109 protein-coding genes, 1 pseudogene and 1 other annotated feature (2 of these 111 cut by a window edge) are annotated in these 115,343 nt (G+C 45.1%); of the genes and pseudogenes, 87 read left to right on the top strand and 23 right to left on the bottom strand.

The annotated features are described in order from the left end of the window. The 6 genes from miaB to ACXHJ1_RS21635 form a co-directional block, all read left to right on the top strand. A protein-coding gene (miaB, locus tag ACXHJ1_RS21660) for a tRNA (N6-isopentenyl adenosine(37)-C2)-methylthiotransferase MiaB (protein WP_019687016.1) crosses the window boundary here: on the top strand, positions 1-677 show its 3' portion. The gene continues 877 nt to the left of window position 1, outside the view; 677 of the gene's 1,554 nt are visible here — the last part of the coding sequence; its start codon lies off the left edge, out of view; it ends in the stop codon at positions 675-677. Positions 678-760: 83 nt separating this feature from the next. Then, positions 761-1,213 carry a RicAFT regulatory complex protein RicA family protein gene (locus ACXHJ1_RS21655; RefSeq protein ID WP_016821012.1) on the top strand — a complete coding sequence of 151 codons (453 nt, stop codon included), beginning with the start codon at positions 761-763 and terminating at the stop codon, positions 1,211-1,213. Positions 1,214-1,335: 122 nt separating this feature from the next. Continuing rightward, a complete protein-coding gene (locus ACXHJ1_RS21650) occupies positions 1,336-1,758 on the top strand; it encodes a PaaI family thioesterase (RefSeq protein WP_457905219.1) in 423 nt (140 codons plus the stop codon). A gap of 65 nt (positions 1,759-1,823) precedes the next feature. Then, positions 1,824-2,612: an NUDIX domain-containing protein gene (locus tag ACXHJ1_RS21645; RefSeq protein WP_013370763.1), complete on the top strand. Its 789-nt coding sequence runs from the start codon at positions 1,824-1,826 to the stop codon at positions 2,610-2,612. A gap of 67 nt (positions 2,613-2,679) precedes the next feature. Beyond that, on the top strand, positions 2,680-3,246 hold the full coding sequence (locus ACXHJ1_RS21640) for a cysteine hydrolase family protein (RefSeq protein ID WP_107734214.1): 567 nt from the start codon (positions 2,680-2,682) through the stop codon (positions 3,244-3,246). A 126-nt stretch (positions 3,247-3,372) separates the two neighbouring features. Then, a complete protein-coding gene (locus ACXHJ1_RS21635) occupies positions 3,373-4,836 on the top strand; it encodes a nicotinate phosphoribosyltransferase (protein ID WP_016821015.1) in 1,464 nt (487 codons plus the stop codon). Between the two features lie 64 nt (positions 4,837-4,900). On the opposite strand, the gene ACXHJ1_RS21630 is transcribed toward ACXHJ1_RS21635, so the two are convergent. Beyond that, positions 4,901-5,416 carry a MogA/MoaB family molybdenum cofactor biosynthesis protein gene (locus ACXHJ1_RS21630; RefSeq protein ID WP_290403363.1) on the bottom strand — a complete coding sequence of 172 codons (516 nt, stop codon included), beginning with the start codon at positions 5,414-5,416 and terminating at the stop codon, positions 4,901-4,903. Between the two features lie 264 nt (positions 5,417-5,680). On the opposite strand from ACXHJ1_RS21630, the gene ACXHJ1_RS21625 reads away from it, so the two are divergent. From ACXHJ1_RS21625 to ACXHJ1_RS21615, 3 genes are all read left to right on the top strand, one after another. Next, positions 5,681-6,010, top strand: a complete 330-nt coding sequence (locus tag ACXHJ1_RS21625) for a four-helix bundle copper-binding protein (protein WP_016821017.1) — start codon at positions 5,681-5,683, stop codon at positions 6,008-6,010. 77 nt (positions 6,011-6,087) lie between these two features. Next, positions 6,088-6,346, top strand: a binding site (T-box leader). A gap of 59 nt (positions 6,347-6,405) precedes the next feature. Continuing rightward, positions 6,406-8,130 carry an arginine--tRNA ligase gene (gene argS, locus ACXHJ1_RS21620; RefSeq protein WP_107734213.1) on the top strand — a complete coding sequence of 575 codons (1,725 nt, stop codon included), beginning with the start codon at positions 6,406-6,408 and terminating at the stop codon, positions 8,128-8,130. Positions 8,131-8,406: 276 nt separating this feature from the next. Further along, complete coding sequence (locus ACXHJ1_RS21615; RefSeq protein WP_107734212.1) at positions 8,407-9,375, top strand: S-layer homology domain-containing protein; 969 nt, start codon at positions 8,407-8,409, stop codon at positions 9,373-9,375. 112 nt (positions 9,376-9,487) lie between these two features. Here ACXHJ1_RS21615 and ACXHJ1_RS21610 read toward each other — a convergent pair whose 3' ends face one another. Both ACXHJ1_RS21610 and ACXHJ1_RS21605 read right to left on the bottom strand, forming a co-directional pair. Beyond that, entirely contained in the window at positions 9,488-11,578 is a 2,091-nt protein-coding gene (locus tag ACXHJ1_RS21610) for an ABC transporter ATP-binding protein (protein ID WP_430212144.1), read from the bottom strand. Further along, positions 11,578-13,335, bottom strand: coding sequence for an ABC transporter ATP-binding protein (locus tag ACXHJ1_RS21605; protein WP_025364676.1), 1,758 nt, complete (start codon positions 13,333-13,335; stop codon positions 11,578-11,580). The genes ACXHJ1_RS21610 and ACXHJ1_RS21605 overlap by 1 nt, the downstream gene beginning before the upstream one ends. Positions 13,336-13,385: 50 nt before the next feature. Here ACXHJ1_RS21605 and ACXHJ1_RS21600 point away from each other — a divergent pair, with 50 nt between their 5' ends. Further along, positions 13,386-13,586, top strand: coding sequence for a hypothetical protein (locus tag ACXHJ1_RS21600; protein ID WP_225164874.1), 201 nt, complete (start codon positions 13,386-13,388; stop codon positions 13,584-13,586). 334 nt (positions 13,587-13,920) lie between these two features. Next, the gene (locus tag ACXHJ1_RS21595) at positions 13,921-14,223 is read left to right on the top strand and encodes a HesB/YadR/YfhF family protein (RefSeq protein WP_016821022.1); all 303 of its coding nucleotides are present in this window, start codon (positions 13,921-13,923) and stop codon (positions 14,221-14,223) included. 133 nt (positions 14,224-14,356) lie between these two features. Here the strand turns inward: ACXHJ1_RS21595 and ACXHJ1_RS21590 are convergent, their stop codons facing one another. The 3 genes from ACXHJ1_RS21590 to ACXHJ1_RS21580 all read right to left on the bottom strand — a co-directional run bounded on the left by ACXHJ1_RS21590 (position 14,357) and on the right by ACXHJ1_RS21580 (position 16,446). Further along, a complete protein-coding gene (locus ACXHJ1_RS21590) occupies positions 14,357-14,869 on the bottom strand; it encodes an ADP-heptose synthase (RefSeq protein ID WP_457905218.1) in 513 nt (170 codons plus the stop codon). Between the two features lie 139 nt (positions 14,870-15,008). Beyond that, positions 15,009-15,452 carry a DUF441 domain-containing protein gene (locus ACXHJ1_RS21585; protein WP_013370775.1) on the bottom strand — a complete coding sequence of 148 codons (444 nt, stop codon included), beginning with the start codon at positions 15,450-15,452 and terminating at the stop codon, positions 15,009-15,011. A 22-nt stretch (positions 15,453-15,474) separates the two neighbouring features. After that, positions 15,475-16,446 (bottom strand): YpdA family putative bacillithiol disulfide reductase, encoded by a 972-nt coding sequence (locus ACXHJ1_RS21580; protein ID WP_457905217.1) that lies wholly within the window; start codon positions 16,444-16,446, stop codon positions 15,475-15,477. A 260-nt stretch (positions 16,447-16,706) separates the two neighbouring features. On the opposite strand from ACXHJ1_RS21580, the gene ACXHJ1_RS21575 reads away from it, so the two are divergent. The 3 genes from ACXHJ1_RS21575 to ACXHJ1_RS21565 all read left to right on the top strand — a co-directional run bounded on the left by ACXHJ1_RS21575 (position 16,707) and on the right by ACXHJ1_RS21565 (position 19,294). Next, positions 16,707-17,303, top strand: coding sequence for a DUF2087 domain-containing protein (locus ACXHJ1_RS21575; protein WP_013370777.1), 597 nt, complete (start codon positions 16,707-16,709; stop codon positions 17,301-17,303). A gap of 472 nt (positions 17,304-17,775) precedes the next feature. Further along, a complete protein-coding gene (rsgA, locus tag ACXHJ1_RS21570; protein ID WP_457905216.1) occupies positions 17,776-18,873 on the top strand; it encodes a ribosome small subunit-dependent GTPase A in 1,098 nt (365 codons plus the stop codon). Between the two features lie 82 nt (positions 18,874-18,955). After that, the gene (locus ACXHJ1_RS21565; RefSeq protein WP_457905215.1) at positions 18,956-19,294 is read left to right on the top strand and encodes a L,D-transpeptidase; all 339 of its coding nucleotides are present in this window, start codon (positions 18,956-18,958) and stop codon (positions 19,292-19,294) included. A 31-nt stretch (positions 19,295-19,325) separates the two neighbouring features. Here ACXHJ1_RS21565 and ACXHJ1_RS21560 read toward each other — a convergent pair whose 3' ends face one another. Further along, entirely contained in the window at positions 19,326-20,348 is a 1,023-nt protein-coding gene (locus tag ACXHJ1_RS21560; protein ID WP_258957356.1) for a flagellar motor protein MotB, read from the bottom strand. 215 nt (positions 20,349-20,563) lie between these two features. Between ACXHJ1_RS21560 and ACXHJ1_RS21555 the strand changes: the two genes are divergently transcribed. Further along, positions 20,564-20,713, top strand: a complete 150-nt coding sequence (locus ACXHJ1_RS21555; protein ID WP_016821028.1) for a hypothetical protein — start codon at positions 20,564-20,566, stop codon at positions 20,711-20,713. Positions 20,714-20,841: 128 nt separating this feature from the next. Here ACXHJ1_RS21555 and ACXHJ1_RS21550 read toward each other — a convergent pair whose 3' ends face one another. Continuing rightward, positions 20,842-21,081: a hypothetical protein gene (locus ACXHJ1_RS21550; protein ID WP_013370782.1), complete on the bottom strand. Its 240-nt coding sequence runs from the start codon at positions 21,079-21,081 to the stop codon at positions 20,842-20,844. 389 nt (positions 21,082-21,470) lie between these two features. Between ACXHJ1_RS21550 and ACXHJ1_RS21545 the strand changes: the two genes are divergently transcribed. The 13 genes from ACXHJ1_RS21545 to ACXHJ1_RS21485 all read left to right on the top strand — a co-directional run bounded on the left by ACXHJ1_RS21545 (position 21,471) and on the right by ACXHJ1_RS21485 (position 36,287). Next, on the top strand, positions 21,471-21,791 hold the full coding sequence (locus tag ACXHJ1_RS21545; protein ID WP_013370783.1) for a hypothetical protein: 321 nt from the start codon (positions 21,471-21,473) through the stop codon (positions 21,789-21,791). Between the two features lie 67 nt (positions 21,792-21,858). Continuing rightward, on the top strand, positions 21,859-25,854 hold the full coding sequence (essC, locus tag ACXHJ1_RS21540; protein WP_457905214.1) for a type VII secretion protein EssC: 3,996 nt from the start codon (positions 21,859-21,861) through the stop codon (positions 25,852-25,854). A 16-nt stretch (positions 25,855-25,870) separates the two neighbouring features. After that, a complete protein-coding gene (locus tag ACXHJ1_RS21535; RefSeq protein ID WP_016821030.1) occupies positions 25,871-26,713 on the top strand; it encodes a hypothetical protein in 843 nt (280 codons plus the stop codon). Positions 26,714-26,718: 5 nt separating this feature from the next. Further along, entirely contained in the window at positions 26,719-27,255 is a 537-nt protein-coding gene (locus ACXHJ1_RS21530; RefSeq protein ID WP_457905213.1) for a WXG100 family type VII secretion target, read from the top strand. Positions 27,256-27,512: 257 nt separating this feature from the next. Next, positions 27,513-27,788: a WXG100 family type VII secretion target gene (locus tag ACXHJ1_RS21525; RefSeq protein ID WP_007430133.1), complete on the top strand. Its 276-nt coding sequence runs from the start codon at positions 27,513-27,515 to the stop codon at positions 27,786-27,788. 202 nt (positions 27,789-27,990) lie between these two features. After that, positions 27,991-30,036 carry a hypothetical protein gene (locus ACXHJ1_RS21520; RefSeq protein WP_457905212.1) on the top strand — a complete coding sequence of 682 codons (2,046 nt, stop codon included), beginning with the start codon at positions 27,991-27,993 and terminating at the stop codon, positions 30,034-30,036. Between the two features lie 85 nt (positions 30,037-30,121). Next, positions 30,122-30,874: a vWA domain-containing protein gene (locus ACXHJ1_RS21515; protein WP_013370788.1), complete on the top strand. Its 753-nt coding sequence runs from the start codon at positions 30,122-30,124 to the stop codon at positions 30,872-30,874. A gap of 12 nt (positions 30,875-30,886) precedes the next feature. Further along, positions 30,887-31,723 carry a hypothetical protein gene (locus ACXHJ1_RS21510; protein WP_107734207.1) on the top strand — a complete coding sequence of 279 codons (837 nt, stop codon included), beginning with the start codon at positions 30,887-30,889 and terminating at the stop codon, positions 31,721-31,723. A gap of 265 nt (positions 31,724-31,988) precedes the next feature. Further along, the gene (locus ACXHJ1_RS21505; protein ID WP_017427968.1) at positions 31,989-32,798 is read left to right on the top strand and encodes an SDR family oxidoreductase; all 810 of its coding nucleotides are present in this window, start codon (positions 31,989-31,991) and stop codon (positions 32,796-32,798) included. A 406-nt stretch (positions 32,799-33,204) separates the two neighbouring features. After that, entirely contained in the window at positions 33,205-33,738 is a 534-nt protein-coding gene (locus ACXHJ1_RS21500; protein WP_457905211.1) for a PadR family transcriptional regulator, read from the top strand. A 5-nt stretch (positions 33,739-33,743) separates the two neighbouring features. After that, positions 33,744-34,235 carry an MFS transporter gene (locus tag ACXHJ1_RS21495; protein WP_457905210.1) on the top strand — a complete coding sequence of 164 codons (492 nt, stop codon included), beginning with the start codon at positions 33,744-33,746 and terminating at the stop codon, positions 34,233-34,235. A gap of 230 nt (positions 34,236-34,465) precedes the next feature. Beyond that, positions 34,466-35,125: an MFS transporter gene (locus ACXHJ1_RS21490; RefSeq protein WP_457905209.1), complete on the top strand. Its 660-nt coding sequence runs from the start codon at positions 34,466-34,468 to the stop codon at positions 35,123-35,125. A gap of 787 nt (positions 35,126-35,912) precedes the next feature. Then, positions 35,913-36,287 (top strand): DnaJ family domain-containing protein, encoded by a 375-nt coding sequence (locus ACXHJ1_RS21485; protein ID WP_025364688.1) that lies wholly within the window; start codon positions 35,913-35,915, stop codon positions 36,285-36,287. A gap of 64 nt (positions 36,288-36,351) precedes the next feature. On the opposite strand, the gene gluQRS is transcribed toward ACXHJ1_RS21485, so the two are convergent. After that, positions 36,352-37,347 (bottom strand): tRNA glutamyl-Q(34) synthetase GluQRS, encoded by a 996-nt coding sequence (gene gluQRS, locus ACXHJ1_RS21480; protein ID WP_457905208.1) that lies wholly within the window; start codon positions 37,345-37,347, stop codon positions 36,352-36,354. 342 nt (positions 37,348-37,689) lie between these two features. Here gluQRS and hrpB point away from each other — a divergent pair, with 342 nt between their 5' ends. The 5 genes from hrpB to ACXHJ1_RS21455 all read left to right on the top strand — a co-directional run bounded on the left by hrpB (position 37,690) and on the right by ACXHJ1_RS21455 (position 44,069). Further along, on the top strand, positions 37,690-40,218 hold the full coding sequence (hrpB, locus tag ACXHJ1_RS21475) for an ATP-dependent helicase HrpB (RefSeq protein ID WP_457905207.1): 2,529 nt from the start codon (positions 37,690-37,692) through the stop codon (positions 40,216-40,218). Positions 40,219-40,337: 119 nt separating this feature from the next. Continuing rightward, positions 40,338-40,922, top strand: a complete 585-nt coding sequence (locus ACXHJ1_RS21470; RefSeq protein ID WP_017428324.1) for a general stress protein — start codon at positions 40,338-40,340, stop codon at positions 40,920-40,922. 269 nt (positions 40,923-41,191) lie between these two features. After that, a complete protein-coding gene (locus tag ACXHJ1_RS21465; RefSeq protein ID WP_457905206.1) occupies positions 41,192-42,364 on the top strand; it encodes an acyltransferase in 1,173 nt (390 codons plus the stop codon). 318 nt (positions 42,365-42,682) lie between these two features. After that, a complete protein-coding gene (locus ACXHJ1_RS21460; RefSeq protein ID WP_013310011.1) occupies positions 42,683-43,045 on the top strand; it encodes a helix-turn-helix transcriptional regulator in 363 nt (120 codons plus the stop codon). Between the two features lie 19 nt (positions 43,046-43,064). Next, a complete protein-coding gene (locus ACXHJ1_RS21455; RefSeq protein WP_193190043.1) occupies positions 43,065-44,069 on the top strand; it encodes a Gfo/Idh/MocA family protein in 1,005 nt (334 codons plus the stop codon). Positions 44,070-44,184: 115 nt separating this feature from the next. Here ACXHJ1_RS21455 and ACXHJ1_RS21450 read toward each other — a convergent pair whose 3' ends face one another. Next, positions 44,185-44,754 carry a TraR/DksA C4-type zinc finger protein gene (locus tag ACXHJ1_RS21450; protein ID WP_457905205.1) on the bottom strand — a complete coding sequence of 190 codons (570 nt, stop codon included), beginning with the start codon at positions 44,752-44,754 and terminating at the stop codon, positions 44,185-44,187. A 142-nt stretch (positions 44,755-44,896) separates the two neighbouring features. Here ACXHJ1_RS21450 and ACXHJ1_RS21445 point away from each other — a divergent pair, with 142 nt between their 5' ends. The 6 genes from ACXHJ1_RS21445 (at position 44,897) to ACXHJ1_RS21420 (ending at position 47,810) form a co-directional block, all read left to right on the top strand. Beyond that, complete coding sequence (locus tag ACXHJ1_RS21445; RefSeq protein WP_016821045.1) at positions 44,897-45,274, top strand: DivIVA domain-containing protein; 378 nt, start codon at positions 44,897-44,899, stop codon at positions 45,272-45,274. Between the two features lie 97 nt (positions 45,275-45,371). After that, positions 45,372-45,806, top strand: a complete 435-nt coding sequence (locus ACXHJ1_RS21440) for an Rrf2 family transcriptional regulator (protein ID WP_013310015.1) — start codon at positions 45,372-45,374, stop codon at positions 45,804-45,806. A 24-nt stretch (positions 45,807-45,830) separates the two neighbouring features. Continuing rightward, positions 45,831-46,331: a metallophosphoesterase family protein gene (locus tag ACXHJ1_RS21435; RefSeq protein ID WP_457905204.1), complete on the top strand. Its 501-nt coding sequence runs from the start codon at positions 45,831-45,833 to the stop codon at positions 46,329-46,331. 35 nt (positions 46,332-46,366) lie between these two features. Next, complete coding sequence (locus ACXHJ1_RS21430; protein WP_017428329.1) at positions 46,367-46,693, top strand: (2Fe-2S) ferredoxin domain-containing protein; 327 nt, start codon at positions 46,367-46,369, stop codon at positions 46,691-46,693. A 129-nt stretch (positions 46,694-46,822) separates the two neighbouring features. Next, positions 46,823-47,101, top strand: a complete 279-nt coding sequence (locus tag ACXHJ1_RS21425) for a hypothetical protein (RefSeq protein WP_025364693.1) — start codon at positions 46,823-46,825, stop codon at positions 47,099-47,101. A gap of 106 nt (positions 47,102-47,207) precedes the next feature. Then, on the top strand, positions 47,208-47,810 hold the full coding sequence (locus ACXHJ1_RS21420; RefSeq protein WP_016821049.1) for a nitroreductase family protein: 603 nt from the start codon (positions 47,208-47,210) through the stop codon (positions 47,808-47,810). A gap of 389 nt (positions 47,811-48,199) precedes the next feature. On the opposite strand, the gene ACXHJ1_RS21415 is transcribed toward ACXHJ1_RS21420, so the two are convergent. After that, positions 48,200-48,871 (bottom strand): TetR/AcrR family transcriptional regulator, encoded by a 672-nt coding sequence (locus tag ACXHJ1_RS21415; RefSeq protein ID WP_243208200.1) that lies wholly within the window; start codon positions 48,869-48,871, stop codon positions 48,200-48,202. Between the two features lie 179 nt (positions 48,872-49,050). Between ACXHJ1_RS21415 and ACXHJ1_RS21410 the strand changes: the two genes are divergently transcribed. The 3 genes from ACXHJ1_RS21410 (at position 49,051) to ACXHJ1_RS21400 (ending at position 52,375) form a co-directional block, all read left to right on the top strand. Then, entirely contained in the window at positions 49,051-50,016 is a 966-nt protein-coding gene (locus tag ACXHJ1_RS21410; protein WP_330721395.1) for an aldo/keto reductase, read from the top strand. A gap of 49 nt (positions 50,017-50,065) precedes the next feature. Continuing rightward, positions 50,066-51,046, top strand: a complete 981-nt coding sequence (locus ACXHJ1_RS21405; RefSeq protein WP_107734197.1) for an aldo/keto reductase — start codon at positions 50,066-50,068, stop codon at positions 51,044-51,046. A 405-nt stretch (positions 51,047-51,451) separates the two neighbouring features. After that, the gene (locus ACXHJ1_RS21400; protein WP_457905203.1) at positions 51,452-52,375 is read left to right on the top strand and encodes an NAD(P)/FAD-dependent oxidoreductase; all 924 of its coding nucleotides are present in this window, start codon (positions 51,452-51,454) and stop codon (positions 52,373-52,375) included. 10 nt (positions 52,376-52,385) lie between these two features. On the opposite strand, the gene ACXHJ1_RS21395 is transcribed toward ACXHJ1_RS21400, so the two are convergent. Continuing rightward, entirely contained in the window at positions 52,386-52,715 is a 330-nt protein-coding gene (locus ACXHJ1_RS21395) for a hypothetical protein (protein WP_250247184.1), read from the bottom strand. Positions 52,716-52,858: 143 nt separating this feature from the next. Next, positions 52,859-53,179, bottom strand: a complete 321-nt coding sequence (locus ACXHJ1_RS21390; RefSeq protein WP_014599691.1) for a winged helix-turn-helix transcriptional regulator — start codon at positions 53,177-53,179, stop codon at positions 52,859-52,861. Between the two features lie 291 nt (positions 53,180-53,470). Between ACXHJ1_RS21390 and zwf the strand changes: the two genes are divergently transcribed. The 8 genes from zwf to ACXHJ1_RS21350 all read left to right on the top strand — a co-directional run bounded on the left by zwf (position 53,471) and on the right by ACXHJ1_RS21350 (position 61,357). Next, entirely contained in the window at positions 53,471-54,973 is a 1,503-nt protein-coding gene (gene zwf, locus ACXHJ1_RS21385; protein ID WP_016821052.1) for a glucose-6-phosphate dehydrogenase, read from the top strand. A 57-nt stretch (positions 54,974-55,030) separates the two neighbouring features. After that, on the top strand, positions 55,031-55,924 hold the full coding sequence (gene gnd / locus ACXHJ1_RS21380) for a phosphogluconate dehydrogenase (NAD(+)-dependent, decarboxylating) (RefSeq protein WP_016821053.1): 894 nt from the start codon (positions 55,031-55,033) through the stop codon (positions 55,922-55,924). 157 nt (positions 55,925-56,081) lie between these two features. Then, positions 56,082-56,756, top strand: a complete 675-nt coding sequence (locus ACXHJ1_RS21375) for an SOS response-associated peptidase (protein WP_017428335.1) — start codon at positions 56,082-56,084, stop codon at positions 56,754-56,756. A 384-nt stretch (positions 56,757-57,140) separates the two neighbouring features. Then, on the top strand, positions 57,141-58,349 hold the full coding sequence (locus ACXHJ1_RS21370) for an MFS transporter (RefSeq protein WP_017428336.1): 1,209 nt from the start codon (positions 57,141-57,143) through the stop codon (positions 58,347-58,349). Between the two features lie 55 nt (positions 58,350-58,404). Beyond that, positions 58,405-58,851, top strand: a complete 447-nt coding sequence (locus ACXHJ1_RS21365; RefSeq protein WP_019687051.1) for an OsmC family protein — start codon at positions 58,405-58,407, stop codon at positions 58,849-58,851. A gap of 69 nt (positions 58,852-58,920) precedes the next feature. Further along, entirely contained in the window at positions 58,921-60,006 is a 1,086-nt protein-coding gene (locus ACXHJ1_RS21360; RefSeq protein WP_457905202.1) for a lactonase family protein, read from the top strand. Positions 60,007-60,517: 511 nt separating this feature from the next. Continuing rightward, positions 60,518-60,673: a hypothetical protein gene (locus ACXHJ1_RS21355; protein WP_013370850.1), complete on the top strand. Its 156-nt coding sequence runs from the start codon at positions 60,518-60,520 to the stop codon at positions 60,671-60,673. A gap of 174 nt (positions 60,674-60,847) precedes the next feature. Further along, positions 60,848-61,357 carry a hypothetical protein gene (locus tag ACXHJ1_RS21350; RefSeq protein WP_019687054.1) on the top strand — a complete coding sequence of 170 codons (510 nt, stop codon included), beginning with the start codon at positions 60,848-60,850 and terminating at the stop codon, positions 61,355-61,357. Positions 61,358-61,497: 140 nt separating this feature from the next. Here ACXHJ1_RS21350 and ACXHJ1_RS21345 read toward each other — a convergent pair whose 3' ends face one another. Then, on the bottom strand, positions 61,498-62,124 hold the full coding sequence (locus ACXHJ1_RS21345) for an FMN-dependent NADH-azoreductase (protein WP_031463358.1): 627 nt from the start codon (positions 62,122-62,124) through the stop codon (positions 61,498-61,500). A gap of 239 nt (positions 62,125-62,363) precedes the next feature. Between ACXHJ1_RS21345 and murI the strand changes: the two genes are divergently transcribed. The 6 genes from murI to ACXHJ1_RS21315 all read left to right on the top strand — a co-directional run bounded on the left by murI (position 62,364) and on the right by ACXHJ1_RS21315 (position 67,879). Next, positions 62,364-63,218, top strand: coding sequence for a glutamate racemase (murI, locus tag ACXHJ1_RS21340; RefSeq protein WP_045243833.1), 855 nt, complete (start codon positions 62,364-62,366; stop codon positions 63,216-63,218). A gap of 160 nt (positions 63,219-63,378) precedes the next feature. Further along, on the top strand, positions 63,379-64,173 hold the full coding sequence (locus tag ACXHJ1_RS21335; RefSeq protein WP_457905201.1) for an aminoglycoside phosphotransferase family protein: 795 nt from the start codon (positions 63,379-63,381) through the stop codon (positions 64,171-64,173). A gap of 14 nt (positions 64,174-64,187) precedes the next feature. After that, positions 64,188-64,613, top strand: a complete 426-nt coding sequence (fosB, locus tag ACXHJ1_RS21330; protein WP_457905200.1) for a metallothiol transferase FosB — start codon at positions 64,188-64,190, stop codon at positions 64,611-64,613. Positions 64,614-64,677: 64 nt separating this feature from the next. Next, on the top strand, positions 64,678-66,072 hold the full coding sequence (locus ACXHJ1_RS21325) for an MATE family efflux transporter (RefSeq protein WP_019687056.1): 1,395 nt from the start codon (positions 64,678-64,680) through the stop codon (positions 66,070-66,072). Between the two features lie 193 nt (positions 66,073-66,265). Further along, complete coding sequence (locus tag ACXHJ1_RS21320; RefSeq protein WP_457905199.1) at positions 66,266-67,246, top strand: S8 family peptidase; 981 nt, start codon at positions 66,266-66,268, stop codon at positions 67,244-67,246. Between the two features lie 147 nt (positions 67,247-67,393). Continuing rightward, positions 67,394-67,879 carry a tetratricopeptide repeat protein gene (locus tag ACXHJ1_RS21315; protein WP_031463360.1) on the top strand — a complete coding sequence of 162 codons (486 nt, stop codon included), beginning with the start codon at positions 67,394-67,396 and terminating at the stop codon, positions 67,877-67,879. Positions 67,880-68,035: 156 nt separating this feature from the next. Here ACXHJ1_RS21315 and budA read toward each other — a convergent pair whose 3' ends face one another. Beyond that, complete coding sequence (gene budA / locus ACXHJ1_RS21310; RefSeq protein ID WP_016821069.1) at positions 68,036-68,782, bottom strand: acetolactate decarboxylase; 747 nt, start codon at positions 68,780-68,782, stop codon at positions 68,036-68,038. A 163-nt stretch (positions 68,783-68,945) separates the two neighbouring features. Further along, complete coding sequence (gene alsS / locus ACXHJ1_RS21305) at positions 68,946-70,655, bottom strand: acetolactate synthase AlsS (RefSeq protein WP_026065499.1); 1,710 nt, start codon at positions 70,653-70,655, stop codon at positions 68,946-68,948. A 515-nt stretch (positions 70,656-71,170) separates the two neighbouring features. Between alsS and uxaC the strand changes: the two genes are divergently transcribed. The 3 genes from uxaC (at position 71,171) to ACXHJ1_RS21290 (ending at position 75,237) form a co-directional block, all read left to right on the top strand. Continuing rightward, a complete protein-coding gene (gene uxaC / locus ACXHJ1_RS21300; RefSeq protein ID WP_457905198.1) occupies positions 71,171-72,595 on the top strand; it encodes a glucuronate isomerase in 1,425 nt (474 codons plus the stop codon). A gap of 150 nt (positions 72,596-72,745) precedes the next feature. Further along, a complete protein-coding gene (locus tag ACXHJ1_RS21295; RefSeq protein WP_016821072.1) occupies positions 72,746-74,146 on the top strand; it encodes an MFS transporter in 1,401 nt (466 codons plus the stop codon). An 86-nt stretch (positions 74,147-74,232) separates the two neighbouring features. Beyond that, positions 74,233-75,237: a LacI family DNA-binding transcriptional regulator gene (locus tag ACXHJ1_RS21290; RefSeq protein WP_457905197.1), complete on the top strand. Its 1,005-nt coding sequence runs from the start codon at positions 74,233-74,235 to the stop codon at positions 75,235-75,237. Between the two features lie 100 nt (positions 75,238-75,337). On the opposite strand, the gene poxB is transcribed toward ACXHJ1_RS21290, so the two are convergent. After that, positions 75,338-77,062 (bottom strand): ubiquinone-dependent pyruvate dehydrogenase, encoded by a 1,725-nt coding sequence (poxB, locus tag ACXHJ1_RS21285; protein WP_457905196.1) that lies wholly within the window; start codon positions 77,060-77,062, stop codon positions 75,338-75,340. A 314-nt stretch (positions 77,063-77,376) separates the two neighbouring features. Between poxB and ACXHJ1_RS21280 the strand changes: the two genes are divergently transcribed. From ACXHJ1_RS21280 to ACXHJ1_RS21265, 4 genes are all read left to right on the top strand, one after another. After that, positions 77,377-78,870, top strand: coding sequence for a tagaturonate reductase (locus ACXHJ1_RS21280; protein ID WP_167438441.1), 1,494 nt, complete (start codon positions 77,377-77,379; stop codon positions 78,868-78,870). A 17-nt stretch (positions 78,871-78,887) separates the two neighbouring features. After that, on the top strand, positions 78,888-80,387 hold the full coding sequence (locus ACXHJ1_RS21275; RefSeq protein ID WP_457905195.1) for a UxaA family hydrolase: 1,500 nt from the start codon (positions 78,888-78,890) through the stop codon (positions 80,385-80,387). A gap of 123 nt (positions 80,388-80,510) precedes the next feature. Further along, entirely contained in the window at positions 80,511-80,957 is a 447-nt protein-coding gene (locus tag ACXHJ1_RS21270) for an acetyltransferase (protein WP_031463366.1), read from the top strand. Between the two features lie 177 nt (positions 80,958-81,134). Beyond that, positions 81,135-81,992, top strand: a complete 858-nt coding sequence (locus ACXHJ1_RS21265) for a DNA-binding protein (protein WP_016821078.1) — start codon at positions 81,135-81,137, stop codon at positions 81,990-81,992. Positions 81,993-82,160: 168 nt separating this feature from the next. Here ACXHJ1_RS21265 and ACXHJ1_RS21260 read toward each other — a convergent pair whose 3' ends face one another. Continuing rightward, positions 82,161-83,051, bottom strand: coding sequence for a hypothetical protein (locus tag ACXHJ1_RS21260; protein WP_016821079.1), 891 nt, complete (start codon positions 83,049-83,051; stop codon positions 82,161-82,163). Positions 83,052-83,305: 254 nt separating this feature from the next. Here ACXHJ1_RS21260 and ACXHJ1_RS21255 point away from each other — a divergent pair, with 254 nt between their 5' ends. The 6 genes from ACXHJ1_RS21255 to ACXHJ1_RS21230 all read left to right on the top strand — a co-directional run bounded on the left by ACXHJ1_RS21255 (position 83,306) and on the right by ACXHJ1_RS21230 (position 90,548). Then, on the top strand, positions 83,306-84,268 hold the full coding sequence (locus tag ACXHJ1_RS21255; protein WP_016821080.1) for an ABC transporter permease: 963 nt from the start codon (positions 83,306-83,308) through the stop codon (positions 84,266-84,268). 14 nt (positions 84,269-84,282) lie between these two features. Then, positions 84,283-85,170, top strand: coding sequence for a carbohydrate ABC transporter permease (locus ACXHJ1_RS21250; RefSeq protein WP_457905194.1), 888 nt, complete (start codon positions 84,283-84,285; stop codon positions 85,168-85,170). Between the two features lie 26 nt (positions 85,171-85,196). Next, the gene (locus ACXHJ1_RS21245; RefSeq protein WP_457906193.1) at positions 85,197-86,843 is read left to right on the top strand and encodes an extracellular solute-binding protein; all 1,647 of its coding nucleotides are present in this window, start codon (positions 85,197-85,199) and stop codon (positions 86,841-86,843) included. A gap of 44 nt (positions 86,844-86,887) precedes the next feature. Continuing rightward, complete coding sequence (locus ACXHJ1_RS21240) at positions 86,888-88,810, top strand: sensor histidine kinase (RefSeq protein ID WP_457905193.1); 1,923 nt, start codon at positions 86,888-86,890, stop codon at positions 88,808-88,810. Further along, positions 88,800-89,600 (top strand): response regulator transcription factor, encoded by an 801-nt coding sequence (locus ACXHJ1_RS21235; protein WP_457905192.1) that lies wholly within the window; start codon positions 88,800-88,802, stop codon positions 89,598-89,600. Before ACXHJ1_RS21240 ends, ACXHJ1_RS21235 begins: the two co-directional genes overlap by 11 nt. Before the next feature lie 135 nt (positions 89,601-89,735). Further along, positions 89,736-90,548: a DUF3891 family protein gene (locus ACXHJ1_RS21230; RefSeq protein WP_457905191.1), complete on the top strand. Its 813-nt coding sequence runs from the start codon at positions 89,736-89,738 to the stop codon at positions 90,546-90,548. A gap of 128 nt (positions 90,549-90,676) precedes the next feature. Here the strand turns inward: ACXHJ1_RS21230 and ACXHJ1_RS21225 are convergent, their stop codons facing one another. Beyond that, entirely contained in the window at positions 90,677-90,814 is a 138-nt protein-coding gene (locus tag ACXHJ1_RS21225) for a hypothetical protein (protein ID WP_013370876.1), read from the bottom strand. A gap of 255 nt (positions 90,815-91,069) precedes the next feature. On the opposite strand from ACXHJ1_RS21225, the gene ACXHJ1_RS21220 reads away from it, so the two are divergent. From ACXHJ1_RS21220 to ACXHJ1_RS21195, 6 genes and pseudogenes are all read left to right on the top strand, one after another. Then, positions 91,070-92,215: a glucose-1-phosphate adenylyltransferase gene (locus tag ACXHJ1_RS21220; protein WP_457905190.1), complete on the top strand. Its 1,146-nt coding sequence runs from the start codon at positions 91,070-91,072 to the stop codon at positions 92,213-92,215. Positions 92,216-92,238: 23 nt separating this feature from the next. Then, a complete protein-coding gene (gene glgD, locus ACXHJ1_RS21215; RefSeq protein WP_016821087.1) occupies positions 92,239-93,342 on the top strand; it encodes a glucose-1-phosphate adenylyltransferase subunit GlgD in 1,104 nt (367 codons plus the stop codon). Positions 93,343-93,388: 46 nt separating this feature from the next. Next, a complete protein-coding gene (locus ACXHJ1_RS21210; protein WP_016821088.1) occupies positions 93,389-95,842 on the top strand; it encodes a glycogen/starch/alpha-glucan phosphorylase in 2,454 nt (817 codons plus the stop codon). Between the two features lie 134 nt (positions 95,843-95,976). Next, positions 95,977-96,585: a DUF2062 domain-containing protein gene (locus ACXHJ1_RS21205; RefSeq protein WP_016821089.1), complete on the top strand. Its 609-nt coding sequence runs from the start codon at positions 95,977-95,979 to the stop codon at positions 96,583-96,585. A gap of 203 nt (positions 96,586-96,788) precedes the next feature. Continuing rightward, positions 96,789-97,100: pseudogene (locus ACXHJ1_RS21200) on the top strand (transposase); the annotation flags it as partial. Between the two features lie 347 nt (positions 97,101-97,447). Then, entirely contained in the window at positions 97,448-98,248 is an 801-nt protein-coding gene (locus ACXHJ1_RS21195; protein WP_457906192.1) for an HAD family hydrolase, read from the top strand. A 197-nt stretch (positions 98,249-98,445) separates the two neighbouring features. On the opposite strand, the gene ACXHJ1_RS21190 is transcribed toward ACXHJ1_RS21195, so the two are convergent. Continuing rightward, positions 98,446-99,336, bottom strand: a complete 891-nt coding sequence (locus tag ACXHJ1_RS21190) for a helix-turn-helix domain-containing protein (protein ID WP_457905189.1) — start codon at positions 99,334-99,336, stop codon at positions 98,446-98,448. Positions 99,337-99,456: 120 nt separating this feature from the next. Here ACXHJ1_RS21190 and ACXHJ1_RS21185 point away from each other — a divergent pair, with 120 nt between their 5' ends. The 5 genes from ACXHJ1_RS21185 (at position 99,457) to ACXHJ1_RS21165 (ending at position 106,385) form a co-directional block, all read left to right on the top strand. Then, complete coding sequence (locus ACXHJ1_RS21185; protein ID WP_457905188.1) at positions 99,457-99,837, top strand: MATE family efflux transporter; 381 nt, start codon at positions 99,457-99,459, stop codon at positions 99,835-99,837. After that, a complete protein-coding gene (locus ACXHJ1_RS21180) occupies positions 99,821-100,834 on the top strand; it encodes an MATE family efflux transporter (protein WP_457905187.1) in 1,014 nt (337 codons plus the stop codon). The genes ACXHJ1_RS21185 and ACXHJ1_RS21180 overlap by 17 nt, the downstream gene beginning before the upstream one ends. A gap of 69 nt (positions 100,835-100,903) precedes the next feature. Continuing rightward, entirely contained in the window at positions 100,904-101,533 is a 630-nt protein-coding gene (locus ACXHJ1_RS21175) for a sugar O-acetyltransferase (protein ID WP_017428360.1), read from the top strand. Between the two features lie 930 nt (positions 101,534-102,463). Continuing rightward, the gene (locus ACXHJ1_RS21170) at positions 102,464-105,139 is read left to right on the top strand and encodes a YhgE/Pip family protein (RefSeq protein ID WP_457905186.1); all 2,676 of its coding nucleotides are present in this window, start codon (positions 102,464-102,466) and stop codon (positions 105,137-105,139) included. Between the two features lie 271 nt (positions 105,140-105,410). Further along, a complete protein-coding gene (locus tag ACXHJ1_RS21165; protein WP_016821099.1) occupies positions 105,411-106,385 on the top strand; it encodes an aldo/keto reductase in 975 nt (324 codons plus the stop codon). A 67-nt stretch (positions 106,386-106,452) separates the two neighbouring features. Here ACXHJ1_RS21165 and ACXHJ1_RS21160 read toward each other — a convergent pair whose 3' ends face one another. Then, positions 106,453-107,433 (bottom strand): DMT family transporter, encoded by a 981-nt coding sequence (locus tag ACXHJ1_RS21160; protein WP_457905185.1) that lies wholly within the window; start codon positions 107,431-107,433, stop codon positions 106,453-106,455. A gap of 183 nt (positions 107,434-107,616) precedes the next feature. Between ACXHJ1_RS21160 and ACXHJ1_RS21155 the strand changes: the two genes are divergently transcribed. Continuing rightward, the gene (locus ACXHJ1_RS21155; RefSeq protein ID WP_107734174.1) at positions 107,617-108,813 is read left to right on the top strand and encodes a GTP-binding protein; all 1,197 of its coding nucleotides are present in this window, start codon (positions 107,617-107,619) and stop codon (positions 108,811-108,813) included. Here ACXHJ1_RS21155 and ACXHJ1_RS21150 read toward each other — a convergent pair. Beyond that, positions 108,810-109,676 (bottom strand): LysR family transcriptional regulator, encoded by an 867-nt coding sequence (locus tag ACXHJ1_RS21150; protein WP_107734173.1) that lies wholly within the window; start codon positions 109,674-109,676, stop codon positions 108,810-108,812. The genes ACXHJ1_RS21155 and ACXHJ1_RS21150 overlap by 4 nt on opposite strands. A 131-nt stretch (positions 109,677-109,807) precedes the next feature. Between ACXHJ1_RS21150 and ACXHJ1_RS21145 the strand changes: the two genes are divergently transcribed. Then, complete coding sequence (locus ACXHJ1_RS21145) at positions 109,808-110,137, top strand: antibiotic biosynthesis monooxygenase family protein (RefSeq protein ID WP_107734172.1); 330 nt, start codon at positions 109,808-109,810, stop codon at positions 110,135-110,137. Positions 110,138-110,257: 120 nt separating this feature from the next. Here ACXHJ1_RS21145 and ACXHJ1_RS21140 read toward each other — a convergent pair whose 3' ends face one another. Next, positions 110,258-111,127 carry a DUF421 domain-containing protein gene (locus ACXHJ1_RS21140; RefSeq protein ID WP_107734171.1) on the bottom strand — a complete coding sequence of 290 codons (870 nt, stop codon included), beginning with the start codon at positions 111,125-111,127 and terminating at the stop codon, positions 110,258-110,260. 270 nt (positions 111,128-111,397) lie between these two features. Here ACXHJ1_RS21140 and ACXHJ1_RS21135 point away from each other — a divergent pair, with 270 nt between their 5' ends. The 5 genes from ACXHJ1_RS21135 to ACXHJ1_RS21115 form a co-directional block, all read left to right on the top strand. Then, the gene (locus ACXHJ1_RS21135) at positions 111,398-111,667 is read left to right on the top strand and encodes a glutaredoxin family protein (RefSeq protein WP_457905184.1); all 270 of its coding nucleotides are present in this window, start codon (positions 111,398-111,400) and stop codon (positions 111,665-111,667) included. 29 nt (positions 111,668-111,696) lie between these two features. Next, on the top strand, positions 111,697-113,037 hold the full coding sequence (locus ACXHJ1_RS21130; protein WP_457905183.1) for an LLM class flavin-dependent oxidoreductase: 1,341 nt from the start codon (positions 111,697-111,699) through the stop codon (positions 113,035-113,037). A 17-nt stretch (positions 113,038-113,054) separates the two neighbouring features. Next, entirely contained in the window at positions 113,055-113,585 is a 531-nt protein-coding gene (gene ssuE / locus ACXHJ1_RS21125; RefSeq protein WP_016821107.1) for an NADPH-dependent FMN reductase, read from the top strand. A 107-nt stretch (positions 113,586-113,692) separates the two neighbouring features. After that, positions 113,693-114,583, top strand: a complete 891-nt coding sequence (locus ACXHJ1_RS21120; protein ID WP_019687079.1) for a LysR family transcriptional regulator — start codon at positions 113,693-113,695, stop codon at positions 114,581-114,583. 160 nt (positions 114,584-114,743) lie between these two features. Further along, positions 114,744-115,343, top strand: partial view of a transporter substrate-binding domain-containing protein gene (locus tag ACXHJ1_RS21115; protein WP_126665648.1) — the 5' portion only. It continues 252 nt past the right edge of the window; only the first 600 of its 852 coding nucleotides appear in the window; the start codon lies at positions 114,744-114,746; its stop codon lies off the right edge, out of view.

Raw genomic sequence — 115,343 nt, 5'->3', positions numbered from 1 at the left:
ATGATATGCGCAAAATCAATATTCCGCGTGTACGTTTTACGACCTCTCATCCGCGTGACTTTGACGACCATTTGGTTGAAGTCCTTGGTAAGGGTGGCAATCTGGTGGAGCATATTCATTTGCCTGTACAATCCGGTAATACGGATATATTGAAGAAAATGAACCGAAAATATACTCGTGAGCGTGTTCTGGAACTGGCCGCGAAGATAAAAGCAGCTGTTCCGCATGCTTCTCTGACAACGGATATTATCGTCGGTTTCCCGGGTGAAACAGACGAACAGTTCGAAGATACTCTATCTTTGGTGCGTGAAGTGGGCTATGACTTTGCCTACACATTTATTTATTCACCACGTGAAGGCACACCAGCGGCTTCGATGGAAGATAATGTGCCTATGTCGGTAAAAAAAGAGCGTCTCCGGCGTCTGAACATTGCTGTGAATCAAAACAGCCTTCGCTTTAATAGTCGATTGCGTGGCGAAGTGGTGGAAGTGCTGGTGGAAGGCGAGAGCAAAAATGACAGCAACGTGCTTGCTGGTCGGACTCGTTCCAATAAGCTGGTTCATTTTGAAGGATCGAAGGATCTGATTGGTTCCTTTGTCCAAGTTAAAATTACAGAACCTATGACCTTCTACATTAAAGGTGACTTGGTTCAAACGCCAGTAGCGGTTAACGGATAAAAAGAACAGTCTAGCGGGCTGCATGCGGTTTGAATAAAAGGCTGCGTGCAAGACCATCTAAGTGAGAAAAGGAGCGATGGACAATGACAGAGGAGCGGTTGCAACAAACAGAACTTCAATCGGCGGCGCGCCAGCATGATCATTTGGTCAATCGCGATATGATATTGGCAAAGGCCAAAGAGTTGGCGGGTATTCTGGGCAGCAGTGAGGAAGTACAGGTGTTCCGGAAAGCAGAAGAAAAGATTCAGGATCATGAGCGCATCCAGCAACTGATTGCAACGATGAAGAAGAAGCAAAAGGAAATTGTAGCATTTGAATCTTTAAAGAATCAAAAAATGATTGCTAAAATAGAGGCTGAACTTCAGGAGCTACAGGAAGAGCTTGACGGTATTCCAATTGTAACAGAGTTTCAGCAGAGCCAGGTGGAAATTAATGAGCTACTGCAAATGGTGATCACGGCCATCCGTGATACGGTTGCTGAAAAGGTGAACGTAGAAGAGGGGAAGGTCACTTCCTCCTCTAATTGCAGTGACTAGAATAAGATTTGTGGTGTGGAGGCTTAGCTTCCACGCCTTTTTTTCGGAAGCAATTAGTCATCGTATATGTTCATGGGACATCAAGAGAATTGCGACAGCATAGAAGGGATGGAAGAGAGGGAATGGATAAGTTGCGTAAGATGCTAGAGGGTGAAGATAATACCTTTTGGGAGTATTTAGGATGTGAGCTGATCACAGCTGACGCTAACGAGGCACATATCGCTTTGGAGGCCAAACAACATCATACCAATATGATGGGGATTGTACATGGGGGGGTGCTCACTTCATTGATGGATCAGGCGATGGGGATGGTCAGTATGGCTTCACGAAATATGGATCCATGTGTAACAACGAACCTGAATGTTCATTTCTTGTCAGCCATGGGACAAGGACGACTGGAGGTTAAAGCACGGATTATTCATCAGGGAGGCCGCACTATAACCACCGAGGCAGAAGTAAGGGATAGCGAAGGTACACTCGGTTGTACAGCTACAGCAACGTTCCGAGTGTTGCGTCAACAAGCAAGTGACTCAGGTAAGGCCTAACGCTTGACAAAAATTTTTATTATGTCATAATGAATTTATCAAAACGATATAATATGGTGATGCCAATGGATAGCAATCGTATAAACGAAGAGGCGCAGAAGGCGTCTTATAACATTAAGAAATACCGTACCCCGGATGGTGCTCCGGCGGATATCGTAATGTTTACTTTAACGAAGCGTGAGCGCAAGACGGTAACAAAGACATTGCCGATTCGTGAGCTGAAAGTGATGCTCATCAAGCGCCGGAGTTGGCCGTTTGCGGGACGCTGGGCGTTGCCTGGAGGGTTTTGTCAAGAAGATGAATCCATATATGGAGCGGCCAAGCGGGAACTGTTAGAGGAAACCGGTGTAGACGGCGGGCATCTGGAGTATTTGGGCGTATATAGTGGACCAGGCCGTGATCCGCGCGGGTGGATCATATCGCATGCTTTTTTTGCGTTGGTAGAGGAATGGATGCTAGAGCAGCGGCAAGCGGCTGATGATGCTTCTGAGGTCGGGTTATTTACGATCAGAGAAGCGTTGGAGGAATTGGAGCTGGCGTTCGATCACCGGGATATCATAGTCGATGCTTATCGCAAGATTCAGTTGCAGATGCTTCAGACAACGATAGCCAAGCAGTTTTTACCGCCACATTTTACACTGGGTGAATTGTATCAGGTGATTCAGAGCGTCGTACCGGATTTCGAAGAGCCGAATTTTATTCGCAAAATAACATCGACTCGTAGCAGACAAGGAATACTGGAAGAGGTTCGGGATGAGAATGGTAAACCGCTGAGTTCCAATCAATATTCACAAAGACCGGCCCAGTTATATCGCTTTAGTGATAGGGTACCGCGTTTATCTATCTATACGTAACGTTTATTGGGATAGGTTACGCATAGAGCGTGCAATCTCACTTTGATGATAAGGAGCTGACTGTACGATGAAGGCACTGATTGTTATTGATTACACGAAGGATTTTGTGGATGGTAGTCTGCCTGTGGGGCTACCTGCGATTGAGCTGGATGAACGGATCACAGCCATCACGCAGGCCTATGTAGAGCAAGGGGACTTTGTTGTCATGGCTGTTGATTTACATGAGGAGAATGACCCTTATCACCCGGAGAGTAAGCTGTTTCCTCCACATAATATACGTGGAACCGATGGACGACAATTGTATGGGAAGCTCCATAGCCTTTATAAGCAACAAAGTGATCGTATCTACTGGTTGGATAAAACACGATACAGTGCTTTTGCTGGTACAGATCTGGAACTCAGGTTGCGCGAACGCGGGATTCTGGAAGTACATCTGATTGGTGTGTGTACAGATATTTGTGTGCTGCATACGGCTGTAGATGCTTATAACAAAGGTTTTGCTATTACCGTATATAAGGACGCTGTGGCGAGCTTTAATCAGGCGGGACATGACTGGGCTTTGGGCCATTTTGAGGGAAGTCTTGGAGCCACGGTGTGGTCGGCTGAAGATACGCTTTTGCGCCAGAAGAAGTAAAATAACTGAATGATTGTGCACCAATGTCCGATAACAAAATGGAGTCGGATATTGCTGAATCTGGGCAGACAAGACGGTATGCCGTCACCAAGCCAGGGACCAGGGACAGTCAGAGAGGATGATACGATGAAGTCAACGAGCCTCGCATTACATACAGATAAATATCAGATTAATATGATGTACGCCCATTGGGTGAACGGAAGTCACCAACGTAAAGCTGTGTTCGAGGCGTATTTTCGTAAGCTCCCTTTCGGTAATGGATATGCCGTGTTCGCTGGTCTGGAACGCATTGTGAATTACATCTCAAATTTGCGGTTTACAGAAGAGGACATTCGCTATCTGTCAGAGCAGGAGGAAAAGTACGATCCCATGTTCATGGAGGCATTGCGCCAGTTTAAGTTTGGCGGAACGGTCCATTCGATGAAAGAAGGGGCGCTTGTTTTTCCAAATGAGCCTCTGGTCCGTGTTGAAGGAACAATTATGGAAACGCAGCTTGTCGAGACGGCGTTGTTGAATTTTATGAATTACCAGACACTCATTGCGACAAAAGCATCGCGTATCAAGCAGGTGGCCAGTGACGATACACTGCTCGAATTTGGTACACGGCGTGCGCAGGAGGCAGATGCAGCGATTTGGGGAGCGCGTGCAGCTTATGTTGCAGGTTTCGATGCGACTTCTAATATGCTGGCAGGCGAACATTTTGGGATTCCGACAAAAGGAACACATGCCCATTCATGGGTACAAACCTTTATGACGGAGCAAGAGGCGTTCGACGTGTACGCGAAGGTTTTGCCAGATCAGGTTACATTGCTGGTAGATACCTTTGACACGCTGGAGAGCGGTGTTCCTCATGCGATTCGGACAGCAAAGATGCTGGAGAGTCAAGGCAAGCGTATGAATGCCATCCGTTTGGATAGCGGTGATTTGGCTTATCTATCTATTCAGGCCCGGGAAATGCTGGATGCCGAAGGTTTGGATTACGTACAAATTGTTGCTTCCAACGATTTGGATGAAAATACGATTTTCAATCTAAAAGCCCAAGGTGCACGTATTGATGTATGGGGTGTAGGAACACAGCTGATTACGGCTTCAGATCAACCTTCATTAGGCGGAGTGTACAAGCTGGTTGAGCGGGAAGTAGACGGTGAAATGCTGCCGACGATTAAGATCTCGGGTAACCCGGAAAAAGTATCTACACCAGGCAAAAAGGATGTATACCGCATTGTGGATAAGAAGAAAGGGAGAGCTGTAGCTGATTACATTTCTTTCCCGGATGAAGAACGTCCGCGCAATGGTAAGCGCCTGAAGCTGTTTAACCCTTTGCATCCATATATGAAGAAGTATGTTGAAAATTACGAAGCTGTACCGATGCTTGAACCTATTTTTATAAATGGACAGAAGGTATACGAGCTTCCCGAACTGGATGAAATTCGTGCCTATCATGCTTCACAGTTGAAACTGTTTTGGCCAGAATATTTGCGGAAGCTGAATCCTGAAATTTATCGCGTAAATCTTAGCGAGAAGGTATGGGAGCTGAAGCAAAGGCTGATTGATAGCTACATGCAGCCCGAAGTTGAAGAAAAAGAATAATGTGAAAAGGCACCTCATTCATATGGGGTGCCTTTTTGTGTCGGCGCATGTGTGGAATAGGAGCTTATTTATAAATTTCTCTCATCACATGTCGCAGTTCAGGGACAATAATGCGTTCCATTGCCAAACGAACGGCTCCGCGGGAGCCAGGCATAGAAAACACAGCTGTCTGGCCCACAGTACCCGCTACAGCCCGGCTTAATATAGCTGCTGATCCAATGTCCTCAGCAAAGCTTAAGTAACGGAAGATTTCACCAAAGCCAGGTAGTTCCTTATCCAGTAAAGAGGAGATGGCTTCATATGTAGTATCACGCGGAGAAATGCCAGTACCACCTGTTAAAAGTACAGCCTCGACGTCCTTATGTGCTGCAGCTTCGGTTACCAACTGCCGGATACCCTCATAGTCGTCTTTGACGATAACATATCGAACAACCTTATACCCATTCGTTTCTAGTAGTTCCTTGAGCAGTCGTCCCCCAGTATCGGTTTCCATGGTTCGTGTATCAGAGACGGTCACGACCATGCAGTTAACCTGCTGCGGAGACTCCCGTCGGTGCTCCTCTACAGATGTTATGTTCATTACAATCTTCACTCCTTGATTCATGGTTAAGCATATTCTTTTTTTACAATAGAGGAATGACCGACTGGATGCAAGTCAGAAACGAGGGATAAAAAGTTATGTGATTAATATCCTTGCGCTTGCACCTTGGAATATAGTACACTTCCTTACATAAGTCGGGATTTTCTGGGTTTATTTTGTTGAAAGCGCGAACATCAATTGATTAATTTCAAGGCTCAGCGGGTAATAGTACAGCAGGATCAACAACTGGGAGGTAATTGTATTATGAATCATTCATACCAAAAATGCGTGGATGCTTGCCTGGAATGTATGAACGCTTGCAATGTATGCTATGTAGCAAGTTTGAAGGAATATGATTTAGCTATGCTGCGTGAATGTATTCGAGTGAGTAGGGAATGCGCAGAGATATGTGGGTTTGCTGCTCAAATGTTGCAGCGCGGAACGGATTTTGCCGAGGAAATCTGTGAGCTATGCGCCAAAGCCTGTGAGGTATGTGCTGCTGAATGCAGCAAGCATTCCCATAATCATTGCAAACATTGTGCAGAGGCCTGCCGTCATTGTGTTGAGGCTTGTCGCCAATTGGTGGCAGTGTAATTACATATACAGAACTAGTCCCTGAAGAGGGAATAAAAGGTTGCTTTCTACTAAATAGGTTTGTATAATGGTGGGAATTAACGTCAAGGAACGGGAGAGTAGCAACGGAACCGTATCATTACAGCGAGCCGGAAGAGGTGGAAGCCGGTATGAAATCCGATGTGAAGCGCACCCGGGAGACGGTTGATCCAACGATAAGAACTTCTAGTAGATCAACCCGGCTGACACCGTTATTTGTCAATGGAGTGAAATCGCGATTTGTGTAAGCTAGCTTTATCTACACAACCGATTTACGAAGAGTGGTACCGCGGGGATATCGAAGTTCTCGTCTCTTGATTATATCAAGAGACGAGGGCTTTTTTTGTTAGATCCTATAAAAAGAAGGAGAGAGGAACATGTTGTTGATGATTGCTACCCAAGCTATTTTAGCTCATACGGGCTTGGAGGAGAAAGAAGTTTTATCTTTATTCGAGGTGCCTCCGCAGCCTGAATGGGGAGATGTGGCGTTTCCCTGTTTTGTGCTGGCTAAGAAATTTCGAAAGTCTCCACAGCATATTGCAATGGAATTGGCAGAGCTAGTAAGCCATGAAGCGGGTCTAACCGCTACAGCATCGGGTGCCTATGTAAATATTACATTGGATCGATCTGTTCATATTCCACCTATGCTAGCTGAATTGAGCAAGACTGAGTTTCTCAAGCCCAATATTGGGCATGGACAGCGAGTAGTAATTGATATGTCCTCGCCCAATATTGCCAAACCATTTGGTATCGGTCATCTTCGTTCTACTGTTATCGGTGCCGCCTTGTATCGCATACTTAGTGAAACCGGATATGTACCGATTAGTGTGAATCATCTAGGGGATTGGGGGACACAATTTGGCAAGCAAATTGCGGCCTATAAAAGATGGGGCAATGAAGAGCAGCTACAACAGGATCCGATCGGGGAATCATTGAAGTTATATGTCCGTTTTCATCAGGAGGCTGAGCATGACCCGTCTTTGGAGGATGAAGGCCGCGAGTGGTTCCGACGTTTGGAGCACGGGGATACTGAGGCTCAACAACTATGGGAGTTTTTTGTTGAAGTCAGTCTGGGTGAATTTGATCGTATGTACCAACGTCTTAACATTTCGTTTGACCATGTGTTGGGGGAAAGCTTTTACAATGATAAGATGCAGGCAGTTGTTGCCCAATTAAGAGCAAAAGGACTGCTGGAGGAAAGTGATGGGGCACTTGTGGTTCGTCTGGAAGACGAGCAGCTGCCACCATGTCTTATTTTGAAAAAGGATGGGACCACCATTTATCCCACCCGTGACCTGGCAACAGCGATTTATCGTCATGAAGTGATGAAGGCTGATCGGCTGCTGTATGTCGTTGGCGGGGAACAGAAGTTACATTTCCAACAGGTATTTGCGGTGCTCAAGCATGCAGGGGAGGCATGGGCAGAGCAATGTGAGCATGTACCGTTTGGTTTAATGCGGTTTGCAGGCAAAAAAATGTCCACAAGACGCGGCAAGGTGGTGAGACTGGAGGAAGTGCTGGATGAAGCTGTAGCGCGTGCTCAAGCCATTATTACGGAGAAGAATCCCAATTTGCTGGAACAAGAGGCAATAGCAGAAGATGTCGGCATCGGAGCGATTATTTTTGGCGATTTAAAAAATAACCGTCTGAATGAAGTGGATTTTTCGTTGGAGGAGGCATTGACCTTCGAAGGTGAGACTGGCCCTTATGTGCAGTATACCCATGCGCGTATACGCAGCCTTCTGGAGAAAGCTCGCGCTCGCGCTGAGGTTGATTCTAATTCCAGTGACAACGTCCTTGGTCAAGAAGGGCATTCTCCTGAATGGAATATCGTTTCGGATGAAATGCTGGGTGACGCAGGCTGGGCCTTGCTTAAGCAGTTGGATCGCTATCACGGGCAGCTGATACGTGCTGCTCAGCAACTGGAACCTTCGGTTATTGCTAGATTTGCATTGGATACAGCACAGGCGTTCAACCGTTTTTATGCTAAGGAAAGGATTGTCGATGGTGGACAGTGGCGCATTCAGTTGGCGGAACAGACTGCAGATATGCTGGCAAGTACACTGCGACTTCTTGGACTGAAAGCCCCTAACCGGATGTAAGCTACCACAAGTGGGTATTTTTGTTAGGTGCACTGCTGCTTTTGCTAGCTAAAATTACTGCGAATTAGCTCTTTTCTCTAAAAGGCGCTGCAAAAGGAAAACTATCATAGACACTTTTGGGTTTGCATGGAGATGGTGAGCAGAAAAGAGCAAGACGGGTTACACTAATCGCAGGGTATTCCAATGTTTTGCAACCAATTTGTGCATATTTGAAACATTTGATGGTTTTATTGCGTCCGTAAGTATAGAAGCAAAGTAAACATGGAGGTGTATCTCATGATCAAAAATAAAAGCGTGGCAGCTGCGCTGCTTGTCGTCTGTTCATTGGCTGTGGCTACGTCGGCTTCTGCCTTTCGTGATATAAAGGGAGCTGAGCAGGAGAAGATCGTAAGTTCACTTCAGAACAAAGGAATTATTCAAGGGATAACCAAGGATAAGTTTGCACCGGATCAAACGCTCACGTATGCACAAGGAGTACACTTGGTTGTTCGGGCGATGGATCTTCAGGTTATGCCTGATTTTACAACGGGCTCCTTTGCAAACATTCCGACTTCCGCATGGTATGCCGATTCCTATCGGATTGCAGTCCAGCACCAAATCCCTCTGTCACCGGATATTGATCCAAGTACCCGCATGACTAGGGAGCAATTCGCGAATATTCTGTATAAAGCAGTGAGTGCAACGGGGGAATATCCAACGGTCCGTATGCTTATTAACATAGCAGATGGCAAAAAATTAGACCAAGAGTCGAACGAAGCAGTTCAATTTCTTTTGTTGACCAAAATTGCAACATTGGATGAAAAGAGTAACTTTAACCCGGATCGTAAAGTAACGCGGATGGAGGCAGCTGAAATGGTCTATCATGCATCCGAGTTTGTACAAAATCATAAACCGGTGCAAGCCACTCCGGAAAATCCAGCTGAGCCTGTAGACCCGGCTCAACAAACCAATATTAGTATGAGCATAGAGAAGGCGAATGACCAGCAGAACAAAGTGACCATCACTCGTCTGCAGGCACCTAATCCGGGTTATGGCATTGAAGTGGATCACATCGACTACGTAGATGAAACGAATGCAGTCATTTACTACAAGCTGACGAGTCCAAAACCGGGTGAAATGAACATTCAAGTCATTACGGATACCCATACCAGTACATTGGTAGACAGTAAGTATAAGGTTACGCTCAAAGCAGTCGATGGAACAGTGCTTCCTCCCACAGGTACAGGCACGTCTGTAGCTAAATAAAACGACAAGATATGTCATATATAAAATAAAGCCAGCGAGTCCCCAATATGAATGGAGACCGCTGGCTTTTTCATGCTAAATATTAATTGTTAGCCCCAGGCTCTAGTATTATTTAAGCTTTAAATGCGACTTTACCTGTAAGCAAGTCATTTTGCGCAGAAGGTGTAGCTGAGGAAGATGCAGATTCTGCTGCAACCGTTCCTGACTGAAGCTGATACATTTGGAAGTAACGTCCACCCTGGGCCATAAGCTCGTCATGGCTACCCCGTTCAACAATTTCACCCCGATGCAGCACCAAAATTTGGTCTGCACTACGAATGGTGGACAAACGGTGGGCAATGATAAAGGTCGTACGTCCCTTTTTGAGCACTTCAAGAGCAGATTGGATGAGCGCTTCCGTTTCGGTATCAATATTGGCGGTAGCTTCATCCAGAATTAAAATGGCCGGATCAAAGGCTAACGCGCGAGCGAAAGAAATAAGCTGACGTTGCCCGGCGGATAAGGTGCTGCCTTTTTCAATAACAGGCTCATCAAATCCTTGGGGCAAATGGGCTAGCAGTTTGTCGGCTCCAACGTCATGCAGCGCTTTATTCACCTGCTCTCTCGTAATTCTACTATCTCCGAGACTGACATTAGAGGCTACCGTACCTGTGAACAAATATGGGTCTTGAAGCACAATACCCATATGATGGCGAAGCCATTGCTTAGGAATACTTTTGACAGGCGTTCCGTCAATGGTGATCGTTCCTTTTTGCGGATCATAGAACCGGAATAGCAGGTTGATAATCGAGCTCTTACCTGATCCGGTATGCCCGACAAGAGCAACCGTTTGGCCGGGCTGTGCTGTAAAGGAAATATGCTTAAGCACATCATCCTTTTTGTAGGCAAAGGAAACATCATTAAATTCTACCTGGCCTTTGTAACGCGGCATCGTACCATCTGTCACCGGCTCTCCAGTTTCGTCCATCAATTCAAATACGCGTCCTGAGGATACGATGGAAGTATCCAGTACGGCGAGCTGGTTGACCATCCCCGTTATAGGTTGGAACAATCGACCCAGCACATCGACGAAGGCATACAATACCCCTAGTGATATCGCACTACCTGTAGTGCCAAGCGCCGCAGATCCAAAATACCACAACACGACAGCGAAGGCGAGGTTTCTCAACACGTTGACCAAATTGTGCGAAGTAAAAGCGTTCAAATTCAGCATTTTATTCTGATGCTTCATATAGTCATCATTTAACTCTTCAAACTCTTGCTGTGTTTGTTTCTGATGCCGGAATACACGAATAATGGACATCCCCTGAATGGATTCATTAATAATCGCATTAATCTCGCTGAGCCTGGATCGGATGATCGTGTTATAGCGGGTTGCAACCTTGCGGTACAATACAATCCATAAGATCAGCAACGGTACAATAAATAGAGAGATAAGACCCAGTCTGAAATCCAGTAGAAAGAGTGCCACATATACCCCTGCCATCGTTACAATCCCTGAAGTGAAGTTTGAGAGTACAGCCACAAACAAATCTTTGACTGCCTCCGTGTCATTCGTAACACGGGATACGACCTTGCCTGCGGGTAAGTTATCAAAAAAGTAAACTGGCAAGCGCTGAATGTGTGCATAGAGATCAAGCCGAAGCTTCTGAATGACTTTGTTCGCCGAGGATTGCAGCCAGTATGTTTTGCCGAACTCGGCAAAAATCGAAACGACTAAAAAGAAGCAATACCACCCAATCAGCTGAAAAATGCCGGGCATTTCCGGTTTGTAAAAGCTATACAGCTCATCAGCCGTTAGAGCCTTAGCTTTATAACGAAAGGTGTCGGAGCCGCGTGTCACGGTCAGCGTACCGTTCGTAAAGGATCGGTTACCATCCGCTACCTGGACGGAACCATCGACAAATACAAAAGATCTGCCGACTTGTAAAATCCTCGCTTCGCGCCCTTTGGTCTCCCCGGCCTCAAAGCGATCTTCACGTTTAAAATGGGTTCCAGCATAACTTATAGTGCCGTCCACACTAGTCGTTTCATAAAATGGTTTTTCAATAGCGAGCATGTGGTCGTCAATCATCGTTTTGGCGATGAAGGGACCGGCCAGCTCAGCGGCTACTCCAATAGCCAGGGCGATGAGAGCGGCAATAAAACCCGCTTTGCTCGTCAGTGCATACTGGAACAGCCTTTTGCCGATATTGGGTTTCATTAGGATACCTCCCCTGAGGTCAGATCAGATTCCACTTGTTGCCGTTCATATTGTTGTCGGTACCATCCGTCAGCTTGAAGCAGCTCATTGTGGGTTCCTTCCTCAATAATACGTCCTTGCTCCAGCACGACGATCCGATCTGCATGCTCTACAGCCGATAGACGGTGGGTGGAGATCAAGGTTGTTTTACCCGAGCGTTTATGACGGATATTGTCAATAATACGTGCTTCCGTGCGGGCATCTACTGCTGATAGTGCATCGTCGAGTACTAGAATATCCGGATCACCGATAAAGGCGCGCGCAAGCGAAACACGCTGCTTCTGACCGCCGGACAGGGCGATGCCTTTTTCTCCGACGAGTGTATCCAGCCCATCGGACAGGGTTCCCAAATCCTGATCAAAGGCGGCCGTACGGATCGCTTCCATGATGTAATCATCATCGGCCCCAGGCTTTCCGAACTGAATGTTCTCGCGCACCGATTTGGAGAACAAAATTTGTTCTTGCGGCACGTAGCCAATCCAGCTGTGTAATTGTTCCGCTGCAATGTCCTCCAGCCGAGTGCCGGAGATTAAAATATCACCACTGCCAGTCGGATATTCATGCAATAGCTGTTTGAGCAAAGTGGATTTTCCACTGCCTGTTCGACCGACGACACCTAGTGTTTCTCCACGTTTGAGCTCCAGATTCACATGTGACAGATTGTCAACCGTGGAGGTAGGATAACGAAAAGTCACGTCTTTCATAGTGATGGATTCGGGATGATCCACTGGAACAGGTTGGGCTACATCCTGAACGTCTGGCTGGACATCGAGAGTTTCATTGACCCGGTCCAGGGAAGCGCTACCGCGCTGCATAATGTTAATCAGTTCGCCAATGGCAAACATCGGCCAAATCATCATTCCTAGATACATGTTAAAGGATACCAGTTCGCCTAGCGTGATATCGTTATGAAATACCAGATAAATACCATACCCGAGTCCGATAACGTAACTAAGTCCTACACATAAACGGATTGTTGGTTCAAAGAGAGCATCCATTCGGGCCACTGCCAAGTTTTTACGAAACACATCCTCAGTAATATCGGCAAAACGTTTTTCGTCCATTCGTTCTTGCACATAAGCCCGAATGACACGGATACCAGCCACCGACTCCAGCACCTGATCGTTCATATCGCCAAATGCATCTTGTGCCAGTGTGTAACGCTCATGTACGGCTTTACCGTAAATACTCATGGCCAGCGCAATAAAAGGAAGGGGCAGAATGGCCGCCAGTGTTAGCTTCCAGCTAATCAGGGTGCCCATGGCAACCAATACAACGGTAAGGTAGACAGTGGAGTCCGTTAATGTCAACATACCGAAGCCTGCTGTACTTGCGACAGACCGAAGATCGTTCGTGGCACGAGCCATCAGATCGCCTGTACGATTGCGTTCAAAAAATGGAGGGGTCATCCGCAGCAGATGATTCATAAAACGTGTGCGCAATAGGCGCTCCACCAGATTAGCACCACCAAACAGCTTGTGCATCCATATGTACGTAATGTAGTAGATGACGGCAAGAATGCCTATGATGTACAAAATATAACGCCAAAGCGAGGACCAGGAAATCGAACCGCGTACAATCTCATCAATGGCGCTGCCTAGCAGCCGAGGTGGAGCAAGCTCCAAAACGCCAACCGCAATCAGCAAAAACAATCCAATGGCGTATCGGCTTCGTTCTCTTTTAAAAAACCAGCCTAAATTTTTGAGTACTGAGAACAAGAGGAATCCCATCCTTTCATGTTAAGTTCATTCGAGAGTTGTGTACCATTTTGAAGAAACAACAGCGGCTTGCTGCCACAAGTACGATTCGGCAACAGGCGCAAAAAAGGCATACCGTCCGCAGACGATATGCCTTAAATCTCAATATCATATGGCGTGCAGGTATTTTCAGCACACTCACCACTGAAAAACTGCTCAAACGCAGGCAGCCACTCGTATTAAACCATACAACAGAAATGGCCCAATTCTAAAGGATGCGACAGGGGAGATGCTCCGGTATGAAGTTGTTTTGTTTGTAGATGTGGGTGAAATACAATCATAAATTTTAGCACCGGAAACACTCCTTTCTTCCTCAAAATGGGGTTATTCTTACATGAGTTATCGTTCAAATTGGTAATAAATTTCAAAATGGATCTCGTATGGTTGAATCTTAACACCCTTTTTTACGAATTGTCAAACCTTTTTCAAAAAAATGTATATGACTTGTCCAGGAAGCCGCATGGGGAGAGACGGTTGGTCGTTATTCCAAAAGATGCTATGATATAGTTAACAGGATGTCATTGTACAAGGAGATGAGCATAACGCATGAGCATACAGGTAACTGAACCTGCGGCACAGTGGTACATTAAGGAGCTCGGTTTGAATCGTGGAGATTCCATCCGTTTTTTTGTTCGCTATAGTTCCGGCGGTGGGTTGCATCCAGGCTTTTCTCTGGGAATTGCCGTAGAGCCTCCGCAGCACCCTGCATTACAGCATGAAGCGGCTGGCATTACGTTTTATATGGAGGACCAGGATTACTGGTATCTGAAGGGCCACCATCTGGAAGTTAAGTATTTGGAGGAACATGACGACATTATTTACACCTATGAAAAGGATGAACAAGCTTAATGCCTCCACGTTAAAAATAGTATGCTAGTAATGGTTTATGGACATGAAAAGCGGCGGAGTATCGTGTGGCAGGGGATGAACCTGCACATGATACTCCGCCGCTTTATTGTGGTTAGGGCAGGATGCCGTATTGTTAAGGGTTGTTAAACATCGGACCATCGACTGCAAAATCAAAATCATCAATATCGTACACATGTACAGGTACGGAAGCTTCGATAATGCGGTGAATCCAGTCCAGTTGATCAGTCAGGATGGGTAATGTTTCACGCTGAGCTGTCAACACCAGTTCGGTTTCAATCGGATCAAAATATTCTCCGTAATGCGCCGTATCAACAGCATTAATGACAATGAGTGATGTATTGGCATCGAATAGGATTGGCAAGCTTTTCGCCCAAGGCATCTGAAGGGCACGCCGAATTTTTTTCTGATTCAACGGTTCTTCAAAATAACTGATCAGCTCACTTACTTTTCGCTTCACATGTTGATCGTCCATAGGGTTATCCATGAGAGGCTCTGTACTGTCCTGGAATTCGTACAGCTCTAGCAGTGATGTGTAAGGCACTATATATTCCACAGGGGCGGGAGATGTAAGCAGCTGGCCATATATAGCCACCATTACAGCTTCCGTTACAAATTGTCGAGACATCGGTCAAGCCTCCTGCATTTACCAAATTATGCGATTTGAGTATAACACAAAGCGGGACTGAATTCAGCCAGATATGCAGATTGCCATCATTCATTTGTATATTTGTTGAACGGCTCTTTTCAATCCTGTGTCTAGAAATTTAGGAGCGACCGATTAATAAGGAGAGCAGCCCGGCAGCAATCAGAGGTCCAACAGGAACCCCTTTAAAGAAGGCAACGCCAATGACGGTCCCGATCAGTAGACCTGTCACAATAATAGGCTGTCCGGACATCAAAGTTACTCCGCGGCCGCCAAGGTAGGCTACCAGAATTCCGATACCAATCGCGAGCAGGGACTTCCAGTGCAGGAAGGACTCTGTCACCTGATTGATGCTGATTTTACCGCTGGCTAGCGGGGTCATGACCCCAATCGTCAAAATAATAATTCCGATCGTCAAGCCATACTTTTCAAGCCAGGGGAAAGCAGTATGAAAGCTGGTTACCCGCAGCAGTAGTAGTACTACCATAGCAATCGTCACGGTTGAGTTGCCACTGATAATTCCAAGGCCAGCCAGTACCAGTAGGATAAGTGAGCTGTAATCCATTCAGTTGTTCTCCTTCGATCGTTTAACTTTGGATATGTTCGGCGATTTGACGCCCGTGCCAGCGACCTGTTTCGATAAACACTTCATTGGCATTGCTGCCTGAAGCGATAACTCCGGCGACATATATACCTGGGATGTTAGTTTCCATCGTGGCAGGATTAAATTCGGGTTTGTCCAGATCTTCAGCCATGTGGACGCCGACAGACTCCAGTAGTTTTCGTTCTGGGTGAAATCCAGTCAGTGCCAGTACAAAATCATTTTCGAGCTGGAATGCTTCTGTGTTCATCGGAGTGACGATAACATGGTCTGGATGAATTTCAGTAATGCGTGCGCCTAAGTGCAGTGTGATCTTCCCTTTTTGTACCATACTGTCGAACAATGGACGAGCCCACGGTTTGATATATGGAGACAACTCATTACGACGATAAACCATATCAATCGTAGCCCCGACCCGCACCAATTCCATTGCAGCATCTACCGCAGAGTTACTACCGCCGATGACTGCGACCCGGGTTCCTGTATAGGGGTGGGCTTCGCTGAAATAGTGAGTGACTTTATCCAATTGTTCCCCGGGAATGCCCAGATAGTTCGGATGATCAAAATATCCCGTAGCCACGACGACATAGCGTGAAGAATAGCTCTTGGTTATTTCCCGTTTGCTTAGAGTATGTACGGTAAATGTACCGTCTTCCTGCCGCTGAATGGATTGAGCCTCCTCATAATGCTGAATGTCCAGGTTATAATGTGAGGCTACTTTGCGATAGTACGCAAGTGCTTCATGACGAAAAGGCTTGTCATTGGGAGTGCTGAACGGAACATCACCGATTTCCAATAGTTCAGCGGTGCTAAAAAACTGCATATTTGTTGGATACAGAAAAATGGAGTGAACGATGTTGCTTTTTTCAATAATGATCGTACGCAAACCTCTGCGGCTGCATTCGATTGCAGCGGATAGTCCGCAAGGTCCGCCACCGATAATGATTACGTCGTGCATTTGGATGAACCTCCAGTTGTATTAGTTTATTTCGTCAAACGGATCTCAGAATTGATGCAAATAGCTCAGTGTGTAAGAAGTTTTCAAATAATAATCCTACCGTAATGTGTGCACAATATCCAGCCGTTTTCAGAAAGAGATGATGGAAGAGAGAATTGACAGAAACATTTGACAAACATATAATTAGATAATTATCTATTTAGGTTAAGCGAATTTGCTTGCATAGCAAATCTGTAGTAGTGAAAAGAGGTGCAGTTACGGTGCAACTAGATAAAATGGTCAATTATCATAAAGCACTTGCGGACCCAACGCGTATGCGAATATTACTCCTTTTATCCCGTGGTGAGATGCATGGTCAAGCTTTGGCGAAAAAGCTAAATCTGTCACAGCCTACGGTTACGCATCATGCTTCCAAACTCCGAGAGGTCGGGTTGATTAAGGAACGCCGTGATAAAAACACAGTGTATTTTACACTGAACCCAGAGCTGATTCGGCAGCATGCCGAGGCGACAGTGCGTTTTATTTTTGAAAAAGGAGAGGAAGAGGAAGATATGTCCGAATTGAATGAAACGCTGGAAGCAACGGTTTTACGCAATTTTTTTGCCAAGGACGGCAAGTTGCGTCAAATTCCTGCCCAGTATAAGAAAAAATTGATCGTACTACAGATGCTCGCCGAAAAACTGGAGCCAGGGCGCATCTATCCTGAACGTGAACTAAACGAGTGGATCAAGCAATACCATGAGGATTTTGCGACGATTCGGCGTGAACTGATCATGCATCAGTTTATGTACAGGGAGCGGGAAATGTACGAATTGAACCCGCGTGAAATGTGGACACGATGGGATCAGGTACGTTAAACAAAACTTGAAATAGTTTAAAATGTTTAGAATCAGCCTTGACAGACAATTGATGGACTTGTATGATAAAGGAAATTTTAGGAGGAGGCGATGTTATATGCGTACGAACATGAGTGAATGGGTTCAGCAGCAGAATGACTTGTCTCCCGCACGGACGATGCACGGCTAAAGACTGTTAGATCTATAGTCTTAGCTCAGCAGTTGGTTGGACAGTAGAACCAACGAAATCCGCAGGGAGTGATTCCCTGCGGATTTTTTTATGGTCAAGTGTTTTGTTATCCGGTTGTTGGTTTCGAAAGTAGTCCGTGTAAGACTGCTTGCATAAGTGAACGAACGGATCACATCGCTTGAGCTGTATACCTTCCGCAGGGGTTTCCCTGCGGATTTTTTGCGTTGTTTGCTTGCGGAGAGAAAAATGTACACCTATTGAGTAACACCAAAAAAAATTAAACATGATCTCAGGAGGAAAATAATGAGTATACATGAATACGGTTGGTCTGATTACTGGAACGGTTTGTGGGACCAATGGAAGCAAAACTATGAGGAACGAGCAGGAAACACGCAGATACGCCCTGCCCGCTTGATTGCCGATTATGGACAAAAGGTGAAGCTTATTACGATGGATGGGGAACGCTGGGGAGCCGCTTCAGGTAAGCTAAGACATGCTATTGTTGACCCGGCGGAAATGCCGGCTGTAGGGGATTGGGTGGCCATCACCACGTCGGACGAAGTATCGGATGCAGTAATCCATGCTGTCTTGCCACGCAAAAGCCAAATATCTAGACAGGCCGCAGGCTTTGAGACGAAGGAGCAACTGATCGCGACCAATGTAGATACGCTTTTCCTTGTTAATGCGCTGAATCATGATTTTAATATGCGCAGATTAGAACGGTACTTAATCATGGTCTGGAATAGCGGAGTAAACCCGGTTGTCGTGTTGAGTAAGAGTGACCTTTGTGAAGATGTCGAACAGCGGGTTGCAGAAGCGGAAGGAGTTGCTCCTGGAGTACCCGTTATCGTAATTTCTGCTTTGCAGAACGAAGGCAGAGAGCAGCTGGAGGCGTTCCTTGAGCCTGGGTGTACGGTTGCTTTAACTGGCTCTTCCGGTAGTGGCAAATCCACAATAGTGAACTGGCTATCCGGGGCTGAAGTTCAATTGACACAGGATGTGAGGGAGGAAGACAGCCGAGGCAGGCATACAACCACACACCGACAGCTTTTTCCCATTGCAAAGCAAGCCGTTCTGCTCGATACACCCGGTATGCGCGAGCTTAATCTATGGGATGATTCCACGGGTGTAGCTCATACCTTTGCTGATATTATGGAAACAGCTCAGCAATGCCGTTTTGCCGATTGCAAGCACAAGGGAGAAGCTGGATGTGCGGTGGAGGAAGCTATCCAAAGAGGGGAATTATCTGAATCCAGAGTGAACAATTATCGCAAGATGCAGCGGGAACTGGAATATCAGGCACGCAAGGAAGCAGACCGACGTAGAAAAGATAGCCGTTCAAGTACAACTCCGGGCCGCAGGGATCAGCGAGGTGGTTGGCGACGTGATGTGGAGTGGTAAGGCGAGCTGTCATGAAACATCATTTGTAGAAATTTAAGAAAATCTATGTGGTAGTCGGCATATGGTGTAGAGGGGTGAACATATGCCGAACTACAGCATTGTGGTGGATTTATCGGATCGTCGTCTATATTTAAAAGATAGAAGTCAGATCGTTCTTAGTTATCCAGTCGGTATTGGGAAGGTGGCTACACAAACACCGCATGGGCAATTTACGATTATTAATAAACAGCCCAATCCGGGCGGTCCTTTCGGAGCGTTCTGGATGGGGCTATCCAAGCCGCATTATGGCATTCACGGCACCAATGAGCCATGGTCCATTGGCAAGTTGGTGTCACATGGCTGCATTCGAATGCATAATAAGGATGTACTGGAGCTTCAAGAGAAGGTAAGTATAGGGACGCCGGTCACGATACAGCCATAACAGCTAGATGATATAGGATTCCTTTGGCTGCCTAGTACGATTTGGGTTGAATTTGGACACGGGCTTCAATCCGTTTGGAGCCCTTTTTGTCGTCTGCGGATTTAACTAATGATCCCGCAAGACGCTCTCCTTTTGTACCATAAGCCTGTTTGGCGTTGATCCACATATCTTCGTTCGGCTCGAAACTTATGACCAGGGTGTAGCGGTTGGCAAGGCTCGGCTTTTTGACCCTCATGCTGAAGGAACCATCAGGCATGACCTTGGTTTGATCATCGTAGCCAAACTGCCATCGTCCCGGAAAATCAATTGTGAGCTTGACGTCCGAACCCTCGAGCAAATTGCTGCGCGCATATACGTGATAATAATTTCCTTTTTGCCTCACATCGGGCTTAATCCACACTTGAGGATTACCGTAGTCCTTTGGTTTGTTCCAGACAGGCTTAATTAGAGGGACATGGCGGTCTTGTTCAGGATCAAACTCAGCACCTATCCGAATTTCTTGCAAAAGTTGTTCGTTTTCTTCGTATTGATATACATAAGGGCCTTCTAATTTGTTGCCACCACTACCATACAGATTTCGTATTTCTTTGTCTTGGTCATCTGGACGGAACAGAACAGTCAGATCCATACTTCCCTGTATACCAGGTCGGTGTACTTGAAGTACAAAACTTCCGTCCTTTTGAATAGTTGTCTCGTCCGTATATCCGGTTAACAGAGAGTTTTTGACTGCAAGATTCCCTTTGATCCGTGCTCCAGCCGGCAGATTGGAATGCCCTGTAACCTTCACTGTATTTTTATCTATACTTACGTCACCTGATATTTCGACATAGCTGCTGCCTTGCTGGTGGACAGGTGCATCGTTGGCAGCTCGTTCATCAAGGGATGATGCAGCTTGGTTCGGATTACCTGTCACGGTATAGGCACGTGCTTCAGCTTCGTGTTGGGCCATACTTCGAGTTGAGGCTTTCTCCCTGCTGCATGCAGCCAGCATAGTTAGGATGAAGAACATACATAAAAGGTTCCAGCTTAATTTGGTCATTATGTGCTTACTCATGGTTTTTGCTCGCTCCTTGTCCGTAGCTTCCAGGCTAAACTGATAAAACTTTCGAAACTTTATGTATTTACCCTATTTAAAGGGTATGTAATCCCGCCTGCTTTATCCTAGTCAAAGCGTACGTGTTTAAACAACAGGTGGAATGGTTAAAAATGGATAGCCGGATCATCCCCTTGAAAAGCAGGGGCAGCTTGCTGTAAAGGAGCCTGAGTCATATGTCCATTGACCGTTTTATCTTAAAAAAGCTGGACAACTGCCGGGAAGAACATACACGCGCTAATTTACTAGAACTGTTTAGAATACGAATTGAGAAGGCGCAGAAAAAGGAACGAGGCGGTAAAAAAGGTTATCGCAGAATACTATAAATAGAGTCTGATCAAATGCATAGGCTGCGGTAAGTCACATGTAGCATGTTTCATAACCGCTGATTTGGAGAGGGTGCTGAAATGCCCCTCTCTTTTTTGTGTCTAATGCAAACAAAAAAAAGTCCCTCTTAATAGAGGGACAATGCCAATGAATCATTTTCACTAACGCTATGCAGGATGGCTTCACAACCGACAATCTCTATACTGATCAAAGAGTTAAGACATTTTTGAAGGGCACGCTTGCCACTGGAGATTTTGTTCTCCAAAGTATTACTTAGAAGTTTTAAGGTTTTTTGTACCGGTTGCTTATTTTCTTGATTGAAGTATACGGGAATACGTTTGTTTTGAAATGTAATTAATGTTCTCACAAAAATCACCTCACCTGAGTTATTTCATGGCTTTATTGTAGTGCCCGTTTCTTAAAATTACCTTAAAAACACCTTATAAAAACATAAAGGTCTGAAAAATTTACAAAGTGTTCACAACAATTTGGGTAACAATCGAATTTAGTTCTACCTAATCGACAAAATGACGTAAGCACGCAAATGAAATTTGTAAATCCCTATTTTTGATTCATATGACTCTACTATTAATTTTAAGTATGACTATAGTCACTGTTTTATTTTGAGTGTGGGCATTTTGTAACAAATTGACAGTCTAATAGGCGGATGCTACAGTTATGATAGCCATATTTCCGTAGAAATAGGCTTTTTGCGTGAGTATTGCTGTATAAATTAAGGATCGGGAGGGATGACAGATGATCCTGACCGTGCTTTCAGGACGACAGGAAACAGAGTGGTTTGATATTGAGGTGGCAGATGAATACTCGGTAGAACATTTAAAATTGATGCTGGGTGTGCGTATTTTTGGTGAGCCTCCGGCTGAAGGCATGCAATATATTATGGAAGCAAAGTTCCCGGAAGGGCTTTGGTTCAGAGTGGAGGATAACCAGCTACTCACAGGAGCAGGCTTACGGGAAGGCTGCACCGTGCGCATTCAGCGAGCTTTTTCGACAACTCAGGACGAGGCGCCTGTATATGGAAGGCGTTCTTTGTTTCAAACTGAAAAAAATGGGTAAATACACACATGAAATAATATGAAACCTTGGTAAAATGAAATAGTAAGCGAAAAGGGGGACTTTTGTCTTGAATGTATTATACCAGCGATCCCCGAGATTAAGACCGGCCCTCCGAGAGGAGAAGCTAGAGATTTTACGGCCTCCGGCTGAGCCGAGCAAGCCGTCTTTTTCTATTATATCTATACTTATTCCGTTAATGATGACGTTGGTGACTATAGGCTTTTATGTATATATGAGCAGAACAGGCAAGATGGGCAACAGTAACTATTTGATGTTCCAGATGGTCACGGTGGTCATGATGCTTACATCTTATACGATTCCTTTTTTCGTCTATTTAAATAATAAGAAGGAATATAAGCGCAAGTTGGAGGAACGGGACCGCATGTACCGGGAGCAGCTCCAAAAGCATCGTGAAGAACTCATAATGAAACGCGAAGAACAAGTTCGCACGCTATATGAAATTCACGGTGATCCGCAAATATGCACTCAAATCGTAAAAAACCGCAACAGTTCTCTTTGGGAACGATCACCGGAGGATGAAGATTTCTTGCAGGTACGTATAGGGACTGGACAAGTTCCCTTTCATATTAAACTGCAAATCCCACGACCTGACGGTTATGACCGAGATCCTTTGTTGGGAGCTGCAGATGAACTGGAAGAAGAATTTCGTTTGGTGGACGCTGCTTCCATTACATTGCCACTGTTTCAATCCAAAGTGATCGGATTGGTCGGCGAGCGGGAGCATACCCTGGCTGCGTTAAGAGTCATCTTGGCACAAGTAACGGTTCGTCATTCGCCAGATGAAGTGAAAATCGCCTCCTTCTATGATGAGCGAGAGGAAAGTGAATGGACTTGGATGCGCTGGCTCCCACATGTATGGGATGATGACCGAATCCAGAGAATGATGTCAGACCGCAGTAGTAGCGCCCATCAATTAGCTGACTTTCTGTTTGCTAGATTGAACCGTCGAAAAAATAATCGCAATGAACGTCAGGGCAAAGGGATGGAATCCCCGTGTTATGTGATTGTTTTATCTGACACCCAACTGATTGAGGAAGAACCTTTGTTGCCGTTGTTGCTGGAGGACGGTCGAGCCATAGATGCGTGTACAATTGTGCTGGCTTCTCGTAAAGAAGCTTTGCCAATGCAGTGTCAGCTGATCGTGGAAGCTTCCAAGGAACAGGGTGTATACGCCCTTAAATCAGAATCGGCGGAGGTTGAACAGCAAAGTTTTAAACCGGATCGTTTGTCCAAAGAGGAAGCCGATGCACTGGCGCGGTACATGGCGCCTATTCGCTTGAAGCGTTCTTCGGCTTCTGATATTCCCGCTGTTCTGCCTCTTTTTGATATGATGAGTGTAGCAAGTGTGGAAGAACTGGATGTGGCAGACCGGTGGCGACGTAACCGCCATCCTGATACATTACCTGTGCCGATGGGCGTGCGGGCAGGCGGCAAAAAGATTATGATTAACTTGCATGATAAAATAGAGCGTCAAGGGCATGGGCCCCATGGCTTGATCGCTGGTACGACAGGTTCAGGGAAAAGTGAGGTTATCCAGTCTATCGTAGCCTCGCTCGCTGCTGAGTTTCACCCACATGATCTTGCTTTTATGCTGATCGATTACAAGGGTGGAGGCATGTCCAACACGTTCGTTAACTTGCCGCATGTTGTGGGTACAATCACGAACCTGGACAATAATTTGATTGAACGTGCTAAAATATCTCTTAAAGCAGAACTGGTTCGTCGACAAAAGATATTGAACGATGCAGGCAATTTACAGCATATTGATGAATATTACAGACTACTCCGGCAGCGGCAGGAACAACCGCTGCCTCATCTGGTTATTATTATTGATGAATTTGCACAGTTAAAGCGGGATCAGCCAGAGTTTATGGACGAGCTAATCAGCATTGCCGCGATCGGGCGGACATTAGGTGTCCATCTGATTTTGGCGACTCAAAAGCCGGCAGGTGTTGTCGATGATAAGATTTGGAGTAACTCCAGGTTCCGCATCTGCTTGCGGGTGCAAAGCGAAGGTGATAGCCGTGATATGTTGAAAATACCGAATGCCGCGTGGATAACGAAGCCGGGACGAGGATATTTTCAAGTGGGTAGCGACGAAGTGTTTGAAGAAATGCAATTTGCTTGGAGCGGTGCGCCGTATATAGGCAACAGAGACATTTCTTCTGCCTTACCTGTTCATGAAGTGAGACTGAACGGCAAACGTGAAGCGCTATTGACGGGCGGAGAACGGGCAAGCTCAGGCTTAAAAGGAGAAGAAGCTCCTAAACAGCTTCAAGTATTTATTGATTATATTGCAAAAGAAGCAGCTAAGGCAGGAATCGAACGTCTTCAGGGACCGTGGCTTCCGCCGCTGCCAGAAATGTTGGATTTAACTAATCTACCGCAATGTACCGAAATAGATAGTACATCATCATCGTTGGAGCTGAAGTCTCTTATTGGGCTGGTCGATGATTTGCCGAATCAACGGCAGGAGTCGATGTATGCGTCGCTGGATCATGGTCATTGGGCTGTGTATGGCATGCCGGGCATGGGGAAAACGACCTTTTTGCATACGTTGCTGATGTCCACGGCACAGCGTTACGCTGTGAATCATTGGAACGGTTATATCATTGACATGGGTCGAACCATGCGCGACTTTGGAGAGCTTCCACAAATCGGTGCTGTTATGATGGCAGAGGAGGATGACCGGATTAAACGGTTGTTCCGCTATTTGTTCAAGATGGTGGCCCTACGCAAGGAAATGCTTTCTGAGGCTGGCGTCAAAACAATAAGTTCTTTTCGACGTTCTGCTGTTGAAGATGTGCCGCAAATTGTCGTAGTTATTGATGGATATCTTAATTTTCGTAATGCGTATCCGGATGAAAATGAACTGCTGGAATCACTCTTGCGTGAAGGAGGCAGTCTAGGCATCACCTTCATCATTACAGCGAACCGGATTACCGATGTGTTTGAGAAGTTCCGCAGTAACATACCTAATGCTGTTTCTTTCGAATTGGCTGATCCTAGTGACTACTATTATGCGGTAGGACGACCGGCCAAAACACCAGGACCTTTAATTCCAGGCCGGGCTCTGGTTAAAGGGCATGTTCCTCCGCTGGAGTTCCAGACGGCACTGCCTTCACCAGGAGAAGATGAAGCGGAACGATCAGCACAACTACGTCGCAATATCGCTGGTATTGCGCAGGGATGGAAGGGTAAGCACGCACCGGCCATTCTCCCATTGCCTGAGCGGATTCCGTTGCTGGAACTGCTTCAGCAGTGGGATCGGACGAGTGGACCATCAGGTGCGCTTCCTTACGAAGTACCTGTAGGCCTACAGAGTGACGATCTTGAGCCTTTTCTCCTAAATTTAAAAGAAGGGCCTAATTTTATCGTAGGTAGTCCAATGGAGGGTGGAAAAACCTCCTTCCTGATGAGTTGGATTATATCGCTCGCTTATTACACCTCGCCGGATCAAATGCAAGTCTATACGATCGATACACGCTATGGAGGTGGGGGACTATCCCGATTACGGCATCTTCCTCATGTCAAGGCTGCTGCCGAAAGCGAGGAAGAAATGGGACCTCTGGTACAACAGGTGCATGATATCGTTCAACAACGGAGCAAGGATGGAAATGATCCCGAACTGCTCCTGGTCATTGATGATGCGGATATGTTAAGCAAGCAACTGAACGATTTTATGATAAAGGATCAGCTTTCCGCCATTGTACGGTTGGGACGTGATCGCAATGTACATGTCGTGCTATCGGGTGTGCCATCTGATTTCCCTACCTTTGGTGTGGACTGGTTTAATGATGTCAAGGCAAGCCAAAGCGGTATGCTTTTTGGAACACTGGATTCGAATGATTTATCGTTCTTTCGTATCCCTTATTCAGAAGCGAATGCCGCTGCTGGTGGCCTAAAAGTCCTGCCTCCTGGGCAGGGATACTACGTACGACGCAAATTTACCAGGATAAAAGCGGCGATTCCCTTCTCAGAGCAAATGAGCTGTGAGGATTGGATAACGAAAATTCGTGACCGATGGCATGTTGTAGTTTGAAGGGAGGTGGCTCATAATGTTAACGTTTCAAGCTTCCAAGCAGAAGTTAATAACCCTCAAGGCAAAGGAACTGTTTTTTCTGGCAGGCGTATTGGGTTCTGACAGACTGCTTGGGGTGGAAGATCCGTTTAAGGGCTATCTAGCAGAGGAGTTGGCGGAAGAGTGGGAGCAGGTCAAAGCTGCTCTTCTGGAAAAAGGTTATCTGAAGCAGGCCGATAAGGGTAAAGAGCTGGCTATGCCTCCTACCGTTTTTTCAAGAGTTGCTATCGCGGGATTATCCAACAGGGCTTGCCGTATACGCTATGTAAGGGGAGGTAAGCAGTTTGAAGGCTATCTTCATTGCACGAATGAGCGTGTGGTGGAGCTTGTGAAATCTGTTGACGAACCCGATGAATATCGTCTGTACGATCTGGGTAATGTGGAAAAGGCTTGCGAAACATTGATTGATAAAATGGGCTGGGTTGATCGGCTTGTACCTGAATCTCCCGCGCTTATGTTTTCCAAGCAGGCCTTTAATAAAATTTACGAGCAATCTGCAGGAGAAAGTTTGTCTCAAATCAGCAGTAAGCTAACTGAGGCTAGCGGAGATGAAGAGGGAGCAATGAGACTGGCTCAGTCTTTGAGTTCCCGTGTAGCCGAGGGAGAATTGCAATTGCTGGTCTGGAACGGCAGAGAGTGGGAGTCACAACGGGCAGCTTTTGTCCTTTGTCCTGCAATGAACTGGATATTTCGGATGAGCTCTGCGGGTAACGGAGACTGGTTAATTGCAGCTATGGCTTCGAGAGATCAGTTTGTGGACTTATTATTGAATTGGTTGAAACAGTCGGCAGTGACTGAAGAAGTGACAGAAGAAGGGTGATGGATATGCGCATTCGAGTTGAACCGGATGTGCTTCGGGGGCTTAGCGGGCAGCTACAGCATGCGGCGGAGCAAATTCAACAGTTAACAGCAGGTTTGGAGCAGGCGTTACAATCGCTGTATTGGGATGTATCTGCACGTGAGGCGATCTTGAATCAGTGGATGCAAGCCAAACGAATGTCAGAACAGATTCATGCTTATCTCCATACATCAGGTACACAACTGAACCGAAAGGCAGAGCAGTTTCAGTCTGTTGACCACAACTATCAAACGATTCTGCCATTTGCCAGCCAACCATTGGGACGACCCGTCACGATGCTCGATTGGTCGAATCAACAATCACCGTCTATTCTGCCTGGGCAAGCTTCGGAAGGAAGCAGTCTAATTTCCAACCCGCAGTCTGTCGTACATGCTATTGCAGGTGTACAGCCTTCGGATGTGGGCACCTTGCATCAGGATATTCTGAAGCAGGCGTCTTCTAGCAGTCCGCAGGATTGGTATTTTACTGATCCGTCTATAGCAAGAGATCAGCCTGTCGCTTAGTTCGGATCGTTCCGGGATGATCTGGATCGGCCTGTAATCCATATGAATTTGTTATACCATTCCCGGTTTTATGGGACTAATATGGGACTTATTAGGTGGTTGTTTTATCAAGATTGTTCTGTTAGATGCTGTTTTATAGTTAAAAAGTGGGATTATTGCAATTAGGTCCTTTGCCTTTTGTATGGGATTAAATAGCCATAGTACAATTTGAACCAGCTAAACAAAAACATTTTTTATCATCAAGGAGGACGCAAAAAATGGCAGGACGCATTTTAATTACCCCAGAACAGGTTGATCAGGTAGCTAACCAATTTAAACAAAGTGGTGAGCAAAGCCAGCAGATCGTTTCCAGTTTGACTCAGTCCATCTCCGGTATGGAAGGTCAATGGGAAGGTATGACTAAACAACGCTTTTTCCAAGAGTTCCAAGAAGCAAGCAAACAAATGCAAGCTTTCGTAACGACTTTGAATAGCATTAGCCAAGAATTGACAGCTATCGCTAACAAATTCCGTACGGTTGACCAAGCGAAATAAGTTGTCGTGCCTGATCGGCATTAACTTATCATATATCACTCTATAATGAAGCAATATGTGAACCTATTCCTCACGGTTTGGCACAGATTGTATAGGAAAAACCGGGCGATCTTCGGATACCCGGTTTTCTTGCCATCCATAGACGTATATAATAAGGTGAGGAAAACTAGCATACTGAATGATATAAGGAGAGGGATGTTTCATGTCTTTTCAACCGAATCCGGGAGACGAATTGATCATAAACGGCACAGCTTATGTGGTTGGACGACATCCCGCTGCACCCGGTTTAGCCTATGCACAAGCAGGGAGGCAGGGAATTGTATACCAGCTGATTGCCAAAAACGGAGCACCGCATGAGGCGAAAGCCCTCAAAGTGTTTTTTCCGAAGTTCCGCATCCCGGCTATGGTTTATCAATCTGAGCATATGGAAACATACGGGGATATTCCCGGTTTGCAGGTATGCAAGCGTGATGTGCTCACTCCAGAAAGAAACGGAAGTCTGATCGCTGAGCAGCCTGATTTGCTGTATGCGGTGCTGATGCCATGGGTTCATGGTATGACATGGTTCGATTGTCTCACAGATCAGCGTCAGCTTGAGGCTTCCGATAGTCTGGCTTTAGCCAGAGCACTGGCAGGGATCGGTTCAGCGATGGAGCAAAAAGGATTGGCGCATTGTGATTTATCAGCGCCCAATGTTATGCTTCCGTTTTTTTCTGAAGTGGAACTGCCTGAAGGCACGTCAGCTGTGGAATTGGTAGACGTGGAGCAAATGTATAGCACCAAAATGGATCGTCCAGATGCACTATTGGCAGGATCGCCGGGGTATGCTGCACATCGTACTGTTCACAGCGGGTTATGGAGCGCGTATGCAGACCGTTTTGCAGGAGCTATCATTATTGGAGAAATGCTAGGCTGGTCTGACCGTGTGGTGGTCGATAAAGCGTGGGGCGAAAGTTATTTTGATCAGCATGAAATGCAGACGCCTTGCGAACGTTATTTTATTTTACGGAAATCGCTTGAAGCCCGCTGGGGTAGCAAGGTGGTAGAGCTATTCAGCCGTGCTTGGGATAGTCAGGATCTAAGCAGTTGTCCTACCTTTGGCGAATGGCTGGTTGTACTTAATGCGGTTACTGAGCAGGAAATTCTGGTGGAGGATACAGAAACGGAGCCAGCTGGGACAGATACAGGAGATCTGGCTGCTATGAGCGGCACTTCCAGTGAAGCGGTACCCTCGTTGGCAACACCTGCTCCGCTCAAGGCTGAACAGGCTGAAATGTTAAATCAGGCTGCCCTAGAGCAGGGAGAGCGTGGAGTAACGGACAAGCTGTTTCGACAGGCACGTGAACTGGAGCAGCAGAACAAACCTGCTGCAGCGCTGGAAGTATATCGTTCGTTGTATCACTTTGTAGAAGATGGCAGTCCTCTGCATGTAGAAGTGTCGGCTGCGATCACAGGACTGGAGGAGCAGCTGAACCCCAAGATGCCAGAGCAACCTGAGAAATCGAAAGCCTGGTATCGCTCCAAAATGTTTATCGTGACAGCATCGGCCGCAGTCGTTCTGTTGGCAGCTGGAATTCCAACTGTGAGTATTCTTGCGGATCAGTCTAATCAGCGACAAATCGAGGCTGCAAAGCAAGAAGAAGCAGTGAAGGCTGCAAAAGCAGCCGAGGAAAAGTTGGTAGCTGAGCAGGAGGCCGCTCAAAAATCGCTAACGGAGAAACAACGTCAGGAAGCTGAACAGCAGGCTAAACAACAGGCTCTTGCTGCTCAAAAGCAACAGGAAGAGCAGAAGAAACAACAAGCCCTGATCGCTCAACAGGTTAAATATGAAGCTTATCTCGCCCAAAAGGAACAAAACAAGCAGGCTGCTGCCAAGTTGGCGAAGCAAAAAGCATATGATCAACAGGAAAAGTATGAAAAATACCTGGCCTTGAAAAAGGAGCAGGAAGCTCGTGCCGCCAAGGAAGAAGCAGCTCGTAAAGCAGCAGCTGAGGCGGAACAAAAGCGAAAAGATGCTGTACAGGCACGTAACAAGGAGAATGTTCTCCAGCTTATTTCCCTCTATAACAAGGCGTATGCTTCTCAGGAAGGTGGAAGCACCGCGAAGGCCAAGAGCTTTGCCAAACGTTTTAGAGCATTATATGATAGCAATCCTTCTTATTATCGTTCAGTAGGTGAAGTGGGCTATCGGGCTTCCTCTATTTATAACTTTTTAGGAGATACGAATTTTAGACTGCCTAAAATTTGATGTTTCATATGTTTATATAATGGCGGAATGATAGATTAGGAAACAAATACAGATCGAAGGTAACTGAGGGGAGCATGTACAAACCATGAATTATACAATACAGGCTTCACAACGTACTCCCGCCCTGATCATTTACCTGATTGACATCAGCGCGTCGATGAACATGCTGATGGAAGGGCGGCGACGTATTGACGTTGTATATGAAGCTATATCGCTGGCGATCCGACAGATGGTTTTCCGATCGACCAAGGGAAATCGGTTGACTGCGCGCTATCGGATTGCAATTTTGGCTTATAGTGATGACGTATATGACCTGCTGAATGGTGTCAAGGGAATTGATGAAATCGCGGCTATTGGTTCGCTTCCTGATTTGACACCCAAACGATTCTCAGATTCAGCAAAGGCCTTCTTGCAAGCTGAACGTATTTTGCAGGCGGAATTACCAGGGATGCAGGATTGTCCTGCACCTTTGGTCTGCCATATGACAGATGGTGTTTCCACAGGCGATGATCCGGAACCGATTGCGAAGCGCATTATGAATATGAGTGTACCAGATGGCAATGTGCTGGTGGAAAATATATTTTTATCCGACAGGTTGCTGGAAACGCCTATTCAGGACCCCCGTCGCTGGAAAGGTCTGACGCATAATACGCCGTTGCAGGATGAGCATGCTGTGAAATTACGTAATATGTCTTCTGTACTTCCTGAAAGCTATCGGGAAATGCTGTTTGAGGCAGATTATCAGTTAGGTGAAGGAGCCATCATGATGCTGCCTGGAACCTGTGCGGAACTGGTGTCCATTGGTTTTCAAATGTCAGCCGCAACGCCTGTACGGTAAGGAGGTAAAAGCATGAATCCACTGCTGTCCCTGCTCCCCACGAGCAAAAAAAAGGGATTGAATGCAAGGCTGACTCAGCAATTTGCTTACATAAGCTCTCAGACAGGCGATCAGCCTCTATCATCTCATCACAGTCGTTTTATGTGTCGTTATGGCTATGGAAGGTCTGCCGAATCTGCCAGCATGGGGGAAAGCGGACAGGATTTTGCCGCAGTGCGTATTCATAAATCTGTCTGTTGTTTTGTCTTGTGTGATGGTGTCGGGCTCAGTTACCGAGGAGATTTTGCAGCCCGCTATCTGGGTTCTTCTTTACTGGATTGGATGGAACAGAGGCAGGATCTGTCTGCTGATCAATTGAGGGAGTATCTTGAACATCTGGCAGGTGCAGCTACGAAGGAACTGGATCGGCAGCCTTTGGATCACGAATCAGGCTTAATGCGTTCAGTATTGGAAGATAAACGTCGTCAGGGAAGCCAGTCCATGTATATTTGCGGTAAAATCGAACTGCCGAAACGAGGTACCCGTGGTCGTCTCCGACTTGCCTGGCAAGGGGATTCACGTTTGCGATTGTGGAACGGTACGGAAGAAATCAGCGAACTATTTGATCATACCTTCTCTACTGCGGAACGCTGGTCTACAAGCCGTGGACCGATTGGAGGGAAGCCGCATTGGTACGAAAGAAGCATACCCGCAGATATGCCAATGAGATTACAGGTATACACGGACGGTTTGTCCGATTTAGATCCTATTCGCGAGCCTGTCCCTGATGAGCAGATACAGGTATTACTTGATGCGTCTCATACCGGGGGACTTGATGATGATGCGGCATTTATTGAGCTGCAGTGGTAAATGAATAAGCCAAAGGACGTATGCATCCATATCGATGGTTGTAGAACGTCCTTTTTTGATAGATACATAGAAAACTGCGAATAGGTAAGATATTTACGGAATGTAACGAGAGGGAAGAAGAAAAGATGCACTAATGCACGAAATATTCGATCTTTTCCTGAATATCGCAAAGGAACAGCAAAAAATGCGCAAAAATGGTGATTATAAAGTATACCCTTTTGGGTAATCTTGTGATTATACAGATTATTGAAAGGGAGCGATACGTATGAGCTATACATATGCAGGAGGCGCGCGTTTTGAAGGCAAAACTGCTCTAATTACGGGTGCTGGTTCTGGTATTGGCAAGGCAACGGCCATTCAAATGGCTAGAGAAGGAGCAAATGTCGCTCTTTTTGACGTAAGTAATGATCGCATTTTGGAGACGGAAAGAGAAATTAATGCCATACGTGAAGGGTCAGCCCGGGCTTTTGACGTGGACATTGCCGATCCGGTGCGTGTGGAAAAAGCAGTGTTGGAAGCGGTTGAATTGTTTGGCGGGCTGCATATCATCTTTGCCAATGCGGGGATTAACGGGGTCGTCGGACCGATCGAGGAGCTGAGCATTGAGGATTGGCGGCAAACCTTGTCTACGAATCTGGATGGCACCTTCCTGACGGTAAAATATACAATACCGCATTTGAAAAAGAATGGCGGCGGCAGCATTATCATTACCAGCTCGATTAATGGAAATCAGCGCTTTACCAGCTTTGGGATGTCAGCCTATAGCACATCAAAGGCAGGTCAAACCGGTTTTGCAAAAATGGCAGCCCTAGAGCTGGCCAAGTTCCGTATTCGTGTCAATGTCATTTATCCAGGGGCCATTTCGACGAATATTGATGAAACCACGGAGAAATCGGAAGGGTTGAAGCAGATTACCATCCCTGTGCAATTTCCCGAGGGAGATCAGCCGTTAGCAGATGGACCGGGACAGCCCGAACAGGTTGCTGATTTGGTAACATTCTTGGCCTCTGATCATTCGCGTCACATCACTGGCGCACAAATTGTGATTGATGGGGCAGAGTCGTTATTGTTTTAGAAAATGGAGTATTCTCTGGGACAGAGAAATGTTTTGTGGTATCTTAAGTGTACTATATTGGTTACGGTGCGAATGTGAAGCTCACATAAAAAACAGATCCTTCGCACCTCGGAATTTGTAGAAATAAATTCATATTCACTTTTATCGTTAGAAGTCAATAGTGGATTCAAGCTTTTTAAGCATCGTGTTTTTCGAAAATGCAGGAATTGATACCATTAGGGTATTAATTCCTGCATTTTTGTTGTCGCACTCTATACGCGTGGGATTGGAGTCATCATATCGCTACCATTCGCGGTCGGTAGGATGCTTTGCAACATAGCTTTTAAATTTGTTATACAAATAATTCGCATTATATATCTAAAAGATATATAATTGATGTATCTAAAAGATATATTGGGGGATTGAAATGATGAACGAATTTTTTATTTTAGGTGAATTAATGGAAGAACCTCAAAGTGGTTATAGTTTACGTAATGCATTACAAGCCACTTTAGGACGTCATAGAAAAATTAGCTATGGCGTGATTTATCCCCTACTTGAAAAATTAGAGAACAAAGGTTTTGTAGAAATAACTAATGTAGGATCAGACGGGAAAAATAAAAAAGTTGCTACTATTACAGATAAAGGAAAGGAACGTTTTTTTGAACTAATAAAAATGCCTGTTCCAAGTGGGGCTCACAATGCTGATATCTATTTAATAAAGCTTGATGTGATGCAGCATCTTGCTCTAGATGAACAAATACAACTATTAGATCAATTCTATCAGGAACAAAAAGATATCGTAGAAGATACGCAAGACGCGCTACAAGAATTAGCTAAAGAAGATTCAAAAGATCACTGGTATGCAAGTAAGAGGTTTGAGTTACGACTACAGCAAGCAAATGTGGCAATTGAATGGATTGAAAAATTTAAACACGAATTAAAGAAAGGAGAGTGGTAAACAGAATGACAAAAGAAATAAAAACAGCCCTGTTAATGGCTGCGAGTCTCTTTATGGAGATTTTAGATGGAACAATTGTAACTACCGCACTACCTAAAATGGCTCAATATTTTCATACAGGTTCGGCAACAATTGCTTTACTCATCAGTGTGTATTTGATTACAGTTGCCGTTTTTATCCCTTCGAGTGGATGGATGGCTAATCGATTCGGGAAAAAGAAGATTTGGATTATTGCTGTTATTATTTTTACCCTTAGCTCATTAGGTAGTGCAGTAGCACCAAGCTTCACTTTCCTTTTAATAATGAGAATTATACAAGGAATTTCTGGTGCTTTATTGACACCTACAGCAAGACTGATTGTATTAGAAAAGACACCGCCCTCACAGCTATTGAAAATGTTTAGTTATCTCATTTGGCCTGCTCTTGTAGCACCCGCAATAGCACCATTGATTGGCGATTTATTGTTACTTACTGGAGCTGGCAGTGGATTTTTCTGATCAATGTGCCAATAGGTTTAATTATCATATTAATCGGTATAAAATTAATCGATGCTGATAAGATAAATAAAACAACAACTTTTGACTTTTTGGGATTTTTAGAAATTACCTTTTCATCCAGTATAATTCTAGTTGGAGCAGAGCTAGCCACTCACGGAAAAAATTATTGGCTTAGTGCAATAGGATTAATTGTCTTAGGCATGATACTATGATTTATAGTATTCAAGCACTTGAAAAAAGTAGACAATCCACTATTTTCACTTGATGCATTAAAAATAACTTCTTTTAGAATCTGCCAGACAAGTGGTTCTGTTTTGTGGCTATGTGTTGGGGCATTGCCATATATCCTCACGATTTTTTTACAAACGGTCTTTCATTGGTCAGCAGTAAAAGCAGGTAGTTATGTGTTATTTATTTTTATTGGAAATATTGGAATCAAACCTTTTGCCAATACAATTATTCGTAAATTAGGATATCGTGGAGCATTATTGTCATCATTTGTGATGATATTTATTACATCAATTGCTTTAGCTTTCATTCAAATTAATACTTTTCCTATTGTGATCATGTTTCTTGCATTAGTTTCAGGTGTAGGACGATCACTAGCCTTAACTGCTTACAGTGGACTGAGTTTCTCTGAAGTAGACACTAAAGATCGAAATAGTGCCAATACTTTGAATGCTGTCGTTTCAACATTAGCTCAAGGGATGGGAATATCACTTATGACAGTTGTTGTGGGTTTATTACAAATCTTCTTCCCAATTACTATCGCATATGAACTAGGTTTTGTGTTTCTTGGTCTATTGATGATATTCCCAGCAATTGAAGTACTGTTTCTACCTAAAAATATTGGTCATGCAACAATCGGCGTTGCATATGTAAAACACTGAGTATGTTCTTGTATGGTTCTAATCTTCATCTCTTATCGTCTTAGAGTGGGTTTTGTCGGGAATGTTAGTGATACCCCTCACTTCGTGTACGTACATGGATGACATGAAAAAAGAAGTCTCGTATTGTGACCCGCCCAGCAGTAAATAGTACAAATTCCTTTTTAACGGATTCCTTATTCAACAAATTCCCCCTTACTTTTGTGCAATAATTAACTAACATTGCTATGGGTGAAGTATAACTTAAGATAGGAGTTGCTTATGAGAAGTTTCATGAGTAAGTTTCTAAAGCGTTATGCATCGATTTTGCTGAGCTACGCAATAGTTATAGGATTATTTTACGCTTTGGGATATAAGATGAGCGCTATGGGCTTCTTTGCAATTTTCACAGGAATTGTGATTGGATTAATAATCAACTTTGTATTATCAAAGCGAGAGAAATAAACCCATGTATCCCTTGATTACATCCACATCAGGGGATTTTTCATGTTACTAAAAGATCGAATAGAGTTTCTGAATGGAATTTCTATATCTTTTACTGGTGAGAATGCACATAGAGAAATGAATTCAGTCATTGTCAACACTATGGATACTTTACTTGGATCAATCCAATCATTTTAGGATGTCGCTCGTCCAACATGTCATGTCTCAATATGTGCTTAGAATCGAAGAATAACCATCACTCTCCGACAGAAATACAGGACAACCTCATAATATGTAAGCTACAGTGGCAAAGGACTCCCGGTTTATTTAATATAGATTGTACATAGGACGCTTATTACAAGGAGTGATGAGAATGTTCTCTAGAATGGCAGAGCAGAAGATTGCCGAGGCGATGGCCAAAGGTGAGTTTGATCATTTGCCGGGAGAGGGCAAGCCACTGGTGATTGAGGATTTGTCACATGTTCCAGAAGAGCTGCGGATGTCGTACAAGCTGTTGAAAAATGCAGGTATTTTACCGGAAGAGCTACAGCTGCAAAAGGAATGTGTCCAGCTACGTGATTTGCTTCACGCTTGTCATGAGGCAGGAGAGCAACAGCGAATCAGTCGCAGGCTGACTGAAAAATCACTTCGTCTTCGTATGCTGCTGGAGGAAAGAGGGCTAAATATGTCGTCTGTATTTTATGAATATGAGTCTGCTGTGCGTCAGCGACTGGAGGAATAACAGCGAAAGGAGCAAAGGGCAAAATGCCCTTGTCCACACACTTTGCTTTCCGTGTTTAATCTCATTACCGTTGCAGTGCAGATAATTTCGTGAGGCATTGCTTGGTCAGGAGGACTGGCTCCCGAGGCAGCTTGTCCAAATGAAAGCCATCGATTAAATCCATAGCCTTCACAGGCTCAGGAGAATCCAGCAGTCCGGAAAAGTAGGCGAGCCAGCCAATGACGGCTTCCGGTGTAATTCCTTGCCGACGCATGGCTCGGAGTGCTACGCCACCATGTCGTTTGGCCAGTCTACGTCCATCCGGACCCAGGACAAGGGGGACGTGTGCGAAACGTGGCGGCACTAAGCCCAGTGCTTGGTATAACAATAGCTGACGGGGAGTCGAATCGAGAAGATCATATCCGCGCAGCACATCGGTCATATGCATATCCGCATCATCGACGACGACGGCAAGCTGATAGGAAAACATGCCGTCTGCCCGTTTGATGATAAAATCGCCCCCCTCCGACGCACGGAAGGATACATGACCAGCTACCTGATCATGAAAAGAAATAATATCATCTGAATGCTGCGGTACTTTAAAACGAAGTGAAGGGAGTTTATGCAGTGCTTTAGCTAGAGCTTCTGAAGAGCTAAGGTTACGACATGTCCCTGAATATGCAGGCCCTTCACCCGACAGTCCGTGCGGAGCATGGGCGGCAGCCATAATGTCTGCCCGACTGCAAAAACAAGGATACAGTAAATCTTGCCCCTGGAGTTTCTCCAATGCAGATTGGAAGCGTTCCAGTCGCTGGCTCTGAGTGTAAGGACCATAGGGACCGCCAATGTCGGGTCCTTCGTCCCAATCCAGCCCGATCCAGCGCAAATCCTCCATAATTCCTTGCGCCAATGCGCTGCGAGCTCGTGTCATATCAATATCTTCTATGCGCAAAATATAGGTTCCGCCTAGGGAACGAACATGCAGCCAGGATAATAAGGCGGTGCGAGCGTTTCCTAAGTGTATCCATCCCGATGGTGTTGGGGCGAATCGACCTCTAATGGGTTGGGTTTGTAATTCCATACGAAGTTACCTCGATTCTGTATTCCGTGTTTCTACAATCCGTCCTTTAGCAATCCATATCAACCATATTATAAAACGATCTTGCCGCGAGTGCATCCCGACAAGTATAGGAGATGGCACGGGAAAGTGTGCATACCTGCGATGACCAGACGGCAAATTTAAATATCTGTATAATAGATTTAGAAGAATCATGCACGACAGGTGAGATGAAATCCCTTTGCTGTGGACCAGCTTAACATTTTTTATTCACTTTTCAATAATTACAGATAGTGAAAAATTCACAATAGAGAAAGAATTCAAACTTAGATTCTACGCCTCAAGCGTATCATTGGAGAGATTTCATTGACAGATAAACAATTGCCTATTACGCAAGTCATCCCCGAGCTTAAGCATGCCTTGCTATCCCATTCAGCGGCGGTCCTGATTGCACAGCCGGGAGCGGGGAAAACAACAGTAACACCATTAGAACTGCTGCATGAGCCGTGGCTGGCGGAGCAAAAGATAATTATGCTGGAGCCGCGACGCTTGGCAGCACGTGCGGCAGCAGCGCAAATGGCAAGGGCGCTAGGCGAGTCAACTGGGAAGACCGTAGGTTACCGCGTTCGTATGGATACAAAGGTAGGACCAAGCACGCGGATTGAAGTGGTTACGGAGGGCGTACTGACCCGGATGTTGCAACATGATCAGGCTTTGGAGGGAGTCGGGCTGATTATTTTTGATGAGTTTCACGAACGCAGCTTGCATGCAGACTTGGGCTTGGCACTTGCCCTGCAAAGCCAGGCGCTGCTGCGACCGGATTTGAAAATATTAATCATGTCTGCCACCCTAGAGGCAGAGCCTGTATGCAGACTGCTAGGGGATGCACCCTTACTGGAGTGCCCAGGCACCGTATTTCCGGTAGAAACCTTGCATATGTCCAAGCCTTCGTCAACCTCATTAGAGTCTTTTACGGCTGAGACGGTAGAAAAGGCGCTTTATGCCCATGAAGGCGATTTACTGGTGTTTTTACCAGGGGCTAGAGAAATTCATAGAACAGAACGAGAACTGACGTCCAGAAATTTACCGGCCTCCGTCAAAATCATTCCGCTGTACGGCAGCATGAAGCTGGAGCAGCAAGATGAGGCAATACGCCCGTCGGCTCCGGACAGCCGTAAAGTGGTATTAGCCACCTCGATTGCCGAGTCCAGCTTGACCATCGCGGGGATTACGGTGGTGATCGATAGCGGACTGTCACGCGAATCGGTGTTTTCCGCGCGAACCGGCATGAGCCGTTTGACCACCGTTAAGGTGTCCAAGGCCTCCGCCGATCAGCGGCGCGGGCGGGCGGGCCGTCTCCAGCCGGGCGTATGCTACCGGCTGTGGAGCGCGCAGGAGCATGCCGCGCTCCCTGATGCCAGCCGCCCGGAGATCGCGGCAGCGGATCTGGCCCCGCTCGCGCTGGAGCTGGCGGCCTGGGGCGTGCGCGAGCCCGCCGAGCTGGCCTGGCTGGATGCCCCACCTGAGGCGGCGTACCGCCAGGCCACAGGTCTGCTGCACCAGCTCGGCTGCCTGGAAGTCGCAGCCGATGGCACAGCAGGTGGCATCACCGCGCATGGGCGCGAGGTATCCGCCTTGGGTACGCACCCGCGCTTAGGACACATGCTGCTGCGCGCAGCAGCCCTCGGCCTGGCCCCAACCGCCAGCCGTCTGGCGGCGCTGCTGCAAGAGCGGGACCCGTTCCGTGCTCATGGCGGAACGGATTTGCGCCCGCGGCTGGATGCCTTGCGCGAGGCGGCTCATGCCCGCAGCACGCACAGCCTGCTGGGAGCGGCAGACAATACGGTGATTCGTCGTATCGTGCAGGAGAGTCGGCAGCTGCTAGCCACGCTGCCGACCACAGCCGCATTGCAGGACGAGCCTGACGGCTCAGCGGCCTGCGGGCTACTGCTGGCCTTTGCGTATCCGGATCGGATCGCGCAGGGCCGAGGGGATGGCCGCTTTTTGCTTAGCGGCGGCCGGGGGGCACGACTCCGACAAGTGGAGTGGATGTCGCGTTCGTCCTATCTCGTCGCCGCCGAAGTGGACGACGAGGGAGCAGATGGCGCCATTCAGTTGGCGGCACCGATTGAATTGCAAGAGCTGATCCAGCATTGCAGTGATTTGCTGCTGGAACAAGCCAACGTATACTGGGATAGCTCCGCTTCAGCCGTGAGAGCCCGTAAGGTACTGCGGCTGGGCTCGCTTATCCTAAAGGAAGCGTCCTATGAGCGACCTCCGGCAGAGGAAATCGCGGCTGCCTTAATGCAGGGTGTCCGGGAACGTGGTCTCAAACTGCTGTCCTGGAATCGGCAAACCCTTCAGTTGCAGGCGCGTCTGATTTTTATGCACTTCTCTGCGCCCGAGGATTGGCCTGACAGCTCGGAATCCGCGCTGCTGGATTCACTGGAATCGTGGCTGCTGCCATTTGCAGTTGGTGCCAAAAATTTAGCTGATCTGCAACGACTGGACGGTAGTGAATTGCTGCTTGGCAGATTGAATTGGGAACAGCGACAGCAGCTCGAACAGGAAGCACCGACGCATATACGCGTTCCCAGTGGTTCTCGTATTCCTGTCGATTATTCTCAACCTGAGGCACCTTCGCTGGCCGTGAGACTACAAGAACTGTTCGGCATGAAGGATACGCCCCGTATTGGACGCGGACGAGTTCCGATTGTGCTGCACCTCCTGTCACCAGCCCAGCGACCTGTGCAAGTGACATCCGACCTGTCCAGCTTCTGGAGCGAGGCATATTTTGAAGTCAAAAAGGACCTAAAAGGAAGATACCCCAAGCATTATTGGCCAGATGATCCACTAGAAGCTGTGGCGACTAATAGAGCAAAGCCCAAGCGATAATCGGCAACCGAACCTGGAATAGACATCATCGCGAATTTTGTAAAATCGTTTAAACGTCAGGATAGTGGGGTAATAAAAAAACGAACCACTCAACAACAACATATTGGGAGGTAACTATCATGGCTAATAACTTAAACGATTATAATGAAAAGAAAATTGTTGGTGTTTTTGATACCGAGCAGGAAGCATCTCGTGCAATTGGACAATTGCAGAGCAAAGGAATCCCAAGCAGTGAAATTTCTGTGATCACACGTGACCGTGACGACTTAAGGACGATTAGTGAAGAGACAGGCACCAAAGCACCGGAGGGTGTGGCTACAGGAGCGGCTACTGGTGGTGTTGTAGGCGGTGTCGCTGGCTTGCTGGCAGGCATTGGTGCCTTGGCGATTCCAGGTATCGGACCTATTCTTGCAGCTGGACCTATTGCGGCTACCCTTACCGGGGCAGCTGTCGGAGCGGGAGCAGGTGGCTTGGTCGGTGGGCTGGTCGGACTAGGCATTCCAGAAGATGATGCTCGTCAATACGAGACATACGTCGATCAGGGCAAGATTTTAGTGCTGGTGGATTCCGCTGATCATCACAGGGATGTTTATGATATTTTCCGCACCAATCGTTCTCTGAATGCGGATCGTTACAGAACATATGATGATACGGTGGCAGATTCGCGGACAGGTGCGTACACAGATACTAGAAGGAACCTGTAAACACCGAACGGCTACTTGAGGACGTGATTTAACAGGCTTTTCTATCTCCTTTGTATACAGATTATTTCTACAGCAGCAGTCTCCCCGAGAGGGAAGACTGCTGCTTTTATGTGTTACCTACTTATTGAAACCACTTAAGTCAGATGATGCTTGGCTTGCATTGGCACGTTTATCCTCCTATATATTTTTATAGAATTGTCGTTATAATAGATTTGGGGATTTTACAAAAATCCTGGATTATAAATTGCTAGATGCAACAGGAGAGTGACATGAGTCAAAAAGAGAGAATTTCCGAAGTTGCTTTGCTGAGAGGACTGGCTTTTGCAGCCGTTGTTCTTCAGCATTCCGTCGCACACTATGCGGTTGCGCAGGGGGCGCGCATCCAGGACGGAGTTGTGATGACACTATTACTACTGTGTGCCAAATTTGCAGTGCCTGTGTTTGTGTTTATTACTGGAATGGTGCTATTTTACAATTATGATGGAGCCTTAAAGTATGGGACGTTTTTACGTAAACGATTCATGGACATCATTGTTCCTTATATTATATGGTCTCTTTTATACGAGTTGGGGAATCAGCTTGCGCAAGGTGGAGGGTTAATTCACCCGTTAGATTTTGTCCAGAAGCTGTTGAACGGGAAAAGCAGCTATCATCTGTGGTATATCGTTATGATTATTCAATGTTATGTGCTATTTCCCGTGTTTCGTTATGCTGTACGTCGTTTGTCTGCGCTACTGCCTTCAACATGGCGACCCACCGCATTGACTGGATTCGGCGTACTCTATATTTTGCTTATGTTCGCGGTTGGACCCGTATATCAAGTGATGGATCAGCTCCAGCTTCCCGTCATTTCTTCTTGGTTTACCATATATGCTGACCGGAATGTGATCTATTTTTTCTTTTATTTTATATTAGGAGCGGCAGCCGGAATGAACATCAAGCGTTGGAATGCTTGGGTCATCAAGGCACAGTTGGTATACTGGCCGTTGTTTATCGTGATTACAGGGTACTTGCTGTATGAGATGATTGGTCAGTTTCAGACAACACGAGGTACGGTTCTTTCCTTTAACTACTTGTCTCTGCTACGTCCGGTCATGGCTGTATATTGCATCACGTCTATTTTTGTAGCTTATCGGATAGCAACGTGGATTGCTCACAAGGGAGGGCGTGCGGCGAGGGTGCTAACGGCCATCGGAACATTGTCCTATGGAGCGTATCTGATGCATGCCTTTATGTTGCGCGCAACCTACTATTTTGATAGTGCGTTGTTTGCCGATTGGAGTCACGTTCTTCGTACACTGGCTTCATTCGTTCTTTGTATGATCTTTTCCATTGCTGGAACATGGGTGCTGGCACATTTGCCTTTGGGTAAATGGATTGTGGGGCTTCGGATTCGTCCTCGTCCGGCAGGAAGTCCGCCAGCCATACAAAAGCAAGCTTGATTTAGCGATCAAGTTACATTATTTCACAAAAAGTATCCCGAAGCCCTCAGAAGAAGGCCAAGGGATACTTTTTTAAGTGGTATTATTCTATTTCAATACATGAAAAATTCACAATAGAAAATCATAAAATCACCCCTCAGCGCTACGCACACTACTCTAGAATGCTTCATTCCATAGTTCTCGTCATCTTAACACCAGTCACAAGGGAGGGAGAATTCTCGTAAGCTCTCATATTTATGAAAGGAAATAGTCTATGGACGCAGAGTGGTTTATAATGGAAGATAAGAGACTTGAATAAGGTGTAGAGGAGGTTGTGAAATGGCGTTTATGATATCCCAGCGGGCTTTTATCAAAATTTATCTGATCACAATGGTAGAGAGGCATCGCGGATATGGATATCAGATGCTCGAATCGATGAAAGATGAGTTTAGTGGTTTCGGATATGTTCCGCCTCAAAGCGAGGTCTACCGGGCACTGCATGAACTGGTTCAGGAAGGCGTTTTTTACCGTACCAAACGATTAAAAGGAACAGACCCGCGTGTAGATTTCCAGGAGATTGTGCTCTATCATTTCACAGACGATGGAGAGGAGAAAGCTCGGCTGTACAAAAAGCAGGTCAAAGCCGACCTGGACCGTTGCTTAGGTATGCTGCATAAAGCGGAACAAGACAACTATTCCTGACGACGAAAGGATGAGAATGATGGGTAGAAAGCTGAAATGGGGAATTTTAGGCACGGCGGAGATCGCCAAAATCGCTGTAATTCCGGCGATTCAGCAATCCGAACGCGGAGAAGTACTTGGAATTGCTAGTCGTAATGCGGATAAAGCCACTGAGGCCGCCCGGGAGTTCGATATTCCGAGAAGTTATGGAAGCTATGACGAGCTGTTGGCCGATCCCGAAATCGGAGCAGTGTATATACCGTTGCCGAACCATCTGCATGAAGAATGGACCATAAAAGCAGCGGAGGCCGGCAAGCATGTTTTGTGTGAAAAACCATCTTCTCTTAGCTCGGCCGGGACAAGCCGTATGATTGAAGCATGTCGCCGTGCAGGAGTGACTTTTGCAGAAGCTTTTATGTATCGCTATCATCCCAAACATCGAAGAATTAAGGAAATCATCAATAGTGGGGAAATTGGTGACATTCGCGGCATTCATTGCACGTTTACATTTAACAATACCGATCAGGCAGATAATGTGCGCTTTAATAAAAGCATGGGCGGTGGCTCGTTGTATGATGTGGGCGTATATCCGATATCAGCCGCTCGTATGTATTTGGATCGGGAGCCGGAGGCAGTGACGGTACATGCTTTATTTTCCCCGGAGCATGACAACGTTGATATGATGGCCTCCGGTCTGCTAGAATTTCCGGGTGGAGTCAACCTTACTTTCGATTGTGGCATGTGGGCAGCCAACCGTTCCAACATGGAAATTCTCGGCAGCAAGGGTACGATTGCGATGCCCAAAATGTTCGGTTGGGAAAGAACCTCTGTCGTACCACAAATTTTCGTTCACGTTGGTTCGGTTACGCGTGAGGAACGTCTAAAGGGTTTTAATTCTTTTGAACTGCAAGCTGATGCTTTTGCCGAAGCCGTGCTTGACGGTATTCCTTTGCCATATGAGCCAGAAGATGCGGTTAGTAATATGAAAGTGATCGACGCCTGTATTGAATCAGCTCGCAGTCGTAAACGGATAGAGATTGGATAAGCAGGATTACCGTATTCCCAGAAGGCATAAAAAGGCAGCCTGTCCCAAGGACAAGCTGCTTTTTTAGATGAACCAATACATAGGTATTTTTAATGAGTCTTTGCACATTCGAGCATTACATATTTTCATCATAATCTGTAACATCACGCTTGGCGGCTGTCGCAGGCGAATTCGATGTGCCGTATTTTTCTACTGCGTCCCATGCACCCGCATCGTCAAATCGTCCTGCATTCCGTTGGCGAACCTCACCTGCACCTTTGGGCGGCGGAGTCATAACCTGTTCCTCGATTGGACGGTCATTCGATAATTTCCGTGTTGGCGTGTGCTCGACGGTATAGGCTGTATATGGAATGGCTTGTAACCGTTCAAAAGGAATTTCTTCGCCGCTCTCCACACATATTCCATACGTCCCATCTTCCATCCGTTGCAGGGCTGCATTAACCTGCTCCAGTTCGTTTTCCAGCGACTCGTTAATCGCCAGGTCACGGGATCGTTCAAAGGTTTCCGTCCCTATATCAGCAGGGTGGTTATCATAGGATGAGAGTTCCCCTGTGGAATCTGTCAGTGTTTCTCCCAATTTCGTATTTTCCTGACCATTTTGTTTAAAATGTTTTTCTAAGTCCTTTTTCTGCTCCAATAACATATGTTTCAGCTCTGCAAGCTGCGAATCGTTCAAATGGTTCATGATCATCTCTCCCCTTCATGGTGTGTATGAGTGGCGTGTATGCTCTTTTATACCCGTTCATAGACCCTAGCAATCACAGAGACTTTTATTCCCAGCCTAGAATGTGATATAAAAAGAATAGTGTGTTAAGGAGGGAAAACCGATGGATGAACATATGAAGCGTCGTCTGGATAAGCAAAAGCAGTTGTTTAAACAACTGGGCATTCAGCTGGACGCGCTCTCCATTCATGAGAAACAGTTCAAAAATAAAATGCGCGGCTATGATCCGGATGAGGTGGATGCCTTTCTGGATGAAGTAATCAAGGATTATGAACGCTTTTATGCGAATATAGCCGACCTGATGGACAAGTGGCAGGAGCAGCAGGCAACCATACGTGATTTGAAAAGTGCACCCAAGCCTGCCACCGACTTTAATGCACTTGACCGTCGTCAACTGGAGGATATCATTAAGCAGTTGGAATATAGTGTGCGCCAACTAAAAGTGCGAGTACGCCCTGAAAATGACTATTTTCCGGAGTAAGGAATAGCTAGCACTGTGTCGTTGCCTCTATTGTGGTATGATGGAAACATGCATTTTACCAAACATTTAATGAGGCACACAAATAAAGGTGGTTAACATGAGTACCCATTTTTCCGTTAGTATCCATTGTCTGCTTCTTCTGGCTGAAGGGGCACCCGAGCGAATGACTTCGTCACTTATTGCTTCCAGTATCAATACTAACCCGGTAGTTGTAAGAAGAATTATGAGCCGACTCAAGCAAGCGGGTCTGGTGGATTCGTCACCGGGAGCGCGTGGCTTTCGTCTAAGCATGTCGAGTTCAAACATCAATCTGAAAATGATCTATGAAGCGACCAAGGATGAAGGCCCGCTGTTTGCCATCCATACCGACAGCAATCATAATTGCGAGGTTGGCAGGAACATAGACGCTTTGTTGGACGGTTTATACACTGTGGCAGAGCAGAAAATCCAGGCGTTTTTCGAGACTGTTACGTTGCGAGATCTGGAGCAGGCGCTCCAGCAGCGGGTTGGGCAACAAAGTTCATCCGTGTGAAGACGCTGGTAAGGAGAAATTGATATGAAAATCATCGTACTTTCAGACACTCATATGCCACACAGAAGCAAAACACTGCCTAGTCGGCTTGTGCGGGAGTTAAAAGGCAGTGACTTCATTCTCCATGCCGGAGACTGGACGGATTGGTTCGTATATGAACGTCTAGCTGAATTTGCGCCTGTGAAGGGCATTGCCGGAAACAATGATGGAACCGACATCGTGGAGCGTCTAGGCTATCAACGAATCGTTGAAGTCCAAGGCAAGCGGATCGGCATGGTTCATGGTCACGGCTGGCGCGGCTCGACAGAGAATATCGCACTGAATACATTTAAGGGAGAAACATTGGATTGCCTGATTTATGGACATTCGCATATTCCTGTGGTCAAAAAGATAGATGATCTGCTTGTCCTTAATCCGGGGTCTCCGACGGACAAGCGCGGTGAAGACGAATACTCATTTATCGTGCTGACGATTGAAGACGGGCAGATGGAAGCACGGCTTGTTCTTTATCCAGATAAACATTGATATAAAACCAACAACTGTTGATTAAAGGGGAAGCTATGGCTATTTTTGATTTAGAACCGATGAAGCATCATGTGTTGATCTGCAATGGAGGCACATGTATGCGACATGAAGGCGAAGAAGTTACACAAGCAATTCGGGATGAAATTCGTAAACAGCATGCAGAAGCCTATATTCACACGACCAGAACTCGTTGTAATGGGCGCTGTCATGATGCTGCGGTTGTGATCGTATATCCGCAAGGGGACTGGTATGGTCAAATGACCCCCGCCTCAGGTACAGAGCTGGTGCAGAAGCTCGTAGCGGGAGAGAAGCTGGAACCTCATCTTTTTCATGAGTGTACACGTAAATCCAGCTCGGAATAACCCAGTCAACGATCTATAAGAGCATGAGTAGAGAAAATCTTTCGGAGATTTTCTCTTTTTTGCGTTTAATCCCCAACCTGAAAGGTAAAAGTATACTGTGGATACCAATCCGATAGGGAGGGAAGAAAGATGAACCCATTTGAAGATAAGCTACACGGTGAGAATGAGCAAAAAAGCCAGACGGGGAAAGAGACAACGGAATCTAAACATCAGGAACAGCCGATTAATCGTGATCATGCAGAGCAGTATCCGACAGATCAGGAAAGCTTGTTCGACCGTTTTGAAATCGAGCAGACGGTAGATGCCATTCCCGTTGAGGATTTAAAGATGGAAAGACAAGAGGAGAGAGACAAGGATGTAACCAAGCACACCTCTTCTAGTGAGAAAAAATATAATGGCGGCGTATAATTTTCGACTAACTGGTAATATTTAAAAAGAAATCTCTTGACTTTAAGATATATACGATGTATATTAAGTTACGAAAAGTAATTAATTTTTCTCAGGAGGTAACAAAATGACTAAAGACTTCTTCACAGCTCTGAAAGACAGACGCTCCTATTATGGCATTAGCAAAGAACAAGTAATTTCTGACCAACGGATTCAAGAGATCGTAGAGGAAGCTGTGAAGTACACACCTACCTCTTTCAATTCCCAAACTTCACGCGCTGTAGTGTTGCTCGGAGAGCATCATGACAAACTGTGGAATATTACAGAAGATATTTTGCGGGAAGTGGTAGGCAATGAAGAACAATTCAAATCTACTGCTGAGAAAATGAACGGTTTCCGCAGCGGTTACGGAACGGTCTTGTTCTTTGAAGACAACAACGTGGTAGCTGGTCTGCAACAACAATTTGAAGCGTATGCGGACAATTTCCCAATCTGGGCCAATCAATCTAACGGTATGCTGCAACTGGTTGTATGGACGGCTCTGGAGCAAGAAGGATTGGGCGCATCTCTTCAGCACTATAATCCTTTGATCGACGAAAAAGTGAAAAATGAATGGAACATTCCTGAGCACTGGAAACTGATTGCTGAAATGCCATTTGGTAAACCGACATTCCAACCAGGTGACAAAGAATTTCAGCCGATTGAGGAACGCGTAAAAACATTTAAGTAAGGGTTTTGCGAATTTTCGTATAACCTATAACCAATATCCAATAAAAAAAACCGCCGCCGGCGGTTTTTTTATTGGATATTCATGCTCACCTTTTTACTTTCATATAGTACAGCCTGCCAATTCATTTAAGCGGAAATCCGGGCAAGCCTCACCGCCTTCGGCACTCACCCGAATATCTACTAAGATTCATACCGGTACCGTTAAGGGGCGAAAATTCGCCCTTTCGGGATCGACTCTTATGCGGCAGTCAAAATGGGCTACTGCAAGTCCAAGCGGCTGGAATTTCACCAAACGGTTATGAACAACAAATCATAGAAGTAAGTGAGACGATAAACGAAAAGGAGGAACTGGAAGAATTGATGCAGAGGGTGATTGATGCTCACTATGAATCAAAAAAGATTTTTTATAATCTTTTGAGCCAAATACTCAATTCTCGGCATCATGACTTCATCATCGACAGCTGAAATTTTTTCGGGTTTAAATAACTGAATTTTCTTTAATTGATAATAATCATATAAAATTTGTTGAATGGTTATTTGGTTTGTCATTAAATATTTGACATTAAACAGACTTCGAAGAAGTTCATCCTGCATGATTAGCAGCTTGCCATTGATATTATAAAAAATGCCTTTTCGAACGCCTTCTTCATAGAAAGTTAATACTTGCTGTTCTCGCTGCTTCATGGCTTCATTCAATCGATCATAAGAATCTGGATAACTATTTTCGAGTTCATTTAAGAAAACATCTGTAAAGTATTCGACAAGCAAGACAGATTGTTCAAATATTTGTTGGAATCGAATACCAAAATTTTGATCTGAATCTAAAGAATTTGAAGTCAGTTCATTCATGTAATCTACAAAACCATCCACGATGTATAAGATTATTTCTTCTTTAGTTGAGAAGTATTTATATAAAGTCGCTCTGCTAATCTCCATCACTTTTGCGATTTCATCCATTCGAGCAGATTGAAGGTCATTTTTTCGAAAGTAAGGAAGGATTTTTGTAATAAGCTTATTTCGCGTCTCATTCATTTTATCACAATTGTTAATTTTGCTACTCAAATCATAAACCCCCATGTTCATTGTAATCTGAATATATAATTATACCCTAAATCCATAATAACAGATACATCACATATTATTTTGATTAAATAGACGTTTTTTATGTAAAGTGTTTAATTTATATACTTTGTGTGGTAAGATGAATGGGCAGTTAACTACTTAAAGTGAGGATGATTTAAATGAAAACGCAGAAACTTGGCCATAGTGATCTTGTTGTTTCTTCTATTGGATTGGGTATGATGGGAATGTCTCCGGGTATTTATGGAACCATAAATGATGAAGAGTCTATTAAAACGATACATCGAGCTTTAGATCTTGGAATAACGTTGTTTGATACCGCTGATACGTATGGCAAAGGACATAATGAGGAACTTTTAGGCAAAGCACTGAAGGGGCGCAGAGAGCAGGCGATTGTCGCTACTAAGTTTTCATTTGGACCTGATTGGGAGTTTATCGGGGGACATCCTGATTACATTAAAAAAGCAATCGATGAAAGCTTACGGCGTCTTGATATTGATTATATCGACCTCTATTATCAGCATCGAGTCGATCCTGATATCCCAATCGAAGAGACGGTTGGTGCTATGGCTGGTCTAGTTAAAGCAGGAAAAGTACGTTATCTTGGTCTTTCTGAAGCCGGCGCATCTACGATTCGCCGAGCACATGCGGTACATCCAATCTCCGCATTACAATCGGAATATTCTCTTTGGAGTCGGGACATTGAAGAGGAGATTCTTCCTACCATTAAAGAACTGGGAATTACTTTTGTAGCTTACAGTCCTCTAAGCAGGGGATTCATCACCGGCGAACTTCGAAAATTTGAGGATCTTGATGATAATGATTTTCGTAGATATCTACCTCGTTTTCAAGGTGATAACTTTCAGAAAAACGTTGATATAGTAGACAAGCTTAGTGAAATTGCTAAAGAGAAAAACTGTACTGTCCCACAATTAGCGCTAGCCTGGACAATGGCCAATGGCGCGTTGCCAATTCCAGGTACGAAACGCCGAAAATATCTAGAACAAAACGCATGTGCTGTTGACATTCAGCTTACTTCTGAAGATTTAGCCCGTATTGATGCTGTTAGTCCAACAGCATATGGTGAACGTATGCCTGAGCAAGGAATGAAACAAGTTAATTTATAAGAAGATATTGACACCATATCATTTAATTTAATAGAAAGGCGTGAATCTTTTGAAGAAAAGAATGCTAGGCAAAAGCGGCTTGGAGGTTTCGGCACTTGGACTAGGCTGCATGGGTATGTCCGATTTTTACAGTGGTCGTGACAAAACAGAATCGATCCGTACACTGCACGGTTCTATCGAACTGGGTATAAATTTTCTGGACACGGCGGATATGTATGGCGTAGGTGATAACGAAGAGCTCATCGGCAAAGCCTTGAAAGGGCTGCGTAGCAAAGTCATTCTGGGAACAAAATTCGGAGTTGTGCGAAGCGATGACGGGGCAAATCTTGGCGTGAATGGTCGTCCCGAATATGTTAAAGCGGCTTGCGACGCCAGTCTTCGCCGACTTGGCACAGACTACATCGATTTGTACTATCAACATCGGATCGATCCTGATACTCCTATTGAAGAAACGGTTGGTGCCATGTCCGAACTGGTACGTGAGGGCAAAGTCCGTCATATTGGGTTGTCTGAGGCCTCCGTGGCAACTATTCGGCGCGCACATGCGGTACATCCCATTACTGCTTTGCAGTCGGAGTATTCGCTCTGGAGTCGCGATGTAGAAGATGACATTTTGGCAGTATGTCGCGAGCTCGGGATTGGTTTTGTCGCCTTCAGTCCGCTCGGGTACGGATTTCTAACAGGTCAAATCCAAAAGTTCGAAGATCTAGCGGAAGACGATGCCAGAAGGTTCTCGCCCCGTTTTCAGGGGGAGAATTTCATCAAGAATCTGAATCTCGTAAAGCTTATTGAAGAAATAGCCACCGAGAAAGGCATTAAGCCCTCCCAATTGGCATTAGCTTGGCTAATGGCACAAGGAAACGACATTGTTCCAATTCCAGGAACGAAACGTAGAAAGTACTTGGAGGAAAATGCCAGTGCTACAGAAATAATGCTTACACAAGAAGATTTGAAGCGAATCGATGAAGCAGTTCCTAAGGGAGCTGCATTCGGAGCTGCTCATCTGGATATGAGCGCTCTTGATGCTTAATCTTACTGTTCACAAACAATTGGTAATATTGGGATGAGCTATAATAGAAAGTATGACCATTATCAAGCCCAAGGGGCCTGTTAATGGTTTATAACTTCTTAACTCTAGAGTTTGAGAAAGAGCTATAGCAGAGATATTAAAAGGTATTGGCCATTTTTATAAACAATGATCACAATAGTATAATGATTCAGATTCGACCTGAGAACAGCACTGCAGATAATCCTCAGTGCTGTTTGCCATTCCATTTTTTAAGGAGTGTGACCTTTGGAATACATAGAGCACGAGGTTAATTCATCCGTAAGTGGGTGATATTATGTTTGAAATTGGATGAGAAGTTTACATAAGTGTGATTGCTTTTTTTGCAGATGTTTAGCATTTGCGCGTATTTGAAGGAGGAATTAGGACATGAACTACGATTGCATTATTGTCGGTGGGGGAATTGCCGGATTGCAAGCAGCCATTCAATTGGGTAGATACAGCAGTCATCGGGTGCTGGTGATCGATTCGGGCTATGGTCGATCTACGCTGTGCCATCAGTATCATAATATTTTGGGCTTTCCTGACGGGATTTCTGGTGAAGAGCTACGACGGCTTGGACGTAGTGAAGCCACGAAGCTAGGCACTGAATTTGTTGATGGTAAGGCGATTAAAGCGACCAAGAGAGATGAGCTTTTTGGCATTGAAATGGAGACAGGGTCAGTTTATACGTCAAAAACGCTGTTATTGGCCACAGGGCTGACGGACCGTTTTCCAAAGCTGGAAGGGCTACAAGCCTGCTTGGGGAACAGTGTATATGTGTGCCCGGACTGTGACGGGTATGAGGTCCAGGATCGCAGTACAGTCGTCATGGGGGCGGGCAAAGCGGGAGCTTCCATGGCCTTGATTTTGTCAGCACGTACCGATCATCTTGTCTATGTCAATCATGAGCGTTCAGAGGTACCGGAGGAGCTGATTGTGAAGCTGCGGGAAAAAGGGATTGAATATAAGGAAGCAACCATTTCTGAGATTATCACGGGACAACCGGGCTGTTTTGAAGGAGTGCGGCTGGCTGATGGACAAGTGGTTCGAGCAGAGCGGGGCTTCTTAGCCTTTGGAAACAACCATGTTCATTCAGAGTTGGCGGAGCAACTGGGTGTACATCTGCTGCATAACAAGCATATTGAGACGCATCCTCGCAGCAAAATGACAAACGTGGAAAATGTATGGGTGGCCGGAGACTTAGGGGCTCATGCCGAGCAAGCGACGGTTGCAATGGGAGAAGGAGCTATGTCAGCGATCTGGATACACAAGGTATTATCCGGTATGAAAACAAAAATACCGCAACTCTGAGAGCTGCGGTTTAGAACGATGGGCGTGTACTTGGTTGAAGATGAGGCTCGAAGCGTCTTAGTTGATCGCTCATGCCATACTTGCGTAAAATTTCCGTCTGTTTGTTACCGATGAGATCAAAATGAGGATAGGGCTGACGCTGATGTATATACTGGGGGTCCAATCCGTTGAGCTTGCACCATGAGCGTAGCTTATTCAAGTCAGAACAGCCCACCTTGGTGACAGTTGTAATGCCTGGAAAGCGGTCATCCAGCCAATAATGCGTTAGAAAAGCAATCTCGCCACGGCTGACCTCTCTTTTCCAGGTCAGTAGTTCCTGTCGGGTGATGCCAAATGCCATCGGTCTCATCCTTTCCTGGCTCATTACTGAAATCATGAGCTATTGCGTGGTTGTCCCATTATTTTCGTCCTATTGCTTGTATTATGATCCACATGGAGTAACACAATAACAGGAGAGCGTGTTTGGCGATCTCCTGTTAGCGGTTAGAGCCATCTTTCGGCCCAGCTCTCCACACCATTCAATGCATCACCTAGCTCTTTACCCTTACGTGTCAGCGAATATTCGGTACGCACAGGCCGCTCTGTGATGACATTGCGAAGGATTAGGCCGGAAAGCTCTAGTTCCTTGATGCGCTCGTTGAGCATGCGTTTGCTAAGATCAGGTATGGAGACTTGAATTTCACTAAATCGTTTGGGATGTTCCATCAAAGTATGAATGATGAGAGCGGTCCATTTTTTGCTGATGATCTGAAAGGACTGTTCCACCTTACCGCACAAAAGCTTAGGCTGCCTGTCGTCGCTCATCTGAATCCCCTCAATTTCATTGTTGTTTTAAACAGTATACTAAAAGTAACTCTGTATACCAATAGTAACTATAATGCATTGTATCAACTGTGACAATTTTAACAGTTTTTTCTCTTTCCTATCGTCAATCATACCACAGAAAACGTTATCATTACAGGATATATCGAATGTTCACGATTTCGCTAAAATTTGATTGACTTGCCCCTTATTTTGGGTGTATTATGGGTTACGTTAATTCCTCAGGTAACTTTTAATAACCTCATCTTTTATAATGGGAAGAAGGAATATTTCATGGATTCAATGACATTTGTCTTATTTGGAGCGACAGGGGATTTGGCCAAACGCAAAATTTACCCTGCCTTGTATAATTTGTTTGTAGAAGGTAAAATTCCGGCTTCCTTTTCTGTAATTGGGATGGGGCGTCGTGAAGTGGCAGACGAGCAATTTCAAAGTAATGTAGAGCAATCCATTAAGGATTTTTCCAGACATGTGAATGAAGACCGTGCACAGATGGATCAGTTCTTAAGTGCTTTCCGTTACAGCGCATTGAACGTTAACCACCCGGAAGATTATAAAAAGCTGCTACAGCTTGCTGAGCAACGTGAAAATGACTTGGGAATTCCGGGGAACCGCATGTTTTATTTATCGGTGGCACCGGAATTTTTTGATGTGATTGCCCACAATATTCGGGAAAGTGGTTTAGCTGAAACAAAGGGTTGGAAACGACTCATTATTGAAAAACCATTTGGGCATGATTTGGAATCGGCACGTGAGCTGAATGATCGCCTGAGCAGAACCTTTGCTGAGGATGAGATTTATCGTATTGACCATTACTTAGGTAAGCCCATGGTTCAAAACCTGGAAGCCTTGAAATTTGCTAATCCATTGCTTCAAGGGATATGGAACAACCAGTACATTGCCAATGTGCAAATTACCGCATCTGAGACTGTAGGTGTAGAGGAGCGAGCAGGATACTACGATCACTCCGGTGCTATTCGTGATATGGTACAAAATCACATGCTGCAGGTGCTGATGATGACGGCGATGGACAAACCGGGACATATCACAGCTGACCAGGTGCGGGACGAGAAAAGTAAGGTGATGGACGCGCTTCGTGCCCTCGATCCTTCCGATATTAAATCCAACGTAGTTAGAGGACAATATACCGAAGGTGAAATCAACGGAAAAGCAGTTCCATCCTATAAAGAAGAGCCGGATATCGGACCTGATTCGCAAAATGATACGTTCATTTCAGCTCGTCTTTGGATTGATAATGAACAATGGTCGGGTGTGCCGTTCTATATTCGTACTGGCAAACGCATGAAAGAAAAATCCACTCGTATCGTCGTGGAATTTAAAAAGGACAACACAGATCCTTATGCTGCTCAAGGGCAGCCTACAGACCCGAACTTGCTGATCATCCATGTTAACCCGGATGAAAAGGTAACGCTACGTCTGAACAGTAGAGATCCGCTGAACAATGGCCAGCTGGAGACGGTTCTGATGAATTATCATTCTGAGGCCAAGGATGTTCCAGAAGCCTATGAACGCCTCATCTATGATGCGCTGCGCGGCGATTCTACCTTCTTTGCTCATTGGAACGAAGTGGAGCTGTCTTGGGTGTGGGTTCAACCTGTACTTGAAGCCTTTGCCCGTGGTGAAGTTCCGCTTCACACGTATGCGGCAGGCTCTTACGGTCCAGAAGCTTCAGATCAATTGTTGGAAGAGCAAGGCTTTACATGGTGGTTGGACGAAAAGTCCGAAAGCTCTGAAAAAGCAGTCGTTCGTGCTTAACCCAACATAAAAAAGTGTATACAAAATATATATTTGCTACGGCAGGAGGCCTTTATAATGCAAGTAGGATTAATTGGTTTGGGAAAAATGGGCTTGAATCTTGGAAAAAACCTGATCGATCACAAGCATGAAGTTGTGGCTTATGACGTCAACGCAGCTGCAATCCAAGAAATGAAGGAATATGGAGCTAAAGGTGCTTCTACTTTGGAAGAGCTTGTGCAAGCAACTCAATCCCCTAGAGTGCTGTGGATTATGGTTCCTCACCAAATTGTTGATTCTGTACTGGATCAGCTTCAACCGATGCTGTCCAAAGGAGATATCATTATCGAAGGCGGAAACTCTCATTACAAAGAGTCCATTGCTCGCCATGCCCGTCTGAAAGAATATGGTATTAGCTTCATGGATGCAGGAACTTCTGGCGGTATGGAAGGCGCACGCAACGGTGCTTGTTATATGATCGGTGGCGATCCAGAAGCTTGGGCAGTTGTTGAGCCCATTTTCCGCGATACAGCGGTGGAAAATGGATATCTGTATGCAGGTAAATCCGGTAGCGGACATTTTCTGAAAATGGTTCACAATGGTGTGGAATACGGCATGATGGCATCCATCGGTGAAGGCTTTGAAGTGCTGGAGAAAAGTAACTTTGACTTTGATTACGAACAAGTAGCGCGTGTGTGGAACAACGGTTCCGTTATCCGCTCTTGGCTGATGGGCTTGACAGAACGCGCATTTTCCAAAGATGCAAACCTGGACGAAATCCGTGGGGTTATGCACTCTTCCGGCGAAGGTAAATGGACAGTTGAGGAAGCACTGGATCTTCAGGCGGCAACTCCGGTCATTGCCTTGTCCTTGCTAATGCGCTACCGCTCGCTGGATGCCGATACATTCAATGGTAAAGTAGTTGCTGCGCTGCGTAATGAATTTGGCGGCCACGCCGTAGAAAAGAAGTAATAACGATATAAGTTAGTATCTATCCCCGTAGCTTCATGACTGCGGGGATATTGCTATATGTTTTTGAGTATCAGATTTTTGTGAAATTCTTCCTTATGCATATTTTTCCTTGTATATCCGCACAATAGGTAAAAAAAGGCGGAGGGATGAATTGCATATGTGCAAAAGATTTTCGTTATCGGCAGATTTGGATGAGGTCAGGGATCATTTTGGTATACAACGTGTCATGTATTATTATAAAACACGTTATAACATGAGTCCCACCCAGCATGTTCCAATCGTGCTGCATCAGGATGGAGAACGGGTGCTTGATGAATTTCGCTGGGGATTTATTCCCTATTGGGGTAAGGATTGTGTCAATGCAGACCTGAATACCGTTCGGGTAAATCCCAGTTATCGCAAGATGGCGGAAACCCGTCGCTGTATTATTCCGTGCAATGGATTTTATTATTGGCGAAAATTAGGAAAACGCATGTGTGCCGTCCGAGTGGTATTGCCGGAACAGAAAATGTTTGCGGTCGCGGGGCTATATGAGATATGGCAGGATAGCCGAAAGGAACCGTTACGCACCTGTACGATGATGACGGTTCAAGCTAATACGGATATACGTGAATTTGACAGCCGTATGCCCGCTATTTTGGAAGTAGACCAAATAGATTCATGGCTAGATCCGTCGCTCCAGAACATTGATGAGTTGCTGCCTTTATTGCGCACGTATGAGCAAGGTGATATGAGCATCTATCCGGTGACCCCGCTGGTGGCCAATGATGAACATGATAGTCGTGAATGCATTCAGGAAATGGATTTGCAGTGGTCCTGGATTAAACCTTAAATGTATGTTTGAAGATTTGTGTCTAATATTGATCATAAGCTTCCCGCCACCTGCATAGGTATGTAGTGGGGAACAAGCGTCATAATCCGGGGAGAGGGGAAACGGCCGAAGGAGTATCTCATATGGGATGGAGGCGATTGGAATGAGTAACGATACACTCATCCAGCTGCTGGTGCTCATGGTGACGATCATCGGTCTGGTCCAAAACCGGTAAGTGGCAGGTTCCAGAAGGCGGGAGAATTGCCGTAGGCAATCTTCCGTTTTTTTCTGCGTTAAAATGCTCGCGGATTGAGGAAGCTTGCGGTACAATAGAGGCTGGACTACAGGTGACAAGACACCTGAATATACGTCTACATACGATGCATTTTTAAGGGAGAGCGGATCATGAGTGAATTAACTTCATTACCACCAGCCAAAAAAAGGAAATTGCTGTTTAGCGCAGGACTTAGCTGGCTGTTTGATGCTATGGATGTGGGGCTGCTCTCATTTATAGTCGCAGCATTGGCTAAGGAGTGGCATCTCGGGTCAGAGCAGATTGGTCTGCTGACTGCAATGAATTCGATAGGAATGGTATTTGGGGCTGCTTTGGCAGGGATTTTGGCAGATCGTTACGGCAGACGCGCTATATTAGTGTGGACCCTGTTGATCTTTTCCATTGCCAGTGGCTTGTCTGCTTTGGCTACAGGTCTCGGTATGCTGCTGGTGCTGCGTTTTATTGCTGGCGCAGGCTTAGGTGGAGAATTGCCTGTTGCTTCGACACTGGTGTCAGAATCAGTGCCTGTGAAAGAACGAGGGAGAGCGGTTGTGCTGCTGGAAAGCTTCTGGGCGGCAGGTTGGATTCTTTCGGCTCTTATTGCCTATTTTGTTATTCCGAAATATGGTTGGCAGCTTGCCTTTATTCTCGGCGCAGTACCTGCCCTGTACGCTCTTTATTTGCGCAGAGCTATTGAGGATTCACCGCGATACAAACAGCAAAGCGTCAAACTTCCGTTACGTGCACGCTTGGCTGCGATTTGGTCAGGACCCCATCGCAAGTCTACGCTAATGCTGTGGATTTTATGGTTTACAGTTGTATTTTCATACTATGGCATGTTCCTGTGGCTGCCAAGCATAATGTTTATGAAAGGGTTTGAGCTGGTTAAAAGCTTTGAGTATGTCCTAATCATGACACTTGCACAATTACCAGGTTATTTTACCGCTGCCTATCTGATTGAAAAGCTGGGTCGCAAATTTGTACTAATTATCTACTTGTTGCTCACAGCAGTGTCCGCTATTTGGTTTGGAACTTCGGAAACGGCAGGGATGCTGCTGGCTGCTGGTATCTGCTTGTCCTTCTTTAATCTCGGTGCATGGGGCGCCATGTATGCTTATACCCCGGAGCTATACCCAACGTCTGCCCGTTCTACCGGTGTGGGTATGGCAGCTGCATTTGGCCGTATTGGGGGCGTAATCGGGCCTTTTGTGGTTGGTATACTCGTAGGACAAGGCATAGCGTTACCATCTATCTTTGCGATTTTCTTCGTAGCGATCCTGATCGGAGCAGTTGCTGTATGGTTGCTGGGTACCGAAACTAAAAATCAGGAGATTGACTAACCTTTACATTCACCTGTGTAAAGATTCATAATACAAGAGAGAGGAGTGACCTGAAATGGAGCATACCTTTCTGCTCAAGGCAGACTGGAACGGGGGGCGCAACAGCGACGGGCGTATTGAGGCCGGACAGTTGCGAACAGCGATTTCGATTCCGGCTGAGATGGGAGGCCCTGGTGTGGGCACCAATCCGGATGAAATGCTGCTCGGTGCAGCTGCTACCTGCTATCTGATTACTTTGGCGGCGATGATGGAGCGTGCCAGTCTCCCGGTGGTATCACTGGCACTGGAATCGGAAGGGATCGTCGATGTAACGAACAACATTTTTACATATCGCCGAATCGTGCATCGTCCGCGAGTTCTATTGTCCGTCGATGCAGCAGAATCACAAATCGAACAAGCATTGCGCCTTGCAGAGCAGGCTGAAACCTCATGCATGATCTCGCGTGCCGTAGCAGGAAATGTAGCATTGTCTACAGAGCCTGTGGTGGAGCGCGCCTCTTAAAGCAATATCTGTAACAGGAGCAATCATTCCAATTGCCCATCATTTTTTTAATCCAAGGAGGACACAACCATGACAGCACAACAAAAATTGCTCGTATTCGCAGGCTCTTACGCCGAATTGGAAGGTAACGGAGTTTATTCGTATACTTTTAATGAACAGACAGGAGCCCTGACACTACAGGATGAGTTCTCCGGCTTGAAAAATCCTACATTCCTAAATGTGGACGTTAAAAATCGGAAGCTGTATTCTATTGGCGAGACAACTTCCGCTGCAGGAGCGAAGGTAGGCGAAGCCTCTGCTTTTGAAATTGACCCGGTTAAAGGCACATTTACATTGCTAAATCGTGCGGAAAACGTAGGCTCCACAACTTGTCACATTCAGCGTGATCCATCCGATCGTTACCTGATTGTGGTCAGCTACCACGGAGGTATGGTAGGGCTGGTGTCTCTGACTGAGGACGGACGTATCGGTGAGTTGCTGGATGTTAAACAGCACGAGGGCAAAGGAGCGCATCCTGAGCGTCAGGATCGTCCACATCCACATTCCAGCTTCTTTAGCCCGGACGGCCGCTTCCTGTTCGTACAAGATCTTGGACTGGATCTGATCCGTATTTATACCATTGATGACAGCAAAGGGCAACTGGTGCTGCACGGTGAAACAAAAACCCATGCAGGTGCAGGTCCACGTCACTTGACGTTCCACCCGAACAGTAAATTTGCTTTTGTTATTAACGAAGTTGATTCTTCCATTACTTCTTTCGCATATGATGCAGAAGCTGGTAAGCTTACTGAACTGGAGAGTGTACCGACATTGCCGTCTGACTTTACTGACGAAAACACAACTGCAGAAATTGCGATCTCACAGGATGGAGCTTATCTTTACGGTTCCAACCGTGGACATGATAGCATCGTAGTGTACGCTGTAGACGCTGCAACAGGCAAGCTGAGTCTAGTGGAGCATGTATCTGCTGAAGGCGAGCATCCGCGTCATTTTGCTTTGACACCTAATGGTGATTATATGCTCGTGGCTAACCGCGACACCAACAATATTGTTACCTTCAAAGTGGACAAGGCAAGCGGTCGCTTGACTTACACAGGACAACAAGTAACTGTGTCCAAGCCTGTATGCGTACAGCCTTTTTACTTTTCCGTGTAAAAATAGGGCAAAAACATCAGAATTATTGAAGTAACGGTATGCGGCTCGTGACCGCTACGAGAAACGGACCAAACATAAAAATTTATTAGTAGAAACGGCTTGTAGGATAACTGCAGCCGTTTTTATTTTATACCCAGTCGTTCCAAATAGATCATTACCCACGGAAGTAATATAAAGTTTTAAGATCATAAATAAAATACGAATAATCTCGGTGGGAAAAGGGTACATATGTTATAAGCGGAACAGTTATCCCTTTTGCAATTTAGGACAAGCACTGTGGCTCCCATATATAAGGGTTGGAGCTTTGAAACGAAAAGATATATTTTAGTCTGAGTATTGGTATCAGTTTGTTAGATCGTTGTTGTTTTGGATAAATTCATGAAAGATGATAATGGCAAGGATAAGCTGAGTAACGAAGCGGGCAGTTGGATTTGGAGTAGCGATCGGAGAAACCATCTGTTTGCGCAGTGGGCTACACATTGCACGCATTCTTGAGGAGGATGGGATTCATATGAAAATAATCATTACACAAAAGGAAGCCGCCGACAAAGGAATCTGGACAGAGATTATGGGGATGTTTGCTGTAACCAAAGAGGACGAGGTATGGCAAAATGAAGAGTTTATTCTCACCGAGGAACAGGCACGTCAGGTGGGATTACTAAAATAACAAAGGTAAATTAGGACATGTCATCAAGTTTTAAGACCAAGTCTTAAAAAATCGTAACTTATTTTTTATGTATCTGATACACTTTTTAACCGTTCAAAGTTTATGATAGGTACACAAGGGTAATGAAGCTTACAGACACCGTGTACATACCCAAACGGCAAGGAGAGATCAGACATGATGAAATTAGCTTCGAAATGGACCGTATTGACTTTGATGATGATGCTGATTACGACGGCAGGGGCAACAGCGCAAGGCTACACACCTGTAGCAGCTGCTGAAAATCAGGAGACCGTATATATAAACCAAATGGACATTCGCGATGGACAAATTTATTTGTCAGCAGACCCGATTGAATGGTACGAAGGCGCAGCAGCAGACAAAGCATTTGTGGAGCATGAAGGAAATACAGGATTGGATGGAGCGCCGGATGGCTACTACATCGTAAACAATTCCGTACAAAATGACGTGTATCAGGTTGCACCAGATGCTACGGTAGAGGTGCAGATTTATGACCACACAGGGAATATAGAAGACACAGACGTGCAATGGAACGAATCCATTCCTTTGGCACAGTTTGAGAAGGATTTTGCTAAAAAGGATGTTCTGGACCTCAGCCAATTTCCATACCATGTTACGCTTCGTGACGGTAGGGTTGTAAAAATCGTGCAGCAGTTCATTCCTTAAATAGAGGTAAGCTCATACAGACACGTGCTTCTTACTTGATCACAGATCAGGGGAGCACGTGTTTTTGTATTTTGTAGCAAAAAAAAGAGGATTTCCATCCCGTAAAGGGTGCGGACATCCTCTTTTTTTCATATATATAATTAGAACGATTTTGCTGCGTCTACTGCACGTTGTACGGCAGAAGCAACGATCTCTTGTGCTTGGTCAGGAGCTTGGTTATGCCCTTCCAGTACAACCTTCACAATGTCTTTAACACCGAAGAAGGTTAAGATGTTGCTCATGAAGTTCAAAGACATTTCAGCAGCAGCAGCAGGCCCTTCGGAATAAACGCCGCCTCTTGCATTCAACAGGGCTACTTTAGTGTTAGTTACAAGACCTACAGGACCTTCAGCAGTGTATTTGAATGTTTTACCAGCTTGGTTCAGGTAGTCAATGTATGTGTGCAGTACAGCTGGAATCGTCATATTCCAGAGCGGGAAAGCAAATACGACTTTGTCTGCTGCCAAGAATTGATCCAGGTAACCATTAGCGATGTTTGCCAGGCGAGCTTCTTCTGCGTTCAGCTCCATGCCTCTCGCGGATTTGAACGTGCCGTTGATCATGTTAGCGTTCAGATAAGGAAGCTCGACGGAGAACAGGTCCAGCTCAGTGATTTCATCAGATGGGTGGGAAGACTTGTAGCTTTCCACGAATGCGTTATACAATTTAACTGTTGCAGATTCTTCAGCTGTACGATCATTAGCTTTGACAAATAATACTTTAGACATGATTTATTTCCCCCTAAGTAAGTTGAATAAGTAAGTTTAGTTAGTAAGTTACCACGTAATATTACAATATAAAGATAATATCTGTCAACACTTCTATATTAAATTTACTTTGAAAAGCTGCTTTATTTTTTACACTGTGAAATTTACGTGTTTCTTTTGCAAAATATCAGTTTTGCGGTAAAATTTAAATGTAAAGTCTAATGAAGAGTATGCTTGGATAGGCGAGGAAGGAAATGAACATGGTGCCATCAAGATTTAACACCATAGTTGAACGAAAAAAGGTGAGTAGCTTGAAGATAGGTTTTTTTGATTCGGGATTGGGTGGAATTACAGTATTGTCTGAGGCGCTAAGACGTTTGCCAAACGAAAATTTTGTTTACATGGCGGATACGCTTCATGTTCCTTATGGAACGAAAACACCCCAAGAGGTGCTTGGTTATGTCAAGGCTTCGGTGCAAACGATTCTAAAAGAGGATATTAAGGCATTGGTGATTGCCTGCAATACGGCTACAAGTATCGCGGTGGCGGAGCTAAGGAAGGAATATAAATTTCCGATTATCGGAATGGAACCAGCCGTGAAGCCAGCGGTCGAGATGAACCGAGCCAATGGTAAAAGAGTTCTGGTGCTGGCGACACCGTTGACATTAAAACAATCCGGTTATGCGGCACTGGTATCCAGAGTTGACGATCACGGAAGTGTGGACTCATTGCCTTTGCCGGAGCTCGTACAATATTGCGAACAGTTGAATTTTGACCGTACGGAATTGTTCAATTATTTTAACCATAAGCTGTCTTCGTTTAACTTAGACGTCTATGGTACGGTCGTATTGGGATGTACACATTATCCATTTTATAAGGAAATTTTGAGAGAACTGCTGCCTTCTCATATTCAGCTCATTGATGGGAGCCAGGGAACGGTCAAACGCTTGAAACAGGTGCTGTCCGAGCGTAATTTACTGGCAGCTCCGTTGACAACGGGCCAATTGCAGGAGGGACATGTCACTTTTCTATGTACCAGTCAGGATAAGGCCTATGTCCATAAGATGGAGCGGGCGCTTGAAATCTATGCGGAGCATGAAAAAATATATTTGTAAGAAAAGAATGGCTGGCGAACAGGTGGGCTAGATTAGCAATCCGAAGCGCCAGCCGCATTATTTGTCGTATTATTTATGGATCAGATGCATAGGGAGGTTTTACAGGGACATTCAATTTATCCTGAATGAGCTGTATGAAGCAGGCGTGCTTGAAAGCCATATGCAAAATCTCAAACCGCTGACTGGCGGAACTTCGAGTGAAGTGGTTGTTGTCATGGACGGTACCAGACCACGATATGTCATTAAGCAAAATGATCCCGCGATTGTAAAAGCCGAGGCAGAATTTTTGCTTACCTATGCACAGATTGAGAAGCTATCTCGAGTGATTTATGTAGATTCCCTGCATCGTTATTTGGTATATGCGTTCAAGCCAGGGTTCACTAGGCAATATAGTGAAAGAAATAAGGATGATTTGCTGCTCAGTCTGGCGACAGAGGTCATTGCACACTACAAATCCCTTCGAGAGGAACACAAGTATGGTTATTCGGATCATCCGTTTGTGGAATGGAGAGATTTTTTGCTCCACAGAACGAAAGAATCCGAAAAGATTATACAAGACGTCTTACCCTTAGAAAATCATCGGTTCATCCACACTCTTGTGGCCGGATCACCGCAACGGAATATTAAATATTTGCTTCATGGCGATTTCGGAGTACATAATTTTGTGTTTGCCGAAAATGGTACATTGACAGGTATTATTGACCCTGATCCAGTGGTGGGAGAACCTCTGTATGATTTGATATATGCCTTTTGTTCTTCACCGGATAGGCTGACCATCGATACCATTTTGCCGGCAGTAGATAAGCTTAGTCCAGAGATGACAGGGGAATATGAGCTGAACAGGGAAGTGCTACAGGGATTATACTTTCGTATAGCTACCTGCATTCGCCATCATCCGGAAGATCTAGACCAATATACAGAAGCATGGAATTACTGGCTGAACAGGGTTCGCTGAAAGGAATAGGAAGCATGAGCATACAAGGATGGAATCACATTTGCTTTTCGGTGTCTAATTTGGAGAAGTCTATACAATTCTATCAAAATGTACTAGATGGAAAACTGCTCGTTAAAGGACGCAAGCTGGCTTATCTGGATTGCCTGGGAATGTGGTTGGCTCTCAATGTGGAAGAGGATATTCCTAGAAATGAAATTCATCATTCCTACACGCATATTGCATTTTCAGTAGCGGAAGCGGATTTTGAAAGTATGCTTAACAAGCTGAAAACTCTTAATGTCCCTATTCTGCCCGGACGGGAGCGAAATGAACAGGATAAAAGATCAGTCTATTTTACAGATCCAGACGGACACAAGTTCGAATTCCACACAGGACAATTGCAGGACCGCTTGGGATATTATAAAAATGATAAAAAACATATGACTTTTTCGAATAAGTAAGCGTTATCAAAAAATGTATGAGTAAATTTGGATTTACATACGGAAGCGGGAGGAATACAGAAGTATGTCATTGTCGCAGGAAAGTGGCTCCAAGCAAGCGCAGGCCGTTAAAACGATGACGGTTTTCGCGATTACTTGGCCGATCTTCATAGAAATGCTATTTCATATTTTAATGGGTAGCGTGGATACGTTCATGCTTAGCCATGTTTCAGATGAGGTTGTATCGGCTGTTGGTGTATCCAGACAGTTAATTGAATTTACGATTATACTCTTCAATCTGCTTGGTCTTGGAGTAGGTGTGATCATTGCTCAGTTATTAGGTGCGCAAAAGCATGTGGACGCAAGCCGTGTTACCGCATCGGCACTAACCTTTAATCTGGTATTTGGCCTGGCGCTGAGTTTGATGTTTATCGTGAGCCGGGATTTTTTACTATCCTTCTATCATATTACTCCGACCATTAAGGAAAATGCAGAAATCTATATGATGCTGGCAGGGGGTTCGCTGTTTTTGGAAGCCCTTATGCTAACCGCAGGGCCGGTCATTCGCTCGCATGGTTTTACCAAAGATACGATGATCGTAGGCATTGGTATGAATATATTGCATGTTGTGGGAAATGCATTGCTCATATACGGCTGGTTTGGTCTGCCGCAAATGGGAGTGGCGGGAGCAGCGATTTCAACGGTTATTAGCCGCGTCGTCGCATGTGTGTGGATTTTTATCCTGCTGTACAAACGTGTAAGTGCGCCGATTCGTATCCAATATTATGTACAGCTTCAATGGAGCAAGCTGGTGGCGATTCTGAAAATTGGTATTCCTGCCGGGCTGGAATGGCTTTCTTATCAGCTTAGTCAAATGATGGTGACCCGATTTGTCAGCTTTATGGGTACAACAGCGATTGCAACTCATTTCTATACGAATACGATTGTGTATTTTTTTATGGTATTTGGGATGGCCGTCGGCGAGGGAACCGAAATTATTGTGGCTCGCCTGATTGGAGCAGGAGACAAGGAAAAAGCATATCATCAACTTTTACGAAGCCTGAAATGGTCACTAGTCATTACGATTGCTGTGATCGTGGCTGTATCCTTTTTCCGATATGAAGTGATGGCAATCTTTACGGACGAGCCAGCGATCATTCAATTAGGGGCAGCGATTTTGTTGTTCTGTATATTGCTGGAGCCGGGCCGTGTGTTCAATCACGTGGTCATTAACTCCCTGCGAGCAGCAGGAGATGTTCAGTTCCCCTTAATGATGGCCATTATTTCAATGTGGGGGATCAAAATCCCGCTAGCATATGTGCTAGGCATTCATATGGGATATGGTGTGCTGGGTGTGTGGATAGCACATGCATGCGATGAATGGGTACGAGGTATTTTTCACTATTTACGCTGGAAAGGCCGAAAATGGCAGCACAAATCGTTGTTATCTAAAGCTGAGCTACAAGCGGAATCAATCTAAGGCTCATAGAGGGACTTGAGCAGACATTTCCCAATTGATTTGGTTGATGTCTGTTTTTTTTGCAAAAATAAGCAAATTGGGATGTTCAAACTTTTCAAAAATTGCTAGAATATAGTAACCTCGAATGCAGTAGAGGTTTTCAAAGTTTCAAAGACGGATGGTTTCCAATTGAATCCATGAAGGAGGGAATAAGATGGAACGTAAAGTGCATATCATTCCTTACCAAGTGATCAAGCAGGAGCAACAAGTGAATGAAATACCGCGAGGGGTGGAGATGATCCAGGCACCTGCGGTATGGAACCAGACTCGAGGCCGAGGAGTAAAGGTGGCGGTGCTGGACACGGGCTGTGATGCGGACCATCCGGATCTGAAGGCACGCATTATTGGTGGCCGCAATTTCACGGATGATGATGAAGGTGATCCGGAAAATTTCAAGGATTACAACGGTCACGGTACACATGTGGCAGGAACCATTGCGGCAGCGCAAAATGAGAATGGTGTCGTAGGTGTCGCCCCAGAGGCAGATCTGCTCATCATCAAAGTGCTAAACAAGCAGGGCTCCGGTCAATATGACTGGATTATCCAAGGTATCTATTATGCAATTGAGCAAAAGGCAGACATCATCTCAATGTCGCTTGGTGGCCCTGAGGATGTGCCTAAGCTTCATGAAGCAGTAAAAAAGGCTGTAGCCAGCCAAATCCTGGTCATCTGTGCAGCTGGAAATGAGGGAGACGGTGACGACAGAACGGACGAGCTCGGCTACCCTGGCTGCTATAATGAAGTGATCAGCGTAGGTGCTATCAACTTTGACAGACACGCCTCAGAGTTCAGTAATTCTAATAATGAGGTGGATTTGGTTGCACCAGGAGAAGATATTTTGTCCACAGTTCCGGGCGGGAAATATGCGACCTTTAGCGGAACATCGATGGCTACTCCGCACGTAGCAGGTGCATTGGCGTTGATTAAGCAGCTGGCGAATGCGAGCTTTGAGCGTGATCTCACCGAACCGGAATTATACGCCCAACTCATCAAACGCACAATTCCACTCGGCAATTCTCCTAAGATGGAGGGCAACGGCCTGCTGTACTTGACAGCAGTGGAGGAGCTTTCCCGTATTTTCAACACGCAACGTGTAGCGGGAATATTGAGTACAGCATCATTAAAGGTTAAATAAGTCGTAACAACGGACTATAACGACTCTCCTAAGCGGAGAGTCTTTTTGTGCGCTTCATTATATTTGAGAATCTCCATTTACATCGTATTCAAATGTCGGGTAACATGTATCTCAAGGAAATAGTCAAGAAAAAAGTGGGGAATTAGCATGGAACAAATGATTGCAAAAGTCAGCGATCTAAGACGTACAGGACAGGCAATGGAAGCACGTGAGCTTTTATTAGAGGCCCTTGAGCAGGAGCCGAAAGAAGCGGAGTTATGGTATCAGACAGCCTGGACGCACGACGTATTGGGCATGGAAAGGGAGGCGGTTCCCTTTTATGAAAAAAGCCTAGGTATGGCACTAGCCGCAGATTCCAGGAGAGGAGCCATCCTAGGATTAAGCAGTACATATCGTGTATTAGGGGATTACGCCAAGGCGAAAGCGTGGTTGGACACAGGAATGAACGAATTTCCGGATTACAGACCGTTTCGGGTATTCTACGCTATGGTGTTATATAATCTGGGGGAACACGGGAAGGCCATGAAGGGGCTGCTCATGGAGTTGGCTGAAACGACCGCAGACATAACATTACAGGAGTACTCCCGTGCCATTCAATATTATGCTGATAAGTTAGACCAGATCGAGGAATAAGTAGGCCGGAGTGAGAGCATAAGCGGCATTGTGTATATATGTTTCCTACATAAAAAGATCACAGTCAGAGAGCAGGAAGCCTCTTTTTCTAACTGTGATCTTTTGCTTTTTATTGTCTAGCTGTAGGGGCCTACCTGGACGAGCTATATGCTGTGATTATTGCGCACCCTCGGTGACAGCAATTTCTTTCTCCAAGTCTACTCTGGACAAATTAGCCTTCAAGTAATCTGGTGTATCGGGCAGCACAAGATGTAGATTGGATTTTTGACAAATACGGATTGTGCACTTGTCGACAACAAAATCAAAAACATGCCCGCCTCCAGTACGTTCATCATTAATAAAATGGAGATGAAATCCGGCTACTCCAATCCCTTGGGCATAAGCAGGTGTCCAAAAGCCTGTGATTACGCCGGAAGCGTCATTAAAAGTAAAGGTAGGCTGTGACTTGGTTGCTTCGATAAATGGTTTGTAAGGCTTCACTTGATGAGGCACAGTACGTGTCTTTACTTCACGAAAAGTGCCATCCATACGGAACGCATAGAACAGATTACGGCTTGGAAACAGCTTTAGCAGCAAAGCTTCCAGCTCTTCACGATGCATGGGATGGTCAATAGTATATGTGAAATCTTCGCGGAAAAAGGTGACGGTGGAAAACGGAGTAGTTTCTTCCGGTTTTACGCGATGGGCCGTACCGTCTGGAAGCAAGTGATAAAATTCACCATCGAACGCGATCATCTCGCCATTCAGTTGATCAAAGGTACCAATTCCGAAATCCCCGTGCTTTTGCAGCTCCTCAAAGGCAACAACTCCATCATAAAGACCATCTAATAGAGCAAGCATAGTGGACGTTTGGTAAATATCATGATCAGTTTCTTGCTTGGTTTCCAGTCCTGCAACGGTCATGGTAATACACTTCCTTTTGTAATTGTATGCATTCATTTTCTTTCTTTTTCAATAATAAACGTAATGTTTCAGTAAATAACACAAATAGCTCAAAAAAATTATAAAAAATAACGTGTTGCTCTTTAATTGTCACGAAACCGTCACGAGAGAGTCTCGGTAAAAGTTAGTTTAATTGATTTGGTAGCAGTTTGCGTCCCAACTGGATATTATCTTGATAATCAATCGGAATATCAACGACCACAGGGCCATCCGTATGAAGAGCTTGCTGCAATACGTTTTCCAGTTCTTCAGGAGAGTGGACGCGTAATCCGGTGGCCCCAAAACTTTCCGCATATTTCACAACATCCACATCTCCAAATTTTACACCAGACGTTCTGCCGTATTTAATCTGTTGTTGAAAGGCGACCATGTCATAGGTACCATCTCTCCATACAATATGCACTAGCGGTGAGTTAAGACGTACAGCGGTTTCGAGCTCCATGGATGAAAACAGAAATCCTCCGTCTCCAGAAATAGACACGACTTTTTGACCGGGGTTGACGAGTGTAGCGGCAATCCCCCAAGGCAGTGCTACGCCCAACGTCTGCATTCCGTTGCTGAATAGCAGGCGTCGCGGTTCATACGAACGGAAATACCGTGCCATCCAAATGTAGTGTGAACCGACATCACAGGTGACTGTGACGTTATCATCAATCAGACTGCGAAGTGTGCGAATAAATTGTAATGGATGAATCAGAAAATCATGCTTGTGGGCTGGAACAGCTGCTTGCTCGTTCAGATCATGGCGTAGACGATTCAATTGGTCGCAGGAGGATTTAGGTAGCTTTAAGGTAGGTAACTCTTCTGCGAGGCCACTCACAATCAGACCTATGTTCCCGATTAACTCGTAGTCCGGTTGATAATCATGATCAATATCGGCTTGATGGTCATCCAGATGAATGAGTGTTCGATTTGCCGGGATGTTCCAGTTTTTTGGGTCGTATTCGATAGGATCATAGCCAATCGTCAGTACCAAATCTGCGGCTCCAAGCAGCATATCACCCGGTTGATTTTGGAACAGCCCCACTCTTCCAAAATAGTGGTCTTCCAGTTCACGGGAGATGGCTCCAGCGGCCTGGAAGGTTTCGACAACAGGCAGATCTGTATCTCGAATAAGAGCACGGATAGCTGCGGTGGCTTCAGGCGTGCTGGCTTTCATACCGAGAAGAAGTACGGGCAGTTTGGCTTTTCTGATTTGGTCTGCGACTTGTTTGATGAGCTCGGCGGGTGCGGTCCCAAGCTGGGGAAGGGAAACCTTCTCAATGACTGTTACTTCGGATGACGAAGTCAACACGTCCTGCGGCAGGCTGACGAATGTGGCTCCAGGCTGGGCTGAGGTCGCAATCCGAAATGCATTAGCAATGGCTTCCGGTACATTATCAGGGTGTTCTACTTCTACACTGTATTTGGTGATAGGTTCGAATAGCCCGGCATTATCCATAGATTGATGTGTGCGTTTCAGGCGTTCGGATCTTGGGACTGCACCTGCAATGGCGACGACAGGATCACTTTCTGCATTCGCGGTGACAAGTCCTGTCGCCAAGTTAGACGCGCCTGGACCCGAGGTAACAATGCATACACCCGGCTTACCAGTTAATCGACCGACCGCTGCTGCCATAAAGGCGGCATTTTGTTCATGGCGGCATACGATCAATTCTGGACCCCGATCTTGAAGAACATCAAAAACAGAATCGATTTTGGCACCTGGAATGCCAAAAATATGCGTAACCCCCTGCTTAATCAAACAGTCGACAACAAGGTCGGCTCCTTTTGTATCGGATTTGGTTTTAGTTTTAGTTTGAACAGCTTGCACTTTTGTACTCAATGCTACCACCTCTTCTTCTTCGTGTGTGAAATAAACTAATGAAATACTTTCAATGTAAATCAATGGATGTATATTGCAATTATAATACAATAACTGGTATTTTCAAGAAAGAAATTTTCAGAAAAAAAGAGAAAATCGTATAAAACGTTTTCAAAGTTTGATTTATCGCGGAAATTAAAATTTGTGGAATTTTCTTATGGTCTCAGTCATCGAGAAGGTTTAGAACAGTTCTCCTCAAATGGGGGCAGATCATTTTTATCCGCTCACATGATAAAAATCACTTTCCTCTACAAAGGATAGCGGTTACAATGTAATTGTTGTTAACGTAAACATTAAATTTAAGGTGAAGTAATCCAGCGTGATAGGATGTACAGAAATCATATTATAGCTTTTTCATCCTGTATAACCACGTGGATTTCTATGTTATGGAGAATGTAATTGTTAAAAGGTAAGTAGAGCTCGAATATTTTTGTTAACGTTAACAATTAATTAAGAAACACGATTATAGAAGGGATGAGAAAGTAATGACCAAAACGTTTTTAGACGAAAACTTTTTGTTGAGCAATCCAACGGCTGAAACCTTGTATCATCAATATGCCAAGGATATGCCGATTATTGACTATCATTGTCATTTAAGTCCACAAGAAATTTATGAAAATAAAAAATTCAAGAATATTACGGAAGCTTGGTTGTACGGTGATCATTACAAGTGGAGACTTATGCGGGCCAATGGGGTCGAGGAGCGATTGATCACGGGTGATGGTGAAGATTATGACAAGTTTCTGGCCTGGGCCAAAACTGTACCTACATTGATCGGCAACCCGTTGTACCATTGGACACATTTGGAGCTTCGACGCTTTTTTGGTGTCTACGAGTTGCTGAATGAACAGAACGCACCTGTGATTTGGGAAAAGGTAAACCAAAAGCTGCAGGGGCCGGGCTATGGGGCACGTGATCTGATTGTGAACTCGAAGGTAACTGTCGTGTGCACCACGGATGATCCGACCGACCATCTCGAATACCACAAACAAATCAGCAAGCTGACCGATTTCCCAGTAGCTGTGTTGCCAAGCTTCCGCCCCGACAAAGCTTTGGAAATTAATCGTGAAACCTTCCAGCCATGGGTGGCTCGATTGGGTGAAGTCAGCGGATTGGACGTTTCCGGGTTTGAAGGATTTTTGAATGCGCTGGCAAGCCGGGTGCGCCATTTTCATGCTGCCGGAGGTCGGGTATCTGATCATGCGCTGGATACTGTAGTTTTTGAAGAAACAACACCGGAGGAAGCAGCAGCCATATTCAGCAAGGGGCTGGAGGAAGGCCGTGTGACTCCTTTGGAAGAGGCGAAATATAAGTCGTACGTGCTGGTCTTCCTTGGCAAACAGTATGCAGAACACGGCTGGGCGATGCAGTACCATATTCACGCGCTGCGTAACAACAACACTGCGATGTTCCGTCGTTTGGGACCGGATACAGGCTACGATGCTGTAAACGATGGTTCCCTCGCTCGTCCACTGGCAGCATTGCTGGATGCACAGGAGCTGGCAGGAGGATTGCCAAAAACCATTTTGTATTCGCTTAATTCGGTTGACTATCCAGTATTGGCAAGTCTCGCAGGCAGCTTCCAATCCGGTGGTACAGTAGGGAAAATCCAGTTTGGTACCGCTTGGTGGTTTAATGACCATATCGAAGGCATGCAGGAGCAGATGAAGCTGCTGGCTAATTACGGAGTGCTATCCCGCTTTATTGGCATGCTGACGGATTCGCGCAGCTTTCTATCTTACACACGTCATGAATATTTCCGCCGTATCCTTTGCGATTTAATCGGAACGTGGGTTCAGGAGGGCAAGGCCCCTGAGGATCTGGAACTGCTCGGAGCCATGGTACAAAATATTTGCTACAATAACGCCGAGCAATATTTTAACTTCCCAACGGTTGTTCATAGTAAGTGACGCTACATTTAAAGTGAGGACTCACTAACTTCAGAGAAAAGGAGCTCTTGCTAGGAGCTTGTACCCATCTCCCGGCAAGAGCAATTAAAAACCAAAATAGATATCAATGAGTATGTGAAAATAATTACAAGTGTAGAGGAGTGTGTAGGTATGGGAGTGCCTATCGTGCAGGAGAGCGTCCAAACTGACAACAAGACAGGTGAGCATATTAGCCTGAAAGAAAAGATTTCGTATGGTATGGGTGACTTTGGAAACGGATTCATGTTTGATTTGGGGCAGTTGTATTTGCTGAAATTTTTTACGGATGTAGCAGGGGTTTCTGCAGGAGCCGCCGCAGGCATTTTCTTGGTCAGCAAGCTGTTCGCCGCCGTCTGTGATCCCATTGTAGGGTCCTTTGTTGATTATCGCAAACATATCGGTACACGCGGAAAATTTAGACCTTTTCTTGTCGTTGGAAGCGTTATCCTAGCAATTCTTACGGTTCTTACCTTTATTTCGCCGAATATTTCACCCACAGGCAAACTCATTTACGCCTACGCGTCCTATATGATCTGGGGGATTGGTTACTCTATTGTAAACATTCCATACGGCTCGTTGGGTGCTGCCATTACGCAGGATACTCAGCAACGTGCTTCGTTGTCATCTTTCCGTCAGGCGGGATCACTAGGCGCATTATTCGTAACCAGTGTCGTGGTCATGCCGCTTATTTTATTGTTTCCTAACCATCATGTTGGCTATCCGGTGGTCATGGGAATTATGTCATTCATTGGTGTGATCGCTTTCATCATATGTTACCGAGGAACGAAAGAACGTATTATTAGCCAGTCCGGGCCCAAAGAGAAGCTATCTTTAGGCGTGATTGTGCACACCTTTACGAATAATAAACCCTTGCTGGTACTCGTTTTAATGACGATTTTCACCATTTCCGCTTACAATATCAAGTCCGCACTGTTGATCTATTTTGCCGAATATAATTTGGGACATGTAGAATTAATGGCGTATATGAATTTTATTATTATCGGTTCGTCACTGCTGGGTGTATTGTTCCTGCCCAAACTGGTACGGCGTTTTGGTAAACGTAAAACAGCAATCTTAGGGATGCTAGTTAGCGTTATTGCCGATTCGATTAACTTTTTGATGCCTTCCAACGTATATATTTTCACAATTCTGGCGAGTATTTCGTTCATTGGTATTAGTATTCCCAACGGGGTTACCTGGGCATTCGTGTCCGATATCATTGATTACGGCGAATGGTCATCCGGGGAGCGCAAGGAAGGGATTACCTACTCACTATTTAACTTTTCACGTAAATTGGCTCAATCCTTGTCCGGTTTTCTATCGGGTATTGGACTGGCGCTTGTAGGATATGTACCGAATGTGATTCAATCCTCTGGAACGCTGCTTGGAATCAAAGCCTTGCTTTGTCTTTATCCGGCTGTTGCCTTGGCATTGGCTATGCTAGTAATCGGTAAAATGTACAAACTGACGGACAGCAGACATGCAGAAATGGTTCAAGAATTACAGCGTAGACATGCGGACAACCGCGTATAATTTGTGAAGGTCTTCTTTTCCGGGCGGCTCCTGTGGTATGGTGAGTATATAATTTTTTAGAGCCTTACTAAGGAAAGGATACGTATATGGCAGCTACTATTAAAGACATTGCCAAACTGGCTAATGTTTCCCATACAACCGTCTCCCGGGCGCTCAATAACAGCCCGCTGATTAAAGAAGATACGAAACGCAAAATTATGGAGTTGGCAGAGCAGCTCAATTACATTCCAAATTACAATGCTAAAAGCCTGGTTCTCCAGCGCTCGCATACGATAGGCCTGTTTTTCACCAGTATTTCAGAAGGCACCAGCTCCAGTTTTTTTGCGGATACCATCCGTGGAGTTAACAACGTCATTGGGGTGGATTACAATCTGTTTGTGCGAGGAATTGACGATTACGCTGATTTTTCTGCTATTCATCGCAAGCGTTTTGATGGCATCATTCTGATGAGTCAAAGCGAAGCGGACAACCCTTTTATTTATCATGTGCTAGGTCAAGGCATTCCGCTAGTTGTACTGAACCGGCAGGTGTCTGGGGCTGGGATTGTAAATGTGATTTCTAATGATAAGGAAGGCTCCTATGAAGCTGTTTCCTTTCTCATTGAAAGCGGGCATGAACGCATTGCGATCATCGAGGGGGTAGAAGGCTTCAAGTCGACCCAGCAACGCCGCGAGGGTTTCATGAATGCATTAATTGATCGTGGTAAGCCGATCCGACACGAATATATTGTGCAGGGTCACTATGATACGGAAAGCGGAAGTCTGGCAATGAAGCAACTGCTTGCCTTGGAAGAACCACCGACAGCAGTGTTTTGCTCTAACGATGATATGGCTATTGGTGCGATGAATGCGGTATTTGAAAAAGGCTTGAAAGTACCGGAGGATATCTCTATCATTGGGTTTGACGATATCGGCTTCTCAATGTATACGACTCCACCGTTAACGACGGTCAAAAGACCGATTGAGCAGATTAGCGAGCGCGGAGCCGCTTGCATTCTGGAACGAATTCAGTCACCGTCCAATGAGGGCGAGCTTATATTTATGGAAACCGCGCTCATGAAGCGGAAATCGACGGCAGACAGACTACGCTGAGTTTTGTTATGTAAAAGAGGCAAGCCCCAAAGGGGCAGGAACAATGCTCAAGCACTGTTCCTGCCCCTTTTTTGTTGAAATGAGCACTTTCGTCATGTATTTAACGAAAGAGATTGGTTTTTGCCAGTTCAACAATCTCGTCTCCGCGTCCGTTCAGCACGGCTTTCATCATCCACAGCGTAAAGCCCTCTGCTTGCTTAAGATTAATTTTAGGTGGCATGGATAGTTCCTGACGGTTCACCACCACATCTACCACAACAGGGCCGTCATGAGCCAATGCTTGCTGAATGGCATCCTCCAGCATGGTCGGATCTTCAACCCGAATGCCCTTAAGTCCCATGGCTTGTGCTACAGCACCAAAATCAGGGTTAACCAGTTCAGTCCCGTTTTCCAAGAATCCGGCTGCTTTCATTTCCAACTCGACAAAGCCGAGAGCGCCATTGTTGAAAACAATAACTTTTACAGGCAGTTGATGCTGTTTTAGGGTGAGCAGGTCGCCCATCAGCATCGTGAGTCCACCATCGCCTGAGAGGGCAATCACCTGTCGGTCAGGCTCAGTGGCTTGCGCACCGATCGCCTGCGGCAGTGCATTTGCCATCGTACCATGATTGAAGGAACCAAGAAGTCGGCGCTGACCGTTCATTTGCAAATAACGCGCTGCCCATACTGTGGGAGTACCGACATCACAAGTGAAAATAGCATTTTCCTGGGCGGCATCACTGATAACCTTGGCGAGATATTGCGGATGGATCGGCATATGGCCTGGCTTACCTACCGCCAGATCGTCCAGCTCCTGGCGTACCTTGGCATAATGGGAGACGGTTTTTTCCAGATGCTTGGCATCATGCTTCGACGTTAAATGAGGAAGCAGCATTTCCAACGTTGCCCTTACATCCCCGCATAAACCATACGTCAACGGAGTTCGTCTGCCGAGATGGGAAGGATCTATATCTACCTGTAGGACAATCGCATCTTCAGGATAAAATTGTCTGTAAGGAAAGTCTGTTCCGAGCATGAGCAGGACGTCACAATCCATCAAGGCATGGTACCCGGAAGAATACCCGATCAGTCCCGTCAATCCAGCATAATAAGGGTTGTTATATTCCAAATATTCCTTGCCTCGCAGAGCGGATACCATGGGAGACTTTAGCTTGTCGCACAGCTGCATAAGCAAGTCGTGAGAGTGAGCACAACCAGCGCCACATAGCAGCGTAATTCGTTTACCGTTATTTAAATATTCGGCCAGCCGGGAAATTTCAGAAGCGGATGGATGGACGACAGGTGCTGTGGGGTGATAGACATGTTCAGGAGTGGGCACCTTTTCAGCTTCCAAAGCTGCTACGTCACCGGGAAGAACAATGACGGAAACACCTGAACGTGAAACTGCCTCCTGAATAGCCATGGTCACTGTTCTTGGAATTTGACGCGGTGTCGTAATTACCTCACAAAAGTGACTGCATTCTCCAAAAAGATGCTCAGGGTGTGTAGCCTGAAAATATTCACTTCCGATTTCATCACTTGGAATATGAGCCGCAATAGCAAGTACAGGCACTCGATTGCGGTGGCAATCATATAAACCGTTAATCAGATGCAGATTCCCGGGTCCGCTACTACCGGCACATACGGCAATGCTGCCACTAAGATCAGCATCTGCTCCAGCTGCAAAGGCAGCCACTTCTTCGTGCCTTACATGAATCCATTCAATTTGACCATTGCTGCGAATGGAATCCACCATATTATTTAATGAATCTCCAACGATACCATAGATCCGCTTGACTCCTGCATTAACTAAAACTTGTACAATAGTATCTGCGATTGTCTTCATAGATGCTCCTCCTGCCTAGTAAGTAGTGTTATCCTGCCCGTGCTTTCTTGCGTCTATTCTGCTGAAATGTATATATGAACAAGGTCTCGGGATAGGGTAATAGTTAGCCTTAACCGTCTTGGAACAGGTGCGAAACAACGCAAGAAGGACAATATACTTGCATATTTTTATATAAACGTATATGTTAACGTGTTCATATTATTGTCATTATTATTTTTTTAAACTAAAAATGTTGATAAAACTATTTTGTTAACGTGTGCATTGTGATAAAATAACGGTGAAATCATTATGGTACTAGTGGGAGGCTACTCCAGATGAAACATGTAGATGAATTAGACCAATTAAACAGAAAAAGCTTTATTATTACAGAACCACATCCCGAGAGGGTACTGCAATTCGGGGAAGGGAACTTCCTGCGTGCTTTTGTAGACTGGCAAATTGACAAAATGAATAAGCTGGCAGAATGGAATACAGGGGTTGTGATTGTACAACCGCAGCCAGGAGGCCTTGTGGAGAAGCTTAACGTACAGGATGGTCTCTATACGGTTATCCTTGAAGGAATTAAGGACGGGAAAGCCATGAAAGAGCATACCGTTGTGGAGTGCGTCACTCGTGGTATTAATCCATACGGCCCGGAATTCATGGAGTATGAAGCATTATCCCAAAAGCCAGAGCTGCGCTTTATTGTTTCAAACACAACGGAGGCAGGGATCGCTTATGCACCTGAGGATCAATTGGAAGATCGCCCGCAAAAAAGCTTTCCAGGCAAGCTGACCGCCTTTCTGTACAAGCGCTTTCAATTTTTCAAGGGCGATCAAAGCAAGGGACTGGTCATTATTCCGTGCGAACTCATCGACCGTAATGGAGACGCTCTCAAGGAAATCGTTCTGAAATATGCGAACCAATGGGAGCTTGGGTCCGAATTTATTGCATGGCTAGAGAAAGCGAATACGTTCTGCAACAGTTTGGTGGATCGGATTGTACCTGGTTATCCCAAAGACCGGATTCATGAAATCCAAGCGGAATTGGGTTACAAGGACGATTTGGTTGTTGTGGGCGAACAGTATCATTTATGGGTTATTGAAGGGCCACAGTGGCTTAAAGAAGAATTACCTGCTCATTTGGCTGGATTGAATGTACTGATTGTCGACGATATGGCGCCATATCGTACACGGAAGGTGCGCATTTTGAATGGAGCACATACGGCGCTTACCCCTGTAGCCTATCTATATGGCCTGGATACAGTGGGGCAAGCGGTCGAGCATAAGGTTATGGGCGAATATATCCAGTCGTTGATTCGAGAAGAAATTATTCCGACACTGGACTCGCCAGCAGCGGAATTGAATGTATATGCCGACGATGTGATTGAACGGTTCCGTAATCCCTATGTAAGTCATTATGTCATGAGCATCGCATTGAATTCGGTATCCAAGTTCAAGACACGGAACTTGCCATCCTTGCTACAGTATGTGGCACAGCGTAAGGCGTTGCCTGCCAAAATCGTATTTTCGCTAGCATCCTTACTCGTATTTTACCGGGGAGACAGAAATGGCGAGTCGATTGCATTGGCCGACGAAGCGGAAGTATTGAGCACGTTTGGCGAACTGTGGAGTACGTATGACGGATCTCTCGCTGGAGCGAAGCAATTGACCGAGCAGGTACTCAGCAAACAGACATGGTGGGGTCAAGATCTGAATCAGATCGAAGGGCTGGCTGAACAAACGGCGCAGCACGTGTATGAAATTACAAGCAGAGGAATGAAGGAGACGCTCGATTCTCTAACCGGGAACAGCGTACCTGGAGCATAAGCAAGGAGGAGACTGGAATGCTGGAATTCATTCAAATTCATGATCAAGATAACGTGGCTGTCGCTTTGCGTGATTACAAGCAGGGAGAGACGCTGGCATGGGGAGCACAACAAGAACAATGCGTGGAGCTGGCGGAGGATGTAGCGCGTGGGCACAAAATTGCGTTGCAGGACATCCCTGAAGGTGCGCATGTCCTGAAATACGGATATCCCATCGGTCATGCCATTCAGCCCATTCAGGCAGGTCAACATGTGCATACGCATAATACGAAAACGAATCTGACAGGTGTGGAGGAATATACTTACAAGCCTAAGCCAGCTCCTCATATTTATGAACAGGAGAGTCGGACGTTTCAAGGATTTCGGCGCAAGGATGGTCGTGTAGGGATTCGCAATGAGTTGTGGATTGTGCCGACGGTAGGCTGTGTGAACGGAATTGCCGAACTCATTTTAAACCGCTTCAAGCAGGAAGTGGGAGATATCTCACCTTTTGAAAATGCACTTGTGCTCAAGCATAACTATGGATGTTCTCAGTTGGGCGACGACCATGCACATACGCGCACGATTTTGATTGATGCAGTGAAACACGCGAATGCGGGTGGCGTACTAGTACTTGGTTTGGGCTGTGAGAACAATGAAATGAAAGAATTTAAAGAAGCCATCGGGGAATATGACACGGAGCGGGTGAAATTTTTGCTTTCCCAGGAGGTGTCGGATGAAGTGGAGGAAGGGGTAAGGTTGCTCCATGAAATTTTTGCAGCTGTGCAAGAAGATCGAAGGGAGCCTGTACCTTTGTCTGAGCTGAACATCGGCTTGAAATGCGGTGGATCTGACGGTCTGTCGGGTATTACTGCCAATCCACTGCTTGGACGATTGTCGGATTATATGGCAGCACAGGGTGGAACGACCGTACTGACGGAGGTACCCGAAATGTTCGGCGCGGAGACGATTTTAATGGAGCGCGCTGCCGATGAGCAAGTATTCGATAAGATCGTACATTTGATTAACGATTTCAAACAATATTTTCTGGATTATAAGCAGCCAGTATACGAAAATCCGTCACCAGGCAATAAAGCAGGCGGCATCACGACACTGGAGGATAAATCACTGGGCTGTACGCAAAAATCCGGGTCCTCCACGGTCACCGATGTTATTCAGTACGGGGAGCGTCTCAAGACCAAGGGACTTAATCTGCTCAGCGCGCCGGGGAACGATCTGGTTGCTTCTTCGGCGCTTGCTGCAGCGGGCTGTCAGCTCGTCATATTCACAACCGGGCGAGGCACGCCTTTTGGCTCGTTCGTTCCGACGATGAAGGTGTCGACCAACTCGCCGCTATATAAGGCTAAACCTCACTGGATCGACTATAACGCTGGTTCACTGGTGGAGGATGTCAGTATGGAAGATGCGCTACGCAACTTTGTCGATTACATTATTGACGTAGCCAGTGGAACCTGGGTGAATAATGAGAAAAACAATTTCAGGGAGCTTGCTATCTTCAAAAATGGTGTTACATTGTAAAGGGTTGTAACCTAAAGGAGGCGGAAGAATCCGCCTCCTTTTTGTGTTTGAATGCTGCTAAATACACATGTTAGACTTACTGCAAACCATACTATACGGATATTCGCATAAGGGGGAAATACAGTGCCACATGACATTATTGCTTATCGAGAAGAAAATCATGATCAACTCGTAGATATTTGGCTTCGGGCAGTACGCCAAACGCACACATTTTTGTCTGAAGAGGACATTCAATTTTACCATCACATCGTAAGTAACGGCGCTTTTAGAGAAATTGAGGTTTGGGTAGAATGTACTGAACTTCAGGAGCCCACGGGTTTTATCGGGCTGGACGGGCAGAAAATAGAGATGCTGTTTGTCGACCCAGAACGGCATAGACAGGGCACAGGCAGCCGACTTATCAAGCATGCTGAAAAAATAAAAGGGACGCACCTCAAAGTAGATGTGAATGAGCAAAACGAGAAGGCGCATGCTTTCTATAGACATTATGGCTTTAAACAAACAGGACGATCTGCGCTGGATGGATCAGGCCGGGCATTTCCGTTGCTTCATATGGAACTGAACAAATGAATGCTCTATAGGATCTACATTTTGAAAACTGGAATATTTTATAATTTTCCTTGTCATATGTTTGATTTCATGATATAACTTAATTACGTTATAAATACGTAATTAAGTTATTTTTGATTGGGATATAGATCATGGTTTGTTTGATGAGTACAAAAGTCGGACAAGGAGGTGGGGAGGGTGGATGATCTTGTTCACTCCGACATCACAGATCTAGACACACTTGTTAACATGATTAAGCTGTCCTTTTCGTTTATGGATGGTACCCATATGATCGCTTTATGCGATCAGCTGTATTACCACGTCAACCAGAAGTATCAAGAGTGGCAGCTCTACAAAGCATTCAAGAAACCTATACAACCGATACATACCAAACGGCCGTTAGTCTACTATTACGGCTACAGTCATCTTATGAAAGGCATGGCCTTCCAAAAACAGGGCAAGTATGAGGCCGCCCGAGACTGCATTGAAAAATATGCAGAGTTAGGCTGGTTTAATGGTCTCGATCCATATGGAGAAGCAGAAGTGGATTATTATCGCCATGCTGCGAGAGCTAATTTATATGCTCTTGATATTTTGTCAGGTCGTTCCGAAATGTTGCAGGAATACGTTCAATTTCTTCGTGACAATCCGGAAGAGCTGTTACCAGGACTTCTTTCCATTGTTGAGGGAGCGACCAGACACGACTATCCTTTGGAGCGCGTGCTTGAATCATTTGCCGAACAAATTGAGGATTTTAAATATTTTGAAGAGCCTGTGAATGTTTCATATTATTTTCGCTTCTGCTATCAGTTGGCTCTTTATTATATAAAACTGCGGCAGTTTAGGGTTGCGTTGGGCTATATCCTGCAATCTCTCAAGCTGTCCGATACTCTGGGTATGGAACATGAGCATGAGTTTAGGAAATGTACTGCTATATTTGAGATTTTCAGATCCCAAGCTACGGCAACACAGCAAGACCAATATATAACTATTCTAAAAGGAGTGTTAAAGGATGAAAAAATTGATTTCACGCCCGTTGTCGCTCAGTCTGTTTAGTTTGCTGGTGTTTGTAACTAGTCATGATCTCATCACCGTGTTTTATCATGGAGCCAATCATTAATAAGTGAGAATGGTAAAAAGTAGGATGTTTTGATTAACCAAATAGCAAGTAAGCTCATGAAGATCAGAGCTTGCTTGCTATTTAGCGTTTTTTATGAGGAATATTTAAGCGGTTGTAGGCTTGTGCAACAAACCTTGTTCTAATGGATGCAATGAAATCCTTGTCTGTTGGTAAGCGGGGAATGTTTCTTCTGTACTGTATGATCCAATTTTTAATGCTGCGTCCAGTGCTCGTAGCAAGCAGCCCACGAATTGCTCTGGCGAAAAGTAAATGCTTTTCCCGACCATATGAATGTGAAGCTCGTTATGGTCACGGTTGCTTACAGACAGTAATAAACCTTGACCCTGAAAACCCGTACCGATGGCGCGTACTTTGTTTATACCTGAAAGTAGTATTTCTGTTTTCAACGCACGTCCTTGTTCCTCTACAAACACAGATATCAGCCGTTTGTCAGTAACGATAACAATTTGGTTACCCTGAAACGTATGGCTAAGGTGTAGGAAATCTTTATACACTCCAATAGTTTGCTCATGCGGAGAGACAATCCCCATCCGTACAAACTCATCCAACTCTGTGACGTCGGGCTCCTGATGATTTTTAATTCGTTTTTTGATACTGAATTGAATGGTCAAGATCCCCAAGATAGCTATAAGAAAAGCACTAAGGCGGACGTGGTATATAAAGAACATCAAAACGATAAAGCCGCCGAGTAACCACTGTCCCCAAGTCAAATAACGCAGCTTTTGTTGTGCCGTACGGCGATAATAACCATAGCCCTTTCCTGGCTGATACTCTTTACTTAACTTTGTCATACCGCGCAGCATGGTCAATCCATAAATCGATAGGACTGTCATCCCGAGCCCCAGGAGGGTCATAAACCATTCCTGAGCTGCCACGCCGACTAAAGTACACAGGCCAAACATGAAGAACCCTGCCCAGCAGGCAAACCTTTTAATCCGAACCTGTTTCTGAATCGAACGAACTAATTCTTCCATTCTTAATCCTCCTGATCTAGGCACATAGGTAATGATTGGAATTCTATATAGTCTTATCGTACCATCTGATAGTCTTTTTCGTAAATTAATAGAAATAGAAAATCCAAGGGCTGGAATAATTTTTTTGCGTATTGTCCTATCTTCACGTGAACTTTAGACACCAAAATCAAAAAATCCAGTACTACTCATTAGAAGCAGAAGCCCCTAAAATAATGGATGTAAGTGCTTATAAAAAAAGAAAGGAGGTCTTCTGCATGAGTACAGGATGGAAAAATCCACAGCCACAGCCGTCGGTTCGATCGAGGAAGGGGACATCACTAGCGCGCAGATGGGCTCAACAAAGACATTTGCAGACCATGGCACTGCTTGGAGTGGTATGGATGATTATTTTCCATTACATTCCGATGTACGGCATTTTGATTGCTTTCAAACATTTTGACATTATTGGTACTATATCAAGCGCACCATGGGCGGGGTTAGAACATTTTCGTGCCTTCTTAGAGGATGATAGCTTCTGGTATATTGTCAAAAATACACTGGGCATTAGCCTGCTCAAGCTGGCAATCGGGTTCCCGTTACCTATTGTATTTGCTCTGTTTCTAAATGAAATCCGGTCTACGCGGTTTAAAAAATCCATTCAGACCATTTCGTACCTTCCTCACTTTCTATCATGGGTCATTCTTGGCGGAATTTTAACCACATGGCTGGCAGATACTGGGATGATCAATCAACTGTTGCTGGCTTGGGGCTGGATCGACCAGCCGATTAGTTATTTAGCGGAGCCAGGCTATTTTTGGACTATCGTCGTCAGCTCGGATATTTGGAAGGAGCTTGGATGGTCAGCTATTATTTATTTGGCAGCCATGGCGGGCGTATCTACGGACATGTACGAAGCAGCCACCATTGACGGAGCGGGACGGTTTCAGAAAATGTGGTACGTCACACTTCCCGCCATCAAGGGCACAATATCCATTTTGTTTATTTTAGCGGTCAGCGGCATATTGAACTCCAACTTTGATCAAATTCTTGTCCTGCGTAACTCGCTAAATGAAAGTGCAAGTAATGTAGTTGATATTTATGTATATCAGGTGGGCATTCAGCAGGGACGCTTCTCGTATTCTACTGCGGTGGGATTGCTAAAATCAGTTCTTGCTCTCATTTTGCTGCTGATAGCCAATTCGGTGACCAAACGGATGAATAATACCTCTCTATTTTGAAGGAGGACGGATGTATGCAGTTATTGCGACGCAGAACAGCAGGCGAAGCGATATTCGATTTCTTCAACAACATCTTCATGCTGGTTATTTGTTTTGTGACCTTATATCCCGTGTGGTATGTGCTGGTGAACTCCTTTAACGAAGGAGCTGACGCAATGCGAGGCGGCATTTACTGGTGGCCGAGACTCTTTAGTCTGGATAGCTATCAGGCTGTATTTGCCAACAGCGGCATTATGACTGCGATGGGGGTAACGGTTGCCAAGACGCTAATTGGCACGATTGTACATGTGTTTTTTACCGCAATGATTGCATATGCATATTCCCGTAGAGAGCTGATCGGGCGTAAGCTGTATATGCTGATCGGCACCATTACCCTATTTTTCGGTGGAGGTTTGATTCCTACGTATTTGCTGATTCGTGATCTTGGGCTGTTGGACAGCTTTTGGGTGTACATCATTCCTGCAATGTTCAGCTTTTTTGACCTTATTATTTTTATGGCTTTTTTCCGGGAGCTGCCGGTTGCGTTGGAGGAGGCGGCGAAAATAGACGGTGCTAACGACTTCAGCATCTTCTGCCGGATCGTACTTCCTGTATCGATGCCTGTAGTAGCGACCATTTCGTTGTTTCATGGGGTGTACCAGTGGAACGATTATTTTACAGGAATGATCTATATCAATAATACGGATCTTCAGCCGATTCAGACGTATTTGTACCGGGTTGTTGCCCAATCCAGCTCTAATCAAATGATGTCTGCCGCACCCGGGATTGTCGCCCAGTCCGTTACTTCGCAGTCCATCAAGCTGGCTACGATGGTCATAACAACGTTGCCGATTGTACTTGTATATCCATTTCTGCAAAAATATTTTGTCAAAGGGCTAATGATCGGCTCGGTTAAGGGCTAGCATATCATCCAAGGGGGAGATTTATGATGAACATTCGCAAATGGCAGAAGGGGCTGTTGGCTGTTGTTCTACTGGTAGGAACGCTCGTGGGATGTACATCCGGTGGAAGTGGCGCTGTCACGGAATTGAAGGACGAGAAGACTAAGGCTTCGGCAGATGCGCCAGGCTGGAAGGCCGATACAGAGCCGATTACGTTTGACTGGTATTTAAATTTTTCCTGGTTCCCGAACAAGTGGGGGACGGATATGACTTCGAAATATGTGACGCAAAAGACTGGAGTCAGTGTCAATTTTATCGTACCTGCTGGGAATGAAAATGAAAAGCTGAATACCATGCTCGCCTCCGGTAAGCTGCCTGATTTTGTCACGCTTGGTTGGGGGGAGGATGCGGTCAAAAAAATGATCGAGGGCAAGATGGTTCTCCCGCTTAACAAGCTGGCCGAGAAATACGATCCGTATCTGATTAAAGTGGCTGACCCGGCCAAAATGTCCTGGTATCGTCAAACAGACGGGAATGTATATGGGTATCCCAACGCGTCCTCTTCACCGCAGGACTACCAAAAATACGGCCAAAATTTTGTCTCCAATCAGACGTTTATGGTTCGGAAGGATATGTATGAGGCGATTGGCAAGCCGGATATGAGAACACCGGAAGGATTTTTGAAAGCGCTTCAAAAAGCGAAAGAGAAATTTCCAGAGGTGAACGGTCAGCCGTTGATCCCGATAGGGTTCCACGAATTTACGGATAACGGGAATTATTCTTTTGAAGACTATTTACTCAATTTTCTAGCCATTCCGCATGAAAAGGATGGGAAGCTGTACGACCGTCGTTCAGACGAAGAATACATTCGCTGGCTCAAAACATTCCGTCAAGCGAACGAGCAGGGCCTGATCGCCAAGGACGTATTTATCGACAAACGTCCGCAAATGGAGGAAAAGGTGGCACAAGGCCGATATTTTGCCATGCTATATCAGCGTTCCGACTTTGCTACACAACAGGTGATGTTACATGCGAAGGACCCGAACTCCGTCTATATTGCGGTGGATGGACCCTCCAACAGTAAGCTGGACCCGCCGACGCTGGCCGGGCCGGGCATTTCCGGTTGGACGGTGACGCTCATTTCGAAGGATGTCAAAGACAAGGAGCGGGCTATTGAATTTCTGACTTATCTGATTAGCGAGGAAGGGAACCGTGATCTATATCTAGGGGAGCAGGGAAAGCTGTGGGACACGGTTAACGGTAAGCCAGCCTTCAAGCCGGAGGTACTGGAACTGCTGAACAAGGATCGCTCTGCTTTTGACAAAAAGTATGGCGCCTCCTTCACTTTCTGGATGCTGATGGATACGAATATGAATTTGCAGTGGGCGCCGCCCAGCGTCGAGCCGTATAAGCAGCCGGAAGATTGGACGAAAGGCAAGACCCACAGCTTCTCCCAATATGAAAATATCAAACCGACCGGAACCTCGGCAGAAGGCATTGCTTCAGGCCAGATAGACAAAATTTGGGGCAAGGCATTACCGAAGCTGCTGCTAGCTTCCTCGGATGAGGAGTTCGATCAGCTGTTTGCCCGCTTTTTGGAAGACCGCAGAAAAGCAGGCTATGACAAAGTAATGGCTTATCAACAAAAAGCCTATGAGGAAAACCTCAAAAAAATGGAACAGTTCACAAAATGATCTCGCTCAATCATTTATCTATTGAATGTTAAGGATGTGATTTCATGTCAGGCCGTGTACGTTCACAGCTGAAGAGCCTGCTGCGCCGCCATATATGGCAGTGGCTGACGGATACGGCCGATCGGCTAGGCGGCTGCTCCCTTCAAGTCAAGCTCATTGTCGCTTATATCGGCGTCATTTTAATCCCGGTGGTATTGTTCTCGCTATATACCTTTCATCAATTGTACGAGAACACCATGCATGACATTACCGTACAAAATCAGTATGTACTGGATACAGAGCTGGCCCAGATTCACAGCAATATGGAAATTATGGAGCGGACCGCACAGCTTGCGATTTCAGATCGCAACGTACTTCGTTATCTAACCGAGGAACGTGAAATAAGTAGCGATGAATTGGTTCAATTCAACTTAAATGTGTTTCCCAATTTACAGCACTTGCTATACAGCAATCCCAACGTAGAGAATATCCGGCTGTATACGAGTAATCCCCAGGTACATGAAATATGGCCCATGATTTTCAATGAATCACGCCTGCCCAAAGCTTCCTGGCTGACAACAGCTCAACATCAGCAAGGAAAAATATGGTGGGATATATACAAGGGACCTAAGAGCTTATTGCTGGGGCAAGCAGGGCAGGAAAGTGAAGCGGTACGGTATATAGCATTGCTGCGTGAAATTCAGGCTAGCGGGGGAAAACACGCAGGCTTAGTGGAAACCAACATGAGGCTGGAGCTCTTTTCACCTAGAGTATTCGGAACCGTACCACGTGATTATGCATGGCAAATGTTCATCCTGAACGGTGGAAAATCAGTGTCTTCTACCGATATAGCTACAGCTTCCTTTCAACCTGATCCCATTCCGATCCCTCTGTCCCATGTGCACCATCTGTTACAGTCCCGCGTTCAGGGACAGGGTGGTGCTTTTGACTTTACCTATGGAAATAAGCCCTATCTTGGTTTGTACCGTTATATAGAAGGACTAGATGCCTATCTGCTAAATGTAGTGGCGCTGGACGGTCCGCTGGGTGACCTTCGTCAAAAACGCAATGCCATGCTGCTCATTATTTGTATATTAATATTGCTAATGTCCGTCATTTCTTATACCTTGCACGCCCTTATTCTCAAGCAGCTGCATACACTGCGTGAATCTATGAAAAAAGTACAGCAGGAGGGCGACTTTCAGCTTACAATCCCGGTATATGGGCGGGGAGAAGTCGCGGAGCTAGCACTATATTTTCGCAGTTTGCTAAGTCGGATTAACGTGCTCATTGCTGAGGCTGTACAGAAGCAGGCCGCTGCTCAGGAGGCCGAGCTACAGGGACTCAAACATCAGATTGATTCCCATTTTCTCTATAATACATTGGAAAATCTAAAAATGATGGCGGAGATCGAGCGACAGTATCCGCTGTCGGATGCGCTCACCTCCCTTGGTTCGATGATGCGCTATAATCTCCAATGGTCTGGGCCGTGTGTTTCTTTGCGGGATGAAATCCGTCATATTCAGCATTATGTAGCCATTATGAACATCCGCCATGATAACCAAATTGCACTGGACATTCGCCTGTCGTCGACGTTTATGGAACTGGAAATACTGAAAATGTCGCTGCAGCCTGTAGTCGAAAATGCGATAAAGCACGGTTGGGGTGCATTACAAAGCCCGCTGCGCATCACCATTGAAGCCTTCTCCAAGCAAGATATCGTTGAACTGCGTATACAGGATAACGGAGTGGGGATGTCTGAAGAAAGAAAAAACGCCATCATGGCTGGTCTGGAACAGACGGATATGGGTTCCCACGAGCCCGGGGTAAATAGGGGGATCGGTTTGTATAATGTGCACCGCCGTTTGAGTATGCAGTATGGCCTAGGGTTTGGCGTAAAACTGGCCAGCATTCCCGGACAATCGACGACAGTAACCCTGATTTTGCCTAGACGTCACATCACGAGGGGGGCGAACCATGACGACTAAGCTGTTGATTGCAGATGACGAGAAGAACATTCGAATGGGGCTACAAGCTATGATCGAACGGGAGTATTCCGATCTCTATGAATGCGTGCTGGTCAAGGACGGAGGCGAAGCCTGGCAGCATGTAAAGAAGTTTTCACCCGAGTTGGTGATAACGGATATCCGTATGCCTGTTATGGATGGAATTATGCTGATGCAGCATATTCGCAAGCTGGAGCCAAGAGACAGACCTTTGGTAATCATTCTCAGTGGATATGACGAGTTCCAATATGCGCGGGAAGCGATTCGTTGTGGAGCGCGGGAGTATTTGCTGAAGCCGATCGTGAGAGAGGAACTGTTCAGTGCGTTAGCAGTTTTGAACGAAGAATTACAGCAAAGGAACTCTCTAATAAACGATTGTGTGAATAGCGGGGAGATAGATAGACTGACTGGAAGAACGAACGTTGCTAGTGCGATTGCCGATAGAAGCGGCAGCTTGACGAGAGCAATCCAGTACATCCATGCTCATTTCAGCGAGGATTTGAACATGGCGGTAGTATCTAATGTAGTATCCTTGAATTATACGTATTTTAGTCAGGCGTTCAAAGCCTATACAGGTCTTAGTTTTGTTCAATATTTAAAAAGGCTGCGCATTGCAGAAGCCAAAAAGCTGCTAGGGCGTCAAGAGGGCAAGATTTATGAAATTGCGGCTACTGTGGGCTTTGACAATGCCAAGTATTTTAACAAGGTGTTCCGTGAACTGGAAGGGATGAGTCCGCAGCAGTTTCGGCTGAAGAATCTAAGGGGTAATTGAAAGTAAGGATGGAGAAAACTTCACTGCCTTTTTACCCTTATCCTGATATAATGAATGAAGGTAAACATAACCATGGCCTTCGATCAGAAAGTTTGTACACATATCAGATAGACGCCTAACGGAAGGGGATAGCATATGGTTATTTATGAAACGGATCAAGCTTATATCATGACGACGCAGCATGACCATGCCCGTATTTCAGGTGAGTTGGCTTCACAATGGGAAGACAGTGCCTTTAAAAATAGACGTCATAAACAGGATTTTATATATGCAGCGAGGGAGCATGACCGGGGTTGGATTAGGCTGGACGCTGCTCCTTTCTGGAATGATTATGTGTCAGCACCTTATACGTTTATCGATTTTCCGCTTAGTCCACGTTTTGTTTTTTATCGTCTCGGGATTGATGAAGTCGAGCAAGAGAATGCGTATGCGGCGTTGCTGTGCAGCTTGATGTACAAGGAGCTCGTCGGACGGACCGAGCATGAAAAAGCTCAGGACAAGCAGATTACGCATGCTTATCAAGAGGCAGAGGAACAGCGTCGCCAGAGGCTAAGACAGGAGCTGACATGCAGTGTAACCTTCGAACATCAAGTGCGGACAGATGTCCGGAGAATGTTGTTTTGCGACGAATTGAGTCTGTTTTTATGCAGCCGAGAGCCGGGTACTCCTACAGCAGATTATGAATGGTTTGCTGAAGGTTTGAGCTTCCCGGCTGTTCGTCATGAAAGCGGACGGGTTCGGGCTGAGTGGTTATCGGACCAGACAGTAGGTCTGTCCTTTTTCCCTTTCAAGGGTAAAGTAGAGATTACTCATACCTTCAAGAAGGTGAGTAAAGAGAACATTCGTACCTCGGGTCTTCTAGAAGCGTACCGTTCCTCCGAATGCACGCATCGAACCTTTACCATCGAACATATCATGGAAGTAGAAGAGCAAAAGGAGAATGCCTGAACGTCTAATGATTCAGCCTCGAACCGATGTGTTGTGCATTGTTCGTGGTTGCTGAGTAGCGTCAGAGCAGAGCCTCCCTGAACAATTTTTCAGAGAGGCTCGTTTGTTTCTGGCTTTAAAATTTACGATTAAGATTTTGCAGATGTTTTTGCACGGTTGACCATCGTCTGTACCTTATTCAACACCTTATCACGCGCTCCTTTATTTTTCATCAGATACGTAACACCCATTCCCAATGCTGCTACTACCCATTTTTTATTCTTCATCAATAACGCCTCCTTATGATCATGTTGTCATACGCTAATGCCTAAAAAGCATCCAAAATGTGAAATGATGAACGGGATTTTACGATTTAGTGATTCCTTGCACTCGTTCCGCATAACTATGATTTACCCTTTCCATCACATCTTACCCGTTCCATTGGTAATGAAACGATTACGACTGTCTTTTCACGTTTAATGGATATTATCAAATATCCTGCCACAATTGCTTCAGACGCACATGACAGGGAGGTCTTTGTTATGAGAAAGAAGGAAGTGGTTGCCATGCTGCTCGCCGGCGGACAAGGCAAAAGACTCAAAGGACTAACCCGCACACTGGCCAAACCGGCAGTATTTTTTGGAGGAACTTATCGTATTATTGATTTCCCTCTCAGCAATTGCTCTCATTCGGGAATAGACACCGTGGGCGTATTGACCCAATATGAGCCGTTGGTGCTTCACTCCTATATCGGCGTAGGCAGCGACTGGGATTTGGATCGCCTGGATGGAGGAGTTTTCGTTTTACCACCGCACGAGAAAGAGAATGGAAACAATTGGTACCGTGGGACAGCGGATGCGATTTATCGGAACCTGCATTTCCTGGATCAGTATGACCCGGAGCATGTGCTCATTCTGTCAGGGGATCACATTTATAAAATGGATTACAGTCGAATGCTCCACTATCACAAGGAAAAGGGAGCCGATTGCACCATTTCTGTTATCAATGTCACGATTCAGGAGGCCCAACGATTTGGGATACTGAACGCCGATGAGGACCTGAAGATATACGACTTTGAGGAGAAGCCTGATCAGCCGAAAAGCACATTGGCCTCTATGGGTATTTATTTATTCAAATGGGATGTGTTGCGTCACTACTTACTGGAAAGCGCAAGTGATTCTGAATCTTCACATGATTTTGGTAAAGACATCATTCCGCTATTGCTTCAGCATGGCCGGTCGCTGTATGCATACCCGTTTGCTGGGTACTGGAAGGATGTGGGCACCATTCAGAGCTTGTGGGAGTCTAATATGGATCTTCTGGTTCAGGACCCGCCGCTAGATCTGAATGACCCGTTCTGGCGCATCTATACCCGCAGCCCCAATCAACCTGCCCAGTATATCACCCAGCGGGCGATCCTGAAAAACAGCATCGTAAATGAAGGCTGCATGGTGGATGGAGAAGTAAGACACTCCGTACTGTTTTATGGGGTTGAAGTCGGTGAGGGGAGCGTTATTACCGATTCTGTCATCATGCCGAATGTAAAAATCGGACGCAATGTACGTATTCACCGGGCCATCGTGAATGAGAACATGGTTATTGAAGACAACGCAGTCATTGGACCTGAAGATAGCCTGGATGAGATTATTTTGTTCGATCAGGAAAGCCAGCTTCACGCACGAATATAACTCGGATAAGGACGGTGTCCGCTATGAGCCGGCTCATTGGAGTGATCAACCTGGATCACGAATTGGATCAATTGAAGGAGTTGACTTATTTCCGGTGCGGGGCAGCAGTACCCTTTGCTAGTCGATATCGGCTCATTGATTTCACCTTATCCAATATGATGCATGCAGGGATGCAGGATATTGCACTGTTTATCCGCCGCAAATACCGTTCGCTGCTGGATCATTTGGGTGAAGGTCGGCCATGGGATTTAGACCGCAGAAGGGGTGGGTTGTTTATTTTGCCACCGGACTGGAACGATCCGACGGACACATCACGTGGGGACTTGCAGCATGTGCACAATAATCTGGACTTTTTCCATCGCTCATCGGGGCAAACCATTGTACATGCAGGAACTCAGCATATCAATAAGGTTGATTTAGAGGATGTATACCGATATCATCTGGAAAAGAATGCGGATGTCACCCTCGTATATAAACCCATTCACCAGCTCGAAACTGAGCATGCACCGTGTGTACGGCTGGAGATTGACGACAGCGGACGAGTGACCGGTATTCATCAGGAGCAGGATCATCATAATATTTATCTAGAAATGTTTGTGATGGACAAAAGCTTGTATCTGGATCAGGTAAAGCATTGCATTGCTCATCAGGATAATCATTTCTTTCGCGATGCGATTCAGAAAAATCCAAGTGGCCTGCGCATCTACGCGTATCGCTATGATGGTTATCATGCAGTTATTAATTCTATCGAGAGCTATTATAAAAATAGCATGAAACTGCTGGATCAGGAGCAATATCAAGCCCTGTTCCAGAATCAGCCGGTGCATACCAAAATCAAGTATGAAGCTCCGACGCGTTATACGTACAGCGCCGAGGTGGATCATTCCCTTGTTGCCAATGGCTGCACCATTGGGGGGAAGGTCGAGAACAGCATTCTTTTTCGTGGCGTGCAAGTAGAGGAAGGCGCGCGGGTAAGCAACTCGATTATTATGCAAAAATGCATCATCCGTAAAGGCGCAGTTGTGCAGAATGTGGTTTTAGATAAGGATGTACAGCTTTCACCAGATCGAACTCTGATTGGAGACATTAAAGTTCCCTATGTGATTGCCAAGAATAGCGTGATTTAAAAGATCATACTTAGCCATTAAAACGGAATTAACAGGAGGTACCACTTTGTTCAGCAATAAAGAAGCATTTAAGCAGGCCTTTCGAGAGCAACTAGTCGGAAGACTGGGTAAACCGATGCAGGAGGCTCAGTCGGAAGACGTATATAAGGTTTTGGGCGGCATGATTCGTGAACAAGTCGGCAAGAATTGGGCAGAAACGAACCAAGCCTACAAAGAAGGACAAGTGAAGCAGATTTATTATTTTTCATTGGAATTTTTAATAGGTCGTCTATTGGGTAGTAATTTGCTGAATTTGGGCGTATTGGATATGGTTCGGCAGGCATTGGGGGAATTGGGATGGAATCTGGAGGAAATCGAGGAACAGGAAGCAGACGCAGGGCTAGGCAATGGGGGTCTCGGCCGTCTGGCGGCTTGCTTCATGGACTCATTAGCATCCCTTGGCTATGCAGGGCATGGCTGCGGGATTCGATATAAATATGGCCTGTTTGAGCAGCGTATTGTAGACGGAAATCAGGTGGAACTGCCGGATTACTGGCTACAGAAAGGGAATGTATGGGAGGAACGTCGTCCTGACAAAAAGGTCGAGGTTCATTTTTGGGGACGTGTGGAAACTCGTGAACAGGAGGGGCGTCTTGTGTTCGAGACACAGGATGCCGAGACGGTCTGGGCCGTCCCTTACGATATTCCGCTGGTCGGCTATGGTCATGCGCAGGTGAATACGCTACGGATTTGGAGTGCGGAATCCGCGCTTGATCCCGTTCGAGGACCGATTCGAGGCGAGGGCGGATATTACCGCTTTCTCGATTACAATCGATCGGTAGAGTCCATCTCGGCATTTCTCTATCCGGATGATTCCAATTATGAGGGTAAGCTGCTTCGCTTGAAGCAGCAGTATTTCCTCTGCTCGGCCGGATTACAGAGCATTTTGCGTACGTTTGAGAAGCTTCGTTTACCTTACAGTCAATTGCCTGATAAAATAGCACTGCACATTAACGATACCCATCCGACGCTGGTTATACCGGAACTGATGCGTATTTTGATGGACGTGAAAGGCTTGGGGTGGGACGAAGCATGGGATATTACGACACGGACCGTTTCATATACGAATCATACGATATTAAGTGAGGCGCTGGAACAATGGCCCGTCAACATGGTGAGAGAACTGCTTCCCCGGATTTACTTGATCATTGAAGAAATGAACAAACGTTATTGCGCTATGCTATTAGAACGTTATCCGGGTCAGGACATCAAAATTGGTGAAATGGCGATTATTCATGGTGAACAAATTCGTATGGCTCATTTGGCCATCGTCGGCAGCTACAGTGTGAATGGGGTAGCTGCACTGCATACGCAAATCTTGAAGGAACGAGAGATGAAGTCCTTTCATGAATTGTATCCTGACCGGTTTAATAATAAAACAAACGGAATTGCCCATAGACGCTGGCTGATGCATGCCAACCCGGAGCTGGCAAGCTTGTATGATGAGACTATCGGTACACGCTGGAGAACCCGTCCACGCGAACTCATTGACCTGCTTCGCTACAGTGGGGACGAATCGTTCCAAGAACGGATTCAGGTGATTAAGCGAAATAATAAGGTCAGGCTTGCTGAGCATGTGTTTGCAAAACAGGGCGTACGACTGGATACATCCTCCATTTTTGATGTACAGGTCAAACGGTTGCACGGATATAAGCGACAACTGCTCAATATTTTACATGTGATGCATCTATATAACCAGCTCAAAAGTAATCCTGCGTTGGATGTTACGCCACGTACATTTATTTTTGGCGCGAAAGCAGCCCCCGGTTATTTTCTCGCTAAACAGACGATTAAGCTCATAAATAATGTGGCGGACACGATCAATCGGGATGTAGATGTTAAGGACAAGCTGAAAGTCGTTTTCCTTGAAAATTATTCGGTCTCGCTGGCGGAGCTGATTATTCCTGCGGCGGATGTCAGTGAACAGATTTCTACGGCAGGCAAGGAAGCATCAGGCACAGGGAACATGAAATTTATGATGAACGGCGCGCTCACACTGGGTACATTGGACGGAGCTAATGTTGAAATGCATGAAATGGTAGGCGATGCCAACATGTTCATTTTTGGATTGAAGGTAGATCAGATTGAGGACTACTATCGGAATGGACAGTATTCGGCACGCATAACAGCTAACAGTGATGAAAGATTGCGTGAAGTGCTGGATCAACTGGTAAACGATGCACCTTTTACGCGGCATGAACGGGAATTTGAGGCCATTTATCAATCTCTGATTGATCATAATGATGAATACTTTGTGCTTAAGGATTTTGCAGCTTATGTAGATACGCAGGTTCATATTGAACAGGTGTATCGCAATCCTTCGGAGTGGACACGACGTGCTATTGTAAATATGGCCCATTCCGGGAAATTCTCCAGTGATTGTACAATCCAGCAATACGCGGCTGAGATTTGGGACCTTGTACCTCTATCCAGCGATGTCAATAAGCGAATTGTGTTCTAAAATAGCGAAACAGGCGGAATAGCATTGCTTTTCGAACGGTGAGGGTTATAATGACAGTATAGACTAAGTAAGGATGGGGAGTTATTTGAACTCATTCCTAAACTTGAATTTGTACTGTTGAAGGAGTCCTCCTATTGATAAAGTTCAATCCGAAAAGGCTCAAACCTCATAAATCAAGGAAGAAATACAATGTGTTTCAAAATATATGGCGGGCGATTCGTCTGAATTTTATTAAGCTGTTGCGCGCCCCTGGTGGAGTTAAAAAAATCTCTTTGGGCTTCGCCATTGGCTTTGGTCTGGAGATGATCGTAATTTCCACGGCCTCTCTCGTATACCTCGTGTTTTACCCGATTGTTCGGCTGTCCGGTGGTTCGCTGCCTGCCGCCATTGTGGGTAACGTTGTCGGCAAGCTGACCTTTTTGCCTATTGTACTGATGCCATTCGCCAAGCAACTGGGAGCTTGGATTTATCCATCACATTATCCGGTACATGTCAGGGGCGGTCGACTTCACGAGCATTCTTTTATGGAGCTTTTTCACGGCAACTGGTCTGTATTCAGAGACTTACTGCACGGAGGCCTCCACATCCTGATCGGCATGTCTATTTTCGGTGTGGTGCTGGGCATAATTTCGTATTTTGTCATTCAGGTTCTGTATAACCGTTCGCTGCACAAACGGTTGGAAAAGCGGAAACTGCGTCATGGCGCAGGATTTTCGCCGACCAGATTGCTGAAGAATGGATAATGTTGTACATCAGAAGCTCCTTGAGCCTATCGTTTAGGCCTTGAGGGGCTTCTTTTGGGTTAAGCAAATCTTTACTTTTATGTCACGTCTAAGGATTATGTGTATGTTTCTTTTTGGGATTAACCTGGATGGATATACCGTGAAAATATAGAAAAACGAATATACATTCTTAAAAAAGGCACGACTACTGTTGTAGGAAAAATTTATCGTTTGGCGGAAAGATATTGTACTTCTCTAGCATTCTAGACCTGTACAACGGGGAGATTATGGCTTACAGTATAGCGGACAAGCAAGATACGTCCTTGGTTGTGGATACGCTGAATCAACTTCCAAAATAGACAAGCATGCTGCTCCACAGCGTTCAGGGAAGCGTATATACGTCACAGGCTTATCAAGCTGCAGTAAAGGGAAAAGGCATGACCATGAGCATGAGCATGTCCCGTAAAGGAACACCCGCTGATTATGCCCCTATCGAATCGTTTCATTCCACGCTAAAGTCTGATGTACTGAAATTAATTTATTGACATGAAACCAGTTACATATTTTAATCTTGTTTTGTAGCGAGAGATCATAGATAAGCATGTTACCAACTCGTTTTGAATTTTTTTAGATACTTTTTAAACATTCATTATAAAGTATATAAAAAAAGACCTTTATGAACTTCACAGGAAGCGAATACTCATGGGAATATTAGTGGGAATTATATTGACCACATGCATTTTGATAGGTTCGTATTTTATCATCAGCGCAATTGTATATTCGCAAAAAATTCAAATTCTTGTGGAAAACATGCAAGTGAAACACGTAGATCATTTTAATCAAAAGGACAAAAAAGACAAGCAAAAAACTGGAGGGCATAAGTATAATTAAACTTGTAGTCACGGATCTAGACGGAACATTTCTGAACAATAAAAGTCAGTACGATGTCGAACTTTTCAAAAAAGTTTATGCAGAGATGCAGCAAAAAGGAGTTACATTTGTCGCATGTACAGGTAAACAATGTGAACGTGTTGAAAAATTGTTTGACGAACATGGCAAGGGAGTTTGGATACTGGGTGACAGTGCTGCTCGAATTAAAAAAGATGGCCAAGTGGTTAAAGAGTTTAGTATTGATCGGGATCTAGCTCTACAGGCGATTGATCAAATTCAAGACTTCGACAACAATATGACGCTTATTGTATGTGCAAGTGATGCTGCGTACGTTCATTCTTCCATTTCAGAAGATATGTATAAAGTTGTTAAAGGCTCCTATGAACGTGTATTAAAAACAGACTCCTTTGCAAACATAGATAGCCGTTTTATCAAAATCACGGTCTTCGACACGGAGGGGCGAAGTACAGCATTAAGAGCACATGTTGAGAATACGTTAGGTGGACAAATTTATATTGTTGATTCTGAAGCTAGATGGTTGGATATCACGGCATTGCATACGCACAAAGGTGAGACAGTAAAGAAACTGCAAGAAATGTTGGGCGTCACATACGAGGAAACAATGTCATTTGGTGACGGCGAGAATGATGTGGAACTCATGGCAATCGCGAAATACAGTTTTGCAGTGAGTAATGCTTGTGAAAATACTAAAAAGGCAGCAAACTTCATTACTAAGTCAAACGAAGAAAATGGTGTTCTTTTCACGATTCAAAAAATACTGGATTTGCAGTGACCCTTGTCTGTCAAATGGTATTGCATTCTGTAAAAGAGCGGGGCAATGGTGTGATTGCCCCGCTCTTTATTATTTGAGTTGCAGTGCCCGTACTCCTTATTGTTTGAATTTCTATATTACGCTTTTGACAAAATAATATTTGAGTTGAAAGACTGTTGTAATCCAGATGATTTCAAATCGGCTTGTATTACTTCCATTCAAGTTGAATCGTTATTCGAAACTTGTTTTCGATAATTTTGCGGAACTACACCCATCTGTTTATGGAAAATGGACGAAAAATAGCTAGCACTTTGAAAACCGCAGGCAAGTGCGATTTCACTAATGGATCTTCGTGTTTCTTTTAACATTTCGCAACTTTTTTGAAGGCGATATTGAGTGACATAGTTGTTGGGCGTCTGGCCCACATATTTGTTAAATAATGTACAGCAACGGCTTCTGCAAACGGCTCCTGCAGATGCGATCTCCTCAAGAGTTATTTTTTGATCATAGTTTTGATGAATGAAACGAGTCATTTCCTGAACATGTGTCAATACTCCAGATTGCCCAGAAATGGGTTGCAAATGATCCCCTATAGTAGCACACAAAGATAAAGCTTGTGATGCCAGACGAAGCGGGTTGGGAGGAGTATGATCCTTGTGCATTTCCTGATAGATTTCTTGAATGGAAAGTAATATTCTTTGCTGCCAATCAATCTGATTTGTAAGCACGACAAAATCATCCATCATTAAACTAAACTTATCCCCCCAGTATGTTTGAACAAATGAAGGCTTCACACCAAGGATAGAGGGATGAATGACGATGACAAGGAATAAACAATCGTTGTGGTCTGCAAGAGAATAACCGAAATGCAAGCGTTGGCTATTCACAAAAAGTCCATCTCCCTGATGCAATCGAGTGATAGTTCCATTAACAGAGAAATCCATCGCTCCTTTTAATACGTAGATAAACTCCACGTCCACATGCCAATGCGCTACTGCTGTATGATTGTTAAATTGATGAAGGCTTCCCTTTCTTACGTAAAGTGGTAAATCAGGAATATTATAATTCAAACGTTCTGATAAATCGGAAAACACCTCTAAATTTGTCATCAACAAAATCATCCTTTGAATATATACGATTTTTATAAAATTATAGCCAATTTTAATGGAAATAACAATAATAATATCCTATTCTTATAATGCGGAAATCAACGAGAGGACAGGGTATAGGTGAGAAACCGTATACAATTTAGAGGATCTGGCAATCGTGATTTTAATCGAGAGTTAATGATGCTCGTCATTCCCATTGCATTACAAAATTTAATATCAGCAACCGTGATATCCGTTGATGTATTTATGCTGGGTATGATTAGTCAATCTGCAATGTCAGCCGTATCACTCGCAGGGCAAATTACTTTTGCATTAACATTGTTTTACATGGGGATGTCAGCGGGGGCAAGTATCCTGACTGCGCAATACTGGGGAAGGGAGGATTTACCAACCATACAGCGCATTCTTAGTATTGCTTGCATGTTCTCCTTTTGTATCTCCATTTTGTTTTTTTTTGACTTCCTTCTTTCTTCCAGAGGCACTTATGTATTTATTCACTAATGATACTGAACTGATTCAATATGGCTCAAAGTTTTTACAAATGAATTCCTTTTCTTATCTCGTGATGGGAATATCGCAGATGTATCTCAGTGTGATTAGAAGTATGGAAAATGCAAAACTCAGTGCATGGATTAGCTCCTTATGTTTGATCTTAAACATTTTGTTCAATGCCTTTTGCATTTTTATTTTATTCCCATCAAGACCCGAACTGGCCATTTCCGCAGTAGCTCTTGCCACGGTTTTAGCACGGATTATTGAACTAGTATGTTGTATGATTCACTCCGTAACCAAGGGGGGCATTCGTTTTCGTTTGCCTGTACGTGATGGCATTCAACGAAATTTATTAAAAGATTTCTTAAAATATACTCTGCCTGTACAGGGGAATTATATTGTATGGGGAGGAGCTCTTACCGCTACGGCTGCAATTATTGGCCATGTGAACTCCGATATGGTAGCAGCTAACTCGATAGCGTCTGTAGTTAAAAACCTAGCAGTTGTTCTCTGTGGAGGCATAGCTACTGGAGGCTCTGTACTTGTTGGAAAGTATTTGGGACAGGGTGACATCGAGAAGGCAAAGCATGCGGGCAACAAAATGTGTTTTTATGCTTTGATATTTGGAGTTATTGCAGCCTGCACGATTCTGTTCATTAAACCATTGGTATACTCCATCGTCAATTTGAATTCAATTGCTCAAAGTTACCTAGATGGAATGCTTTACATTAGTGCGTATTATTGTATGGCTAAATCGTTAAACTCCACAACTATAGCGGGTATATTTACGGCTGGTGGGGATTCCAAATTTGGATTTTGGTGCGACACTGTTGTCATGTGGCTTATTATTCTGCCGCTTAGTTACCTATGTGCTTTTGTTTGGCAAGTGCCGCCTATCTTTTTGTATATCGTCATCAGCTTAGACGAGATGATTAAATTACCCATTGCTTTTATTCGATATCGACAGTTTAAGTGGCTTAACAACATAACTAGAAACTTTGCATAAACCTGATCATAACTAAGGGTTATGCAATTTACTCTAATAAATACAAGCATTTATAAGGGAGAATGTTGCATGAATATCCAAGAACGAATGGCTAGCAAACAATTATTTACAGATCACGATGCTAATTATCCGAAAGAGGCTGCAGAGTTGGCGAAAGCACGCCAGCGTGGTAAGGCAATATGCTATGAAATTAATAATTTGCATCCGGATGATGTTGAAATGCGCAAAACGTTAATGAAACAACTCTTTGCAAGCATTGGAGAAAATGTATGGATGGAGCCGCCAATTCGCATGTCTTATGGTTCAAATACGACCGTAGGAAATAATGTATATATCAATTTCAATCTAACCGTGGTTGACGACTATAAAGTTACGATTGGTAATGATGTCATGTTTGGCCCGAATGTAACGATTGCTGTAACGAATCATCCTGTACATCCAGAAAAGCGCAAAGAAGGCGGGATGTTTGCATTACCAGTGGTCATTGAGGATGGGGCATGGATCGGGAGCGGAGCGATTATTGTTCCAGGAGTCACGATTGGCAAAGGGAGTGTAATTGGTGCTGGTAGTGTGGTAACCAAGGATATCCCTGCGAATGTAATAGCTGTTGGAAATCCATGCAGAGTTCTTCGTGAGATTACGGATCATGATAGAGAGTTCTACTATAAAGACATGCGTTTTGATCAGGTTGAATGGTAAGAAAAAGTGACCAATAGTTTTATAAAATAAAAATGCAGCTCACATAAAGTCAAATGGAACCATACAATCTTCGGTCATCTACCTTCTGGAGAGGGGTTTTTCGATGAATATACTTTATTTTTTTCTAACAATAGTTTCCCTTTATTTTGTCATTACAGCAATTGTGCATTCACGCCACACAAACTTGGTAGCCGATAAAATGGAAAAACAGTTTGAACATTACTTTAATGAAGATGCGCATCAAAATGATCAGCATATTGTATCAAATCGATAGCAATGCATTATTAAGCTAACGGGAGACGATAACTCAATAAAACTTAAAAGGCAACCGATCAACGTGGTCGGATGCATGATTCCAATCGCGGTAACTGGCAGTTTGCTGTTTTCTACACTTCTGACTTTATTTGTGGTACCGTCTCTTTATATGTTGCTGGCAAAATATAAACTAAGACGCAAACTAAAGAAAGAACTGCCTTCAGCTTAAGAGGAACAGCCCTCATAACGTGAGACAAATCAAAACACCTTCAAGAGAATCAAGCCATGTCGTAAGATATGAAGATAACCTTGGAGGTGTTTTTACGTTGGCAACGAGAGTGAGTTATCCTTAGAAACAAAGATGAAAGCTATTGAAATGAGATTGGCAAGAGTTTCGATAAGAGAGGTTATGGAGCAATTGGGAATAAAGAATAAGGCACAGCTACAAACATGAATGAGGTGGTATCGAAAAGGCGAAGAACCAATGTTTTGATCCCTGTCTCACAAATGGGGGGCAGTCCCCAAATCAATAAATAGGGTGCTTTTTATTCGCTGGAGGCTATGCCTGCAAATGGAGTTCGTTTATTACATTCGCTTCAGCCGCTCAAATCGTTTACAATACGTGTGCATACAACACTGGACGATAGGTTAATGTACATATGAGGAGTGGTGAAGTTGCGGAAGATATGGCAAATCTACTTAACAGACTGGAAAAATGTATTCAAAGTATCGACCGGGACTTTATTAGTCATTGGCATCATTCTTTTGCCTTCCGTCTACGCATGGGTGAATTTGAAAGCAATGTGGGACCCATATGCGAATACATCAGGTATTAAAATTGCAGTAACCAGCCAAGATCAGGGTGCTGAGGTAAATGGTAAAAAGATTAATATCGGCGACGAGGTTATACATAGCCTTCAAAATAACAAGAAGCTGGGTTGGACTTTTGTCAATGAAGCGGAAGCGCGAAAAGGGGTGCTGAACGGTGATTATTATGCCAGCCTGCTGATCCCAAAAGATTTTTCAGAGAAAATTACGAGTGTGCTTACAGAAAATCCGCAGAAGCCGGAGATTGATTATGCTGTGAATGAAAAAATCAACGCGGTCGCTCCGAAAATTACTTCTTCAGGGGCAACCTCTCTGACAAACCAAATTAGCCAAAACTTTATTGAAACGGCCAGCCAGGCGGTTTTGACGAAATTAAAGGAAGCCGGAGTAAAGCTGGAAGAGGAGTTGCCGACGATTCGCAACATTGAAAATCGGGTGTTGGAGGTGAATAATCGGTTGCCTGATATCGATCGGTTGGGTAAGCAGGCATTAGAGCTGGAGCAGAATTTACCGAAAATTAAGGCTCAGGGCCAAAAGATCATTGCATTGAAGAAAAAAATCCCTGAAATCAACCGTGCTGGCGACCTAGTGCTTAAAATTGACAAAAACCTGCCTGAGCTGGACAAGGTGGCCGCAGTTATTTTGGATATACAAAAAAAACTGCCCGATATTCAAAAAGCCGGTGATCGAATTGTTGAGCTGGATCAGAATTTCAATAAGGTAGAAAGTGTACTCGCTACCGCCTTGGAGGACACGCAAACGGCCCTAAAGGTCATTAATGCTGCCCGGACAGCACTGCCGAAAGTACAGAAAATAGCCGGTACAGGCAAGGATTTTACAACTGGTATACTTGACTTTCTGGATAAAAACGAAGGTGCGCTTGATTCGATCGGAACCATAGTTAAAGAAGATTTACAGCTGGTGCAACAAATTGCGAATGAAGTTTCACAGATTACAGGCATCATTCGTGGTGTGGATTTTGATCCTAAAGCAGCACAAGCTGCGGCGAATCGGATTAGCGGTAGGCTCACGACTGCCGTAGGTGTGCTGGACCATATTTCTCAACTGCTGAACCGTGTGAACGGATATTTGCCTAGCCAGCCACTGAATTCACTTATTTCCCGGGTAAACGGGGTAGAGGATCGCTTCCGCCGATTGAATAGCACGGTCACTAGCATTGGGGATGCTATTCAGCGTGGTGAGAAGCCTGCCCAAAATCTGCTGGATGATGCTGACCGCCTTGCAGGAGAAATCAGTAGCGGAATTGACAGCATTTTGGACAATTATGATACGGAATATGCTCCTGCCATTCAAAAGGCGCTGGATCAAATCAAATCTGTTGCCCGCAATTCTGCCAATGTGTTGACCACAGCTCAAGAGCAGCTCCCGAATATTGATAAGCTATTAAATGATGCACAGGCCGCAGCTGAATTCGGCCAGCAAGAGCTAACACGTATCCAGCAGGACTTGCCACAATATCGCCAAAAGCTGCATGAAGCCGCTACGACGATTCAGGGACGTATGGACGAGTTTACGAATGCTGTGAACAAAGCAGCAGACTTCGTGAAGCACGATTTGCCAACGGTTAAAAGTAAAATTCATCAGGCGGCAGACTTTGTACGTAATGATTTGCCGAAAGCGGAACAACAGTTTGTTAAAATGGCGGATTTGATTGAAAACAAATTTCCTGAAGCTGAAAAAGCGGTACACCAGGTAGCCAATTTTGTCAGAACCGATCTTCCTGCTGCCGAGGATTCCATACGTCAGGCAGCAGACACGATCCGTAAGCTTAAGGGCGAAAATGCCCTCGGAAGAGCTATTGCGTTGCTTAAGGGAGATGTAAAAAAGGAAAGTGATTTCCTCGGTAGTCCGGTATCACTGAAGCAGGAGCGGATATACCCGATTCCTAACTATGGTTCTGCGATGTCACCTTTTTACACTACATTATCGATTTGGGTAGGTGCGATGCTGCTGGTCTCCATGTTCAGGGTAGATGTGGATGACCCGGAAGGTCAATATAAAAGCTACCAGGTGTATTTTGGACGGCTCATGACGTTTTCTACAATTGGTATTTTTCAGGCGCTGAGCGTATCTCTCGGTGATTTGTTCCTGTTGGGAACATATGTGGATGCCAAAGTAGCATTTGTACTCTCCTCTATGCTGATCAGTCTAGTGTTTACGGCCATGACCTATACTTTGGTTTCGGTGTTCGGCAATATCGGGAAGGGTCTGGCAGTCATCCTGCTGGTGCTCCAATTCTCCAGTTCAGGGGGCACATTTCCTATTGCGACGAGTACAGCTTTCTTTCAGACCCTGAATCCGTTCGTACCGTTCACCTATGCGGTTAGTCTACTACGGGAAACGGTAGGAGGAATGTTGCCTTCAACGGTAACACGAGATGTAGTGATGCTGTTTGTGTTTATCGGAATTTGCTTCCTGTTTGGATTAGTACTTAAGAAGCCGCTCAGCAAGCATACGAAGAAAATGGCAGAGCGAGCGAAAGAAACAAAATTAATTCCTTGATTGTTAAAAAGAGAGTGAGTTACGGTGGCTGAGGTGAGCGGCTCCGCCGTAAAGTCACTTTCTTAACATTCGGCGTGTAGTATGTAGGGGTGGCCTCCGCATGTAATGCTTCGGCATGGTACGGAGGCTTTTTTGCATGCGCTATCCACCTTTTCAAATCCATTTTGGGGTGTTTCAAAGGGGGTTATTCTGGTGAATGAAGTGGGTATGGTCTTTTTTTATGCAATTTTTCGGAATTTAAAAAAATCCTTAAGCAAAGGCGGGAGATAGTATGGAATATTCATACTTAGGAAAGTCAGGCTTGAAGGTTAGTCGGTTATGTCTAGGCACAATGAATTTCGGACCGGAAACTGAAGAAAAGGATGCTTTTAAAATTATGGATGCCGCGCTGGATGCGGGCATTAACTTCTTTGATACGGCTAATGTATATGGCCATGACCGTAAAGGCTGGACAGAAGAAATTATCGGACGATGGTTCCAACAGGGTGGTGGAAGACGCGAGAAGGTCGTATTGGCGACCAAGGTATATGGAGACATGAAAAATGAAAATGACGGGCCCAATGCAGGATCGGGCTTATCTGCATACAAAATTCGCCGTCATTTGGATGCGTCGCTGAAACGTCTGCAAACAGACCATATAGAGCTATATCAAATGCATCACATTGACCGCAACGTGTCATGGGATGAGCTATGGGGCGTATTTGAGTCCGTGGTGGATCGGGGACAAGTTGGCTATATCGGTTCCAGTAATTTTGCGGGTTGGCACATTGCGGTGGCGCAGGCCGAAGCGAAGGCACGGCGTTTTCTGGGACTGGTATCGGAGCAGCATTTGTACAACCTGAACGAACGTTCAGCTGAGCTTGAAGTATTACCGGCAGCTCAAGAGCTGGGTCTGGGTGTGATTCCATGGAGTCCGTTGGCGGGCGGACTGCTGGGACGCAATGCATTAGCAGGTACTGGTTCCCGCAGCGCACGTGCCAAGGAAAAGGTAGAGCAGAATCGTGCGAAGCTGGAGCAATTTGCAGCGTTGTCCCGCGAGCTGGGCGAAAAGGAAGACGTGATTGCCCTGGCTTGGGTGCTATCTCATCCGGCCGTGACGGCTCCAATTATCGGACCACGTACATTAGAACAGTTAGAGGATGCGCTGCGGGTACCTGAGGTTAAATTAAGTGAAGATGTGCTTGCCAAGCTGGATGAGATTTTCCCGGGTCCGGGAAAACCTGCACCAGAAGCCTACGCTTGGTAATGGATTGATCATAAATCGGCAAAAAGCAGCAGATCAGAAGCCTCTTCTATGATCTGCTGCTTTTGCATTAAACGGAATCTGCCTTTTTAGATCGTATTTGCTGAACAGTCGTTTTTTGATGTGATACATAGCTATGCAGACTCATACCAAGGATGACGATGAACATTCCCAGCCATGACCAAGCAGATGGGATGGGGATAGACAAAAAGATTAATTCCCCCATTAGTGCAAAAAGCACTTCCAGCGATTGTGTGGCTTCTACTGTGGCCAGCTTTTGCATATTTCCACGTACCTGATCTGTAGCTTTAAAAAATAAAACCGTAGCAATGACCCCTGAGAACACGGCCACCAGAGCAGACTGTATGGTCTGATCCTTGCTTGGCAATCCTGTGCTAAAAACCCCGTATAACGAAAGCAATAACCAAAAAGGCAGGCTGGCTATAGTCATTCCGAGCACACGTTGATAGGCATCTAACCGCCTCGCACAAACTTCCATCATTTTACGATTACCTAAAGGGTATGCGAAAGAAGCCAGTATGACAGGCAATATACCGAATAAAAAATCTTGAGTAGAAATAGATTGCGACTGTTCGACCTGCATCACAATAATTCCGATTAAAATAATCAGAGACATCAATAGTCCTTGGATAGGGATTTTTCCTCGTACTTTGACAGGTCCGTTCTCCGTATGGACAACCTCAGCAAATAAAGGAACAAGCAAAGAACCGGAAATAATGGTTATTTGCCAAGTTCCTGCGATCAACCAACCTGGTGAATATGCCGATGCGAAGCATAACGGAGCATAAAATAAACCAAATCCGATGAAGCTCCACCACAGCCACCTTCCCGGTTGTTCCTTCATAACTTTCCACAGAGGCTTAAGCTTATGCTGGGCCATGACAATGACAAACAGCATAGGAACCATAAACAGATAACGTAACGAAGCACTCCAGATCCAGCTTCCCCCAGACAGCTCCATAGACCGATTGAGAACAAATGTAAAAGCAAAAAAGAAAGCTGCAAACACACCTAACCAGATTGAGCGCATAGCATTCTCCTAATTCTTTAAGTGTCGTTATTTCTCATACTAATGACTCAAGATCATTCATTTCAAGAGTTTCTTTACAGTTGACAAAGCAAAAGGAATAATGTATATTTCTGAATGCTGATTTAATAGTAATAATTACGATTAAAACAATAATAAACCAATATTAAAGGGAGTGCACCAGCAATGAATAAGAAACCAATCCCGGTAACCGTGTTGAGCGGGTATTTGGGTGCAGGAAAAACGACGATTCTGAATCATGTATTAAACAATCGAGACGGAATGAAAGTAGCAGTCATCGTTAATGACATGAGTGAAGTGAATATAGATGCCGAGCTGGTTAAGAAAGAGGGCGGCTTGTCCCGAACAGAAGAAAAACTGGTCGAGTTGTCTAATGGCTGTATTTGCTGTACATTGCGTGAAGATTTATTACTTGAGGTCAAGAAGCTGGCGGAACAAGGTGAGTTTGATTATATATTAATCGAATCTACAGGCATCAGTGAACCCGTACCCATCGCTCAAACCTTCACATACGCTGATGAAGGAACAGGCATTGATTTAGCTTCGCTGGCAAAACTGGATTGTATGGTGACTGTAGTCGATGCGAACCGTTTCTGGCATGACTTTGAATCAGGAGAAACGCTGCTGGATCGCAAGCAGGCTACTGGAGAAGATGACACACGTGATATCTCGGACTTGCTAATTGACCAGATTGAAACTTGTGATGTATTGATTCTGAATAAGTGCGATCTGGTTCAGCCCGCAGAGCTGGACAAGCTGGAGGGTGTGCTGCGGAGATTGCAGCCTGAAGCCCGAATCATTCGCACCTTCAAGGGAAAGGTCACGCCTACGGACATTTTAAATACGGGGCTGTTCAACTTTGACAAAGCTAGTCAATCCGCTGGATGGATTCGCGAGCTGGAACTGGAAAGCCACACACCGGAGACGGACGAATATGGAATCAACTCCTTTGTTTATCGCCGCAGAAGACCGTTCCATCCTGCAAGATTGGCAGAATTTATGAGCTACTGGCCGGAGGAAATCGTTCGCGCCAAGGGTTTGGCCTGGATTGCAGCCCCCCAGGATTGGGCAGCGAGTATCAGCCAGGCAGGGCCATCTATTCAATTTGGTCCAGCGGGAAGCTGGCTTGCGGCGTTGCCAGAAGAAGAACAGCAGGAAATCGTCGCAGCCAACCCTGAGGTTCTGGACCATTGGGATGAGCAATGGGGAGACCGCTTGAACGAAATCGTTATGATTGGTATCGGAATGAATCGGCTGAACTTGGAAGAAGAGCTAGATGAATGTCTGCTGAACGATAGCGAAATGGAAATGGACTGGTCCAGCTTTGAGAATCCGTTGCCTTGGCCAACAGGAAGAAACTAGTTGATCCATTCAGTAATAAACTCCATACACTTTTTGGCGGCTGGAGCCAGGTTCTTTAAGGAGACAGTAGCGATACCAACGGAACGGAAATATGGTCCATCCAAGGGCCGAATACAAATTTCATAAGGGTTTTGAACTAAAATCATTTCGGGCAGGATACTTACGCCCAGGCCATTTTGCACCATAGCCATAATGGCATGATCATCTTCTAATTCATATTTGATTTTCGGGACAAGTTTATGCTGGGAAAAAATTTTCTGTACATCTGTGTCACAGCCTGAAGCCGGCATAATGAAGGGTTCATGGAGAAGCTGATCCACACGTATGCTTGTTTGCTCCCGAAGCACATGATTAGATGGAAGTATGCACAGCATTCTTTCCTTTTTTAACGGTAATACTTCCAGTCCATCGAGAGTAGGCAGATTAACGAAGCCAAAATCAGCTTCTCCGCTGGCTATCCAATTTTCAATGTCATGGTAGTTCCCGTCGAGCAACTTTAGTTCAATAAATGGAAACTGCTCGTTAAACTTTTGGATGATCCCAGGCAACCAATGGATGGATACACTTGAGAATGTGCCTATCTTTACAGTTCCGGTTTCCAATCCTTTGATGAGGGCGACCTCTTGATACAGCTTTTCATTCATTTGTATGACTTCTCTGAAATGCTTCATCAGACGTTCTCCGTTGCTGGTCAATTGAATGCCTGAACGTCCTCTAATTAAAAGAGTCAGGCCCAATTCCTGCTCCAAAGCGGAAACGGCATGGCTAATAGCGGATTGTGTAAGATTGAGAAGTTCTCCTGCTTTGGTAAAGCTTCCTGCTTCTATTACGCTAAGAAAGACCTTATATTTAAACAAATTCATGTGTCCTCCAACTTAGAATGAAATATATTCATACATAGTATCATATATATTCATTTTTTTTATCTCAGCTTTGTGGTTATAATCGAACTTGAGAAAAATGCCGATTAATCATTAATTTCTGGGAGGTACCTATGAGTTCAATTGCAAAGACACCACAGCCCCCTTATTATGCAGCTATTTTTACTTCTGAACGTACGGAAGGGGATGGTGGATATGGAAAGATGGGGGACAAAATGGTGGAACTGGCTGCCAAGCAGCCTGGCTTTCTAGGTGTGGAAAGTGTTCGTGACCAAAACGGAGTGGGCATCACAGTGTCCTATTGGGAGTCCTTGGACGCTATAAAACATTGGAAGGATAACGAGCTGCACAAGGTAGCACAGGAGAAAGGGAAATCCGAGTGGTATACAGCATTCGGTTTAAGAGTGAGCAAGGTAGAACGAGATTATTTTTTTACAGTGTAAACATGAAATGCGCTCTGGCTCTGTAAAACAAAAGGAGCGTCTTCCAGGCCATAAACGGCTGGCAGGACGCTCCTTTTTTTGCTTCCATGTTTATACTCTTACGGGCTTGTGTGTATATGCTCAGGAGTTAGATGTATTTACTGGCTTCATCTCCTGTATAGCTTCTTTCAAACTTTGTGAGCATTGTTCGTATAGTTGTTTTCTTTGCTGCTCACTGGAGCCAGATGCGAGCTTTTGCAGTTCAGTAGTGCACTGTTCTAATAGAGTCAGCACGGCTTGATTAGAGTCCTGTACCTTGGATTGTTGTACATTATCGCTATATTGGTCAATATATAGTTCTCCTTGTGTGTCCACCTGGGCAAAAAACACATCTTTGACCGTTAGACTCTTTTCCTTTAGCTTGGCATCCAGCCATTGCTGAGTAATCCCCATGTATGCCATTTGTTGCTCCATAAGTTGTCCATCCATAATGACTGCTGTAGGTTCCTTCTCCGGTAGCTGCAGCATATTCAGATCCTTAAGCGTCACAGGCTGCTTGTCTTTGGTTAACAGCACATTAACTTCGCCACTAGTTTCCATAAGAGCAAATTCTACATCAGCTACTTTGAATACATTCTTGCTTCGAAGCTGTTCCATGAGTTCATCCAGGGTGAGTCGCTCTTTTCTCAGATTATCCTCTAAAATTTTGCCGTCTTTGATCAGGATTGTTGTCCTTCCATCTGATATATCTCTGATTTTTTTGCTTTTTATTTGCAAATATTCGATGCCAAGTGTTGTCAGTACCCATACTGACAAGGCTATAAGGCCAAGATACCAAGTGGATTCACGTTCCATAGGAATGGTAGCAGCCAGGTTACCTATCGTTATTCCTGTTATATATTCGAACAAGGAAAGCTGAGATACCTGACGTTTTCCAAGAATTTTGGTGATCAAAAATAATATAGCGACAGCCATTAATGTGCGTATAGCAACCTCGGCCCAATCCTGCATTTGTCCAACCCCATTTCATTCCGCCGCAAGGGCGCTAATATTCCAAGGATATCCGCGTCAAGGCTCATTTAAACTTCAATTCCTCTAAATTTAAATATCCATGATGCCAAAAGCGGTAAAATACAATGCAAAATTAAAATTTTCTATCGTTGAATTAGGATTGTCTATTACACAAGCGATTGACGGAGAAGAGGGGGAAGGATACATTATAAGTATAATTCTTATTTAATCAATCGGGATTATAAACATTAAACTCACGGAGGTATGTATATGTCGTCCAAACCTAAAGTTGTAGTGTGGAGCAAAACCGGCTGTCATTTTTGTGGAGAGATAAAATCGTACCTAGAATCCCAAAATCAGCCGTATGAAAATATCCAAGTGGACGGTAATGATGCACTGCGTGATGTGTTGGAGACCAAATATGGTATTCGCTATGTTCCTGTCGTAGAGGTAGGCAGAGATAACAAATATGAAGCACTTCTTAACCCGGATCTGGAAAAGCTGGGTAAAGTGCTGGAAAGTTATAACCAAGCGGTATAACAATTATATTCAGGAGAGGTGGAAGAGCCATGGCTAAGAATAGACAGATTAAATTGGGTGCGATAATTCACGGTGTTGGGGGAAGCATGACGACTTGGCGCCACCCTGATGTACCGGCGGATGCCAGTGTTAATTTTGAATTTTATAAAACGCAGGCGCAAAAGGCAGAGGAAGGGAAGTTTGATCTCGTATTTATCGCAGACGGTTTGTTTATTAACGAAAAATCCATTCCTCACTTTCTGAACCGTTTTGAGCCAATTACGATTTTGTCTGCTTTGGCTGGGGTGACGAAGCATATCGGACTGGTCGGCACATTGTCGACTTCCTATAGCGAACCGTTCACGGTAGCACGCCAGTTTTCTTCCATTGATCATATTAGTGGGGGTCGTGCAGGCTGGAATGTAGTGACTTCCCCGCTGGAAGGTTCTGCTCTTAACTTTAACAAAGGGGAGCATCCATCGCATCCACAGCGCTATAAAATTGCCGATGAATATTTGCGGGTTACCAAAGGACTATGGGACTCGTGGGAAGAGGATGCGTTCGTTCGTGATAAGGAAGCCGGCGTATTCTTTGATCCCGACAAGCTGCATACACTGAACCACAAAGGTGAGTTTTTCTCTGTGCAGGGTCCGCTTAACATTGGACGATCCAAGCAGGGACAGCCGGTCATTTTCCAGGCGGGTTCCTCAGAAGATGGCAAAAACCTGGCTGCCAAGGAAGCGGATGCTGTATTTACAGGACATGAAACCTTGGAGGAAGCGCAGCAGTTTTACCATGATGTGAAGGAACGTGCGGTGCGCTATGGCAGATCAGAAGAGGATATTGTCATTTTGCCAGGCATTTCGCCGATTATCGGCAGTACGCCAGAGGAAGCGGAACGCAAGTATGAGGAGATTACCAATCTAGTAACGATCGAGGCTGCGTTAAAATATTTAGGCCGTTTTTTCGATCATCATGATTTCTCACAATATCCGCTGGATGAGCCATTCCCTGAGCTTGATGGTATTGGCAGTAATTCATTCCGCAGTGGTACAGATAAAATCAAACGAACAGCCAAAGAGCAGAATTTGACCCTGCGTGAGGTTGCATTGCGTTCAGCTACGCCGAGAACCTCTTTTATTGGGAATGCTGAGCAGGTGGCGGATCGAGTGCAAGAGTGGTTTGAAGGAAAAGGCGCAGACGGATTCATTATCGGTTCCGACGTGCCAACGGGCCTACATGATTTCGTAAATCTAGTTGTGCCTATTTTGCAGGAGCGCGGTATTTACCGTCAGGATTATGAATTTAGCACATTGCGTGAAAACCTGGGCGTACCGATTCCTGAGAATCGTTATACAGCAGCCAGATCCAAAGTGAAAGTTGACGCATAACAGAAGGAGAGAATGAGATGTCCAAGGTTGTCATCCTATCAGGCAGTCCATCTACACAATCCCGTTTGTACGGCTTGATTCACTATGCAACTGAGCAGTTACGGGAGGCTGGAGCAGAGGTTACATTACTGAATGTGGTCGACTTGCCAGCTGAGGATTTGATCAAAGCTAACTTTAATAGTCCCGACGTCACAGCATCGCTTGCGTTGCTTGCAGACGCAGATGCCGTCATTGTGGCTTCGCCAGTATATAAAGCCGCCTATTCAGGGCTATTGAAAATATTTCTGGATCTGGTTCCGCAGGAAGGTCTGAGAGAGAAGCCTGTCTTGCCTTTATTTATCGGCGGTACACTGGCCCATCTGCTGGTCATTGACTACGCCCTGAAGCCGGTGCTCAACGCGCTGGGGGGAAGACATATTCTTGGTGGGGTGTATGCGGTGGATCAGTGGGTCGAGCGCCTGCCGGGTGGAGCATATGGATTGTCCGAAGAGTTGGTTGTACGATTGGACCGTTCGGTTAAAGAACTAAATGAACTGTTAAAGTTATAGATATTTTCAATATTTCCATTGACAGGTCGTTCAGTGAGTTTTATGATACAAAAAACCAAGTTAACTCATTGGATAAATGTATATAAAACTTACTGGGGGACTTGCGTATGAATATCGAGAATATGGAAGCCTTTGTATACGTGAATCATTATGGAAGTTTTAATAAGGCGGCAGAAGCGTTGTTCTTGTCACAGCCCTCTGTCACAGCCCGGATTCAGACGCTGGAACGCGAGCTTGAGTGTAAGTTATTTGACCGTCAAAGCAAACAAACGATTCTGACCGAGGATGGACGAAAGTTCCTTCCTTATGCGGAGCAGATGCTCCAAGTGCTGCAAAAAGGGAAGCAAAAGCTTCAACAGCGCAAGAAAGCCCCTCAGCAAATTCGAATCGGCTGCACGATATCGGTGTCGAACTACATTATTCCTGAAATATTAAAGCAGCTTCGTGCTCGGTATCCGGAAATCAACTACAAAATTGTGACGGCTACGACGGATCAACTGGTACATAAGCTGTTGAACCGTGAGGTAGACATTAGTTTTGTCCGTAAAGTGATGCATCCGGCTATTCGTACGCTTGCCTTTTATGAAGACCCGATTTCCCTGTATGTATATGAAGGCCACCCGTTTACGAAGACAGGTAAGGCTAGCATACAGGATATCCAACGTGAAACACTGGTGTTTTTCGAATGCGGATCATTAGATTGGATGAGGATTCATCGATCTTTTGAATCACTGGAGCAGCCACCGGATATAGCTTTTCAGGTAGACAATGTGGTCACGGCCAAAAAGCTGGTATTGCAAGAGGCGGGCATTGCCTTTTTACCGGATGTCTGTGTGAACCGTGAAGTGAAGGATCAAAAGCTGTTCCGCATTCATGTTCCAGAGGTGGCTGGGGTATCTATGCAGATTAGCATAATCGCGGCCAAAGAAGACTGCGCAGTGACCTCGGATTTTGCAGATGCACTGACAGAAGGCTTCAGGGAGGCTGTTTTGTTATAGAAAAGTTCTATAGGTTGGTGGATTGACGTATTGATTTCCAAGTGTTAAATTAATCACATCCTAAAACCAATTAAGTTTATAGGAATTATAAAATATCAAATGTTATAGCTACCATGTATGTCGCAAACTGCTGATATGCAAAGAGATGAGGGGGATTCATATGAAAAAGTGGTTTGCAATATTGTCTGTTATGGCAATCATTCTGGTGTTGGCAGGCTGCGGTTCCTCAGATGACACGTCTAGTGCGTCAGGTTCAAGCGGAGACGTGAAGAAAATTATCGTAGGCACAGGTACTCAATTTAAAAATGTATGCTTTATTGACGAAAATGGAAATTTAACAGGCTTTGATGTGGAGCTGATTAAGGAGCTGGACAAGCGCCTGCCTCAATACGAGTTTGAATTCAAAACGATGGATTTTGGAAATCTGCTGCTCAGTCTCGATGCCGGCAAGATTGATCTGGTATCGCATCAAATGGAGAAAAACCCGGAACGCGAAGCCAAGTATCTGTTCAATAAAAATCCGTATAGCATTTTTCTGAACAGAGTGGCTGTAGCGAAGGATAATAATAGCATTCATTCCATTGATGATTTAAAAGGGAAAAAGGTACTCACCAGTCCAACCAGTAATGCGGCGTATGTGCTGAAAGAGTATAACAAAACCCACGGGGATGCTCTGAATATCGTATATACGAGTGGTGCAGCCAATGATACGGTGCAACAAATTACGAGCGGCCGTATAGATGCGACCATTACGACAGAC

The organism is Paenibacillus sp. ALE2 (genome assembly GCF_054113385.1).
Note: the sequence above shows the minus strand (reverse complement) of the source record. Positions and strands in the feature narration are given on the sequence as shown.

Coding starts and splice junctions, on each gene's coding strand:
- ACXHJ1_RS21375 (WP_017428335.1), top strand. CDS start 56,082: ATGTGCAAAAGATTTTCGTTATCGGCAGATTTGGATGAGGTCAGGGAT.
- ACXHJ1_RS21580 (WP_457905217.1), bottom strand. CDS start 16,446: ATGCACGACGTAATCATTATCGGTGGCGGACCTTGCGGACTATCCGCT.
- ACXHJ1_RS21495 (WP_457905210.1), top strand. CDS start 33,744: ATGACAAAAGAAATAAAAACAGCCCTGTTAATGGCTGCGAGTCTCTTT.
- rsgA (WP_457905216.1), top strand. CDS start 17,776: ATGAGTATACATGAATACGGTTGGTCTGATTACTGGAACGGTTTGTGG.
- ACXHJ1_RS21180 (WP_457905187.1), top strand. CDS start 99,821: ATGTATTTATTCACTAATGATACTGAACTGATTCAATATGGCTCAAAG.
- argS (WP_107734213.1), top strand. CDS start 6,406: ATGTTGTTGATGATTGCTACCCAAGCTATTTTAGCTCATACGGGCTTG.
- ACXHJ1_RS21505 (WP_017427968.1), top strand. CDS start 31,989: ATGAGCTATACATATGCAGGAGGCGCGCGTTTTGAAGGCAAAACTGCT.
- gluQRS (WP_457905208.1), bottom strand. CDS start 37,347: ATGGAATTACAAACCCAACCCATTAGAGGTCGATTCGCCCCAACACCA.
- ACXHJ1_RS21525 (WP_007430133.1), top strand. CDS start 27,513: ATGGCAGGACGCATTTTAATTACCCCAGAACAGGTTGATCAGGTAGCT.
- ACXHJ1_RS21355 (WP_013370850.1), top strand. CDS start 60,518: ATGAAAATAATCATTACACAAAAGGAAGCCGCCGACAAAGGAATCTGG.
- ACXHJ1_RS21350 (WP_019687054.1), top strand. CDS start 60,848: ATGATGAAATTAGCTTCGAAATGGACCGTATTGACTTTGATGATGATG.
- ACXHJ1_RS21560 (WP_258957356.1), bottom strand. CDS start 20,348: ATGAGTAAGCACATAATGACCAAATTAAGCTGGAACCTTTTATGTATG.
- ACXHJ1_RS21295 (WP_016821072.1), top strand. CDS start 72,746: ATGGGAGTGCCTATCGTGCAGGAGAGCGTCCAAACTGACAACAAGACA.
- zwf (WP_016821052.1), top strand. CDS start 53,471: ATGGATTCAATGACATTTGTCTTATTTGGAGCGACAGGGGATTTGGCC.
- ACXHJ1_RS21470 (WP_017428324.1), top strand. CDS start 40,338: ATGGCTAATAACTTAAACGATTATAATGAAAAGAAAATTGTTGGTGTT.
- ACXHJ1_RS21450 (WP_457905205.1), bottom strand. CDS start 44,754: ATGAACCATTTGAACGATTCGCAGCTTGCAGAGCTGAAACATATGTTA.
- ACXHJ1_RS21510 (WP_107734207.1), top strand. CDS start 30,887: ATGAATCCACTGCTGTCCCTGCTCCCCACGAGCAAAAAAAAGGGATTG.
- ACXHJ1_RS21245 (WP_457906193.1), top strand. CDS start 85,197: ATGAACATTCGCAAATGGCAGAAGGGGCTGTTGGCTGTTGTTCTACTG.
- ACXHJ1_RS21190 (WP_457905189.1), bottom strand. CDS start 99,336: ATGACAAATTTAGAGGTGTTTTCCGATTTATCAGAACGTTTGAATTAT.
- ACXHJ1_RS21435 (WP_457905204.1), top strand. CDS start 45,831: ATGAAAATCATCGTACTTTCAGACACTCATATGCCACACAGAAGCAAA.
- ACXHJ1_RS21400 (WP_457905203.1), top strand. CDS start 51,452: ATGAACTACGATTGCATTATTGTCGGTGGGGGAATTGCCGGATTGCAA.
- ACXHJ1_RS21120 (WP_019687079.1), top strand. CDS start 113,693: ATGAATATCGAGAATATGGAAGCCTTTGTATACGTGAATCATTATGGA.
- ACXHJ1_RS21640 (WP_107734214.1), top strand. CDS start 2,680: ATGAAGGCACTGATTGTTATTGATTACACGAAGGATTTTGTGGATGGT.
- ACXHJ1_RS21430 (WP_017428329.1), top strand. CDS start 46,367: ATGGCTATTTTTGATTTAGAACCGATGAAGCATCATGTGTTGATCTGC.
- ACXHJ1_RS21625 (WP_016821017.1), top strand. CDS start 5,681: ATGAATCATTCATACCAAAAATGCGTGGATGCTTGCCTGGAATGTATG.
- ACXHJ1_RS21280 (WP_167438441.1), top strand. CDS start 77,377: ATGAAACATGTAGATGAATTAGACCAATTAAACAGAAAAAGCTTTATT.
- ACXHJ1_RS21545 (WP_013370783.1), top strand. CDS start 21,471: ATGATCCTGACCGTGCTTTCAGGACGACAGGAAACAGAGTGGTTTGAT.
- ACXHJ1_RS21155 (WP_107734174.1), top strand. CDS start 107,617: ATGAATAAGAAACCAATCCCGGTAACCGTGTTGAGCGGGTATTTGGGT.
- ACXHJ1_RS21130 (WP_457905183.1), top strand. CDS start 111,697: ATGGCTAAGAATAGACAGATTAAATTGGGTGCGATAATTCACGGTGTT.
- ACXHJ1_RS21555 (WP_016821028.1), top strand. CDS start 20,564: ATGTCCATTGACCGTTTTATCTTAAAAAAGCTGGACAACTGCCGGGAA.
- ACXHJ1_RS21460 (WP_013310011.1), top strand. CDS start 42,683: ATGGCGTTTATGATATCCCAGCGGGCTTTTATCAAAATTTATCTGATC.
- ACXHJ1_RS21585 (WP_013370775.1), bottom strand. CDS start 15,452: ATGGATTACAGCTCACTTATCCTACTGGTACTGGCTGGCCTTGGAATT.
- ACXHJ1_RS21500 (WP_457905211.1), top strand. CDS start 33,205: ATGATGAACGAATTTTTTATTTTAGGTGAATTAATGGAAGAACCTCAA.
- ACXHJ1_RS21240 (WP_457905193.1), top strand. CDS start 86,888: ATGTCAGGCCGTGTACGTTCACAGCTGAAGAGCCTGCTGCGCCGCCAT.
- ACXHJ1_RS21370 (WP_017428336.1), top strand. CDS start 57,141: ATGAGTGAATTAACTTCATTACCACCAGCCAAAAAAAGGAAATTGCTG.
- ACXHJ1_RS21520 (WP_457905212.1), top strand. CDS start 27,991: ATGTCTTTTCAACCGAATCCGGGAGACGAATTGATCATAAACGGCACA.
- ACXHJ1_RS21315 (WP_031463360.1), top strand. CDS start 67,394: ATGGAACAAATGATTGCAAAAGTCAGCGATCTAAGACGTACAGGACAG.
- glgD (WP_016821087.1), top strand. CDS start 92,239: ATGAGCCGGCTCATTGGAGTGATCAACCTGGATCACGAATTGGATCAA.
- ssuE (WP_016821107.1), top strand. CDS start 113,055: ATGTCCAAGGTTGTCATCCTATCAGGCAGTCCATCTACACAATCCCGT.
- ACXHJ1_RS21150 (WP_107734173.1), bottom strand. CDS start 109,676: ATGAATTTGTTTAAATATAAGGTCTTTCTTAGCGTAATAGAAGCAGGA.
- ACXHJ1_RS21230 (WP_457905191.1), top strand. CDS start 89,736: ATGGTTATTTATGAAACGGATCAAGCTTATATCATGACGACGCAGCAT.
- uxaC (WP_457905198.1), top strand. CDS start 71,171: ATGACCAAAACGTTTTTAGACGAAAACTTTTTGTTGAGCAATCCAACG.
- budA (WP_016821069.1), bottom strand. CDS start 68,782: ATGACCGTTGCAGGACTGGAAACCAAGCAAGAAACTGATCATGATATT.
- ACXHJ1_RS21395 (WP_250247184.1), bottom strand. CDS start 52,715: ATGGCATTTGGCATCACCCGACAGGAACTACTGACCTGGAAAAGAGAG.
- fosB (WP_457905200.1), top strand. CDS start 64,188: ATGAGCATACAAGGATGGAATCACATTTGCTTTTCGGTGTCTAATTTG.
- ACXHJ1_RS21220 (WP_457905190.1), top strand. CDS start 91,070: ATGAGAAAGAAGGAAGTGGTTGCCATGCTGCTCGCCGGCGGACAAGGC.
- ACXHJ1_RS21410 (WP_330721395.1), top strand. CDS start 49,051: ATGAAAACGCAGAAACTTGGCCATAGTGATCTTGTTGTTTCTTCTATT.
- ACXHJ1_RS21255 (WP_016821080.1), top strand. CDS start 83,306: ATGAGTACAGGATGGAAAAATCCACAGCCACAGCCGTCGGTTCGATCG.
- ACXHJ1_RS21635 (WP_016821015.1), top strand. CDS start 3,373: ATGAAGTCAACGAGCCTCGCATTACATACAGATAAATATCAGATTAAT.
- poxB (WP_457905196.1), bottom strand. CDS start 77,062: ATGAAGACAATCGCAGATACTATTGTACAAGTTTTAGTTAATGCAGGA.
- ACXHJ1_RS21275 (WP_457905195.1), top strand. CDS start 78,888: ATGCTGGAATTCATTCAAATTCATGATCAAGATAACGTGGCTGTCGCT.
- ACXHJ1_RS21160 (WP_457905185.1), bottom strand. CDS start 107,433: ATGCGCTCAATCTGGTTAGGTGTGTTTGCAGCTTTCTTTTTTGCTTTT.
- ACXHJ1_RS21590 (WP_457905218.1), bottom strand. CDS start 14,869: ATGTCTCGACAATTTGTAACGGAAGCTGTAATGGTGGCTATATATGGC.
- ACXHJ1_RS21345 (WP_031463358.1), bottom strand. CDS start 62,124: ATGTCTAAAGTATTATTTGTCAAAGCTAATGATCGTACAGCTGAAGAA.
- ACXHJ1_RS21615 (WP_107734212.1), top strand. CDS start 8,407: ATGATCAAAAATAAAAGCGTGGCAGCTGCGCTGCTTGTCGTCTGTTCA.
- murI (WP_045243833.1), top strand. CDS start 62,364: ATGGTGCCATCAAGATTTAACACCATAGTTGAACGAAAAAAGGTGAGT.
- ACXHJ1_RS21145 (WP_107734172.1), top strand. CDS start 109,808: ATGAGTTCAATTGCAAAGACACCACAGCCCCCTTATTATGCAGCTATT.
- ACXHJ1_RS21565 (WP_457905215.1), top strand. CDS start 18,956: ATGCCGAACTACAGCATTGTGGTGGATTTATCGGATCGTCGTCTATAT.
- ACXHJ1_RS21420 (WP_016821049.1), top strand. CDS start 47,208: ATGACTAAAGACTTCTTCACAGCTCTGAAAGACAGACGCTCCTATTAT.
- ACXHJ1_RS21530 (WP_457905213.1), top strand. CDS start 26,719: ATGCGCATTCGAGTTGAACCGGATGTGCTTCGGGGGCTTAGCGGGCAG.
- ACXHJ1_RS21610 (WP_430212144.1), bottom strand. CDS start 11,578: ATGAAACCCAATATCGGCAAAAGGCTGTTCCAGTATGCACTGACGAGC.
- ACXHJ1_RS21175 (WP_017428360.1), top strand. CDS start 100,904: ATGAATATCCAAGAACGAATGGCTAGCAAACAATTATTTACAGATCAC.
- ACXHJ1_RS21535 (WP_016821030.1), top strand. CDS start 25,871: ATGTTAACGTTTCAAGCTTCCAAGCAGAAGTTAATAACCCTCAAGGCA.
- ACXHJ1_RS21655 (WP_016821012.1), top strand. CDS start 761: ATGACAGAGGAGCGGTTGCAACAAACAGAACTTCAATCGGCGGCGCGC.
- ACXHJ1_RS21335 (WP_457905201.1), top strand. CDS start 63,379: ATGCAAAATCTCAAACCGCTGACTGGCGGAACTTCGAGTGAAGTGGTT.
- ACXHJ1_RS21260 (WP_016821079.1), bottom strand. CDS start 83,051: ATGGAAGAATTAGTTCGTTCGATTCAGAAACAGGTTCGGATTAAAAGG.
- ACXHJ1_RS21515 (WP_013370788.1), top strand. CDS start 30,122: ATGAATTATACAATACAGGCTTCACAACGTACTCCCGCCCTGATCATT.
- ACXHJ1_RS21445 (WP_016821045.1), top strand. CDS start 44,897: ATGGATGAACATATGAAGCGTCGTCTGGATAAGCAAAAGCAGTTGTTT.
- ACXHJ1_RS21320 (WP_457905199.1), top strand. CDS start 66,266: ATGGAACGTAAAGTGCATATCATTCCTTACCAAGTGATCAAGCAGGAG.
- ACXHJ1_RS21425 (WP_025364693.1), top strand. CDS start 46,823: ATGAACCCATTTGAAGATAAGCTACACGGTGAGAATGAGCAAAAAAGC.
- ACXHJ1_RS21440 (WP_013310015.1), top strand. CDS start 45,372: ATGAGTACCCATTTTTCCGTTAGTATCCATTGTCTGCTTCTTCTGGCT.
- ACXHJ1_RS21595 (WP_016821022.1), top strand. CDS start 13,921: ATGAGCATACAGGTAACTGAACCTGCGGCACAGTGGTACATTAAGGAG.
- ACXHJ1_RS21365 (WP_019687051.1), top strand. CDS start 58,405: ATGGAGCATACCTTTCTGCTCAAGGCAGACTGGAACGGGGGGCGCAAC.
- ACXHJ1_RS21645 (WP_013370763.1), top strand. CDS start 1,824: ATGGATAGCAATCGTATAAACGAAGAGGCGCAGAAGGCGTCTTATAAC.
- ACXHJ1_RS21465 (WP_457905206.1), top strand. CDS start 41,192: ATGAGTCAAAAAGAGAGAATTTCCGAAGTTGCTTTGCTGAGAGGACTG.
- ACXHJ1_RS21140 (WP_107734171.1), bottom strand. CDS start 111,127: ATGCAGGATTGGGCCGAGGTTGCTATACGCACATTAATGGCTGTCGCT.
- ACXHJ1_RS21225 (WP_013370876.1), bottom strand. CDS start 90,814: ATGAAGAATAAAAAATGGGTAGTAGCAGCATTGGGAATGGGTGTTACG.
- ACXHJ1_RS21390 (WP_014599691.1), bottom strand. CDS start 53,179: ATGAGCGACGACAGGCAGCCTAAGCTTTTGTGCGGTAAGGTGGAACAG.
- ACXHJ1_RS21250 (WP_457905194.1), top strand. CDS start 84,283: ATGCAGTTATTGCGACGCAGAACAGCAGGCGAAGCGATATTCGATTTC.
- ACXHJ1_RS21325 (WP_019687056.1), top strand. CDS start 64,678: ATGTCATTGTCGCAGGAAAGTGGCTCCAAGCAAGCGCAGGCCGTTAAA.
- gnd (WP_016821053.1), top strand. CDS start 55,031: ATGCAAGTAGGATTAATTGGTTTGGGAAAAATGGGCTTGAATCTTGGA.
- ACXHJ1_RS21165 (WP_016821099.1), top strand. CDS start 105,411: ATGGAATATTCATACTTAGGAAAGTCAGGCTTGAAGGTTAGTCGGTTA.
- ACXHJ1_RS21630 (WP_290403363.1), bottom strand. CDS start 5,416: ATGAACATAACATCTGTAGAGGAGCACCGACGGGAGTCTCCGCAGCAG.
- ACXHJ1_RS21485 (WP_025364688.1), top strand. CDS start 35,913: ATGAGAATGTTCTCTAGAATGGCAGAGCAGAAGATTGCCGAGGCGATG.
- ACXHJ1_RS21360 (WP_457905202.1), top strand. CDS start 58,921: ATGACAGCACAACAAAAATTGCTCGTATTCGCAGGCTCTTACGCCGAA.
- ACXHJ1_RS21235 (WP_457905192.1), top strand. CDS start 88,800: ATGACGACTAAGCTGTTGATTGCAGATGACGAGAAGAACATTCGAATG.
- ACXHJ1_RS21290 (WP_457905197.1), top strand. CDS start 74,233: ATGGCAGCTACTATTAAAGACATTGCCAAACTGGCTAATGTTTCCCAT.
- ACXHJ1_RS21650 (WP_457905219.1), top strand. CDS start 1,336: ATGGATAAGTTGCGTAAGATGCTAGAGGGTGAAGATAATACCTTTTGG.
- ACXHJ1_RS21135 (WP_457905184.1), top strand. CDS start 111,398: ATGTCGTCCAAACCTAAAGTTGTAGTGTGGAGCAAAACCGGCTGTCAT.
- ACXHJ1_RS21455 (WP_193190043.1), top strand. CDS start 43,065: ATGGGTAGAAAGCTGAAATGGGGAATTTTAGGCACGGCGGAGATCGCC.